General features: G+C 60.0%; 95 protein-coding genes and 2 tRNA genes (2 of these 97 cut by a window edge). 52 read left to right on the top strand and 45 right to left on the bottom strand.

Annotated features, from left to right (window positions below):
• Both Enr8_RS17820 and Enr8_RS17815 read right to left on the bottom strand, forming a co-directional pair.
• Positions 1 to 718, bottom strand: the 5' portion of a protein-coding gene (locus Enr8_RS17820) for a serine/threonine-protein kinase (RefSeq protein WP_222434898.1). It extends 2,168 nt beyond the left edge of the window; 718 of the gene's 2,886 nt are visible here — the first part of the coding sequence; it begins with the start codon at positions 716 to 718; its stop codon lies beyond the left edge, outside the window.
• A gap of 267 nt (positions 719 to 985) precedes the next feature.
• Complete coding sequence (locus Enr8_RS17815) at positions 986 to 1,759, bottom strand: FHA domain-containing protein (RefSeq protein WP_146434049.1); 774 nt, start codon at positions 1,757 to 1,759, stop codon at positions 986 to 988.
• A 150-nt stretch (positions 1,760 to 1,909) separates the two neighbouring features.
• Between Enr8_RS17815 and Enr8_RS17810 the strand changes: the two genes are divergently transcribed.
• The 4 genes from Enr8_RS17810 (at position 1,910) to Enr8_RS17795 (ending at position 6,671) form a co-directional block, all read left to right on the top strand.
• Entirely contained in the window at positions 1,910 to 3,142 is a 1,233-nt protein-coding gene (locus Enr8_RS17810; RefSeq protein WP_146434048.1) for a BaiN/RdsA family NAD(P)/FAD-dependent oxidoreductase, read from the top strand.
• Between the two features lie 190 nt (positions 3,143 to 3,332).
• Positions 3,333 to 4,205: an HDOD domain-containing protein gene (locus Enr8_RS17805; RefSeq protein WP_186767725.1), complete on the top strand. Its 873-nt coding sequence runs from the start codon at positions 3,333 to 3,335 to the stop codon at positions 4,203 to 4,205.
• Between the two features lie 346 nt (positions 4,206 to 4,551).
• Positions 4,552 to 5,568, top strand: a complete 1,017-nt coding sequence (locus Enr8_RS17800; protein WP_186767724.1) for a leucine-rich repeat domain-containing protein — start codon at positions 4,552 to 4,554, stop codon at positions 5,566 to 5,568.
• A 284-nt stretch (positions 5,569 to 5,852) separates the two neighbouring features.
• Complete coding sequence (locus tag Enr8_RS17795) at positions 5,853 to 6,671, top strand: CBS domain-containing protein (protein ID WP_146434036.1); 819 nt, start codon at positions 5,853 to 5,855, stop codon at positions 6,669 to 6,671.
• 204 nt (positions 6,672 to 6,875) lie between these two features.
• Here Enr8_RS17795 and metH read toward each other — a convergent pair whose 3' ends face one another.
• On the bottom strand, positions 6,876 to 10,595 hold the full coding sequence (metH, locus tag Enr8_RS17790; protein ID WP_146434033.1) for a methionine synthase: 3,720 nt from the start codon (positions 10,593 to 10,595) through the stop codon (positions 6,876 to 6,878).
• Positions 10,596 to 10,879: 284 nt separating this feature from the next.
• Here metH and Enr8_RS17785 point away from each other — a divergent pair, with 284 nt between their 5' ends.
• Genes Enr8_RS17785 through Enr8_RS17770 form a run of 4 tightly spaced genes read left to right on the top strand, consistent with a single transcriptional unit; the run spans position 10,880 to position 15,748 of the window.
• Positions 10,880 to 12,196, top strand: coding sequence for a hypothetical protein (locus Enr8_RS17785; RefSeq protein WP_146434031.1), 1,317 nt, complete (start codon positions 10,880 to 10,882; stop codon positions 12,194 to 12,196).
• On the top strand, positions 12,196 to 13,347 hold the full coding sequence (locus Enr8_RS17780; protein WP_146434029.1) for a P-loop NTPase family protein: 1,152 nt from the start codon (positions 12,196 to 12,198) through the stop codon (positions 13,345 to 13,347). The genes Enr8_RS17785 and Enr8_RS17780 overlap by 1 nt, the downstream gene beginning before the upstream one ends.
• Before the next feature lie 6 nt (positions 13,348 to 13,353).
• Positions 13,354 to 14,172 carry an ExeA family protein gene (locus Enr8_RS17775; RefSeq protein WP_146434027.1) on the top strand — a complete coding sequence of 273 codons (819 nt, stop codon included), beginning with the start codon at positions 13,354 to 13,356 and terminating at the stop codon, positions 14,170 to 14,172.
• Positions 14,173 to 14,230: 58 nt separating this feature from the next.
• Positions 14,231 to 15,748: a glycosyltransferase family 39 protein gene (locus tag Enr8_RS17770; protein ID WP_186767723.1), complete on the top strand. Its 1,518-nt coding sequence runs from the start codon at positions 14,231 to 14,233 to the stop codon at positions 15,746 to 15,748.
• Here the strand turns inward: Enr8_RS17770 and Enr8_RS17765 are convergent.
• The 4 genes from Enr8_RS17765 to Enr8_RS17750 form a co-directional block, all read right to left on the bottom strand.
• Positions 15,745 to 16,815, bottom strand: coding sequence for a hypothetical protein (locus tag Enr8_RS17765; RefSeq protein ID WP_146434022.1), 1,071 nt, complete (start codon positions 16,813 to 16,815; stop codon positions 15,745 to 15,747). The genes Enr8_RS17770 and Enr8_RS17765 overlap by 4 nt on opposite strands.
• A 121-nt stretch (positions 16,816 to 16,936) precedes the next feature.
• Positions 16,937 to 17,725, bottom strand: coding sequence for a metallophosphoesterase family protein (locus tag Enr8_RS17760; RefSeq protein WP_146434020.1), 789 nt, complete (start codon positions 17,723 to 17,725; stop codon positions 16,937 to 16,939).
• The gene (locus tag Enr8_RS17755; protein WP_146434017.1) at positions 17,722 to 18,624 is read right to left on the bottom strand and encodes a radical SAM protein; all 903 of its coding nucleotides are present in this window, start codon (positions 18,622 to 18,624) and stop codon (positions 17,722 to 17,724) included. The genes Enr8_RS17760 and Enr8_RS17755 overlap by 4 nt, the downstream gene beginning before the upstream one ends.
• Positions 18,625 to 18,631: 7 nt before the next feature.
• On the bottom strand, positions 18,632 to 19,909 hold the full coding sequence (locus Enr8_RS17750; protein ID WP_146434015.1) for a hypothetical protein: 1,278 nt from the start codon (positions 19,907 to 19,909) through the stop codon (positions 18,632 to 18,634).
• A gap of 262 nt (positions 19,910 to 20,171) precedes the next feature.
• On the opposite strand from Enr8_RS17750, the gene Enr8_RS17745 reads away from it, so the two are divergent.
• The gene (locus tag Enr8_RS17745; protein ID WP_261342471.1) at positions 20,172 to 21,308 is read left to right on the top strand and encodes a protein-glutamate methylesterase/protein-glutamine glutaminase; all 1,137 of its coding nucleotides are present in this window, start codon (positions 20,172 to 20,174) and stop codon (positions 21,306 to 21,308) included.
• Between the two features lie 168 nt (positions 21,309 to 21,476).
• Here the strand turns inward: Enr8_RS17745 and thiO are convergent, their stop codons facing one another.
• From thiO to Enr8_RS17730, 3 genes are read right to left on the bottom strand one after another with little or no spacing between them, the layout of a single operon-like run.
• Positions 21,477 to 22,649, bottom strand: a complete 1,173-nt coding sequence (thiO, locus tag Enr8_RS17740) for a glycine oxidase ThiO (protein ID WP_186767722.1) — start codon at positions 22,647 to 22,649, stop codon at positions 21,477 to 21,479.
• Entirely contained in the window at positions 22,646 to 23,320 is a 675-nt protein-coding gene (locus tag Enr8_RS17735) for a TIGR04282 family arsenosugar biosynthesis glycosyltransferase (protein ID WP_146434010.1), read from the bottom strand. Before Enr8_RS17735 ends, thiO begins: the two co-directional genes overlap by 4 nt.
• A 5-nt stretch (positions 23,321 to 23,325) precedes the next feature.
• The gene (locus Enr8_RS17730) at positions 23,326 to 23,565 is read right to left on the bottom strand and encodes a glutaredoxin family protein (protein ID WP_146434008.1); all 240 of its coding nucleotides are present in this window, start codon (positions 23,563 to 23,565) and stop codon (positions 23,326 to 23,328) included.
• 373 nt (positions 23,566 to 23,938) lie between these two features.
• Between Enr8_RS17730 and Enr8_RS17725 the strand changes: the two genes are divergently transcribed.
• From Enr8_RS17725 to Enr8_RS17715, 3 genes are all read left to right on the top strand, one after another.
• On the top strand, positions 23,939 to 25,660 hold the full coding sequence (locus Enr8_RS17725; protein ID WP_146434006.1) for a serine/threonine protein kinase: 1,722 nt from the start codon (positions 23,939 to 23,941) through the stop codon (positions 25,658 to 25,660).
• Positions 25,661 to 25,944: 284 nt separating this feature from the next.
• Positions 25,945 to 26,652, top strand: coding sequence for a hypothetical protein (locus Enr8_RS17720; protein ID WP_146434004.1), 708 nt, complete (start codon positions 25,945 to 25,947; stop codon positions 26,650 to 26,652).
• Between the two features lie 148 nt (positions 26,653 to 26,800).
• Positions 26,801 to 28,708 (top strand): c-type cytochrome domain-containing protein, encoded by a 1,908-nt coding sequence (locus Enr8_RS17715; protein WP_146434001.1) that lies wholly within the window; start codon positions 26,801 to 26,803, stop codon positions 28,706 to 28,708.
• Positions 28,709 to 28,734: 26 nt separating this feature from the next.
• On the opposite strand, the gene Enr8_RS17710 is transcribed toward Enr8_RS17715, so the two are convergent.
• The 6 genes from Enr8_RS17710 to Enr8_RS17685 form a co-directional block, all read right to left on the bottom strand.
• The gene (locus Enr8_RS17710) at positions 28,735 to 29,604 is read right to left on the bottom strand and encodes a dolichyl-phosphate beta-glucosyltransferase (protein ID WP_222434897.1); all 870 of its coding nucleotides are present in this window, start codon (positions 29,602 to 29,604) and stop codon (positions 28,735 to 28,737) included.
• A gap of 14 nt (positions 29,605 to 29,618) precedes the next feature.
• Positions 29,619 to 31,151: a glycosyltransferase family 39 protein gene (locus tag Enr8_RS17705; protein WP_146433997.1), complete on the bottom strand. Its 1,533-nt coding sequence runs from the start codon at positions 31,149 to 31,151 to the stop codon at positions 29,619 to 29,621.
• 306 nt (positions 31,152 to 31,457) lie between these two features.
• The gene (locus Enr8_RS17700) at positions 31,458 to 31,790 is read right to left on the bottom strand and encodes a hypothetical protein (RefSeq protein WP_146433995.1); all 333 of its coding nucleotides are present in this window, start codon (positions 31,788 to 31,790) and stop codon (positions 31,458 to 31,460) included.
• A 246-nt stretch (positions 31,791 to 32,036) separates the two neighbouring features.
• On the bottom strand, positions 32,037 to 32,702 hold the full coding sequence (locus tag Enr8_RS25550; protein WP_186767721.1) for a hypothetical protein: 666 nt from the start codon (positions 32,700 to 32,702) through the stop codon (positions 32,037 to 32,039).
• A 130-nt stretch (positions 32,703 to 32,832) separates the two neighbouring features.
• Positions 32,833 to 33,969: a tetratricopeptide repeat protein gene (locus tag Enr8_RS17690; protein ID WP_222434896.1), complete on the bottom strand. Its 1,137-nt coding sequence runs from the start codon at positions 33,967 to 33,969 to the stop codon at positions 32,833 to 32,835.
• 725 nt (positions 33,970 to 34,694) lie between these two features.
• A complete protein-coding gene (locus Enr8_RS17685) occupies positions 34,695 to 34,967 on the bottom strand; it encodes a ribosome-binding factor A (protein WP_222434895.1) in 273 nt (90 codons plus the stop codon).
• Between the two features lie 247 nt (positions 34,968 to 35,214).
• Between Enr8_RS17685 and hisN (Enr8_RS17680) the strand changes: the two genes are divergently transcribed.
• Both hisN (Enr8_RS17680) and hisN (Enr8_RS17675) read left to right on the top strand, forming a co-directional pair.
• Positions 35,215 to 36,024 (top strand): histidinol-phosphatase, encoded by an 810-nt coding sequence (gene hisN, locus Enr8_RS17680; protein ID WP_146433989.1) that lies wholly within the window; start codon positions 35,215 to 35,217, stop codon positions 36,022 to 36,024.
• 115 nt (positions 36,025 to 36,139) lie between these two features.
• Positions 36,140 to 36,949 carry a histidinol-phosphatase gene (gene hisN, locus Enr8_RS17675; protein ID WP_146433986.1) on the top strand — a complete coding sequence of 270 codons (810 nt, stop codon included), beginning with the start codon at positions 36,140 to 36,142 and terminating at the stop codon, positions 36,947 to 36,949.
• Between the two features lie 177 nt (positions 36,950 to 37,126).
• On the opposite strand, the gene Enr8_RS17670 is transcribed toward hisN (Enr8_RS17675), so the two are convergent.
• From Enr8_RS17670 to Enr8_RS17655, 4 genes are all read right to left on the bottom strand, one after another.
• On the bottom strand, positions 37,127 to 37,576 hold the full coding sequence (locus tag Enr8_RS17670; protein ID WP_146433984.1) for a hypothetical protein: 450 nt from the start codon (positions 37,574 to 37,576) through the stop codon (positions 37,127 to 37,129).
• 47 nt (positions 37,577 to 37,623) lie between these two features.
• Entirely contained in the window at positions 37,624 to 38,580 is a 957-nt protein-coding gene (locus Enr8_RS17665; protein ID WP_146433982.1) for a DUF1559 domain-containing protein, read from the bottom strand.
• Positions 38,581 to 38,909: 329 nt separating this feature from the next.
• Positions 38,910 to 39,821 (bottom strand): hypothetical protein, encoded by a 912-nt coding sequence (locus tag Enr8_RS17660; RefSeq protein WP_146433979.1) that lies wholly within the window; start codon positions 39,819 to 39,821, stop codon positions 38,910 to 38,912.
• An 18-nt stretch (positions 39,822 to 39,839) separates the two neighbouring features.
• Positions 39,840 to 40,565 (bottom strand): DJ-1/PfpI family protein, encoded by a 726-nt coding sequence (locus Enr8_RS17655; RefSeq protein WP_222434894.1) that lies wholly within the window; start codon positions 40,563 to 40,565, stop codon positions 39,840 to 39,842.
• Between the two features lie 211 nt (positions 40,566 to 40,776).
• Here Enr8_RS17655 and Enr8_RS17650 point away from each other — a divergent pair, with 211 nt between their 5' ends.
• The 5 genes from Enr8_RS17650 (at position 40,777) to Enr8_RS17630 (ending at position 46,786) form a co-directional block, all read left to right on the top strand.
• Positions 40,777 to 41,094, top strand: a complete 318-nt coding sequence (locus Enr8_RS17650; RefSeq protein ID WP_146433977.1) for an ArsR/SmtB family transcription factor — start codon at positions 40,777 to 40,779, stop codon at positions 41,092 to 41,094.
• Between the two features lie 77 nt (positions 41,095 to 41,171).
• Complete coding sequence (locus tag Enr8_RS17645) at positions 41,172 to 42,593, top strand: MBL fold metallo-hydrolase (RefSeq protein WP_146433975.1); 1,422 nt, start codon at positions 41,172 to 41,174, stop codon at positions 42,591 to 42,593.
• A gap of 31 nt (positions 42,594 to 42,624) precedes the next feature.
• On the top strand, positions 42,625 to 43,434 hold the full coding sequence (locus Enr8_RS17640; protein WP_146433973.1) for a sulfite exporter TauE/SafE family protein: 810 nt from the start codon (positions 42,625 to 42,627) through the stop codon (positions 43,432 to 43,434).
• A 252-nt stretch (positions 43,435 to 43,686) separates the two neighbouring features.
• Complete coding sequence (locus tag Enr8_RS17635) at positions 43,687 to 44,079, top strand: hypothetical protein (protein WP_146433971.1); 393 nt, start codon at positions 43,687 to 43,689, stop codon at positions 44,077 to 44,079.
• Positions 44,080 to 44,119: 40 nt separating this feature from the next.
• The gene (locus Enr8_RS17630; RefSeq protein WP_146433969.1) at positions 44,120 to 46,786 is read left to right on the top strand and encodes a CHAT domain-containing protein; all 2,667 of its coding nucleotides are present in this window, start codon (positions 44,120 to 44,122) and stop codon (positions 46,784 to 46,786) included.
• A gap of 30 nt (positions 46,787 to 46,816) precedes the next feature.
• Here the strand turns inward: Enr8_RS17630 and Enr8_RS26255 are convergent, their stop codons facing one another.
• Positions 46,817 to 48,592, bottom strand: a complete 1,776-nt coding sequence (locus Enr8_RS26255) for an SGNH/GDSL hydrolase family protein (RefSeq protein ID WP_246120140.1) — start codon at positions 48,590 to 48,592, stop codon at positions 46,817 to 46,819.
• Positions 48,593 to 48,773: 181 nt separating this feature from the next.
• On the opposite strand from Enr8_RS26255, the gene Enr8_RS17620 reads away from it, so the two are divergent.
• The 7 genes from Enr8_RS17620 to Enr8_RS17590 all read left to right on the top strand — a co-directional run bounded on the left by Enr8_RS17620 (position 48,774) and on the right by Enr8_RS17590 (position 54,716).
• A complete protein-coding gene (locus tag Enr8_RS17620) occupies positions 48,774 to 49,511 on the top strand; it encodes a GntR family transcriptional regulator (protein ID WP_146433967.1) in 738 nt (245 codons plus the stop codon).
• A gap of 338 nt (positions 49,512 to 49,849) precedes the next feature.
• Positions 49,850 to 50,956 (top strand): dihydrodipicolinate synthase family protein, encoded by a 1,107-nt coding sequence (locus tag Enr8_RS17615; RefSeq protein ID WP_146433965.1) that lies wholly within the window; start codon positions 49,850 to 49,852, stop codon positions 50,954 to 50,956.
• A 43-nt stretch (positions 50,957 to 50,999) separates the two neighbouring features.
• Complete coding sequence (locus tag Enr8_RS17610; protein WP_146433963.1) at positions 51,000 to 52,445, top strand: Gfo/Idh/MocA family protein; 1,446 nt, start codon at positions 51,000 to 51,002, stop codon at positions 52,443 to 52,445.
• A 58-nt stretch (positions 52,446 to 52,503) separates the two neighbouring features.
• Positions 52,504 to 53,439 carry a DUF1559 domain-containing protein gene (locus Enr8_RS17605; RefSeq protein ID WP_246120139.1) on the top strand — a complete coding sequence of 312 codons (936 nt, stop codon included), beginning with the start codon at positions 52,504 to 52,506 and terminating at the stop codon, positions 53,437 to 53,439.
• Between the two features lie 75 nt (positions 53,440 to 53,514).
• A complete protein-coding gene (locus tag Enr8_RS17600) occupies positions 53,515 to 53,940 on the top strand; it encodes a hypothetical protein (protein ID WP_146433959.1) in 426 nt (141 codons plus the stop codon).
• A gap of 179 nt (positions 53,941 to 54,119) precedes the next feature.
• Positions 54,120 to 54,353 (top strand): hypothetical protein, encoded by a 234-nt coding sequence (locus Enr8_RS17595; protein ID WP_146433957.1) that lies wholly within the window; start codon positions 54,120 to 54,122, stop codon positions 54,351 to 54,353.
• A 15-nt stretch (positions 54,354 to 54,368) separates the two neighbouring features.
• Complete coding sequence (locus Enr8_RS17590; protein ID WP_146433955.1) at positions 54,369 to 54,716, top strand: type II toxin-antitoxin system VapC family toxin; 348 nt, start codon at positions 54,369 to 54,371, stop codon at positions 54,714 to 54,716.
• Positions 54,717 to 54,730: 14 nt separating this feature from the next.
• On the opposite strand, the gene Enr8_RS17585 is transcribed toward Enr8_RS17590, so the two are convergent.
• Complete coding sequence (locus tag Enr8_RS17585; protein WP_146433953.1) at positions 54,731 to 56,488, bottom strand: SulP family inorganic anion transporter; 1,758 nt, start codon at positions 56,486 to 56,488, stop codon at positions 54,731 to 54,733.
• 494 nt (positions 56,489 to 56,982) lie between these two features.
• On the opposite strand from Enr8_RS17585, the gene rpmB reads away from it, so the two are divergent.
• The 9 genes from rpmB to Enr8_RS17540 all read left to right on the top strand — a co-directional run bounded on the left by rpmB (position 56,983) and on the right by Enr8_RS17540 (position 65,790).
• Positions 56,983 to 57,261, top strand: a complete 279-nt coding sequence (gene rpmB, locus Enr8_RS17580; protein WP_146433951.1) for a 50S ribosomal protein L28 — start codon at positions 56,983 to 56,985, stop codon at positions 57,259 to 57,261.
• A 48-nt stretch (positions 57,262 to 57,309) separates the two neighbouring features.
• Complete coding sequence (gene gatC / locus Enr8_RS17575; RefSeq protein ID WP_146433949.1) at positions 57,310 to 57,600, top strand: Asp-tRNA(Asn)/Glu-tRNA(Gln) amidotransferase subunit GatC; 291 nt, start codon at positions 57,310 to 57,312, stop codon at positions 57,598 to 57,600.
• 119 nt (positions 57,601 to 57,719) lie between these two features.
• A complete protein-coding gene (locus tag Enr8_RS17570; protein ID WP_146433947.1) occupies positions 57,720 to 59,261 on the top strand; it encodes an Asp-tRNA(Asn)/Glu-tRNA(Gln) amidotransferase subunit GatA in 1,542 nt (513 codons plus the stop codon).
• Positions 59,258 to 60,733 (top strand): Asp-tRNA(Asn)/Glu-tRNA(Gln) amidotransferase subunit GatB, encoded by a 1,476-nt coding sequence (gene gatB / locus Enr8_RS17565; protein ID WP_146433945.1) that lies wholly within the window; start codon positions 59,258 to 59,260, stop codon positions 60,731 to 60,733. Before Enr8_RS17570 ends, gatB begins: the two co-directional genes overlap by 4 nt.
• 11 nt (positions 60,734 to 60,744) lie before the next feature.
• A complete protein-coding gene (locus Enr8_RS17560; protein ID WP_146433943.1) occupies positions 60,745 to 61,530 on the top strand; it encodes an SAM hydrolase/SAM-dependent halogenase family protein in 786 nt (261 codons plus the stop codon).
• Positions 61,531 to 61,646: 116 nt separating this feature from the next.
• Positions 61,647 to 61,934, top strand: coding sequence for an SAM-dependent chlorinase/fluorinase (locus Enr8_RS17555; RefSeq protein ID WP_146433941.1), 288 nt, complete (start codon positions 61,647 to 61,649; stop codon positions 61,932 to 61,934).
• 224 nt (positions 61,935 to 62,158) lie between these two features.
• Complete coding sequence (bioA, locus tag Enr8_RS17550) at positions 62,159 to 63,520, top strand: adenosylmethionine--8-amino-7-oxononanoate transaminase (protein WP_146433939.1); 1,362 nt, start codon at positions 62,159 to 62,161, stop codon at positions 63,518 to 63,520.
• 101 nt (positions 63,521 to 63,621) lie between these two features.
• Positions 63,622 to 64,770: an aminofutalosine synthase MqnE gene (gene mqnE / locus Enr8_RS17545; RefSeq protein WP_146433937.1), complete on the top strand. Its 1,149-nt coding sequence runs from the start codon at positions 63,622 to 63,624 to the stop codon at positions 64,768 to 64,770.
• Positions 64,771 to 64,974: 204 nt separating this feature from the next.
• The gene (locus Enr8_RS17540) at positions 64,975 to 65,790 is read left to right on the top strand and encodes an alpha/beta hydrolase (RefSeq protein WP_146433935.1); all 816 of its coding nucleotides are present in this window, start codon (positions 64,975 to 64,977) and stop codon (positions 65,788 to 65,790) included.
• Positions 65,791 to 65,999: 209 nt separating this feature from the next.
• Here the strand turns inward: Enr8_RS17540 and recG are convergent, their stop codons facing one another.
• From recG to priA, 4 genes are all read right to left on the bottom strand, one after another.
• Positions 66,000 to 68,093, bottom strand: coding sequence for an ATP-dependent DNA helicase RecG (gene recG, locus Enr8_RS17535; protein ID WP_146433933.1), 2,094 nt, complete (start codon positions 68,091 to 68,093; stop codon positions 66,000 to 66,002).
• 219 nt (positions 68,094 to 68,312) lie between these two features.
• Complete coding sequence (rnhA, locus tag Enr8_RS17530; protein WP_146433931.1) at positions 68,313 to 68,771, bottom strand: ribonuclease HI; 459 nt, start codon at positions 68,769 to 68,771, stop codon at positions 68,313 to 68,315.
• 61 nt (positions 68,772 to 68,832) lie between these two features.
• Complete coding sequence (locus tag Enr8_RS17525; RefSeq protein ID WP_146433929.1) at positions 68,833 to 70,737, bottom strand: sensor histidine kinase; 1,905 nt, start codon at positions 70,735 to 70,737, stop codon at positions 68,833 to 68,835.
• A gap of 110 nt (positions 70,738 to 70,847) precedes the next feature.
• Positions 70,848 to 73,124 (bottom strand): replication restart helicase PriA, encoded by a 2,277-nt coding sequence (priA, locus tag Enr8_RS17520; protein WP_146433927.1) that lies wholly within the window; start codon positions 73,122 to 73,124, stop codon positions 70,848 to 70,850.
• Positions 73,125 to 73,234: 110 nt separating this feature from the next.
• Between priA and nadD the strand changes: the two genes are divergently transcribed.
• Complete coding sequence (nadD, locus tag Enr8_RS17515; RefSeq protein ID WP_146433925.1) at positions 73,235 to 73,855, top strand: nicotinate-nucleotide adenylyltransferase; 621 nt, start codon at positions 73,235 to 73,237, stop codon at positions 73,853 to 73,855.
• Between the two features lie 59 nt (positions 73,856 to 73,914).
• Here nadD and Enr8_RS17510 read toward each other — a convergent pair whose 3' ends face one another.
• Positions 73,915 to 74,178, bottom strand: coding sequence for a hypothetical protein (locus Enr8_RS17510; RefSeq protein ID WP_146433923.1), 264 nt, complete (start codon positions 74,176 to 74,178; stop codon positions 73,915 to 73,917).
• Positions 74,179 to 74,470: 292 nt separating this feature from the next.
• Here Enr8_RS17510 and Enr8_RS17505 point away from each other — a divergent pair, with 292 nt between their 5' ends.
• Complete coding sequence (locus tag Enr8_RS17505) at positions 74,471 to 75,226, top strand: sensor histidine kinase (protein WP_246120138.1); 756 nt, start codon at positions 74,471 to 74,473, stop codon at positions 75,224 to 75,226.
• 306 nt (positions 75,227 to 75,532) lie between these two features.
• Entirely contained in the window at positions 75,533 to 76,546 is a 1,014-nt protein-coding gene (gene aroF, locus Enr8_RS17500; protein WP_146433919.1) for a 3-deoxy-7-phosphoheptulonate synthase, read from the top strand.
• Between the two features lie 204 nt (positions 76,547 to 76,750).
• Here the strand turns inward: aroF and Enr8_RS17495 are convergent, their stop codons facing one another.
• The 3 genes from Enr8_RS17495 to Enr8_RS17485 form a co-directional block, all read right to left on the bottom strand.
• On the bottom strand, positions 76,751 to 78,967 hold the full coding sequence (locus Enr8_RS17495; protein ID WP_146433917.1) for a hypothetical protein: 2,217 nt from the start codon (positions 78,965 to 78,967) through the stop codon (positions 76,751 to 76,753).
• Between the two features lie 96 nt (positions 78,968 to 79,063).
• Positions 79,064 to 82,162 (bottom strand): serine/threonine protein kinase, encoded by a 3,099-nt coding sequence (locus Enr8_RS17490; RefSeq protein ID WP_146433915.1) that lies wholly within the window; start codon positions 82,160 to 82,162, stop codon positions 79,064 to 79,066.
• A 219-nt stretch (positions 82,163 to 82,381) separates the two neighbouring features.
• Positions 82,382 to 83,410: a threonine aldolase family protein gene (locus Enr8_RS17485; RefSeq protein WP_146433913.1), complete on the bottom strand. Its 1,029-nt coding sequence runs from the start codon at positions 83,408 to 83,410 to the stop codon at positions 82,382 to 82,384.
• A gap of 183 nt (positions 83,411 to 83,593) precedes the next feature.
• Between Enr8_RS17485 and rlmKL the strand changes: the two genes are divergently transcribed.
• The 7 genes from rlmKL to Enr8_RS17450 all read left to right on the top strand — a co-directional run bounded on the left by rlmKL (position 83,594) and on the right by Enr8_RS17450 (position 90,109).
• On the top strand, positions 83,594 to 85,783 hold the full coding sequence (rlmKL, locus tag Enr8_RS17480; protein ID WP_146433910.1) for a bifunctional 23S rRNA (guanine(2069)-N(7))-methyltransferase RlmK/23S rRNA (guanine(2445)-N(2))-methyltransferase RlmL: 2,190 nt from the start codon (positions 83,594 to 83,596) through the stop codon (positions 85,781 to 85,783).
• A gap of 108 nt (positions 85,784 to 85,891) precedes the next feature.
• Entirely contained in the window at positions 85,892 to 87,253 is a 1,362-nt protein-coding gene (gene hisD / locus Enr8_RS17475) for a histidinol dehydrogenase (protein ID WP_146433908.1), read from the top strand.
• A gap of 24 nt (positions 87,254 to 87,277) precedes the next feature.
• Positions 87,278 to 88,339, top strand: coding sequence for a histidinol-phosphate transaminase (gene hisC, locus Enr8_RS17470; protein WP_146433906.1), 1,062 nt, complete (start codon positions 87,278 to 87,280; stop codon positions 88,337 to 88,339).
• A gap of 1 nt (position 88,340) precedes the next feature.
• Positions 88,341 to 88,934, top strand: coding sequence for an imidazoleglycerol-phosphate dehydratase HisB (hisB, locus tag Enr8_RS17465; RefSeq protein ID WP_146433904.1), 594 nt, complete (start codon positions 88,341 to 88,343; stop codon positions 88,932 to 88,934).
• A 74-nt stretch (positions 88,935 to 89,008) separates the two neighbouring features.
• Positions 89,009 to 89,290 (top strand): hypothetical protein, encoded by a 282-nt coding sequence (locus Enr8_RS17460; RefSeq protein WP_146433902.1) that lies wholly within the window; start codon positions 89,009 to 89,011, stop codon positions 89,288 to 89,290.
• A 9-nt stretch (positions 89,291 to 89,299) separates the two neighbouring features.
• Entirely contained in the window at positions 89,300 to 89,623 is a 324-nt protein-coding gene (locus Enr8_RS17455) for a DUF7779 domain-containing protein (protein ID WP_456236735.1), read from the top strand.
• 30 nt (positions 89,624 to 89,653) lie between these two features.
• Positions 89,654 to 90,109: a hypothetical protein gene (locus Enr8_RS17450; protein ID WP_146433898.1), complete on the top strand. Its 456-nt coding sequence runs from the start codon at positions 89,654 to 89,656 to the stop codon at positions 90,107 to 90,109.
• Here Enr8_RS17450 and Enr8_RS17445 read toward each other — a convergent pair.
• From Enr8_RS17445 to Enr8_RS17415, 7 genes are all read right to left on the bottom strand, one after another.
• Complete coding sequence (locus Enr8_RS17445; protein ID WP_146433896.1) at positions 90,099 to 91,394, bottom strand: 6-phosphofructokinase; 1,296 nt, start codon at positions 91,392 to 91,394, stop codon at positions 90,099 to 90,101. The two genes, Enr8_RS17450 and Enr8_RS17445, sit on opposite strands and share 11 nt — an antisense overlap.
• Before the next feature lie 284 nt (positions 91,395 to 91,678).
• Positions 91,679 to 93,025, bottom strand: coding sequence for an acetyl-CoA carboxylase biotin carboxylase subunit (gene accC, locus Enr8_RS17440; RefSeq protein ID WP_146433894.1), 1,347 nt, complete (start codon positions 93,023 to 93,025; stop codon positions 91,679 to 91,681).
• A 32-nt stretch (positions 93,026 to 93,057) separates the two neighbouring features.
• Complete coding sequence (gene accB, locus Enr8_RS17435; protein WP_146433892.1) at positions 93,058 to 93,528, bottom strand: acetyl-CoA carboxylase biotin carboxyl carrier protein; 471 nt, start codon at positions 93,526 to 93,528, stop codon at positions 93,058 to 93,060.
• A gap of 67 nt (positions 93,529 to 93,595) precedes the next feature.
• Complete coding sequence (locus Enr8_RS17430; protein WP_146433890.1) at positions 93,596 to 94,702, bottom strand: M24 family metallopeptidase; 1,107 nt, start codon at positions 94,700 to 94,702, stop codon at positions 93,596 to 93,598.
• 189 nt (positions 94,703 to 94,891) lie between these two features.
• Positions 94,892 to 95,569 (bottom strand): HAD family hydrolase, encoded by a 678-nt coding sequence (locus tag Enr8_RS17425; RefSeq protein ID WP_146433888.1) that lies wholly within the window; start codon positions 95,567 to 95,569, stop codon positions 94,892 to 94,894.
• Between the two features lie 56 nt (positions 95,570 to 95,625).
• Positions 95,626 to 96,813, bottom strand: a complete 1,188-nt coding sequence (locus Enr8_RS17420) for a S1C family serine protease (protein WP_146433886.1) — start codon at positions 96,811 to 96,813, stop codon at positions 95,626 to 95,628.
• Between the two features lie 60 nt (positions 96,814 to 96,873).
• Positions 96,874 to 96,944: transfer RNA gene (locus Enr8_RS17415), tRNA-Gln, on the bottom strand.
• 170 nt (positions 96,945 to 97,114) lie between these two features.
• On the opposite strand from Enr8_RS17415, the gene Enr8_RS17410 reads away from it, so the two are divergent.
• Entirely contained in the window at positions 97,115 to 98,794 is a 1,680-nt protein-coding gene (locus Enr8_RS17410; RefSeq protein ID WP_146433884.1) for a SpoIIE family protein phosphatase, read from the top strand.
• A 320-nt stretch (positions 98,795 to 99,114) separates the two neighbouring features.
• Here the strand turns inward: Enr8_RS17410 and Enr8_RS17405 are convergent, their stop codons facing one another.
• From Enr8_RS17405 to Enr8_RS17390, 4 genes are all read right to left on the bottom strand, one after another.
• Positions 99,115 to 100,137 carry a 3-keto-disaccharide hydrolase gene (locus Enr8_RS17405; protein WP_146433882.1) on the bottom strand — a complete coding sequence of 341 codons (1,023 nt, stop codon included), beginning with the start codon at positions 100,135 to 100,137 and terminating at the stop codon, positions 99,115 to 99,117.
• Positions 100,138 to 100,354: 217 nt separating this feature from the next.
• Positions 100,355 to 100,549, bottom strand: coding sequence for a hypothetical protein (locus tag Enr8_RS17400; RefSeq protein ID WP_146433880.1), 195 nt, complete (start codon positions 100,547 to 100,549; stop codon positions 100,355 to 100,357).
• A gap of 43 nt (positions 100,550 to 100,592) precedes the next feature.
• The gene (locus tag Enr8_RS17395; RefSeq protein ID WP_146433879.1) at positions 100,593 to 101,504 is read right to left on the bottom strand and encodes an SMP-30/gluconolactonase/LRE family protein; all 912 of its coding nucleotides are present in this window, start codon (positions 101,502 to 101,504) and stop codon (positions 100,593 to 100,595) included.
• A gap of 57 nt (positions 101,505 to 101,561) precedes the next feature.
• Positions 101,562 to 103,043: a hypothetical protein gene (locus Enr8_RS17390; RefSeq protein ID WP_146433877.1), complete on the bottom strand. Its 1,482-nt coding sequence runs from the start codon at positions 103,041 to 103,043 to the stop codon at positions 101,562 to 101,564.
• 190 nt (positions 103,044 to 103,233) lie between these two features.
• On the opposite strand from Enr8_RS17390, the gene Enr8_RS17385 reads away from it, so the two are divergent.
• Positions 103,234 to 104,097, top strand: coding sequence for a phosphoribosylaminoimidazolesuccinocarboxamide synthase (locus Enr8_RS17385; protein WP_146433874.1), 864 nt, complete (start codon positions 103,234 to 103,236; stop codon positions 104,095 to 104,097).
• Positions 104,098 to 104,369: 272 nt separating this feature from the next.
• On the opposite strand, the gene Enr8_RS17380 is transcribed toward Enr8_RS17385, so the two are convergent.
• The 4 genes from Enr8_RS17380 to Enr8_RS17365 form a co-directional block, all read right to left on the bottom strand.
• A complete protein-coding gene (locus Enr8_RS17380) occupies positions 104,370 to 106,178 on the bottom strand; it encodes a hypothetical protein (protein ID WP_146433872.1) in 1,809 nt (602 codons plus the stop codon).
• A gap of 15 nt (positions 106,179 to 106,193) precedes the next feature.
• Positions 106,194 to 107,021: a 3-deoxy-8-phosphooctulonate synthase gene (gene kdsA / locus Enr8_RS17375; protein WP_146433870.1), complete on the bottom strand. Its 828-nt coding sequence runs from the start codon at positions 107,019 to 107,021 to the stop codon at positions 106,194 to 106,196.
• Positions 107,022 to 107,090: 69 nt separating this feature from the next.
• On the bottom strand, positions 107,091 to 108,038 hold the full coding sequence (locus Enr8_RS17370) for a diacylglycerol/lipid kinase family protein (protein ID WP_186767720.1): 948 nt from the start codon (positions 108,036 to 108,038) through the stop codon (positions 107,091 to 107,093).
• Positions 108,039 to 108,456: 418 nt separating this feature from the next.
• Entirely contained in the window at positions 108,457 to 108,669 is a 213-nt protein-coding gene (locus Enr8_RS17365; protein ID WP_146433866.1) for a hypothetical protein, read from the bottom strand.
• A 74-nt stretch (positions 108,670 to 108,743) separates the two neighbouring features.
• Here Enr8_RS17365 and Enr8_RS17360 point away from each other — a divergent pair.
• The 5 genes from Enr8_RS17360 to secD all read left to right on the top strand — a co-directional run.
• Positions 108,744 to 108,816: transfer RNA gene (locus Enr8_RS17360), tRNA-Thr, on the top strand.
• 208 nt (positions 108,817 to 109,024) lie between these two features.
• Positions 109,025 to 110,353 carry a DNA-directed RNA polymerase subunit alpha C-terminal domain-containing protein gene (locus Enr8_RS17355; RefSeq protein WP_146433864.1) on the top strand — a complete coding sequence of 443 codons (1,329 nt, stop codon included), beginning with the start codon at positions 109,025 to 109,027 and terminating at the stop codon, positions 110,351 to 110,353.
• A gap of 208 nt (positions 110,354 to 110,561) precedes the next feature.
• Positions 110,562 to 111,689, top strand: a complete 1,128-nt coding sequence (gene tgt / locus Enr8_RS17350) for a tRNA guanosine(34) transglycosylase Tgt (RefSeq protein WP_456236733.1) — start codon at positions 110,562 to 110,564, stop codon at positions 111,687 to 111,689.
• A gap of 189 nt (positions 111,690 to 111,878) precedes the next feature.
• The gene (yajC, locus tag Enr8_RS17345; protein ID WP_222434893.1) at positions 111,879 to 112,259 is read left to right on the top strand and encodes a preprotein translocase subunit YajC; all 381 of its coding nucleotides are present in this window, start codon (positions 111,879 to 111,881) and stop codon (positions 112,257 to 112,259) included.
• 52 nt (positions 112,260 to 112,311) lie between these two features.
• Positions 112,312 to 115,343 carry the 5' portion of a protein translocase subunit SecD gene (gene secD, locus Enr8_RS25855; RefSeq protein ID WP_146433860.1) on the top strand. 766 nt of this gene lie beyond the right edge of the window, so the window shows 3,032 of its 3,798 coding nt (coding positions 1-3,032); its start codon is at positions 112,312 to 112,314; the stop codon falls past the right edge of the window.

Raw genomic sequence — 115,343 nt, 5'->3', positions numbered from 1 at the left:
CGACATCCCGATCGAGCGACTTCTGCCGAGCCAGATAAACGGCGCCCATCGCTCCTTTTCCCAGAAGGCGGATCAAACGATAACCGGCCAGCGACTGCGGCATTGGTTGCTGAGGCTCGGTTTCCTCTTCGTCCGCTTCTTCGGGCAAGACGGCGGCCGTGGCGAGCGTAGGAAGCGCCACGTCAGGTTCGGTCGGTCGCTGCGGCAGGGGCGCCGAGACAGGCGTCTCTACCGGCGAGCGTTCTTCCACTTCTTCTTCATCGTCGAAGTTGGGGCGATTGAGGACCGGGTGGTCGTCTTCTTCCTCCGGCTGATCGTCCGGCGTGAAGTGGGTTAGCGCGTCGTCGTCGGCGGTCGGCAGCGAGAACTCATCGCCAGTGAACGTGGTGAAGGCATCGCTGTTTCCATTGCTTGTGTGACCGTTGCTTGCCGACGGGGCAGGCGGTTCGTCGTACTCTTCTTCCAAGCGGGCCGCCACCGGCAGAGTCGCTGAAGCGTCGACGGCGGTGGCGTTGCTGCTTTTCTTCTGCATTCCCAACGCCTGACGCAGCTCTTGGCGGATCTCTTTCAGCGTTTTGACGACCACTTCTTCGTCGGCGGCGTCATCGGTCGGCACGCCGATGTAGAACAGCTTTTTGCAGCTGCGGCACTGCGGGCGATAGTGTCCCTCGGCGATGTTCGTCACTTCCAGCGACGTGCGACAATGAGGGCATTTCAACCACATAGGTCATTGGCCAAAGATGACTTGGGCGCCAGTTTGCGCGCGGATTGATGAAGGAGCGACGTCTGAGTCGCCTAGAATAATTGACGAGCGTGAAGAACGCGTGAAGCCTAGCTGCCTGTTGAAAAATGCCATCGTGGTATTTTCCAACCTCGCCAGGCTCAGAGCGTAGCTCTTCGCGGCTCGCAAAATAACGACTTACGTCGTTATTTTGGGATCGCATCCGTGCGATCCAGCAGCCCGTTGAGAAAATCAACGGCCTGCCTAGGTGACCGTCAGCGAGAACCTCTGCTCGCCGCAATGAAAGTAACCGCCGCGGCCAATATTCAATTCTCGAATACGAAGCCAGATGCCGTTTAGCGATTTGGCGTCGTCGATGATCCACCGCCCTTGCTTATCTTGGTAAATGCGGGCATGTTGCGGACTGACGGTCGGATCGTTGACCAAAATCGAGCATTGCACCGGATCGCTGCCAATCCAGTGTTCCTTCTTGGTTAGCTTGTGACGTTTCCCGTTGCCGTCGTAATTAATTTCCTGCAGGCAAGGGACGAGTTCGTCCATTGCTTCCTGGGCGACGTCCAGCAGTTCTTTTTCGCCCTGGATCGTGGCGCCGACATTGCCACCGCCCCGGGGCGGGATTTGCCCAAAGCGTTTGCCGCCGATCATCATCACCTGGTTCGGCTTGACGATGATCTGCGTCGCCCGGACGAACGTGCCGTTGGTCGAGCCCAAGTCGCGGAGCACCCAGTCAAAGCCGCCGGGATGCTCGCGCCGCACTATTTCTAGATGCCGGCTAGAAATTTGGCTGTCGTGGGGGATGATGAGATCCCCTTCGGTTCGCCCGATCACAAACGACGATTTGCGGATGCGGATCAGGTCGCCGGTTTCGGCGCCGTCGTCATAGACGATCAGCTTGGCCATCGGCGGCCGCAGGGTCGGGCGATACCGGGCGACCGCAGGGCTGTCGCGCTCGTCAATCAGGTCATCTTCTTCGCCAATGCCGAACAGGGTCGACTGTCCTACCGGTTTCGATTCCATGGTTGCGTGCTGACGGTGAAGCGAGGTTGAATTTTCGGCGAACGAGTTGTCGGCCTGAGGTCGATATTTTAGTGACGAAACCGCGCGGGGGGCGGTTCGTTTATCCTGGGTTCATGGTAACTTCATCATTTCGACTTTTGCGGCGGACTTGTGGATCGAGCGGACCTGACAATCATCGGCGGAGGCGCCGCCGGACTGATGGCGGCGATTTGGGCCGCTAGAACCAGCGCCGAGCAGCGAATTGTGGTGCTCGATGGCGCAGCGCGATTGGGGGCGAAGATCTTGATCGCCGGCGGCGGTCGCTGCAATGTGACGCATTACCAGGTAACCGCTGACGACTTTTGCGGCGGCAGTCGTAATGCGATCAAAAAGGTATTGGGGCGGTTTGGCGCCGACGCGACGGTCGAGCTGTTTGCGGAACTGGGCGTTCGCCTGAAGCGGGAAGAGACCGGCAAGCTGTTTCCGACCACCAACAAGGCGCAGACGGTGCTCGACGCGCTGATCAACGAAGCCCGCCGGTTGAACGTCTCGATCTTGACCAAACGCCGCGTCACTCGCCTGGCGAAAAACGAGGATGACGCGTTCGCCATCAGCGGCGAGTGGGGCGAAATCATCTCGCCACGGGTGATTCTCTCGACCGGCGGTAAAAGCGTTCCCAAGACCGGATCGGACGGTTACGGCTGGGAACTGGCGAAGCGACTGGGACACACGCTGACGCCGCGGCTCTTTCCGGCGCTGGTGCCGCTGGTCGCGTCTGACGATTGGCGGCCCAAGGAACTGTCGGGCGTCAGTCTGCCGGCCGAGCTGTTGGTGCATTCTGCGACTGGTAAGAAGTTGCGCATCGTGACTGGCGATCTACTCTTCACACATCGCGGGCTATCGGGGCCGGCGGTGCTCGACATCAGCCGGCATTATCTGGATGCGGTTGAGGATGACCCGCAGACGCAGCTGCGGATCAACTGGTTGCCCGGCACGCCGAGCGAAGCGTTGGACGCAACGCTGCAAGCGCTTGGCTCGGCCAGTTTGCGAAAGCTGCTGCGGGAGAAACTGCCCGCCCGGTTGGCCGACCTGCTGTTAGAGTTGGCCGAGATCGATCTCGAGCGAACCGGCGATCAGCTCGACAAAGCCGCGCGGCGGCGGCTGGTTCGCCTGGCGACGGCGATGCCGACGCCGATCGTCGGCAATCGCGGGTTCGCCGTCGCCGAAGCGACCGCCGGGGGAATTCCGCTCGATCAGATCCAGTTGAAGACGATGGAGTCGCGGGTTTGTCCGGGCTTGTATCTGTGCGGCGAGATCTGCGACGTCGACGGACGGATCGGCGGATTCAATTTCCAATGGGCCTGGTCAAGCGGTTACGTAGCGGGGGTTTCGGCCGGTTCGTAGCGACCGGCGACGCCGCGTCTGGCATAACCGTCATAACCTGCACGCCGTTGGCGGCAAGTAACGGGCGGAAAGCCCCAGCGAGTCGCAAAACGCGATATATCCTTTAGCTATGCCGCATGCGCGTAGGTGGCGGACCGCCTGCGCTAAGCGAGAGCAATGGACCGCAACGGGGAAAAGGAGAGTGGCCGGCATGTCGATGGCGACGCTCAAAGTGTTGAACGAACAGGCGCTGGATATTTTGATTCAGCGCGTGGAGGAGGTCTCGTCCCTGCCCCAAATCGCCATCCAGGCGATGGAAATCGCGAGTAACGAAGAGTCGAGCGCTTCGGACCTGACGGCGGTCATCGAGTGCGACGTTTCGCTCTCTTCACGCGTGCTGAAGTTGGTCAACTCGTCCGCCTTCGGCCTCCGCAACAAAGTGACCAATTTGCAGCAGGCGGTCGCCTACCTTGGCATGAAGCAAGTCCGCAACCTGGCGATTACGGCCAGCGTGAGCGAACTGTTTCAGGGGGGCGACAAGATCGGCCGTTACAGTCGATCGGGCCTGTGGGAGCATATGGTCGCGGTCGGCGTCTCCGCCAGGATGTTCGCCAAGAAGCATCAGATTGGCGAACCCGAAGATGCGTTTATCGCCGGGCTGCTGCACGATCTGGGCATCGTGATTCTCGATCAGTTCCTCAACAGCCGGTTCGAGCTGATGCTGTCGGCGATGACCGCCCAGCAGGTTCAGGTACGCTGGGAGCAGCAGTACTTTGGCTTCGACCATACCGAATTTGGCGAGCGAGTCGCGCGGCACTGGAAATTTCCAGAGTTGGTGATCGATGCGATTCGCTACCACCACACCGCCGGCGTCTATCGCGGTCCTCACTCGCAACTGATCAAAGCGGTCGAGATGGGGAACATGGCGATGACCGAAGTCGGCGTCACGTCGCTGGGCGCCAAGTACAACCGGATGTCGATGGCGGCGCTTAAACAGTTCGATATGACGATCGGCGACCTGTCGCGATTCGCGGAAGAGGCGAAGGCCGAACTGACCAAGTACGATGACTGGCTGGTCAGTTAGAGCAGGCGGTGGTTTGCGTATTGCGGGGGGCCCGGAAACGCCCACTCGCTGCAAAATCCCTTATTTTGCAGCGATTTCTTTCCGTCCGCAGGCCAATCGCTCTAGGAAACTGGGATCTTCCTTGGTGGCGATTATGTTACAGTGCTGGGGCGTCGCCAAGCTTGTCTCGGGAGATGCCGCCTTCAGGGGACCGTCCTCATCTGGCGACGCGACTGGGGAAACTCCGACGTCCCAAGTCGACTTAAATCATGGTGTCGACACTCCTTTCCTTTGCGGACCAGAATAGATGACTGTTTTTGCACGACTACTTCTCGGATCTGTTTTGCTGCTGCCTGCGATTGGCTGCATGCCAAAGCCGGTAGAAGAATTGTCGAAAAAAGATCAGCATCCGTCCGATCCGCCGACCGTCTGGCGGTTGGGGAAGCTGGGCGCGAAGATTTCTCGGTCCAGCGGTGGCGATCCGATCGGCATGGATCTGAGCCGCGTGATCGCGACTGACGTCGACTTTCGCGGGCTTGGCGAAGCGATCACCTTGCGCAAGTTGTCGCTGCAGGACGTCGGCATGACCGATGCGTCGGCGACCGAACTGGCGTCGCTTTACAATCTGCAAACGCTCGACATGCGGGGCGTCGCGGTCAGCGGCGAAGCGCTGAAGTCGATTGGTCAGTTGACCAGGTTGGAACGGCTGCTGTTTCGCGGTCAGGAGATCCAAGACGCTGATCTTGCACACCTGGCCCCGCTGACCAAGCTGAAGGTGTTGGGCCTGGACGAGACCGAAGCCTCGGCGGCCGGGCTCGAACATCTGCCGGAATTGCCGCAGCTGAAAGAGGTCTATCTGTTTAACACGCCGACCGGCGACGAGGATCTGGTCGCGCTGACCAAGTATCCGGCGTTGACCAAGATCCGTCTCCGCGGCAGCCAGGTGACTGGCCAAGGGATGCCGGAGTTGGCGAAGATTGAAACGTTGGAAAGCCTGGACGTCAGCGAGACCGGAGTCGATGACGCCGGAGCGGCCGAGATCGCCAAGCTGACGAACCTGAAAGATCTGAATCTGTGGAAGACGAAGATCACCGACGCCGCGATCCCGGAACTGGCGAAGCTGGAAGCGATCGAGCGGCTGAATCTGGACGCCAACGCCTTGACCGACAAGCATTTGGCCTTGCTCGCCGAATTGCCGAATCTGAAGTGGCTGCATCTCGGTTCGACCGAGGTGACCGACGCCGGCATTTTGGAGCTGGCCAAGTCGAAATCGCTGGAAACCTTGATCGTGACCCGCACCAAAGTGACCGACGAGGGAGCGGCCGCGTTTAGCGCGGTGGCGCCGAAAATTTCCATTCAGCACATCTACATGGTCGAGAATTAGCCGTCAGGGGTGGGGCCAAATCGGCCGTCGCCCGGCTGAGTGCGACCTTGCTCGCCATAACCGTTACGACCGGTCGTCGCCGTTGCGGCACGCGGCCGTAAATCGTGTTATTCGCGACGACGTAACCTCTTTCTGTACCGTGGTCTCCGCAAATTTGGCGAAGCTGCGAAGCGGCCGCTTGCGGCAACTTTCGCATGCTATAGTTTCCTGATGTCGGGGAAATTCCCGACCTTGGCAATCCTGGAAATCACATTTCCCCTGTTCAGGTTCTCATCGTTCCCCCTATGCCTTCACTCGATACCATATCGGAAAAACTGAGCGGCGTCGTCCGCGATGTGATGACGGTAAAGGTGCATACCGCCACGGTCGGTACGCACGTGAAGATCGTCGCTGGACTCATGGCGCGCCATGGTCTGCGGCGGATCATCATTGTCGATGAGAAGAAGCGCGTAATCGGGGTCGTGTCGCAGCGTGACGTCGTACGCTCGATGATGAAGCCGGAAGAGCCGGACGAATTGCCGCGGGAAATTCAGCATCTGATCACGCGCGAACGACCGGTGACCGTTTCGCCCGACGTTCCCTTGGCCAAAGCGGCCTTGGTGTTGGCGACCAACAAGATCGGCTGTCTGCCGGTGGTTGGATTGCGGCAAGAACTGCGCGGCGTGCTAAGCACGTCCGACTTGATCCATCACTTGGCCGAAGTGCAGGAAGGCGAGGTCGAAAACTCGTTCCGCATGTACTCGCCCATGAACGAGGCGAAGGTCAAGATTCCGGCTTACATCCGCAAGGTCAACGGCGACCTGGTGATTCCGATGAACAACATCAAGAATCGCAAGGCCCGACTCGACCGCGTGGTGCTCGGCTACGATCCGCCCAGCAGTCGCATCTTGGTGAAGTTCGTCCGCGGCACCGTCGAAGATGCGATCGCCACCAAGATCGCCGACAGCAACCTGGTCATCCCGGCGCACGGCTTCGTGCGGCACTTCGACCTGATTGGCAAGTCATCAGCGTTCGACGTGGTCGACCACAACGAAAGCAAGTTCTTGGTGCTCTCCCCCAGACAGTCCGGCGACAACCAGGCTCCGGGGCCTGGCTCGACGTAGAAAACTATGGGCGCCATTGCCATGGCTTCGCGTGGCAATGTATGCGTTTTCCAGGACGTAGGCTGGGTCGAGACCCCGCTCTTCCATCATCCCGTGTGCCACTGCTGGACAAGCCAGCAGTAGCACACGTTCTTGGAGTTAAGTCGTCGTTGCCAAGTCGAGCCTTGGCGCCTTGGCAGGCACGGCCTGCCCTACCCTTCGCTTTTACGCTTCGTCGGGGTCGTAGCCCAGGTTTGGCGCCAGCCAGCGTTCCATTTCGGCCAGGGTCGTTCCTTTGCGTTTGGCGTAGTCGGCGACTTGCTCGCGGGTCATTCGGTCGACGGCGAAGTACCGTGAGTTCGGATGGGCGAAGTAAAGGCCGGAGACGCTGGCCGCCGGCATCATCGCCATGCTTTCGGTCAATTCGATCCCGGCGTTCTTCTCCACTTCCAGCAGATCGAATAGCTGACGCTTCTCGGTATGGTCAGGCTGCGCGGGGTAGCCGGCCGCCGGACGGATGCCGCGGTACTGCTCGGCGATCATCTCTTCGTTGCTCAGGTTCTCATCGCCGCCAAAGCCCCAGTCGGTGCGGGCCTTGGCGTGCAGCCATTCGGCGAACGCTTCGGCCAGACGATCGGCCAGGGCCTTGGTCATGATCGAGTTGTAGTCGTCATGATCGGCGTCGAACTTGCTGGCCAGGTCTTGGCAGCCGATACCGGTCGTCACCGCAAATCCGCCGAGGAAATCCTTGCGGCCTGAGTCGATCGGCGCGATATAGTCGGACAGAGCGCGGAAGTCTTTTTGGCCTTTGCGTTCCCATTGTTGCCGGATGGTGTGCATGCGGCCGATCTCGGTCTTCCGCTCATCGTCGCTATACAGGACGATGTCGTCGCCGTCGCTGTTGGCGGGCCAGAAGGCGTAGACGCCGTTGGCGGTAAACAACGCTTCGGCGACGATCTTGTCGAGCAGCGCGTTGGCGTCTTCGTACAGCTTTTTCGCTTCGACGCCGACGTACGAGTCTTCAAAGATCTTCGGGAACTTTCCTTTCAGTTCCCACGACATGAAGAACGGCGTCCAGTCGATGTACTGGCGCAGTTCGGCCAGCGAAACCTTCGGCAGCGTTCGCACGCCGAGGAAGCTGGGAGTGCGAATGTCGACCGCCAGCCAATCGGTGGCGAACTTGTTGCGGCGGGCATGTTCCAGCGAAACGAGCTTCACCTCTTGCCGTTTCTTGTACGACGCGACCAGGTCGGCCTGCAGTTGCCGGTTCTTCTCGATGAAGTCGGCCTTCATGTCTTGGCTGAGCAGGCGATCGACCACGCCGACGCTGCGCGAAGCGTCGAGCACATGGACCGTCGTGCCATGATAAGCCGGGGCGATCTTCACCGCGGTATGCTTGGCGCTGGTGGTGGCGCCGCCGATCAAGAGCGGAATGTCAAAGCCGGCGGCTTCCATCTCTTTGGCGACGTGGACCATTTCGTCGAGGCTCGGCGTGATCAAGCCCGACAGGCCGATCGCGTCGACGCCATGCTGTTTGGCGGCGGCCAGGATCTTGTCGCAGTTGACCATCACGCCCAGGTCGATCACCTCGTAGTTGTTACAGCCCAAGACGACGCCGACGATGTTCTTGCCGATGTCGTGGACGTCCCCTTTGACGGTCGCCATCAAGATCTTGCCGCGAGCATCTTGCGCCGCTTCGCCGGCCGCCGCTTTCTCTTCTTCCATAAACGGCAGAAGGTAAGCGACCGCCTTCTTCATCACGCGGGCGCTCTTGACCACCTGGGGCAAAAACATCTTGCCGGCGCCAAACAGGTCGCCGACGACGTTCATGCCGTCCATCAGCGGCCCTTCGATGATGTGCAGGCATCTCTCGTAGTGCGAGCGGGCCTCTTCGGTATCTTCGACGACGTACTTGTCGATCCCCTTCACCAGGGCGTGCGACAGACGTTCTTGAACGGTTCCTTCCCGCCACGAGAGATCTTCGGTCACCCCTTTGCCGCCTGCCTTGCGGTCTTTGACCGACTCGGCATAGTCGACCAGCCGTTCAGTGGCGTCTTCGCGACGATTGAAGAGCACGTCTTCGATCAAATCGCGCAGCTCTGGTTCGACCTCGTCATACACGGCCAGCTGACCGGCGTTGACGATGCCCATGTCCAGGCCCGCCTTAATGGCGTGGTACAGGAAGCAGGCGTGAATCGCCTCGCGGACGAAGTCGTTACCGCGGAATGAGAATGAGACGTTACTGACGCCGCCCGAGATCATGGCGCCGGGGCAGACCTGTTTGATCTCGCGGCAAGCTTCGATGAAGTTGAGGGCGTAGTTGTTGTGCTCTTCGATGCCGGTGGCGACCGTCAGGATGTTGGGGTCAAAGATGATGTCGCTCGGAGGGAAGCCGACCTCGTTGACGAGCAGGTCGTAGGCCCGCTTACAGATGCGGACCTTATCGTCTTTTTCGACCGCCTGACCGGTTTCGTCAAACGCCATCACGACGACCGCGGCGCCATAGCTGCGCACCAGGCGGGCCTTGGCCAGGAAGTCCTCTTCCCCTTCTTTCAAACTGATCGAGTTGACGATCGGCTTGCCTTGCACGCAGCGCAGGCCTGCCTCGATGACCGACCATTTTGAGCTGTCGATCATGATCGGCACTCGGCTGATGTCAGGCTCGGCGGCGATCAGGTTCAAGTAGCGGGCCATCGCCGCTTCGCCGTCGAGCAAAGCGTCGTCCATGTTGATGTCGATGACGTTGGCGCCGTTGTTGACCTGATCGAGCGCCACCGCGATCGCTTCTTCAAACAGCTCTTCCCGAATCAGCCGGGCGAACCGCCGCGAGCCGGTGACGTTGGTTCGTTCGCCGATCATCGTGAAGTTGGAGGTCGGCAGAATGGTGAACGATTCCTGGCCTGACAGCCGGGTATAGTCGGGAGGCGTCCCGCGCTGACGCGGCGGTTTGTCGCGGACCGCTTCGGCGATCGCACGGATATGGTTGGGCGACGTGCCGCAGCAGCCGCCGACGATGTTGATCCAGCCGTTGTCGGCAAAGGTGGTCAGAGTCGCCGCCATTTGGTCGGGCGTTTCGTCATACTCACCAAACTCGTTCGGCAGGCCGGCGTTGGGATGGCAGCTGACGTACGAGTTGGAGATCGAGGCCAGCTCTTGCACGTAGGGACGCATCTTGTCGGCGCCGAGCGCGCAGTTGACGCCGATGCTGAGCAGCGGGAAGTGCGAGACGGAGTTCCAAAACGCTTCGACCGTCTGACCGCTGAGGGTACGACCGCTTTCGTCGGTGATCGTGACCGAGCCCATCACCGGCATTTCGACGTTGTTATCTTTGAAATACTTCTCGATCGCAAAGAGGCACGCCTTCATATTGAGGGTGTCGAACGACGTCTCGGGGAACAGCAGGTCGGCGCCTGCTTCGGCCATCGCCGCGATCTGCACCAGGTACGAATCGACCAGTTGCTGGAAGGTGATGTTGCGGAAGCCGGGGTCTTCGACCTTGGGAGACATCGACGCGGTGCGGCTGGTCGGACCGATCGAGCCGGCGACGAACCGCCGCTTGTTGGGCGTCTTTTCGTTGAACTCGTCCGCCACCTTGCGGGCCAGCTTGACCGCAGCGATGTTGACGTCGGTCGCCAGATGCGCAAGATCGAACTCTTCCATCGCGACCGGCGTGGCGCCAAAGGTATTGGTCTCGATGATATCGGCGCCAGCTTCCAGGAAATCGCGATGGATCTGCTCGATGATCTCGGGCCGGGTCAGGCAGAGAATGTCGGTGAAGTTCTTCAGGTCTTTGTGGAAGCCTTGGAACTGAGGACCGCGCACCGCGTCTTCATCCAGCTTGTGCCGCTGGACCATGGTTCCCATCGCTCCGTCGAGGATCAGGATCCGCTTGTCGAGTTCGTTGTAGATCAGATGCTGGGGTTTGTTGGGAGTCGCGATCGCCATGCTGTATTTTTTGTGGGCCGCCGGCGGCTGCCGTACGGACTTGGTCAGGGCACTGCTGTCACTAAAGGGAAATTTGTAGCCCTCTAAGTATCCCAGATTGCCAATAAAGCGACAAGGTTCGTCCGAAAAGCGGTTTCCGCAAAACTTCGCCTAGCCGGCAAAGTCAATTTTTCTTATCTAACGCTCAAGATCTGCAGACTCGCTGCCCGATCCGAAGAGATGACGGACCAGAAATACGCCAAGATGGCGTCGAGACTGTGAAAATAGGCAAGGAAGCCAAGACGATGACCAACACGACAACCCCCACAGACGCGGAGCCGAAAGCCCAACTGGTGCCGGCGCTCCCCCGGGTTTTGTTGCGTATGCCCGACTTGGCGGCTCCCCCGAAGCCGCCTGCCGCTCCGCTGGCCGTCAATGATGACGTCGATCAAGAGCCGCTCGTCGCAAACGCACCCTCGGAAAAACCTGCCCCCCCAACGCATCGCGTGGACGCCGCTCACACGCCGCGCGGCCCGCACTCGCCCCGCCGGCCGGTCAGCGAACGTCCGGCGCCGGGAATATCGGCCGCGGCGACGCCCCCCAATCGAACTTCCGCTAGCTATCGCAAGCCGCTGTACGAAGGCGCCCAAGGGCGTCGCGAGCGGATGAAAGCGACCAAGGCGCCGGTGTGGCGCACGCGGTTGTTTTTGGCGATGATCGCCGGCGTGTTGATCTGGGGAACAATCACGATTTCGACCGGCCATCGCGGTAAGAATAACGATCCGGCGCCTGACTCGCTGGAACTGAGCCCCGACATCCAGCTCGGCCAGCAGAGCGAAGCCCCGGATTTTGCCCCGGCGATTGGTTTGGATGCGGAAGATCCCGCCGAACACATTCATATGGAAAAGATGGAGCCGGCGATCACCGCGTCGGACGAAGTCGCTCCGCCGCTGCAAGATGGCGGCGGTCAGACGGCGCCCAAGTTCAATCCATTCCCAGAGCCAAACGGCGCCGACGAAGCGTCTGCCCCGCGAGCTTCGCTGGGAGGCTCGGTCGCCGGTCAGGCCAACCCACGCAGCACTCCGCCGATCAGTTCGGCCGACTTGCTGGGGGGCGCGACCAGCCCCGAATATGAAGTCGCCACGCGACCTGGCCAACCGCCCACCGGCACGTCGTCGTACGGCGCGTCGATGTACGGTTCTGGCGGCGGCGCCATGCAAACGCAGTACAACAACGCCGCGCCCGCCAACCGCAGCAATTCGGAAACGCCCTGGTATCGGCAAGAGCCGCGCGGTAGCGCCGCCGGTGGAAGTGCGACCGGCGGCAACGCAACCGGCGAGACCTCGCCGGCGGGTCGTCCGATTTTCGATCAAGGGGCCCAGGCGCCATCGGTACAGCCGCAAACGGTCCATCCGACCGCTTCGCTAGGGCGCCCCGAGCCGGTCTCGCCGACCACCTCCGGCAGCCGCTATGGTCAACAAGGGCTGAACTCCACCGACTTGTTTGGCCCGTCGCCGAGCGTCAGCGACGCAAGATATTACGCACCAGGCGATCCTGCCGCCGATCGACCGGCTCAGGCTCGTTTGAACGGATTTGAAGACCCGATGGGGAGGTTGCGTTAATGAGTTCTGTAGATCGAGCCTTCATTCGTGCGTACGGCCCCGAAGTTCCGACCTCGGACGATCCCGCTGCCGAATATTCCCGCAGCGTTCCCGTCTTTCCGGGCGGACCGACGGTCGAACAACTGTATGAGTGGCGGAAGAAGGGATTGCGGATCGACTTGCCGGGTTCACCGACCAACGAGGGTGATCTAGGCGATTTGGCCGCGGAGTCGGAAGAAGACGAAGCCCCAACGCCGGAAGCGTCGGTCTTTGACGCGTCAGCCCAAAACACGGCCGCCGTCGCCGCCGCCGTCGATCGCATCTTGAAGCGGGTCCGGGCCGAAAAAGAAGCGGCCCCGCCGGTCGCCGAAGTGTCCCCTGCCCCGTCGCCGCCGAAAGTCAACAAGCCGGAAGCCAAGCAACCGGCACCCGAGAAATTGGCCCCCGAGAAGCAGCCTGCCAAGTCGATCGCTCCCCCTGCGGGCAAAACCAGCGATCGCCTGGAATGGGAAAGCATGCTGACCACCAGCAGCGCCGCCCCGAAAAACGTGACGTTCCGTCCGCAGTGGGAAGCTCCCCGGTTCGCCTGGCCGGCGACGATCGAGATGCTTTTGGAACGGGGCTTTGAAGGCTTCGCCGAAGTGCGGGATCGCCTGACCGAAGTGAGCGGCCAAGGAAAGAAAGTGGTCGCCGTCTACAGCTTCGCCGCTGGCGAAGGTTGCTCGACGTTGACGCTCTGCCTGGCCAAGATGCTGGCCGGCGGCGGTATGAAAACCGCCATCGTCGACGCCAGCGACACTAATCCCGAGTTGGCCACCCGGTTGGGCGTGCGGGTCGAACATGGCTGGGAAGCGATCGCCGAAGGTGGTCCGACGGTCGAAGATGCGGCGATTCATTCGGTCATCGACGATCTGACCCTGGCGCCAAGCCTGGCGAAAGGAACGCCGGAGAAACTCGATCAAATGCTGCAGAGCATGAAAGGGAGCTACGACATGATCCTGGTCGACGTTGGCCAGGTCCATGACGTGCCGAACAAAGTGAGTCAGATCGACGCCGCCATGATCGTTCGCGATCTGCGGATCTCGGACGACTCGCAGGTGGCGGAAGTCGTGCGGCGTCTGGCAGGCGCCGGAATTTCGATCCTGGGCGTCACCGAAAATTTCGTCGGTTAAAAAGCAATGTACGAAGACTACTGGAATCTGAGCACTCGCCCGTTTGAAAATACGGCGATTCCGGCGTTCTACTACCCGGCCGAGTCGGCCCAGGGAACGTTGTTGAAATTGCGGTACGCGGTCGAAAATCGTCGCGGCGCGGCGCTGCTAACCGGCGGCGAAGGGCTGGGGAAAAGCTTGATGGCTTCTCTCTTGCTGCAGCAACTGCCCGAGCAGTTTACGCCGAAGGTCCACGTCGTCTTTCCGTACATGCCGGCCGACCAACTGTTGGCCTACATCGTGCGCGAGCTGGTTGGCGTTGAGCAATCGGCCACCACGTCGATCGCCGACAGCGTCCAGGCGATCCGCCGCGGACTGAGCGAGAACACCAAAGCGGGCAACCATGCGGTGCTGGTCATCGACGAAGCTCACCTGGTCGCCGATTTCAACGCCCTAGAAACGTTGCGGCTGCTGACCAATCTGGAGACCGACGGGTTGCTCGACCTGACGCTGCTGTTGGTCGGCCAGACCGAGATCTTACCGGCGCTGAAGCGGACCCCGGCCTTTGAGACGCGCCTGGCGGTCAAATGCATGGTCAAGCCTTTGTCGGCCGACGAAACTGCGTCCTATGTGCTGCATCGTCTGACGACGGCCGGGGCTCGGCGAGAGATTATTGAGGCCGCGGCCCTGGCGCGACTGCACGAGATCACCGGCGGCGCCCCACGGCGGATCAATCGGCTGTGCGACTTGGCCCTGTTGATCGCCTTCGCCGAAGAGCAAACGGTGATTTCGGCCGAGCAGATCGAAGCGGTCAACGAAGAGCTGGTCGCCGTTTCGACCGATTAGCGAAATTAGCTCTCCCAGTCCACTCCCTCGCCATCGATCCGCGACTACAATCTATCGCGTGACCGATTCGCCTTTCTCCTGGAATGTCCCTCTCGCCAGTCGCCTGTTTTGGCGATCGCTGTTGCTGATTGCGCTGTTGGGACTGGGGCTGCGGCTGCTCCCCTTGCGAGAAAGTCTCTGGCTCGACGAACTGCATACGGCCTGGGTGATCGATGGCGACGTCAGCGAGATCCCCCGCCGCGCGATCGAAGGGAATAACGGCCCCCTCTTTTTCTGGCTCGAGCGGCTGGTTGTCGAGCTGTTTGGCGCCAGCGAGTGGACCTTGCGGATGCCATCGGTCGTCTGCGGCGTGACGACGTTGGTTCTGATCGGCGTTTTGGTGCGGCGTTGGAGCGGATCGGGACTGGCCGGCATTACGGCAGCGCTGCTGGTCGCCGTCGACCGCGACATGGTGTTTTATGCGACCGAGGCTCGATCGTACGCCGCGGCGCAGCTAGGCTGTTTGTTGCTGTTCGCCCTGACGATGCGGCTGTGGCGCGACTTTGATCGGCGGACGGCGGTGCTCTGGACGCTGACGGCGGCGCTCACGATCCATTTGCATTTGACGGCGGCATTGCTGGTCGCCGCTTGTTTGCCGCCGCTGTTGTTGGCCGCTTGGGGACATCGGGCCTGGGGACGATTGGCGTTGATGTTGGCCGGGCTGGGCGTCGGCCTGTTGCCCCTTTATCCGCAGCTGGCGCTCGTCTACTCGCGACGGCTCAACTGGACGCAGTTCATTCATGCCGGATCGTCGTTTCGAATCATCGAGATCCTCCCGATCATTCCGTTCGGGCTGGCGCCGCTGGCGATCGCGCTGGTCGGCAACAAGCTGCTGCCAGGCCGACAGGCGGACGAACGACAGCGAAACTGGACCGCACATTACGTCTGGACAATCTTCGCCACGCTGGCGCCGATTGCGGTTGCGTGGTACGTCACCTACCTCGAGATCACGCCACTGTTTTTGCGACGGTACTTGATCGGCAGTCAGGCGATGTTGTTTGTCTGGGCGGGGCTGAATGTCGCCCGGATCGAGTTCCGCGGTCTCCGCATCTTGGTCGCGGTGACGATGGCCAGTTCGATCTTCTTCTTTCACCTGCCCGATCACTGGACCCATCAGCGGCGGCAAGATTGGCGAGGAGCGATCGCCACGATCGACCAGTTAGAACTGCCGCCGGAAGCGACGCTGATGGTTTCGTCGGGCTTGATCGAATCGAATGAGCTGGTCGCCAACGACGACGCGCTGGCCGACTTCTGTCGGCTGCCGGTCGCGGCCCTGTATCGGCCGCAGACGCCGTTTCCCCAGGTGATCCCGCTTCGCAATGGCGATCCCGAATTGCTGCAGCCCTGGCAGGCCGACATGGTCACCGAGCCGCAGACGATCGTGGTGATGGAGCCGGGCGATCCGGCGTTTGCCGCCGAGTTGGCGGTCAAAGCGGCCCAGTCGCTGCCATGGGCGTCGACTACCCGCATCTTGCCGGGACATCGCGGCATGCGGGTCGTGTTGGTGACGCCGGCGGAAGAGTCGGCCAGCGACTAGCGGCCAAACTGCAGTTGCAGTTCGTCGAGCACGCGTTGCAGCCGCTCGATCTCGGCCTGGGTCGCTTCATCGACCTGGCCATTCTCGACGCGCTGGCGAAGTTGCTCGGTGCTGGCGCGGAGACGTTCGATTTGCGGCGGCCGAATGCCAGGGGCGACCGGCGGGGCCAGGCGACGCATTTCCTGCATCCGCTCTTCGTGCTGAGCCCGCATCTGCTCGACCATCCGTTGATGCTCGGCCCGCATCCGGGCGAAGTGTTCGTCCATTTCCATCATCGGCTGCGGAATTGGCAAGCCGCCCATTCGCATCGGGGCGAAGAAGCGGTTGTCGCCGATCATCCCTCCGCCCAGAGCGCCGAGGCCGCGGGCCTCGTACTTTTCGACCAGTTTCGCCGCTTCGGGATGTTCTTCCCGCAACTGCTGCAGATCGTCCGCTTTGGCGGTTTGCTTTTCGCCGCCCCCTGCTTGCCACTCGACCTGGATCGGTCCGTTCGGATCTTTGTTGATCACCACTTCCAGATCGCCATCGGTCACTTTCATTTCTTCGCGGCCGTTGTTGCGGACGGTCGACATGCTGAAGTTGCGGCGTGCGCCGAAACCTGGCTGCTCGCCGATCCGGTGACGAACGTCCGGCAGCTGCAGGCGACCGGGAGCGGATCGCAGCGACTGCGTCGCGGTTGCGGCCAGTTTGGCGGCGGTGGCGTTGTCGCCGTTGGCGATGTTCTGCAGCGCCTGTTGCGCGGCCGCGCTAACCATGCGGTCTTCGCTGGCGGCGAACGACTTGAGGATCTCGATCGACTGGGCGACCCGCTCGCCGGCGCCATCGCGGCACGCTTCTTCCAGCGGAGCGATCGCCGCGGCGCCAGCGTCACGCAGCGCGTCGGCCGCTTCCCGGCGTTCGGCAAAGGTGTCGCTGTCCAGCTGACGAATTGCCCGACGGATAGCCCGGTCGGTTTGCTCTGCAGCTGGTTGGGGCAGTTGCTGAGGCGAGCGATTCTCCGGTTCGGCCGCGACAACCGGCAGACTGGCCAGCAGCAGCGACAGGCAGGCGAAAACTCGTGTCGACATCGGCTAACGCTCCCAAATGCGTTGAAAGTTGTTTACGATCTCTTCAATATAACGCTTACAATCGGCGGTGCGAGTCTCGAAATTCGGACCGCTCTCGGCCAAGTGCGACTTTGCCCCAAATTTAATATCGCCCAGTGCGGCGCTCTTTGGCGGGCAATACCTCTAGGCAGGTCGTCCACCAGCCGGTCTCGACCGTTTCGATAAACTCCGGCGGAAGCCGTTCGGCCTGCATTTCTCGGCTCAAACGGCGAAAGTCGTAGGCCAGCGGCACAAACTGCCAGCGGATACCGGCCTGAGCGTCGATGGTGACGATTGTGTACCAAACCTCGGTCTGGCCATTGTTGGCCGGCCGACCTAAGGCACCTACGTTCACAAACGCCCCGCGGTTCGCTAGCTCGCGCCCCCAATGAATGCCGGTATGGGTCGCCAGAATCAGATCGGCTTGCCGCTCCTTGCAAAGCCAGTCCAAAAAGGAAGTCGACGTCGTCGATTCCCATAAAAATTCGTTGGTCCGTCGCGGGCTACCATGACAAAGTAAGATTCGCTTCCCTTCGATCTCTAGCTCGATCTCGGGAGGGAGCGTTCGCAGGTAGGCGCGATTGTCGCTGGAGGTGTTCTGCAGCGTGTAGTCGTAGCTGATCTGGGCAAAGTGGTTGTCGCGGGGATCGGTGTAGCCGCATTGGCAATCGTCGAGGCCATGACCGATCGAATCGTCATAGTTTCCGCGAACGACCTGGATTGCGTGATCGTGCAGCAGCGGAAAGACCCGATCGGGATGGGGCCCGAATGCGCCGAGATCGCCCAGGCAAAACATCTGATCGACGCCGCGCCCCTTCGCGTCGGCAATCGCCGCCTCGAGCGCTAGATAGTTGTTGTAGACGCCGCCAAAGTAGGCGATTCGCGTCGTCATGATCCGTTCCCTGTTCCCGCCGCGGTCGAAGGATTGGCGCAGATCGATCCAAACTGATAGCACGTGAAGCAGGCGCCATGCGCTAGCGGAAAAGGACGTAGCGACTCGGCCAGCGTTTCGCCCAGTAGCGAATCGGGCGCTTCGACCAGAATCGGGCAGACGTGGACGCCGCGGTCTGAGACGACGCGGCTATGCTCGCATACCAGCTGCGTCGCATCAAAGCCGGCCCACATCTCGGCGGTGATCCGATCATGCTGGCCATAGCCGCACGAGCGGGTCTCTTCGGCGCCCAACTGCAGCGTCGGCAACAGCTTGATTCGCGGACGCGTGTAGCCGATGTCGCGCAACACGGCGGCGAAGTTGGCGACCACTTCCGCTTCTTCCGCGTCAGGCCAGGTCCGGACCGCGGTGATGATCGGCAGAAAGTCGTGCTCGACCAGCAGCTGCACGCCGCGCATCGCGCGATCAAACGTACCGGCGCCGCGGATCGGATCATTGGTCGCCGGCGAGAAGCCATCGATGGAAACGCGAAACTCCAGCGAGTAGATGCCCTGATCTTCGGCGGACCACAGTTGCTGCAGCCACTGGGCTTTGAGGACGGTTCCGTTGGTCAGCACCGTGACGGGACCGTAGCGAAGCGCCGCGATTAACATCGGCACGATCTGTGGATGCAAAAAGGGTTCGCCGCCGGTGAAATAGAACTCTTTGACGCCTAGCTTGGCCGCTTCCTGCAAGCGACTTTCGACTTGCTCGAGCGTGAGAAAGCCAAACGTGTCGTTCTTGGGATGGCAACTGACGAAGCAATGGCGGCAGGCCAGATTGCATCTGAGGCCGGTCACTTGAAACCAGAGCGCATCGAGATGCGACGGATCGACTTGGGGAGATTCGCCGGAGGGCACGCGGACCTTACTGGGGATTGGCAGGCAGGAACTGTCGGTAGAGATCGAGATTCTCGCGATCGCCGATGATCGTAAAGAGCTGCTGGATCTGCTTCAAGCCGTTCTGAATCAGGAACTGCGAATTTCGCCCGTAGCTTTTCGCTCCCAAGACATAGAAGTCGGGCTCGGGATTAACCAACAGCTGCGCTTCGCCGGTTGGCTGCGTCAAGCAATCGGCCGACTCGGGCTCCATCAGCTTGGCGGCCAGTTTCAGCGGGCCTTCGGTCGCATAGCAATATTGCACTTGCAGCGAACGGGTCAGGTCGGTGTTGGGGACATAGCCGACGTTGGCGATGACGCGATCAAACTCATGCATGCCCGGCTTCTCACCAGCCAAGGTGACCTGAAAGCGATCGCTATGCGCGTCGTAGTGAATGCCGGTGACCGGGGCGTGCGGCCAATGGACGACATGCGGCTCGGTTTTGGCGGCCAGTTGGTTCGCTTGCACCGCCAGGCGATCGCGGGCCGACAGCGAGTCGTTTTCAAACCGCCGCATCGGACCTTCCGCATCGGCCTGGTTCGCTTTCCGCGTGATCCAGGTAACCTGCGTATGAAGCGCCTCGCGAGCCAGTTGCCCCAACGCACAAACGTTGGTCGCCGCCGAATAGCCGGAGCCGATCACCAGCGTATGTTTGCTGGCGTACTTGTCCCGCTCGCCGACCAGAATGTCGGGCAGGCCAAACTCGACATGCGGGCGAGCCGCCAGTTCGCCGGTCGCCGGCACGCCGTCGCCGCCGATCCAGCTGGCCTGGCCGAACAGTCCGGTGCAGTCGATCAGCACATCGCTGCGATCGATCTTCTCTTGGCCGTCGCTATCCACCAGCACCACGATAAAGTCGGCGTCGCGGCGGGCCTCTTCATCGACCATGTCCGATTTGGAAAGTCCTGCACGGCCGACGGCGATCGCTTTCCAGCCGCAGTGGAGACTGTCGGCCAACAAGTCCGACTCGGCCAGCGGTTGCAGATAACGGTCGACATACTCGGCGCCGGTTAGCAGCTCGTCTTCGGCTGGCAGCGAGAAGTCGTCGTCCGCCTGGGCGGCCAAGGCGCTGCGGCCCAGCGGCGAACTGTTCATGCCGAACGGACTGAACAGCGGGACGCCGCCCCAGCGACGAATCGACTCGGCCGGGCGACCTTGCTCGTACAGCGCCACTTCATAGCCCAGAAAACGTGCGTAAAGGGCGGCTTCTAAGCCGATCGGGCCAGCGCCGAGAATCGTGATTTTCGCGGGAGCGTCGACAGACATGCGGATAGCGATCGAAACGGTGAGAGGGATTAAGTCAGTCGTAATACGCCCAGCGTACCGATTAGGGCGAAAATTGGGAACATGACGCCGCCAAAGGAGCAAGATCGTGGGGGATTGCCAACGTATTTTTGCGGATCTCTGCAACTGCCGCCCTCGGTTTACAGAAACGCGCAAAACGCGTCCTACTTTTGATTGTCGATTTTTGTAAAGGGGGTAGGTGCGGCGACAGCTTTCGTCGCGTGATATTTCGATTGAGCAAGACATGGCAGGAAAAACCACACGTGTGCTGATCGTCGATGACTCCGCGCTCATGCGAACGCTCATTGCCGATCAGTTGGCCGATGTCGGCGGCATTGAAGTCTGCGGCGCAGCCAGCAGTGGTCAGCAGGCCCTGCAAATGATGAAGCAAAAAGAGCCGGACGTGATCACCCTCGACGTGCAGATGCCGGGGATGGACGGACTGGAAACGCTCGATAAACTGCTCGCGATTCGCCCCATTCCGGTGATCATGGTCAGTGCGATGACCCAGTTGGGCGGCGACATCACGCTCGACGCGCTCGAACGGGGCGCCTTCGACTATGTCGCCAAGCCGGAAGGTCTGGGCGCCGCCGAGTCGGTGATGCGCGACGACCTGGTTCGCAAGATCCGCTCGGTCGCCGATACCGACGTGGCGAAGGTGCTCGAGATTCGCCGGGCCCGCGCCGAGGTTCGCCGCAAACGTCGCGCCGCCGCCGGAGTCACGAAAAAAACAAGCGTTGTCCGGCCAAAACAGGCCGAACCGGTGGTCGCCAACAATTGGCCCTGCCGCTGCATCGCGATTGGCATTTCGACCGGCGGCCCCCCCGCGTTGACTTCGCTGTTCGAAAACCTGCCGGCCGGATTGCCGCCGATCGTGATCGTGCAGCACATGCCGGAACAATTCACCCGGGCGTTCGCCAAGCGGCTCGACTCGATCTCGCAAGTGAAGGTCAAAGAAGCTGAGACCGGCGACATGCTGGAAGCGGGTTGCGCCTACGTCGCCCCCGGTGGTCGGCACCTCGAGATTCGCCGCCATACCCGCAGCCAAACGCGGCTGGAAGTGTTTGACGCCGACCCGGTCAGCGGACATCGTCCGTCGGTCGACGTGATGATGCGTTCGGCCGCCAAGGTGTTTGGCGACACTTGCCTGGGCGTGGTGATGACCGGCATGGGCCGGGATGGCTCGGACGGCTGCAAAGCGATTCGCAAAGGAGGCGGTTTCGTGCTGGGCCAGGACGAAGCGAGTTCCGACATTTACGGCATGAATCGCGTCGCCTTCATCGAAGGAAACGTCGATAAGCAGTTCGACCTGCAAGACGCCTCGGCGACGATCGTGCGCGAAGCGAAACGGCTCCGCAACGGCGTGGTGTCGGCTCGCTAAAACCCGCCTAGCAGTCCGTTGATTTTCTCAACGGGCTGCGTGATCGCACGGATGCGATCCCAAAATAGCGACGTAAGTCGTTATTTTGCGAGCCGCGAGGAGCTATGCTCTGAGCCTGGCGAGGTTGAAAAATGCCACGATGGCATTTTTCAACAGGCAGTTAGCGTTCTAACTGCGATCGACGCGAAACGGCGAAAGATCAAACTCCACTTCAACCTCCCGAATCAGCCGGCCGAGCAACACGGCGGTCCCGGGCGAAAGATGCAGGCCGCTGCGAAAATGTCCTGCGGCGACGTACGCGTTGGCGATGCCGGGCATTGCGCCAATATAAGGTATCCCGTCGATGCTGGCCGGGCGTAGGCCCGCCCAGCTTTGCCGGATCTCGGCCGTTTCTAGCCGCGGCAGCAACTGACAGGCGAACTCCCGCAGTTCACGGGCGATTTCGTTCGTCGTCGAGCAATCGAAGCCTGCCTCTTCGACCGTCGAGCCGACCAGCACCAGTCCATCGCGCCGCGGAACCAGATACCGCGGCCCTTCGTTCAGCGGCGCCGTGAAGAACCGCTCGCCGGCGTCGAGCAGCAGCATCTGCCCGCGGATTGGTTCGATGTCGGGCGTTTTCGCGGCGTGCGTAAAGCCAACTTGGGCCAAGAGCGCATCGGTCAAACGCTGCGACCAGGCGCCGGCGGCGATGCAGTATTTGTCGGCGGTGACGCTCCCTTGGTTGGTCGTCACGGCGGTGATGCGATCGCCGGCAAGCTGAAAGTCGACCGCTTCGACATGATCAACGAAGGTCACGCCCCGCTGCGAGCAAGCCTGACGCAGCGCTTGCAGATGTCGCGGGTTGCGAACGATCGCTTCATCGGGCAGATGATAGGCCGAGCGGGCTTTTAGCTCGGGCGCTAGATCCGGGACGCGAGCGTGGAGTTCTTCCGAACTGATCCGCTCGACCGCGATTCCCTCTTCGGTCCATTGGCTGACCATGGTGGACAGCGCCGCCGCTTCCCCTACTTTGCGGGCCAGATAGTAGCCGCCAGAGCGCTCGTACTCGTTGTCGATGCCGGTTTCTTCGCGCAGGCGGACCGACCACTCGGCGTGCAGTTGATGACTAAGGGCCCGCAGTTGTTCCTGCGGCTCAACCGCCGCGCCGATCGTGGCCGGGGGCAACAGGCCAGCGCCAGCCCAGGAGGCGGCTTTGCCGATTTCGCCTTTGTCGAGCAGCGTGACCGAGAGGCCATGCGTCGCCAGTTCGTAAGCGAGCGAAAGGCCAATCGCCCCGCCGCCGATTACAAGGCAGTCAGCGTGGGAAGAGCAAGTCGAAGTAGGTTGAGCGTCAGAATTCACAGGGGCGGGCAATCGGCGAGAATCAAATTCAGCTGAGTATGCAGGGCACGTAGATCAGGATCGGCGTCGCATTCCGGCGGTTCGGCCAGCAGCCGCTTTAGGTCGGATTTATCATCGACATCGTACCATGTTGGGGTCTGGGCGGTTCGCAGGTTAAGGGAGTCGCACTTGGCGAGCGTTTGCTCCAAGACGTCCGACGTGCTCCAGGCGATATCGGTAAACAACGCATCGCACCGCTGACGCAGCCCTATTAAGTAGTATCCCCCGTCGACGGCCGGGCCCAGGACGACATCGTGATCGTCCAGGTGGCGAAACGCGGCTCGCACATAGTCGATCGGCAAATTCGGGCTGTCCGAGCCAATCAGCAGCGTCTGAGTTGCGCCGCCCCCTAGTTGCGTGGCGAAGTAGTAAGTGATGCGATCCCCCAGATCCCCTGGGGCTTGCGGCGTCACCTGCCAGGCATCGCCCGCGACGGCGGCGAAGGCTTGCGATTCGGTCGAGGGAGAAAACTGCAGTTCCCGCCGATCTCCCAGGTGTCGAAACCGCGCAAGCGAGGTTTGCACGAACAACTGGTGCACCGCCGCGGCGGCCGCCATGCCGATCGTCGCCCCCAAACGGGTCTTCACTTCGCCGGCTCGCCAATACTTGGCGAACATCCCCAAGACTTCCATCGTGATTATGCTTCGACCGACGCCAACAACCGCCGCAGGAGGACTTCATTCACTTTGCCCCGGAAGCGGACCTTGCCGTTGATCTCGACGACCGGGATGCAGCAGCCGTACTTTTCCTTCAGCTGCGGGTCTTCGTCGATGTTGACCGGCTCGGCGACGATGCCGTGGCGCAGCAAGATTTGCTCGGCGTCTTCGCACAGATGACAACCAGGCCGGGTAAACAGTCGCGTGTGGTAAGCGGTCATGATTGGCGCCCTTAGGGGGATATGTGTTAAGATTTGGATAACTTGCGGAGCGCTATCTTGGATTTCTTCCCCAATTTGAACATGAATCAGGGGATCGGCAAATAACCGGACGATTTTGCCAATGTTAAGCCGAAACGCAATTATTTATACTGCGGGGAACAGGTTGCAGTCGCTATCTCCACTAGCAGTCCGTTGATTTTCTCAACGGGCTGCTGGATCGTAGGGATGCGATCCCAAAATAGCGACGAAAGTCGTTATTTTGCGAGCCGCGAAGAGCTATGCTCTGAGCCTGGCGAGGTTGGAAAATGCCACGATGGCATTTTTCAACAGGCAGCTAGCGAGGCGCCTGAATTCGTGATTCCTTGGGCTTGAGATGAGTAACATTACTTCCGAACGTTTCATTGAACTTGCCGGGCGATCACAACTGATCCACCCCACGCAATTTGAAACCGCCGTTGCTGAGCTGCGCGCTCAAAACGGGGGAGAATTGCCGGAAGATGTGCAGCAGACGGCCGATTACTTCGTCGCCAAGAAGTACATCACCACCTGGCACCGCGAGAAGATCCTGCAGGGGAAATACAAGGGTTTCTTCCTCTCCAAGTACAAGCTGTTGGGCCATTTAGGGACCGGCGGCATGAGCAGCGTTTACCTGGGCGAGCATACGGTGATGCAGCGCAAGGTGGCGATCAAAGTGCTCCCCCGCAATCGCGTCAAAGATTCGTCCTATCTGGGTCGATTCCATCTCGAAGCGCAGGCGGCGGCTCAACTGGACCATCCCAACATCGTGCGGGCCTTCGACGTCGATAACGAAGGGGATACCCATTACATCGTGATGGAGTACGTCCCGGGGTGCGACTTGCAGGTCTTGGTCCGCGAGAAAGGTCCGCTGGAAGTCGAAACCGCGGCCGACTACATCGCCCAAGCGGCCGACGCCTTGCAGCACGCCCATCAGCGGGGTCTGATCCACCGCGACATCAAACCGGCCAACTTGCTGCTGGACGATAGCGGCGTGGTGAAAGTCCTGGATATGGGACTGGCCCGGTTCACCCGAGACGACGCCACCTCGCTGACGCTCGCCAATCAAGAGAGCGTGCTAGGCACGGCCGACTATCTGTCGCCGGAACAAGCGGTCAACAGTCACAAGGTGGATGGTCGCGCTGACCTTTATAGTCTCGGGTGCTCGCTCTATTTCCTGTTGGTCGGCCATCCGCCGTTTCCGGACGGCAGTCTGGCGCAGCGGATTGCCAAACACCAAACGATCAATCCCGAGAAGCTGCGGAAGTTGCGCCCCAATTGCCCTGCTTTGCTGGCGAAAATCTGCGAAAAGCTGATGATGAAGAAGCCGGAGCAGCGGTATCAATCGGCCAGCGAAGTGGCCGTCGCCCTCCGAGATTGGCTGAAACAGCGACGCAGCGGCGCTGACGAAGAACTGACCGTCGCCGGTGAAGAAGTCGAGCTGCGGCAAGCCAAGGCCGAAGGGGGCAAGTCGGGCACGGTCGCCCCGTCGACGATGCCCCGCGTGGCCGAACTGCTGGAAGAACTGGACGACGGCAACTCTGGCATCCTCAATTCCGAAACGGTCCGCGGTCAACGCGTTGAAACCGATGCCGGCCTCTCCAGCGCCGGACGCTCCAGCGCCGGCCTCTCCAGCGCCGGTCGCGGCAAGCCGTTGCCGGTGGCGCGGGCGCTGGATGACGATTTGCTGTCGTCGATGTCCGATCCTGGCGCCAGCGGGGTGTTGGATGTTAGCATCGCTGATCCGCTAATGACGGCCGGCGAGAGCGTCGGCGGCGCGACGATGATCTCGCGCGAAGCGCTGCAGAACCGCGTCAGTGAGAAAGAAGCGGCCCGCGATAAACGCTCGCGATCGAAGTCGCACGGCAGCAGCGGCATCAACCTGAACTTCGCTGGCGTTCCCGCATTCATCTGGATTGCCATTGGACTTCTGTTCTTATTGATTGGCGTGCTGTTATTTTTGATGCTGCAGAAGATCGAAGACGAAGATACGCCGGCGCCGACGCAGAAAATGGGCTTCGAAGTGTCGCACAATGCTGGCGATTACTATCCCAGCTGCCTCGCCGAGAGGGTCTCTTAGTACCTCTGTCGGGCTGCTTGCGAGGCAGTCAAAGCGGCGAATGTTGGCCATCTGAGGCGGCCGATCTGGCTGTCCTGTTCGCTGTAAGTCTTGTTTTACAAGCGACTTGCGTATATTGCTTGAAATCGTGGTCGCTGTCCACGTACCATAGGTGAGTCGAACCGCAGGGACGCAAACGGCCATACCGGCGTTGCTGCAATCTAGCTGATCGAGCACGCCAAGCGTTCCCATTCATTCGTCGTTCACAAGACCTCAAACGTCGTTCCGTTTCAAAAGTCAGACGCATGGCGCGATCCAACCACAACAAGCTGATTCGAGCGAAAACGAAGCGCGTATCCATTCCGCGCGATTTTCGTACCGTCGGCCAATTGCGGAAACGGGCTTGCGGCGAAACGGGCAACACGACCGACGTTGGCTTCTCGCCGCCGGAAGATTGGCACGAGCCGCAAGGCGAAACCGGCGCCCGGTATCGCGTGATCACGCAAGATCCGGGGGAAGGTTTCGTGCACGTGGTGAGTGAGCAGGACGTCCGTGATCGCTTGGCGAAGTTGCCCTCGTGGATGCTGGAGCCGCTGGAAGTCGTGCAGCTAAGTCGCTTGACTCGTAAGAAGTTAAGCTATCCGTGCTACGGCATGCAGTGGGGCTCGGCGCTCTATCTTTATCCGATGGACGAGACGCTGACCGAGTATTTCTACACTCCACCCCGCCCTGCCCAAGTGGTGGAAGCGAAGATGTACGGGGCGAAGTGGGAAGGTGGCGACGACGGCGAATGGCGGTTGGTCTGGACGCAGGAGGCGATCCGCGACTTCTACCTGAACAACGTCCTGATCCATGAACTGGGGCATCTCCTCGATAACCGCAATACGAGCTACGTCGACCGTGAGCGGTACGCCGAATGGTTCGCTATCGAATATGGTTATCGCCCCACCCGTCGCCAGTCGCTGGCGGCGCAAGCGGCAAAAAAGGTCGTACGACGGCATCATTCGAGCTGAAGCAGGCTCGATTTGTTGAAATACAATCGCCGAGGCCGTAATTTCTGAGTACAACGGGGGTCTGGCTTCGCTTCGAAGAAGTCGGCAGGGATGCGTCGGACATCCTGCCAAATACGACTAGTCGAGAAAGCTGCATAAGGGGCCCTAGATGAGAGCCTTTCACCTATTGGCGAAATTCGCGGCCTGCGCCGCTTTGACGGCGATTCTGCTATCCCCCTGGACGCTCGGCGCGGCCCCGACGGACGAACAGCGGAGCGAAGTGCGCGATCTGAAGGTCGAAATCCGCAAGGCTTCCAACTTCCTGAAGCAAGGGAGAGTGGCCGAATCGACCCAGACCGTCAAGCTGATCATCGAACGCTTGCAGCGGCTGGAAGGGGTCGACCCCGAACTGCAGGAAGGGGTGGATCAGCTGTTTGAGTCGCTCGCCCCGGCCCACGCGCTACTAGAGCTGGAAGGGGTTACCCTGCCGCGAATGCGCAACGCCGCCGTCGCCCAGCCGACCGAGATGATGGCTCCGGCAGTGCCTGGAACGCCGACGCCGCCGGCCAGCACGTTGCCGACCATGTTCCCGGCGACCAATCTCAGCTTTACCAAACATATCGCCCCGGTGATCGTCGCCCGCTGCGGCAACTGTCACGTCAGTGGGGCCCGCGGCGGTTTCAGCTCTTCCAGCTACGAAGTGCTGATGAAAGGTCCGGCCGAAGGGGTTGTGATCTTCCCCGGTCAGGATGGGAGCCGCTTTGTTGAAGTGATCGAAACCGGCGACATGCCGCGCGGCGGCCAGAAGGTGTCGCCAGCCGAACTGACGGCGCTGAAAACCTGGATCAAAGAAGGCGCCAAGTTTGACGGCGCCGACCCAAAAGCGAATCTCGCGTCGCTGGCTCCCGGCGCCGCTCCGATGCCGATGCCGCGGTTGGAAGTCGCCAGCGCCAGCGGCAACGAGAAGGTCAGCTTCGGTCGCGATATCGCGCCAGTGCTGGTCGCTCGCTGCGTCAGCTGCCATGACCAACGGAATCCGCCGGGTGGCTTCAGCCTGGCGAGCTTTCAGACGATGTTGCGTGGTGGCGACAGCGGCGCTCCGCTCACCCCCGGTAAGCCGAACGAAAGCCTGTTGATTCAACTCTTCAAGGCGCCGGCGCCCGATCGGATGCCGCGCAACGGTCCGCCGCTGACCGACGACCAAATCAGGAAGTTTGAGACCTGGATCACCGAAGGCGCCAAGTTTGACGGCGACTCGCCGACTTCGTCGATGCCCCGCGTGGCCGCCTATGCGTTCGCCAAGAATGCGACGCACGACGAACTGGCCAAGGCCCGCGTCGAAACCAGCAAGTCGAAGATTCAGCTTGGTCTGCCGGGCGTGGCGATGTCGACCTCCGACCGCAAAGACGTCTTTGTGATGGGCGCCTTGGGGCAAGAGGCGAATGACGAGTTCGCCGACCAGGCCGAAAAAGCGGCCGATGACGTTCGCCGCATCTTGAAGGCCCCGGCCGGTCAGCCGCTGGTCAAAGGACGCGTCTCGCTCTTCTTGGTCAAAGCGAAGTACGACTACAACGAATTCAGCAAGATGGTCGAACGCCGCGACGTTCCGCCGCAATGGCAAGGCCACTACTGGTACGACGTGACCGACGCCTACGGCATGGTGCAATTGCCGGTCGGCGACGCGTACGATCTGGATGCGATGTTCGCTCAGGTCATCGCCAGCAACTACGTCGCCAGCCTTGACGCTCCCGATTGGTTCGCCGACGGCGTCGGCCGAGTCGTCGCGTCGCGCGTCTCGGGCAAAGACCCTCGGGTTGTCGAATGGGGGAACCAACTGCAGTCGGCGGTCGGCGCGATGAAGAAGCCGGACGACTTTGTGCAGAACAAGTTGGCGCCCGATCAGAACGGCGCCGTCAGCTTCGCCTTCATGAAGACCCTGATGGGCCGCGGTCAGCAGTTTGACGCGTTGATGCAGGCCCTGCGAAAAGGGATGCCGTTTGATCAGGCGTTTGCCGGCGTCTATGGCAAACCTCCGTCCGACGTCGCCAAGGCGTGGATCGCCAGCGGCGGGCGATAAACCAAGCCGCTACTGTAGAACTTCGATCAAGCCGACGCTTTTCGCGTCGGCTTGATTTTTGCGCGGACGCTGTGCGGCGCGGCGGGCCATGGGGCCGAAGCGTCCGCCGCCGTTTCGGGCTCCGACCGCAGTTCGACGGCCCGCTCTTTCCAGCGCCGCGAGAGGAAGTATTCGCGGTAGATCATCGCCAGGTCGCCGATCGCCAGCAGAAAGTGACGCGGCCGCAGCTTCGAGCCCGGGATCTCGCGCCACGACTCGAGCGGCAGTTCGTAAATCGCATCGCGTACCGCCAGACGATCGCCGGCAATCCGCAGTCGGGCGAAGACCTCGACGTCAAAGATCCACCGCGACAGGAACGGCGTCGCGAACAGAAACCGTGCCAGCTGGTTGCTGCGCAGCAGCTTGGCGCCGCACTGGGTATCGGCGATCGCGATGCCGAGCATCGTCGAGGCGACCCGGGCGAAACCACGGCCGATCCAGCGGCGAATCCGTTTGCGCTGGATGGCGTGCCCGGCCAGCGGAAGTCGCACGCCGATCGCCATCTGGATCTCGGGGCGTCTTGCGAGCGCTTCCTGCAGGCGACGACATTCGGCCAGCGGCGTCGCCAGGTCGGCGTCGAGAAAGCCGATCAGTTCAGCCTCTTGGTCGAGGGCCTGCAGCATACCGACGCGAACCGCTTCGGCTTTGCCTTGGTTGTGCGGCAGGTCGATCGCCATGAATCGATCGGGGCGGCGACCGGCGAACTGATGCAGGATTTCGCTGGTTGCGTCGCTGCTGCCGTCGTTGACGAACAGAAAGTTGATCTCGGGATTGGCGACGGCGAATGCGTCGAACGCGGCGAGATCGATCCGATCCGCTTCGTTGTAGCACGGGATGACGAACAGAGACTGGGGCACTCGGTGGTCTTCCATTAACGCCGCGTCGGCAACTCGGGCGAGGCGATCCGCGGGGCGGTTTGCGGCTGTACGACCGCCATGCCGACGCGCAGCGGCGGTCGATCGTGATTCTTCGTCCAGGCGAACTCCACCGGCGGCAGGATCTCGGCGTTGGGATACTGTCGCTTGATTTCGGCCTGGTAGTTTTCGCCGGCGGCGGTCAGTTCCCAGACGATGACGCCCCCTTCGGTCTGCCAGACGTTTGGCTCGGTCCAGCGGGGGCGATCGTGATCGATCTCGGCCGCAATCGCGGGTCGCTGCGGATGGTAAACGTTGACGTTGGCGGCCAGCCACCAGTCGCCGCCGAGGTTTTCGAGTGGTTGATCGGTGCGCTGTGTCCAGACATGTTCGATTTCGGCCGCCAGACGTTGGCCGGGATAGTCGACGCGGAGCGGCAAGTTGACCATGCCATCGCCGACCAGGTTCCGCGTTCCCAGGCCCAGGGCGAACAACAGGCCAGTCAACGCGGATGCGTAAACGGTTCGTCGCACCAGCGCCGGGTCGGCGCGGAATTCAAACCAGGCGAACAGCAGCACGCCGGTAAAGGTGAACATCGATGCGCCCCACATGCTGCGGAGATGGGCGCCGGTCAGCAGCGAATAGCCCAACGCCAACGCGAGCGGGCCGAGCAAGATCCAGCTGACGAAACTGCGGGCCAGTTGGGCTGACGGCTCAATCTGCCGTAGCCGCCATCGCCACCCGAGCATCGTCGTCGCCAGGATCAACGTCACGGCGATCGCGCCCAATTGGGCGATCAGGAACTCGGCCGGATGCTCAAGGTGATTCAGCCACGAATGAGTCGCGGAAGATCGAGCCGAAATGTAGCGGAGCGTGACGAAGTCGTTGGTGCACAGCCACCACAGATGGGGCGCCGCCAAGGTGAGCGAGACCCCGGTCAACACGTAGGGGCCAGGCGTTTTCCAACAGCTGCGGGCTTGCCGGTTGCAGACCGAAAACAACAGTGTCGCACCCAGCAACAGCGCCGCGTCGTACTTCGACAAAATCGCCGCCGCCAGGAAGACGCCGGCTGCGGCCCAGTGACGAACCTGCCCGCGCGCGATGCCGTAGTAAGCGAATAAAATGAACAACGCCCAGCAGGCCTTGGCCATGATGTTGTTGTTGAATTCAGGCGTCGTGCAGTTGTAGTAGATGCTCCCTTCCAGGATGACGGCTGCGGCCAGCGCGACGCCGGGGGTGAGGAACTGGCGCCCCATTTTCCAGGCCGCACAGAAGCAGGCGACAATGCAGACCTGGCTCAACAGATAGGTCGACCAGACCGGATCGCCGGGCAGGTACGAGGCCGCTTCGGCCGCCCAAGCGGGCAGCGGCGGATGTTTGGGATAGCCCCACTGCCACTGCTGTCCCCAATTGAGCATCTCGACATTGTCGAGGGGGCCGTTGGCCTGGGTGAAAAAGGGAACGGCGGTCCAGAGCAGCAGATGGACGATCGCGAACGTCCAGAACCAACGCGGCGAAAAATCGGGTTGGTGCATAGCTGGGGCGTTCATCGTGACAGGCTGAAATGTGGCGTAGGCGAAGCGATAGCGAGGGTTGGAATCTCTAGTTGCCGTACTTTCTAAAGAGAATGCCGAAAAACCGCTAGATCAGTTTGACTGCAAGCTAGCGGGGGCGATCTTTTGGGCGGGGGCGCCGTTGCCACGTCTGCGTGGCAATGAATGGGGCTGCCAGCCCAAAACGTTTTTGATCTGGTAGCAGTCTGAGATAGGAACCGCATCTTGGCGGAGAAACTAACGGAATGTCCAAGCACATTCATTGCCACACAGACGTGGCAATGGCGCCCGATATCGTGCGTGTTAGAGCAGTTTCCAGGCAGGCAGGATGTAGAAGAAGCCGACCGCCAGGGCCAGAATCACCAGCAGTACGCTGCTGATCTGATAGAGGGCGATGTTCAGCAGGTTGCTGGTTCCGCTGTTGACGTTGAAGCCGTGACCGCAACGACGACAGACGGCGTGCGTCAGCAACCAAGGTCCGATGTAGCCGCCCCAGTTGGTGAAATAGGGCCGCTCAAAATCGGCGTCGCCGCAATAGGGGCAGATACCGGGACCGCGGACCAGATAGTCGTCGGCCACATCGGTCGGCGACTGAAAAGGATTCTCCGGCGAGTTGTCCGCGGGCGAATGGCTCATGGCGTCATTGTTGGTAGTTCCTGAAGAATGGAACACGGAGGCGACGGCGAAGAGCACGGATCAGCACGGTCGGAAAGGAAGAGCGAATATGTTTTCTTCTTCTCTTCATACCGTGCTCGTCCGTGACAAATCCGTGACCTCCGTGTTCTATTCTTCATCATAAAACGCAAAAGCGAGAGTTGGAGAGTCCCAAAGAAAACGGCCCTCGATGGGGCCGTTTTGTGGTTGCGACTGATCACCTGGTTATTAGTGGTGATGGTGATCTTCGATTTTGGCTTTCAGCTCTTTGCCGTCGACCTTAAAGGAGACGACCGCGTCGACTTCTTCCGACAGCATGATCGTGGCCGCAAACTCGTCGGTCAGGACGAACTTGGCGGTCTTGTCGGCGCCTTCGGGGCGATCCGCCTTCGCTTCAAATTTCTTGGTCTCGCCGCCGGTCGTCAAGTTGACGGTCAGAGCTTCGGCCGCGATCGGCATTTCCTTTTTGCCGTCGGCGTCCAGCACGTAGAAGGTGATGATCTTCTCGGCGTCGGCCGGTTGTTTGCCTTCGGCGTGAACCCATTCCAGGTGAAGGTCGCCCCCTTCGAGTTCCACGATATGACCGCCGTTGGGGCCGATCTCGCCATGATCGTGGCCGGCATGTTCGTCGTGGTCGTGATCGCCATGCTCGTGATCGCCATGCTCGTGATCGCCATGCTCGTGATCGCCATGCTCGTGATCGCCATGCTCGTGATCGCCATGCTCGTGATCGCCATGCTCGTGATCGCCATGCTCGTGATCGTGGTCATCGTGATCATGGTCATCGTGATCTTCGGTCTCGGCCGGCGTCGAAGAGGTGCAGCCGATCGACATCGTCGCGCTAAAGCCGAAAATGGCGGTTGCCAACAGCAGCCCGGTCAGGGTGATACGCATCAGTCGTGTTTCCTAAGAGCAGAAAAATCGAGGTGCCGGAAATGGCTATTTGCAATTGAATGTCATCTAGGATACCGAATTCTCGGCGGCGAAAAAGATGGCTCTCGAAAGTCGCCCTGCCGCCGAGGGGCTACAAATTGAGGCCGCCGGGGGCGGCTGCGTCTTGTCCGGGCTGCGCCAGGAAAGGAACCAAGTGCGAATCGTCGGCCCCGGCCAACCGCATTCGGGCGGCCGAAAAGTACTTACGCGCCGTGGCGTGCTGGCCATCCAGGTACAAGACGATGCCGACGTCAAACAGGTTGTCGGCATTGGTCGGATCATTCAGCGTCTTGCGGGCCATCCCTTCCAGCAATGCGTTTTTGGCGAGGGGATTGCCGGCGTACAGCTCTTCTAGATTGAAATTGGTGGTAAAGATGTACTGCGGCTGAAGCTGCATGCCGCGCTCAAACGCTTCGGCGCCTTGTTCCATGCGGCCGGTCGCGACGTAGCCGAGGCCAAGCCGAAACTGCGGCGCCGCCAAGTCGGGCGCGGCGGCGACGGCGTCGCGATATTTCGCCATCGCTTCATGAAATCTTTGCTCTTTGAAGAGCCGATCGCCGAAACCGACGTAGCGCGACGCCCGTTCGCGGGCCGCGGGTTGCGACGGCTCTGGCATGCCGGCCGGTTTGGTTTCGCCCAAAGCGACCCGCAGCAACTCCGGCGTCAGCGTCGGATAGGTGGGGTTCGGCAGATCGGCCAGGTTGCCGGAGAGAAGCGGCTCCATCGCGAAGGTCCGCGGCAGTCCGTAAAACTGCTTCAGCGCTTGCGGGCCCCAACGGAGTTCGGCCGGTTCGTACGGAGGCAGATAGTACTCGGTGTATTGATCGCTGGGACGGTAGTAGACGCCGTAGGGATTCCAATAGTTGGAAGCGTAGACGGTCGACTGGTAGTAATTGGGTGACCAGCCATAGCCAGGCGTAATACCGCCGTACGCGGGATAGTACCCGCCGTAGAAACTATAGATGCCGCCGCCACCGGGCCAGTAGCCGGGACCCGCCCAACCGCGATTCCATCCACGGTTCCAACTTCCGCCGCCGCTCCAGCCGCGATTCCAGTTTCCGCCCCGGTTCCAATTGTTGGAATTGTGGCCGCTGTGGGAATGATGGCGACTGCTAGAGCCGGTTCCAAAGCTGCCAAAGGTCGGATTGTTGTTGTACTTGCCGTTGGGCGTGCCGCGCAATTCCTGGGCTTGAATCGCCATCGGGGAGGCGATCAAGATCGACGCCAAGATTAAGAGCCAAAGGATTCGGCTCCCAGATTTTCGGCTGCCGCCCATTGGATTACTGCACATTTCGTCCCCTTCCGCCGTTGGTTGCTAACGAAGCGGATAATCCGCCTAGCATTCATTATCCAATCAACGGAAGGATTCGACAAGCAAAATCGCAGGTCGAGCGGCGGCAAAAGCGGCCTTTGGGCTTAGTCGGCGGCTGCCGAAGCGCCGGCGACGTCTTCTTTTTGTTCCATGGCATACTCATACGCCAGACGCCAAGCTTCAAGCTCGGTCATCTCGTATTCTTCGGCCAAATCAGCCGCCAACTTGTTCGGGTTCCTGCCAAAAAAAAGCGTGAGGGGTAAGGGCTATTGGGGATGCTTACTTGGCGGCGTTGTTTTCGCTGATCACACTTTTAGAGCGGTTTTCCTCCATCTGTATCGTTCTGGCTGGTTGCGGCCGCGCTGGTCGGCGTTGACCTGCATCGACGAATCTTGAGGATTCGCCTGCTTCGGTCGCCTTGACCAGCTTGCCTCACCGGCGCCAGAAACGTTACAGCTATCAGAAAAACGCTCTAGCAGTCCGTCGAGAAAATCAACGGACTGCTATGCTGATCGATAGGACATGACGATTCGCAGGGAAGCGGTGCTCCGCACCCCGAAATAGCCGCTTGTTCGGGCTATCCTAGTTGTTCCGTACTTGCCCTAAAAGTTGGACGCAGTGATAGCGAGCGGAAGTTTGGATCAATCGGTAGGGTCGATCGGATAGTTCGCATACGGAGTAAATTGGAAGAAGAGCATCGGCGCCTTCTTCCGATGAATCGCCGCGGCGACTTCCATACGCAGCAAGTCGGCGTACTCGCTGAGCGTGATTAGAATCTCGTTGGGGTCATCGTCGGTCTCGGCGATGTCGGCTGAGATCGTTACCAACATACGAGAACTGTCGGGCGCCGGAGTGACTTCGACCACGTGCAGGATCGGCAAGCGATCATCGTCGATCTCGCCCGAGAGAACCATCTCTAGCGTTTCCAGCACCTGGCGGCACAGTTGCAGCGTTTTCCGATCGGCTTTGGGGTCGAACGAAGAAGTTCGGCCCGGTTTGCGTGATTTGGCTATCGTTAATTTCCTTCATGGGTGTTGCGGTCCTTGCGACGGTTCGCTTGATACCGAAGTGTAGAAGGAGGCGCTCCGCTCGGCTAGGTTCGCCTCGAAATCGCCACCCCTGGTTGTCGTAACGCCTACAGGCGCCGTATCTTTCCCTCTTATGAACACTTCGCCCGAAATCGCCGATCGTCTCAAGCTGGCCTTAGAGCTTGCCGTCACCGCCGGACGCGGAACGCTAAAACACTTTCAAAAGGCGGGATTGGTGGTCGACCGCAAGTCGGATGACTCGCCGGTAACGGTCGCTGATCGCGAGGCCGAAACCTATATACGCAACCAACTGGCCGAGCGGTTCCCGGCCGACGGCATTATTGGCGAAGAATTTGGAGTCACCGAAGGGACCGGCGACTTCCGCTGGATCATCGACCCGATCGACGGCACCAAGAGTTTTGTCGCCGGCGTGCCTCTCTACGGAACCCTGATCGGCATCGAGCAGGCGGGGCAGAACGTCGCCGGCGTGATCTACATCCCCGGCCTGGACGAGATGGTCTACGCCGCCAAGGGATGTGGCGCCTGGTACAAACAGGGAGACGCCGAGCCGACGCTGACCCGCGTCAGCGACGCGAAGTCGCTGGCCGACGGCGTCTTCGTCACATCGCAGGTCAACACCTTCGCCCGCCGAGACGCCTTTGAGGCCTTCAATCGTCTGGAAAAAGCGGCCTTCATCACCCGCACCTGGGGCGATTGTTACGGCTATCTGTTGGTGGCGACCGGCCGGGCCGTGGCGATGGTCGATCCCATGCTGAGCGTCTGGGACGCCGCGGCGATTCAGCCGATCATGGAAGAAGCCGGAGGCGCCTTCGTCGACTGGCATGGCGAGCCGACCATTCACAGCGGCGAAGGGATCGGCGCCAATCCGCATGTCATGCCCGAGGTGCTGGCGATCTGCCGCGAGTACCCGCGGCTGCCGTAACGCCCCCGCCGTTACCCACCTTTTTCGGTGAAGATGCCAAAAACTTGCCCCGTTTGGCGAAAGAGCGGCAACTCCCCGTTGTCAGCTTTTATTTCCCTCCTTTATTCTCTCCCGTATGAACACGCCCCAACTGTTTGCTGAACGTCTAGAACTCGCTCGCTCGCTCGCCGTCGAAGCGGGTAAGGGAACGCTCACCTATTTTCAAACCGACGGCCTGGTCGTCGAAAGCAAGTCGGACGACTCCCCCGTCACGATCGCCGACCGTCAGGCGGAAGAGCTGATTCGGGCGCGGGTGCTGGAGCAATTTCCGGACGACAGTTTGCTGGGCGAAGAATATGGCGCCCACAAGGGGACAAGTCCCTTCCGCTGGATCGTCGATCCGGTCGACGGCACCAAGGCGTTCGTCTCTGGCGTTCCGCTGTATGGCACGATGATTGGCATCGAGTACGAAGGGCGCCCGGCGATCGGCGCGATCTATATCCCGGGGCTCGACGAGTTGGTCTACGCCGCGACCGGGCATGGCGCTTGGCATGTGCGCGCCGGCGGCGAGCCAAAGCCGGCGAAGGTAAACAACGACACCCCGCTGGCGGACGGTCTGTTTGTGACATCCCAGGCCAGCAAATTTGCCGCCCGGGGGGCCAAAGAGGCGTACGACCAGCTGGAAGAGGCCGCCTGGCTGACCCGGACCTGGGCCGACGCCTACGGATACGTCCTGGTGGCCACAGGACGAGCCCTGGTGATGGTCGACCCGATCATGAGCGTCTGGGACGCCTCGGCCGCCCAGCCGATCCTCGAGGAAGCTGGCGGCATCTTCACCGACTGGCAAGGCGAATCGACCGCACACCACCAAGAGGGGGTGGGGTGTGCCAAGAGCGTCCATGGCGAGGTTCTGGAGATCTTGCGGAAGTTCCCGCGGCAAGACTAGCCAGCGAAAAGGCCCCAATTGTAGCCCGAGTGCGCAAGCCGAGGGAATCTGCTCGCTGGTTCAAACAAAGGCTGACCGTTGGCGTAGGGCCCGCTTTGTGTACGGTCTATACACTGTACACTGTGCGGACCACAACCCTGCTAACCCGCCCCGAACTATCTATCCGGTCCCGACCATCTACTCGGCGGCAGTAACCGGCACGTCCGCTTGCTGATTGAGCGCGAAATTGAAGTTGCGGTGTGAGTCGTCGACCTTGATGCGCAGCTTCGACTGATCGTTGTACGCCGCCGGCAGGAACTGTTGCTCGTAGACGTTCAGGCCTCGATCGATGTCTGCGGCCGAGGCGTTTTGTTTCTCAACCTGCTGCTGGGCGTAGATCAGTACGGTTTGTTCGCCGGGGACGGTTCGCACCGTGTAGCGGCCGTTTTTAATTTCGCCGCCGGCCGGCGAACCATGCCCATCGATCGGCATGACCGAGATGGAGCCTTTTTCGATCGGCGCTCCTTCGAAGGTCACCTCGCCGGAGATCGCGATCAAACCATCGTTGGAACCGCATCCCAGCATTGCCATAAGAGCCGCCGCCAGAAAGCAACTGCAGAGTGCACGTCCAGAACCGAAGCTAGTCATCCATTTGTTCCCGTTGTCGATCGATTTAGAGAGTACCTGGCGAAACGCTATTCCGAGATAACTTCGCTTCCTTGCGTCGAACACATGGCCCGCCACGTCCAGATATCGATCGTGCTGGGAACAAACGTCACCGAGCCGTCGAAGTGGGCGGCGTTGACGCCTCCTGGGTGCATGCTCATGGCCGGGAAGGTAGCGCCCCACCAGTAGTCGAGGACATACTTGCACTGGATCTTGCGCTTGTAGTCTTCCGGCTGCCAGCAGTAACGCCCGCCATCGACGACCGCCGTGGTGTTGGGATTTAGATACCCGGTAAACCCGGCGCCCGACGTGAAGATCGTGACGCCGTAGGTCCCTTGGTAGCCCGTCTCGTTCTGATTGGTCGGCACTTCGCTGACCATCAAGGTCGAACTGGTGCCGTCGGTGACCGTTTCTAGCCCATGAATGCCATCGACCGTAAAGGCGGAGCCCCCGTTCTGATAGGTCCAGGTGCCGTCCCAGTTGTTGGCGTTGTCCTGACGGTAGTTGGTGCTGCCGACGCAGACGGCGTAACTGGCCCGTTGATGACACCATGTCGGGGTGCTGTTCGACTCGCCGATCGTCATCGTTTCGGACGGACAAGACATCACCGACAGCGACGTCGTACGATAGGCGACGTTGTTACCGGCATTGACCCGGACATTCCAGTTCAGCGTGTCGTAGAGCGGCTGTTGTTCCAAGAACGGCAACACGCGGCCATACCACGAGATCGTGTCGAGCTTGTCGCCGGGCTCGCCAGGAAACAACTTTGGGCCAAAGCCGAAGTAGGGAAGCTTTTGGTACGTGTCGTGATAGTTATGCATCGCCAGGGCGACGTTCTTCATGTTGCTGACGCATTGCGTACGCCGAGCCGCCTCGCGGGCTTGTTGCACGGCCGGAAGCAACAACGCGATCAACACGCCGATAATGGCGATGACGACCAACAGTTCGACAAGCGTAAATCCAGATCGGGCGCTGGAGCGGTACATGGCGGCTCACAAGATGCAAGGTTTTTTAGAAAAAGAGGGGATATCGCGGAGATCGTAGCCACGCACCGACCATCGCAGCAATGAGAATTTTTGCCATGGAATTGAGATGCTTTTCCGACCTTTCTGGTTTTATTGCGGGTATACTGGAGGAAATTTCCGCTTTAATGGCATTCTTTATCTCGTTAAGGTTTGGTAGATGAGCATTGACGGGTGGCCTTGAGCAGTCCTTTGCTCGGCGAAAAAAAGACAAAATCTCAAAATGTTTCCATCGCTTGGGCCGGCGGAGAGGGGATGGCATCTGCCGCGTTTGCGCAATGACCATGACTTTGCTACTCGCCCTCTCGCCTTAGCCACGCAAGCCCCTCGGCCAGGCTCATTTCGGCATAGATTCGCCCCAACTCTCGTTGTCCCCGGGCCAACGCGATGCACGACGCGGCGCAGCGCGTGACAAGTTCGTCCCATTGTTGGCTCGCATGATTGGCGAGCATCTGCGGCACCGAGTGGAGTGTGACGAAGTAGGGCTCGGCAAGCTCTGGCGGAAGCGGCGGACCGTCTGGCCGGGCAAGTTCGATTGCCGAGAGAATCGCCAACGCGTTCCAGTCGATCTCGGCCGAATGACAAACGAACATGGCTAGATAGGGAGCGGCGGCGTAGCTGACCTCACCAATCGATTCTTGATAGACGAGCCGGTTCCAGCAGACGTCCCAGATTGATTCGCTTGGTCCGGTTTCTAGTAGCTGCCGCAACATCTGCCCGCACTCGAAAGTCTCGCCGAGCGCGTCGGCTAGCTGGGACCATCTTGGATCGTCGAGCGGCAAGATCCCTTCATGCGCCACGACGCCTTCACGCGCCAATTGGAGACGGTCGACAATCTCGCGCGAAACTTGGTGACGCAGTCGCAGTCCATTTTCAGCGAGCGCGTCGATGAACGCTTGGTCGAGACAAAGCGAGCGGCTACCGTCGTTGGCCGATAGATGCGATTGGATTTCGAGCACCTTCTCGCCGTCGAACTCCGCCAGCAGCGACGCGTGATGCGTTATCCAGCTTAAAGCAGCGTCTAGTCTCTCTTCGTCTTCGGTGGCGGCGACTTCGATTTCAAGGGCGGCGTAGTAGCTGGCTTGGCCTGCGTCGGATTTGCCTTCCGCCGTCTGGCCGTATTGTTTCGCGCTAAAGATCGCCGCGATCTCTAGGATCCGGGGATCGGGGCCGAACATTTCGAGGATGACGTTGTCGATGGGCATACGTTGGCTCGGTGTGATTCAGACTTCAATTCCCAGCTTCGCTGCGATTCGCTTGGCCGTCGCTTCGCGCCGCGCCGTCAATTCCGCCGTTTGCTGCGTGACGATGGCCAGCGTTTCGGGGGGCGCTAAGTCAGGTTCGCCGCAATCAAACGGTGGATCGGGGGCATATTGAATCGCCAGTTGAATAGCCTGGGCGACTTCTTCGCCGCGCAGCAGCGCCGCCACTATCAAGGCGCCGTCGATTCCGGAGGTGAGTCCCGCAGCGCTGACGTATTTGCCGTCGACGACGACGCGCTGTTTTGAAGGTTGGGCGCCGAAGTATTTCAGCAGCGGCAGCGCCGTCCAGTGGGTCGTCGCCGTTTTCCCTTTCAACAGGCCTGCAGCCCCGCAGACGATCGAACCGGTGCAGACCGAGAAGATGCACTTGGCTTTCGGTGCGCGCTTGCGGAGGAACAACAGGACTTCCTCGTCCTCCATCAGTTCCTCTTGCCCCGGTCCGCCAGGCACCAGCAACAGGTCGATCGCCCCCGCTTGGTCAAACGTCGTATCAGGCAACAGCCCCAAACCCAGATGATCGTGAATCGGTTCGATTCGCTTCCAAAGCAGTTGTCGCGAACTGTTGGGAAGCCGGGCCAAGACCGACAGCGGGCCGGTCAGATCGATCTGGTCCATGTTCGGGAACAGGATGGCGCCGATGGTGATCGGGCGGTTTGGGGGGATGATTTCGAGCGTGTTGACGGACATGCGGCTTTCAGGAAAAAAATGTTCTTGCGGCGCAGGCGTTGCAATTAAGCGACGAATATCGGGAGAGAAACTGGGCTGGTTTGACTGAGCGTATAATATCTAGTTATCGCGAGGCGTGAACTAATTTAGAATAAATCGTCGGTTGGCGGTCGGATTCGCGGACTTGACATGTCGGAATGTTCCGATATATTTGGAGAGAGAGGAACGGAAGATGCCTACGCCAAAACTAAAACTGACGACCTTAGACGCCTTGGGGCAAGCCGCCGAATGCTTGCGGATCTTGGCGCATCCCCATCGCCTGCGCATGGTGCAGATGTTGCTGCAGGGGGATTACACCGTCGGTGAACTGGCCGAGGCGTGTGAGATTCCGAGCCCGATGGCGTCGGAGCATTTGCGCCTGATGCAGCGGTGCGGATTCCTCAACAGTCAAAAGGATGGGCGGAAGGTGTACTACTCGGTCGCCGAACCCCACCTGCAAGACATCCTGCATTGCATCGAAAGTCGATTTGGAGTCGAGGCGGCGACGTAGCGTCGCCTCTTTTTTTGATATCAAATATCGTAATGTTGCGATATTTCTAATAAAGACTTGGGGAAAGGAGTCAGGCGATGTTACTCAAATACTTTTACGACACGGCGCTTGCTCATGCGTCCTACATGGTTGGTTGCCAGAAGTCGGGCGAAGCGATCGTGATTGACCCTGGCCGCAACGTGCAGCCTTACCTCGACGCGGCGAAGGCGAACGGGCTGAAGATCGTTGGCGCCGCCGAAACGCACATCCACGCCGACTTCGTCTCCGGCTCGCGCGAGCTAGCCGATCGTGTCGGCGCGACGCTTTACCTGTCGGACGAAGGTCCGGCCGATTGGAAGTATCAATACGCCGACAAGGTTGACGCCAAGCTGCTGAAAGATGGCGACGCGTTCTATGTCGGCAAGGTGAAGCTGCAGACGCTGCATACGCCAGGACATACGCCGGAGCACATCTCGTTTGTGCTGACCGACCAGGGGGGCGGCGCGTCCGAACCGATGGGAATCTTCACCGGCGACTTTGTGTTTGTCGGTTCGATCGGCCGGCCTGACCTGCTGGAAACGGCGGCCGGCGTGGTCGGCAGCGCCGAACAAGGCGCCCGGCAGTTGTTCCAGTCGGTCGAGCGCTTCCGCAATTTGCCTGATTACTTGCAGGTGTGGCCCGCCCACGGCGCCGGCAGCGCGTGCGGCAAAGGGTTGGGAGCGATTCCGTCGAGCACCGTCGGCTACGAGAAGAAATTCAACCCCGCGCTGCAGTACGACGACGAGCAAGCGTTTGTCGACTATATCTTGGCCGATCAGCCGGAGACCCCGTTCTACTTCGCCGTGATGAAGCGGGTAAATAGGGAAGGCCCCGAAATCTTGTCCGACCTGCAAACGGTCGCGGCGATGGATCCGGCTGGTCTGGCCTCGATCGCGGAGGATCGCCTGGTGATCGATGTGACGCCGTCGAGCCTGTTCAGCGAAGCGCATGTCCCCGGCACGATCAACATTCCGACCAAAATGTTGTCGCAGTGGGCCGGCTTCTTCGTCAACTACGAAGAGCCGATCTATCTGATCGTGGATGACGAGACGCTGCCGACCTGTTTGACGTCGCTCCGCTCGATCGGCATCGATCGGATCAGCGGCTATTTTGACGCTGCGGCGGTTCGCGACGCCGGACTGCGTACCGAGTCGTACCCCAGCGGTAAGCCGGCAGAACTGCAAGCGGCGATCGAGGAAAAACAGGTGACGCTGCTCGACGTGCGGTCGGAAGCGGAGTTCCTGCAAGGTCACATCCCCGGCGCCCAGCATCAGTTTCTGGGACGACTGTTGCGAAATATGGATCAACTCGATCCGTTGCAGTCGTACGTGGTGCAGTGCAAGAGCGGCGCTCGCTCGTCGATCGCCGCCAGTTTGCTGCAGCGAAGCGGATTGGACGTCACCAACATGAGCGGCGGAATCCAGGCCTACAGCGCCGCTCAGTTGCCCTTGGAAACGGCCTGGTCTGGCGCCGGCATTTAGGCCGCGCGCCGCGGGAAAGGGAGGTCATCCCATGTCACCCGTCGCACTGCTGTTTGGCGCGATTGTCGGTCTGTCGCTCGGACTGACCGGCGGCGGTGGAGCGATCTTCGCCGTGCCGCTGTTGGTTTACGGCATGGGAGTTTCGATGTACGAGGCGGTCGGCATCTCGCTGGCCGCCGTCGGAGCGACCTCGCTGATCGGGTTCTTCGCTCGCTTGCGACATGGCGATGTTGAAGTTCGGACCGGGCTGCTGTTCGCCGTCGCCGGCATGATTGGCGCCCCACTCGGCACGCTGATTGCGGGGCGGATGAGCGAGACGCTCTTGCTATCGCTATTCGCCCTGCTGATGCTGGTCGTCGCGGTTCGCCTATGGCAAAAGGCGGCGGCCAAGCCGATCACTTGCGAGTCAGACGCGGACGAGGCGCCGGCAACGTGTCGCCGCAATGCCGACGGTCAACTGCTGCTGACCTCACGTTGCGCGATGATGCTGTCGGCGGTTGGTTTGATCACCGGCATCCTGAGCGGCATGTTTGGCGTGGGGGGCGGATTTGTGATCGTGCCGGCGCTCATCTTCTTCACCAGCATGCCGATCCACAAAGCGGTGGGGGCCTCGCTGATGGTGATCGCCATTGTCAGCGTCAGCGGCGTGACGTCGCATCTGTTGCTCGGCCGCTCGATCGAACCGGTCCTGACGCTACTGTTCATCGCCGGCGGCGTCGGCGGCCTGTTCGCCGGCCAAACGATCGGTAAACGATTGTCAGCCACCGTGCTGCAAAAAGGTTTTGCCGTGGTGATTGTGGCGGTGGCGATGTTTGTGATCGCGAAGACGCTTTGGGGGTGAACGATCGGAATCAGTCACTTGAGCGCGCGGATAGCATGGGATTATTCGCGTTTTGGATGTCGGTGCGGATGATCGCTGGAAGTGAAGATTATCAACTTCTACGAGAAGAAAGTTGTGGACCGATAGGTGAGCGGATATATCTAGGGGGATCCTTACGGGACGAGTTTAAGACATCTGCTCGGGCGTTCGCCCACGGGTAACGTCCCGTCGCGATCATCTGTTCGACCTGGGTCAAAAACGGAAGAGTTTCCAATGGATCGTCTTGAAATCCGCTCCTTCGTCATTCCTTTGGATGGCGTCTACACCGAACTGTCTAAATCTCGCGATGGAGATTCGGCCAAGTATGAACTGGTCTATCTGCCCAATCAGCAAAGAATGTTGGCTCCAGATCCGACGATCATCGTGGCGATCGTAGGTGCGATAGGCACGGTGCTGACGACAATTCTCGTTGGGCTTCTGAAGATTGTTCAAGCGGAAGTTGGCAACAAAGGAACGATTGTTATTGTTGGCGAGAACGACGCTCGGGTTGAGGTTCCCTCTGATACCCCAATGCACGAGATCGAAGAGTATGTGGCAATGGCAAAGGACCTAGGGGCGAAGAAAATTTATCTTGAGGTCGACAAGGAGACGTCCAAGTCGTCGTGAATTGGCTCGCTCATTCACCACCTAAGATCGGAGGCGATAAGTGTCGGTCTACTTCAACGGAATTCAATCCGACGACGAAGCGCGACAAAGGTTCGCTGAAGCGGAGCAATTTCTGGCCCTCTACCAACAACGGGACCGCGATCAGGATTCGCACCAAGCCGACCTAGAATTGGGGCTGGTAATCCAGTACGCAATGAAGCGAAGTCGCTGGGAACAGTTGATCCAGGCGCTAGGAATGCGGGCCACGTTGATGCGAACGCGTTACGAACGACTCCATAGCTGGGATGACAAGCGGGAGGCGGAAGACGCCCTGAAGTTTGCAATTGACATTTCACAGAAGCATGGGTTCGACCACTATGTCGCACTAGCGAAGAATTCTCTGGGGTTGTTATGGCTGGTGCATTTGAAAATAACGATGGACGATGTGGAACGAAGTGCAGCTATTGAAGGGCTTCACGACGCGATTACGTTTTGGGAAAGCGCTCCAGCCGGTATTGCGCCTGCGAAAAACCGATACAACATTGCGCTGGCCTATTCCCATTTGTATGACTTTGCGTTGACGGAAGTCGAGTTTGTCGGCGACCAGGCGGATGCCGCATTCGCGGACGCCCAGGCAGGCTGGCCGATTAATCATCCTTCATGGCCACCCTATAGCATCAACATGGCGCAAGCTCGTCACAATATGCGACGTTGGGAGAGAGAGGGGAAAAGTGCACGTCTCGAAGATGCGAAAAACTACGCATTGATGGCGATCAAGCAAATGGCGGAAGCGGGCAACTTTGGTGGGTACGTTGATGCGAAGCGGTTGGCTGCGAGGATATATGCGCTGCGAGACGACTTTGGCGAGGCCGCGGACCAACTTCTGGAATTGAGCGAACTCCTTGCTCAAACGCTGCTTCAATGTCGTTCTATTGAGGAACGTCTCTATCAGTTGCGAGCGTTCGCTCCTGCCCGATCCGAGAGAGCAAGTTACTTGGCCCAACTCGGACGCCTTGACGAGGCGGTGCGTGAGGTCGACCGAGGAAAGTCGGTCCGACTAACCGAGCAATTATTGTTGCGACAGGCGGTCGAAAAAAAACTCAATCAAAGTTGGGGAGAGTACAAGCGACGTCTCGGTCTCTTGGATTCGCTTCCCGACGTCGCTTCCATGCACTTTGACGAGGCCTTACCTGGATTGAAGAAAATTGCGGGCGCACGCGCCTCCATAATTGAAGACAATTGGCAAGTTCGCGAGCACCTGGAAGAACTGCGACGTTTCGTTCCCGGCCAGGATTTACAAGTCCCCATGAAACTTGCCATACTTCACATTTCCGAGGGAGCGTTCGGACTGGAAGCTTATCTGGTGCAGGCAGGTAGGATAGATCATATTACGCTCTTTGACGTCGTATCAAAAACTGACGTTGATCGGATCGTCTATGCGGCAGATCGCGAGGTCATGGGTTGGCAAGAAATGCTGTCTGGGTGTCACAAGACGGCAGTTGACGAAGCTCGCGGGGACGAAGAGGCAATGGCGGCGAGACAAGACGATCCGGCCGATGCGAGACATCGCTGCAATGAAGTTCTCGCGGCGATCGCCGAAAAGAATGCCGAAAAAGCTACGGGATATTACAACTCGTATCACTTGTTATATTCGCGGCTGAATTATCTCTTGCCGGCCTCGGCCGAACTGGCAGACCTCGCACGAGTGGCGGCGACGACTCAGTTCGACGCGTGCCTCGACAGGACAGCCCAATTTGTGAAGAGCAAGCTGTTTTCTCCTGTCTTGCCAAAGCTCTCGCACACGATAGATCATCTTCTCATCTCCGGTACAAGCGATTTATCTTTGTTGCCGCTTCACCTTGGTTGTCCAGAGCGATTGGCGGTAGGACAGATACCGTCGATTGAGGCCTGGATGAACCTGCGACGGAAATCGGTCTGCCCCAGGGAACACAGGAGTGCGGCGATATTTGCGCCGGCGAGCGACTTGCCAATGTCGATCATTGAGGCCTACCTGGTCTGGCGCCGTTTGGCCGGGGATGAAAGGAATGTTTCGTTATATCTAGGCGATCAAGCGACGTTTGAGACGTTTTCGGAGATCATTGAACATGTCGAAACTTTGCATTTTGCAGGTCACGCAACGTTCGCTTGGAAATTCCTCGACTTTACGAAACTAGTATTGCATGACCGACCCATTTCGATGCGTCAGCTCCAACGGCATCTTGGCGAGAAGTTTCCTCCGTTCGTCTTCTTGAGTGCTTGTGAAAGCGGATTGGTCGACGGCGTATCCTTTGGCAACGAGATGGTTGGTCTTCCTTCTGCCTTGTTAGAAATGGGAGCGTCGGCAGTCGTCAGTTCCGCTTGGCCGGTCTACGATCTTGCAACGGCGTTTTATTGCGGTGAGTTCTATTCGCACGTTTTCGAGCCAGGCGTTTCCGTTAGTCAGGCAGTGCGAAAGAGCTCGCGTACGCTTAGCGAATTGACGCGCGAGCAATTACTATGTCGTTTAGCGACGATACCCATTACTGACGAGGGACGCGTTGTATTAAAACGGCTTTGCCCAGACGTTTCCGCGCCAAGTGACGACACGCTTCCGCCGGGGCTTGATCGGCAGAAGCTGACCGAACAAGTGATCAACGCGGCTTGGGTTCTCGCACTTTCGGAGGAGGAACGTCCATTGACGACTCGTCGTTACAGCGAAGCATTCAGCGTCTATGGCGCTGGCGAATAGCCCGCATTCTGAGTCTCGCATTTGCCACGACTACTTCCGCAGATCGAGCATGCAGTCCGACTCCGGTTCAACCGCCTCGCCGACGTCATCGACCGGGTAGGTGAACAGGTATCGCCAAACCTCTTCGTGAATGAACTTCCCGTCAGCGTCTTTGACCGCCGAGCCGCCGGGGACGACGCTGCTGTGGGCGCGGCGGGCATCCTTTTTCACGTCGGCGTCGGTGATCAAACGGCGTGACGACTCGTACGGATAGGGTACCTGGTCGACGTTGACGACCGGACCGAACTTGGCCAAGCCGAGCATGATCCACGAACGGCAGTAGTGATCGCCGGTCCAGCCGCCGTCCAAGACGTGGCTGAAGCCGAAGTAGCGATTCTGTGGCGTCGCCGACGGCAGACCTTGCCACGAGTCCAGTTGATCACGCGGGCCGCACAGCATCACGACGCGGGCCACCTTTTGATGCTTGGCGAACCGGGCCGAAGTGGTCGAGCCGTGTGAGGCGCCAGCCATGATCACTTTGTCCCACCGCAGATCGGTTTGATCGTCGTTGAGGAACTGCTTCCAGTTGCCGGCCGGGTTTTCTTTCGCCAGGTACTTCACGAAGTGGAGAGCGCGGGTCTTCATCCCGTCCGCTTTCGGGATGTCGACTACGGGGCTGAAGTCTTCGCCGGTCGCCGCTTCCAGGCGAATCTTGCCCAGGCTTTCGCCATCGTCTCGCTGCTTGGCGTCGATCATGCCGAACCATCGGTTGGCGTAATGGGGCTGAATCGCATGCAGCCCGTAGCTGGCGAGTCGATCGAACAACGTGCCGTTGTGGGCCATCAGCCAGATCACCAGTTGCCCCTTTTGCGGCTTGCGGGTGTCGACGATCGCGTGCTGTAAGTCTTGCGGCTTGCCTTTGGCGTCGGCGAAGACAAAGCCGATCTCAGGATGTTCGGCGGCGGCCGGATCAAGCTCGCTGGCTCGCTTCGACAGCTTGTAGACCTGCGGCAGGTTTTCTTGGAGGAAGATCGCCACCTGCTTACCGAGAAATGTATTCCCTTCGCCCCGGAAGTGGACGTCCTCCGGCAGTTGCAGTTCGTCTAAACGGGGCAGGATCGCGGAGTAAAGATCGTCGGTGACTACGCCCTGTTCTTTCATCACTTCGGCGGCGACGTTGTTGCGATCGATGATCGACTGGGCGGTGAACTTCTTCGCTTCGACATCCGGGATCGGCGTCGTGCTGGCCCAAACGACCATCGCGCCGGTCTTCTTCATCCGCTCGACCAGTTGGGTCAGACGTTGTTTGTAATCATCCAGCGGCGTGTTGCGATCGTGGATGCCAAAGTTGAAATGAATCACGTCCCACTTGCCGTCGTCCAGCCATACGTCCAGCTTCTTCAGCCCGGTCGCCGTCGGCCCACAGTTGGCAGGCGCGCGATGAACATTGGCGATGCCGTCCAGCTGTTTCCGTACGGTCCCCGTGTAGGCTCGCGAGACCGAATCGCCAATCAGCAAGATCCGCGGCAGCTTAGGATCGTCGGCGACAAAGTCCCAGGCGTTAGAGCGGCCTTTGACTTTTTCTTTCTTGTGGATCGGCAGATAAAAACCGCCCAGCTCGGCCTGCAGCGTTTTTTCCCAAGCTTGCTGCTGCGGCGTGAGCGTCGCAATCCAGGCCTGGTACTGGGCGTCGATCTCGGCGGCTTCTCTCGCCTTTTTGGCGGCCGCTTCTTCGGCGTTGGTCGGTTCGTTGTTGGCAGGAGCTTGGGCTAGGGCGACGTTTGCCAAGAGCGCAACGATCAGCAGCGAGCGGAGGAATATCTTCATGGTGGGATTCCGGGGGATGGGTGGCGGGAAGTCGCATTATCGTTGGCCAAGCGGCACGAAACAACCTGCAGCCCCATGGGCGGACCAACCTATATGGCGACGGTAGCTCGCTTTACGCAAATTTTGGGTGCGAAAAAGGCGGAATTCAAAACCCGGCTGCTTTTTGCATATAATATCCAGTATGGAAACTCTCGATGAGTTCGATGACAATGCCCCGACGTCGGTTGGCGACTTGACCAAGCCTCTGCAGCGCGGCGGTTTGCGCTCGCAAGTCAGTCAGCGTTTGGCGATCGCTATCTTTGCTCGGCGATTTCAACCCGGCGAAAAGCTGACCGTTCAGCCATTGGCCGAGCAGTTTGGCGTCAGCCGAACGCCAGTGCGCGAAGCGCTGATGGAGCTTGAGTCGCTAGGCATGGTCGATGTGCTGCCTCACAAAGGGGTGCGGGTGCGCGAGTTCGGCCCGCAAGAGGCCCGCGATCTGTGCCAGGTCCGTAAGATTCTGGAATTGGAAGCGATTCGCTGTGCCTGCGGAACGATTCCGCGGGAACAACTGCTGACGCTGCAGCACGATCTGAAGCAGGTAATCGCCGCCGAGCCGAGCATGATCTCGAGCAAAGAGACGCGGCGGATCGATGCACAACTGCACGGGACGATCGCGTTCTATTGCCAAAATCGGCGGCTGAAAGAAGAGATCGCCCGCTATTCGACGATCTACAAAGCGCTAAGCGACGCTTACTATCTCGAGCTGCAATCGACCGAGCGGTTCGTCCGCCGGGAAGAGAATCTGGAGCATCTGGCCATCATTGAGGCCCTGCTGGCCGAAGATCGCGAAGCCTCGCAACAGGCGCTGGCCAAGCACCTGGATACCTGGCTGGCCGATTACGTGGCCGAGCGATTTGGCGAATCGAACTCGGCCTAGCTGCCTGTTGAAAAATGCCATCGTGGCATTTTCCAACCTCGCCAGGCTCAGAGCGTGGCTCTTCGCGGCTCGCAAAATAACGACTTACGTCGCTATTTTGGGATCGCATCCCTGCGATCACGCAGTCCGTCGAGAAAATCAACGGACTGCTAGGTTCCCTGGTTTTTCATAGAAGCTGTTCTCTGGAGAGTACTTACGAAGATTGTCCCTAATCTTGGCGGGTGGTGTCGATCCGTAAGTTTACGGAATTTTTCGAAGGTTCTACTTGTTCGCCGGTTCCGTGGGTCTTACTGTAATATGCAATATGCAAAATGAATTTCGCGTGATCGAGGAGCTTCATGGCGACCAATCATCTCATCCCCCGCCGAACCATCTTGAAGCAGGCCATCGGAGGAGCATCCGGCCTGATGGCGGCAGCGGCGCTGCCCAATTTGCTGGCGGCTGACGAAACTAGTCCAGAAAAAGTCGCGCCCGATCCGAAGGTTTGCGGGCCATTTCCGATCCTCTCGACCCCTTACGCCGAAGATGGCGAGGTCGACTACGACGTCTTGGCGCAAGAGGCGAAGTTCGTCGCCTGGGCGGGAACGCCCGGCATGATTTGGCCGCAGTCGGGCGACAGCATCGATCTCTTGACCGCTGACGAAAAGCGGAACGGAATGGAGGTGCTGGCCGAAACGACGCGCGGGTCAGCCACAGCGCTGTGTTTGGGCGTTCAGGGAAATGACACCGCCGAGATGCTGCAGTTTGCTGCGCATGCGGAAAAGCTGAACCCGACGGCGATCATCTCGCGACCGCCTGACTCCGGAAAGACCGAAGAGGACCTGCGGCAGTATTGGCGGGCGCTGGCTCAAGTGGCGACCCGACCGGTGATTCTGCAAACGACCGGCGGCGTCGCTTACAAGGGACCGCTACCGTCGCCCAAGTTGATGATCGAATTGGCCGCCGAGTTTCCTCACTTCGGCTACATCAAAGAAGAAGCAGGCGATGTGCTGGAGCGGATGAAAACTTCCTTGGCGGCACGTCCGCCGGTGCGCCGCGTCTTTAGCGCTCGCGGCGGTTTCCATTGGCTGGAAGAATCGCGTCTCGGCTCGGAGGGAGTGATTACCGAGCGGGCCGCCTATGCTGACTTGCTAACGGAAATCTGGAGCCTGCAGCAAAGCGGCGATGATCCCGAAAAGCTGGAGGAGATGTTCGGCAAGTTCATTCAGATGGTCAAAGTGAAGCCGGGCGGCCTACGCGACGCGAACCTGTACATCTGGAAAAAGCGGGGCGTCTTTAAGAATCTCCTCTCGCGCGTCTATGGTCCCAACAAGTCGATCCCAACGACGCCGATCTTGACGGAATTCAAAATGAACAACGAAAAGGTCGCCGAAGTGGAAGCGCGGTTCGCCGCGTTGAAACCGTATCTAAAGGAAGTTTCGCCCGACCTGTCGCAGCCGTCATAGGTTGGTCCGCCGTTCTGTCGCGAAACGAAGTAGGGAATTGGTTATGCATCAGCAAAGTCGCCGTCAGGCGCTCAAGTATCTAGCGGCCAGCGGCGTCGGCGCCTCGTTCGTAATTTCCGGCACGAAATCATCGGGGCAAGTGATCGGAGCCAACGATCGCGTACGGGTCGCGGTCGCAGGAATTAATGGCCGCGGCCAGGTCCACATGCGCGTCTATGGCGGTCTGAAAAACGTTGAGATCGCGTACCTGATCGATCCCGATAGTCGATTGTTCGCTTCACGCCGCGCCGCCGTCAAGCAACAGACCGGCTTTACGCCCAAGTGCGTGCAGGACGTGCGCGAGGCGCTAGAGGATCGGTCGCTCGACGCGGTTTCGATCGCCGCGCCCAATCATTGGCATGCGCTGATGACGATCTGGTCATGCCAGGCCGGCAAAGACGTCTACGTCGAAAAGCCGTGCAGCCATAACATCGTCGAAGGCCAGCGCATGGTGGCGGCGGCCCAGCGGTACGACCGCATCGTGCAACATGGCACGCAGTGGCGCAGCGACCCCAAGTGGCGCGATTACACGGCCGACATTCGCAGCGGTAAGTATGGCAAACTGCAAACGGCCAACATTCAGATCTTTCGGCCGCGGAAAAGTATCGGCATCCGAGCGTCGACCGCCCCGCCGCGTGAGCTGGACTACGACCTGTGGGTTGGCCCGGCGCCGATGAATCCGTACCGAACCAACCTGGTGCACTACCAATGGCACTGGATCTGGGACTATGGCAACGGCGAATTGGGGAATCTCGGTTCGCACGAGTTTGAGATGGTCCGTTGGGCGCTGCCTGAGGGCGCCGCGCCGCAAAGCGTCGTTAGCATCGGCGGCCGCTTTGGCTACGACGATCAGGGGCAAACGCCCAACTCGCAACTGACGGCGTTCGACTTTGGTGAGACGAAGTTGGTTTGCCAACAGCGCGGCCTCGACTACGACAGCCCGATCCGGATGGCGATTGGTTTTCAGACCGACGCGGGCCTGGTTCAAGGGGGCAAGTTCTATCCCCGCGGCAAACAAACAGGCGAGAGCATCGCCAACGCCCCTGCCGACGGTCTGCCCGAGAATAACGGCGTCCGCCATTTCCAGAACTTCATCGATTGCGTTCGCAGTCGCAAGAAAGAGGATCTCGCCAGCGACGTTCTGGATGGTCATCAAACGGCCGTGCTGGCCCACCTGGGGAACACGTCGTATCGCCTGGGCCAGGAAGTTCCGTTCGCCAAATCGCCCGAAGGCCTGGCTGACAATCAACTGGCCGCCGAGTCGTGGGAAGCGATGCAGCGGCACTTGGTCACGCTCGGCGACGTCGACCTGTCGCGCGGCCGCTACCGCCTTGGCCCGACCCTGCGGTTTGACGCCGCCACCGAGACGTTTGTCGACAATGCGGCGGCGAATGCGTTGCGAAGCCGCCCCGATCGGGCCAGATTTGAACTGCCGGAGATACCGAGCTAGCAGCGTCCCCGATTCACGCTCACGATCTGATCTATCTCATCTTCAACGAGGCATGGCCATGTTACGAATTTCTTTGCACAAGCGGCCTGGGTTTACCCTGGTCGAACTGCTGGTAGTGATCGCCATTATTGGCGTCTTGATCGCGTTGCTCTTGCCGGCGGTTCAGCAGGCCCGCGAAGCGGCGCGGCGCATGCAGTGCACCAATCAGCTGAAGCAGGCCGCGCTGGCGCTGCACAACTATGCCGATACGCATCGGAAGCTTCCGGCGGCCGCCTATGACGCCGCCAGCGCCAGCGGCATGAGTCTCTGGGTGCGGCTGGCGCCCTTTATGGAGCAAGGCGCCTTCTATGATCGCTATCGCGATACGGAAAACTGGAACTCGACCAGCAACCTGGACCTGCTGCTCGATGCGCCGATGGAGAGCATTCGCTGCCCCAGTGGCTCGGTTGATCGCTACTCCGGTTCGGTCGCCTCGCGATGCGAGTACTACACCACGCATTATTACGGAATCTTGGGGCCGATCGGAGAGAACGCCGCCAACGGCAACACGGAATACAACTATCTGGATGAAATCCCCGGAGAGATCGCGACCGAAGGAATGTTTACGCTGGCGACCAACGATGTGCGGACCTCGATCGGGTTTGAGGGAATCACCGATGGAACCTCGAACACGCTCGCCTTTGGCGAAATCTGCTGGAACGATTACACCGCGTATCGCGAATACACGCTGGGGATGGTCGACTACGGCGGCTCGACCGGGATGGGGGCGTTCACCTACAAGAGCGTCAAATGGCCGATCAATATCGGCTTGCACAGCACCAGCGCCGTCTACTCGGCCTTCAGCAATAACGGACCATTTGGCAGCCATCATCCCGGCGGGGCCAACTTCGCCTTGGGGGACGGCAGTGTGCGATTCATCCCTGAAACGATCGACATGAGCAACTACCTGGGAATGGCGAGCCGCAATGGCGGCGAGGTGGTCGAAATTCCGTAGTTCGCTCCCCTGCCCCACGACTTGCCAATTCGTGATCCCTGCGACCCCATCTCCTCGTTTGCGAAGGCGCCTCGAATGTCGACGTTTCAAAACTTCCGCCATGCCTGCCGCGTTGCTGCGGCTTGTCTGGCCGTTTCGCTGCTGGCAGCCGGATGCAGCTCGAAAGAAGAGACGCTGCAGACGATCTCGGGTCGAGTTACCTATCAAGGCAACCCGGTACCAATCGGCGTCATCCAGTTTTCGCCCGACGCCGCGGCCGGCAATCAAGGCATGGTCGGGTTTGCGGAGATCAAAGAGGGGAAGTTCAACACGGCGGAAAGCGGCCGCGGCGTTGAGAGCGGCCCGCTGACCGTTTCGATCGACGCCTACTCGATGCAGAACGTCCAGCCCGACATCACCCCGCATGGCAAAGCGCTGGTGATTGGCTACAAGCAGAAGATCACTGTCGAAGCGGGGACGCCGACCGAGCTGGACTTGGAGATCGGGCCGCAGCGGCGGTAGGCAAGGCCGGTGGTCCAATCGAGTCAGCGTCGGCCTTTCGCAACTTTCCAGGAGTATTTTGCCGCTTGGCGCCCTCTATACGGGTCAGCACTCGCTGTAGCATCCCTTTTTTCGTTGACATTTTCCCAGGATAATGATCAAGCTAAAGGTATCCGCCAATTCCTGAAGAGCCGACGGCCATGACCTTAGACATACCAAGTCAATACGAAGCGATCTTGCAAGACGCCGTTTCCAGTGGCGCCTTTGCCGATAAAAAGGCTGCGCTAGTGCACGCCCTGATGTTGCTTAAGGCTGAGCAGCAATCGGCGCCGTCCAAACGTTCGGAAGATTTGGCGGCCAAATTTCGCGACTGGGCGGTAGGTCATTCGGCAGTAAATCACCATGTCGACGACAGTCGCGAATCGATTTACTAGTGAGGCTTCGATTCGATGCCCATTCTCGTCGATACAAGCATTCTTGTTCGGACGTCGCAGCCGAACGCCGTTCATTTTTCGGCCGCGGTCGATGCGACGACGCGATTGCTTACATCGGAACTTCAGGCCTGTATTGTTCCGCAAGTCCTGTATGAGTATTGGGTCGTTGCAACGCGTCCTGCCGCTCAAAATGGCTTAGACTTCTCCGGCGAAAATACGGCTCAAGAACTCGATCGGTTGTTAGAGTTTTTTCATCTCTTGCCGGATGACGACGCCATTTTTGCGAGCCGCGAAGAGCTATGCTCTGAGCCTGGCGAGGTTGAAAAATGCCACGAGGGCATTTTTCAACAGGCAGCTAACTGAGCGACGAGGGCTTGCTACGCCCGCGTCTCTTCCTTCGTCTTCTCCACCTTCAAGATCCGCTCGGTCGTCACGTGGTACTGCGGCTCTTCGGCGTGATTGACCGTGACGATCTTATGGGCCCGGTCGAGCATCTTGCGGCACTCGGGGCTCAGGTGCGTCAGCACCAGGCGTTTGCCGAGTTGGTCGTACTTCTCGGTCAGGCCGGTGATCGCTTCCATGCCTGACTGGTCGTAGACCCGGGTGTAGTAGAAGTCGATCACGACGTCCTCGGGATCGTTCTCCGGATCGAACAGCTTTTTGAAGCTCGTCACCGAGGCGAAGAAGAGCGGCCCATGCAGTTGATAGACCTTGGCGCCTTCCTCGTTGATCTTGATGTCAGCGCCGATGTTCTTGGAGTGCCGCCAGGCGAAGACCAGGGCCGAAACGATCACCCCCAAGATCACCGCCGTCGCCAGGTCGTGCATCACGGCGGTGTAGCCGGCGACGACCAGCATCACAAAATAATCGCTGGCCGGCACTTTGCCGAACATCTGCAGCGACGCCCACTCGAACGTGCCGATCACCACCATGAACATCACGCCAACCAGCGCCGCCATCGGGATCATCTCGATCCAGGGCGCCAAAAACAGCACGAACGCCAACAAGCAGACGGCGGCGGTGACGCCTGAGAGCCGGCCGCGACCGCCCGAGTTCACATTGATGAGCGATTGGCCGATCATCGCACAGCCACCCATACCGCCAAACAGACCGCAGACGACATTGGCGATCCCCTGCCCAACGCACTCGCGGTTGCCGCTACCTTGGGTCTCGGTGATTTCGTCGACCAGGGTCAGCGTCATTAGCGATTCGATCAAGCCGACCGCCGCCAGGACGAACGAGTAGGGCAAGATGATCAGCAGCGTTTCCCAGGTCAGCGGCGGCAGCACGTATTCCAAAAAGAAGAGCCGCGGCAGTCCGCCGGAGATGCCGGTCGTTTCCGGAGTGACGCTCGCCATGGCGGCGGCGACTTCCGGCGTCAGTTCGGCGTTTGCGTCCACAACTGCGGCGCCATGCGCGTCGGTCGCGACGTCGCCGCGGGCCGCGGTCGCCGCTTTGGATTTGGCGTTGGTCAGCAGCATGTCGCCGACCGTCATCACAACATGCTCTTGATTGGGCGCTGTCCAAGATTTGTCGAGCGTCTGGTTAATCGCCACCGAGGCGATCGTGATCAGCAGGAGCGCTGCCAGCGACGAGGGAATCGCCCGGGTGAACTTTGGCAGTTGCCAGATAATCAGCATCGTTACCGCGGTCAGGGCCAACATGATCCACAGGGGCGGACCGCTCAGATAGCTGAGGACGCCCGAGTCGCTGATCGTTTGAAAGCTGCCAAACTGGGCCATGCCGATCACGATCGCCAAGCCATTCACAAACCCCAGCATCACCGAATGGGGCACCATCCGGATCAGCACCCCGAGCCGCGTCAGCCCGAAGGTGATCTGCAGCAGCCCGCACAGGATGACGGCGGGAAACATGTACTCGATGCCGTGGACCGCTACCAGCGATACGACGATCACCGCCATCGCGCCGGTCGCCCCGGAGATCATCCCAGGCCGGCCGCCGAAGATCGCGGTTAGCAGCCCCAGAAAGAAAGCGGAGTAGAGCCCGATCACCGGCGAGACCCCTGCCACGAAGGCGAACGCGACCGCTTCCGGCACCAAGGCCAAAGCGACGGTCAGCCCCGAGAGGAGGTCGTTTTTGATGTTCTGCTGCCGATTTTGGAAAAAATTGAGCATCGGTCGATATTTATGGGTGTGAAGGTCGATCGAGTTCAGCCGCCAGGCTCCTGGGGAGATCTAGCCTGCCGGATGAAGAATGCGAGCAAGAGACAATGGACGCACGCGCTGCCGCTACGGCGGAGAGGGCCGGTCAGAGGAAATCGGAAAGCGACGGTAGCTGTTAGGCGTCATGATCGCCTCAGGCTACTAGGGGGATCTGAAACTCGCAAGGTGGAAAATAATTGCTGTGGAGAATTAATTTCCTTTGCGCGCATTAATCGTGGATTAGTGGTGCCTATCAGCGCATCGGAGCTTCTTTTGCGGCAATTCAGCGGTCGGCTATTGGTGCCTTGGGGGATCAATTCTGGTGATAGCTGCGTCTTCTCTTCCTTAAAACGCCGTACGATTTCTCGCGGCGCCAGCAAACGCCGGTTGCTGATTACCTCGCAATTGCTATATTGGCGGTTTCCGCGCCAATACAAGTGCTCCAATAGAGACAGGATGAAACGGCAATGGCCAAAGCATGTGAAATCTGCGGCAAGGGTCCGCAGGTCGGAAACCAGGTGACTCTCCGTGGTAAAGCGAAGTACCTCGGCGGCGTCGGTACCAAAATCACCGGCATCACCCGTCGCAAGTTCAAGCCGAACCTGCAGACCGTCAAAGCGGTGACTCCGTCGGGTCAGCACAAGTCGATGCAGGTTTGCGCCCAGTGCATCCGCAGCGGCCGCGTGAAGAAGGTCGTTCGCCACAAGCCGTTCAAGTTGCCGTCGGAAGAAAAAGTGGCGAAGTAGGCTCGGTTTCGGAATTCATCTATAGCCTGGACGCTGGAGATTCGTGCGATGAGCCTTTCTCAAAACGACGTCAAAAAGGTGTCGCTATTGGCGCGGCTGCTCCTCACGGAGGAAGAGCTGACGACGATGACTGGGCAGATGAGTGATATCGTCGGTTACGTCGAGCAACTAGGTGAGCTCGACACGACCGACGTCGAACCGATGGCCCACGCGGTTGAACAGTTCAATGTGTTCGCCGCGGATGAGGTCGCCCCTTCCCTGCCGCGCGACGAAGCGCTGGCGAACGCTCCGAAACGGGACGACGAATGTTTTCGCGTCCCGGCCGTCTTGGGCGAATAGTCGCGGCCTGACGCTTTTACCCTGTCGGCCCATGCTTGGCGAAGCGCAGCGCCGGCGGTATGGTGTCGGCAAACGCTTCTTGACGCACCACCACCGAACTCGCGGACTCCGGGAAATCGATGTCTCTGATTCACGCTTCCGCCGCACAACTGCTTACGCAGCTGGAGTCGGGCGAGATTACCTCTGTCGAACTGACCAAGGCCTGCCTGGCCCAGATCGAAGGGGCCGATAAACAGGTTGGCTCGTTCTTGCGGGTCATGACCGACTCTGCCCTGGAGCAAGCCGAAAGCGTTGACGCGCGGCGCAAGAAGGGCGAAAAGCTCGGCCTGCTGGCCGGCGTTCCGGTCGCGATCAAAGACCTGCTCTGCACCAAGGGTGAAGTCACCACCTGTGCGTCGAAGATGCTGGAGAACTTCGTTCCTCCGTACGACGCCACGGTGATCAGCAAGCTGAAGGCGGCCGACGCGGTCTTGATCGGCAAGACCAACATGGACGAGTTCGCCATGGGGGGCTCGACCGAAAACTCGGCCCTCGGCAAGACCCGCAACCCGTGGAACCTCGACTGCGTCCCCGGCGGATCGAGCGGCGGCGCCGCGGCCTGTTTGGCTGCGTCGATGGCCCCGCTTTCGATCGGTACCGACACCGGCGGTTCGATCCGTCAGCCGGCGTCGTTCTGCGGCGTGGTTGGGATGAAGCCGACTTACGGTCTGGTCAGCCGCTACGGCTTGATCGCGTTCGCGAGCAGCCTGGATCAAATCGGCCCGATGGCTCGCACGGCGGAGGATACCGCACTTTTGCTGGAAGCGATCGCCGGCTATGACCCGCACGACTCGACCTCGGCCAACGTGCGGATTCCGGCCTACTCGCAGTCGGTTAAACAGCCGCTGAAGGGTTTACGCCTGGGCATCGTCAAAGAGCACTTCGGCGAAGGGCTCGATAGCGAAGTCGACGCGGCCGTTCAGGAAGCGATCAAGGTTTACAAGTCGCTCGGCGCCACGGTGACCGACATCTCGCTGCCCCACAGCAAGTACGGCATCGCGGTCTACTACATCATCGCCCCGAGTGAAGCTTCGAGTAACCTGGCCCGCTTTGACGGCGCCCACTATGGCCATCGCTGCGATGAAGCGAAGATGCTGGAGCAGTTGGCGAAAGAGCGAGCCGAACTGGAAGCGAAGGGAGACGAGGAAGAGCTGAAGAAGCTCGATACGTCGCTCGTTCGCATGTACCGCCAAAGCCGAGCGGAAGGATTTGGGCCGGAGGTCAAGCGGCGGATTATGCTCGGCACCTACACGCTCAGCGCCGGTTACTACGACGCCTACTATTTGAAGGCGCTCAAGGTTCGCCGCCTGATCAGCAACGACTACGAAACGGCGTTTAAGAACGTCGATCTGCTGATTGGCCCGACCGCACCCACGCCGTCGTTTGCCGCCGGAACGAAAACCGACGATCCGTTGGCGATGTACCTGGGCGACTTGTTCACGGTGACCGCCAACCTGGCTGGCGTCGGCGGGATTTCGATTCCGTGCGGATTCAGCAAGAGCGGCATGCCGATCGGCGTTCAATTGCAAGGACCGCCGCTGGCTGAAGAGCGTCTACTGCAAGCGGCCCATATGTATCAAACCGCGACCGACTGGCACGAGCGGAGACCGGAACTGTCATGAGCGAGTCGCCCTACGAAATCGTCATTGGGCTGGAAGTTCACGTCCAACTAGCGACCAACACCAAGCTCTTCTGCCGCTGCAGCACCAAGTACGGCGCCGCGCCCAACACGCAGACCTGCCCGGTTTGCCTGGCGATGCCGGGAACGCTGCCGGTCATGAATCGTCACGCCTTTGAGCTGGCGATGCAGACCGCCTGTGCGCTGAACCTGGAGATCCCCCGCTTCACCAAGTGGGATCGCAAGAACTACTACTACCCTGACTTGCCGAAGGGTTACCAGATCAGCCAGTTCGATCTGCCGATGTCGCAAAAAGGCTATCTGCTGATCACCGATCCCAAGGGGCAGTTCGAGCCGCGTAAGGTCCGCATCATCCGGGCTCACCTCGAAGAGGACGCCGGCAAGAGCATGCATGACGAAGCGGCCGGCAAAGCTGATAGCCGCATCGACCTGAACCGGACCGGCACGCCGCTGTTGGAGATCGTCAGTGAGCCCGATATGCGTTCGCCGCTCGAAGCGAAGGCGTATCTGACCGAACTGAAGTTGATCTTGGAGTACCTCGGCGTTTCCGACTGCAACATGCAGGAAGGAAGCCTCCGCGTCGACGCCAACGTGAATCTGCATCTGCTGGACGACGACGGCAAGAAGGCCGCAACGCCGATCGTCGAGATCAAAAACATGAACAGCTTCCGCGCCGTCGAGCGAGCGATCGCCTACGAAGCGACGCGGCAGTACGAAGTTTGGCAAGAGACCAAACAGAAGATCGGCCAAGTGCCGAAGCAGACCCGCGGCTGGGACGATCAGGCTCAAGTCACCCGCGGTCAGCGGCACAAAGAAGAGTCGAGCGACTACCGCTACTTCCCCGAGCCTGACCTGGCGCCGGTCACCACGACCGAAGAAGAAGTCGCCGCCGTGATGGCCTCGCTGTGCGAACTGCCGCGGCAGATGCGCGAGCGTTTGGAAGCGGAATACAAGATTCCGGCGTACGACGCGGACGTGATCGTCAACCAAGGTCGCGCGACGGTCGAGTATTACGAAACGCTCGCCAAACTGGGCGGCGACGGCAAACTCGCCAGCAACTGGGTGCAGCAGGAAGTTCTCCGCGTTCAGAAAGAACGGGACCTGGAGATCGGCGGCTTTCCGATTTCGCCGGAGCGCTTGGCCGAACTGATCAAAGCGGTCGCCGGCAAAGAGATTGACGGCACCCGGGCAAAGGACGTTTTCGCCGAGATGCTCGACTCCGACAAGTCGGCCGCCGACGTGATGAAGGAGATGGGGATCGAGAAGGTCGACGACTCGGAACTCGAAAACCTTTGCCGCGAACTGCTCGAGAACAACCCCAAGGTCGTCGCTGACCTGAAGGAAGGAAAAGTCAAAGCGGTCGGCGCTCTCATCGGTCAGGCGAAAAAGAAGAACCCAAATATCGATCCTGGCACATTCCGTCAGATGTGCATCGATATGTCCGCCAGCATGTAAGTGGGGCGACGATGAGGTCGGGGATCATCACGCTGCTCACCGACTTTGGCGCCGATAGTCCTTACGTCGCCGAGATGAAGGGAGCGATCCTCGCGGTTCATCGCTTGGCGACGATCGTTGATCTCACCAACAGCGTCGCGCCGCAGAACATCCGGCAAGGCGCCTATCTGCTCGATCGGACTTGCCGCAGCTTTCCCTACGGGACAGTCCACGTGGGCGTCGTCGATCCCGGCGTCGGTAGCCAGCGGAAGATCATCGCCGCCGAGATCGCGGGACAGTTCTTCGTGCTGCCTGATAATGGTTTGCTGTCGGTCGCCGCCGCCTCTGGCGAGATAACGCAACTACGTGAGGTCGCCAATCCTAAGCTGTGGCGCTCAAGCGTATCGGCCACTTTTCATGGCCGCGATGTGATGGGACCGGTTGGCGCCTATTTGGCCGCTGGCGGTTTGTGGGACGAAGTGGGACCGGCGCTGGCCGAGATCTCGCGGTTCGACCTGCCGGCGGTTTCGCGCAATCCTGGCATGCTGTGCGGCGAGGTGTTGTACGCCGATTCGTTCGGCAATCTGGTGACGAACATTTCTCGCAGCGATGTTGGCGACGCCGAGATCGTCTCGGTCGAGGTCGACGGTCGGGCGGTCGGTCCACTTGTATCGACATATAGCGAGCGAAAAACAGGTTCTCCGGTCGCACTCTACGGCTCCAGCGGCCAGTTGGAAGTCTCTATCGTTGGCGGCGATGCATCCGCTTGGATGGGGGGATCTGGGGCTGTTCAGGTAAAAATCGAAGTTAAGAGTTGACTGCTATTCACTTTACGTGTTGGCCAGACGCTTGGCGAATTCGTGCTATCGGGCTAGAATCGGCCCAGACGCTCTTCACCAAAACTCCACTCTCCCTTCATCTTGAGGCCCGGCCCGTGGCGGCGAAACTAGTCGGCAGCATCACCGCAATTTCGGAATCGGGCGACCTCATTAGCGATATTTCGCACGACCAGCTCGCCGATGCGCCGTGTGACGAAGGGACGACGATCACCTGCGACGAGCATCGAACGCTGGGGATCTATCCGGCCGACCATCAACAGCCCGAGATGACCTACGTGGCGGTCCTGGGCCTCAGCGGCTTTCTCGAACTCTGCATCGTCGGCGAAAGCGCCGCCATGTTTCTCGGCATCCGCCCCGGCGCGAAAGTCGAGATTTCCTGGTAGGTTGGATGGGATCGGAATGGTTTGACGGCGGGTGCCGTTGCCACGTCTTCGTGGCAATGAATGTGCCTCCGTTCTTCGCCAACGGATCGCCCTGCTAATCAGTCTTGGGAAAGTCGTGCGACCGGGCGTCGCCGTTCCGAATTTGGTGACCGCATTCATTGCCACAAAGACGTGGCAACGGCGCCCCCAATTTCAGTCGACATCTTGATTCCCTCTCTCCGGCGATGAATTTAACTCCTGAAGAGCTGCGTCATTGGGACCGTAAAGCCCACTGGCATTCGTTCACGCAAATGTCCGAGTACGAGCCGCTGATCATCGAGCGCGGCGAAGGCTGCATGCTGTACGACATCGACGGCAACGGCTATCTCGACGGCGTCAGCAGTCTCTGGTGCAACACCTTCGGCCACCGCCATCCAAAGCTCGACGCGGCGATTCGCGATCAGCTCGATAAGGTCGCCCATGTCACCAATCTCGGCTGCTCCAGCGTCCCAGCGATCGAACTGACCAAGCGGATCGTAGAGTTGACGCCCGGCGACCTGGATCACGTCTTCTACGCGTGCGACGGTTCGTCGGCGGTCGAAGTGGCGCTGAAGATGGCGTTTCAGTATTGGCAACAGCGAGAAGACCCGCGGCCGAAAAAGACCAGCTACATCGCGTTTCACGAGGCGTATCATGGCGACACGCTCGGCAGTGTCAGTGTGGGCGGCGTCGAGATGTTCCACGACATGTTCCGCCCCCTGCTCTTCTCGGTCCATCGCTTGCCGTCGCCCGATCGTGATCATTTGCCCGATGGCGTGACGGCTGGGACTGCCTGCCAGTATTACCTGGATCAGTTGGAAGCGGTTCTCAAAGAGCATCACGAGACGCTTGCCGCGGTGGTGATCGAGCCGCTCGTGCAAGGCGCCGCCGGCATGCTGGTGCAGCCGAAAGGCTATCTTCGCGGTCTGCGCGAGCTGACGAACAAGTACGACGTGCTGCTGATCTTTGACGAGATCGCCGTTGGCATGGGGCGAACCGGCACGATGTTCGCTTGCGAGCAGGAAGAGGTGACGCCTGACTTTTTGTGTCTGGGCAAAGGGCTGACCGGCGGCTATCTGCCGCTGAGCGTCACCGTGGCGACCACCAAGATCTGGGACGCCTTTCTGGGGACCTACGGCGAACTGAAGACCTTCTTTCACGGGCATACCTTTAGTGGCAATCCCCTGCTCTGCGCGACGGCGCTGGCGACGCTCGATGTGTTTGAAGAGGAGAAAATTCTCGAGCAGCTGCCGGCCAAGATCGCTCATCTCGAAAAACGACTGGCCGAACTGGTTGACCACCCGCACGTCGCCTCGGTGCGGCAATGCGGCCTGATCGTGGGGGTCGAGCTGATCGCCGACAAGGAAACGGGCCAGGAATATCCGTGGACCGAACGCCGCGGCTGGCGAGCCTGTCGGCATGCGACCCAAAATGGGGTCTGGCTCCGTCCGCTGGGCAATGTGGTGGTTATCATGCCTCCCCTGTCGATCACGCTGGAGGAGATCGACAGGATTGTGGATGCCGCGAAAGCGGGGATTGATGCGGCGGTCGCCCCTTGCGGGGAGTGACCATTCGTTAGAACATAAAGAGTTGGTTGCGGCCGCCCAAGCTTTGCGGTTGTCACTCTAGCTGATTTTGACTCTGGATTTGATGTAGGAAGCCGACGCCCATGGCTGGTGGAATTTCGCTCGATACGATTGCTAACAAAGTGGAAAACGGCGATCGGCTGTCGCTGGACGAAGGGGTCTACCTCTATCAGGACGACGTGCCGCTGAACGAAGTGGCGGCGCTGGCCAACTTGGTCCGCGAGCGGAAGAACGGAAACTTCGGCTACTACAACATCAACACCCATCTCAACGCGACCAACATCTGCGTCTATCGCTGCAACTTTTGCGCGTTCCGGGCTGACCTGCGAGAGCCGCGCGGCTACGTGATGAGCGACGAGCAGATTGTCGCTCGCGGTCAGGAAGCGGTCGACAACGGCTGCACCGAGATGCACATCGTCGGCGGTCTGCATCACCAGAAGAAATACGAGTGGTACGTCAACTGTCTGAGGATTTTGCACGACGCCTTTCCGACGCTGCACCTGAAGGGCTGGACCGCGGTCGAGATCAACTGGTTCGAGTTCCTGACCAAAAAGCCGGTCGAGGAAGTGCTGACCGATTTGCTCGACGCTGGTTTGGGCAGTATGCCTGGCGGCGGCGCCGAGATCTTCCACCGCGAAGTTCGCGATCAGATCTGCGAGCACAAAGCGAACTCGAACAAATGGTTTGAAGTGCACGGCACGGCGCACAAGCTGGGCATCAAGACCAACGCCACGATGCTGTACGGCCACATCGAAAACGCGTTCCATCGGATCGACCACCTGATTCGTTTGCGTGAGCAGCAGGATCTGACCGGCGGGTTCCAGACGTTCATTCCGCTGGCGTTCCATCCTGACAACACCAAGTTGGCGGCGATGCGCAACTTGAAGAAGCCGTCGGTCTTGATGGACCTGCGAACGATGGCGATCTCGCGGCTGATGCTCGATAACTTCGATCACATCAAGGCGTACTGGATCATGCTCGGCATCGAGACCGCGCAGACGGCGCTCGCTTACGGCGCCGACGACATCGATGGTACCGTTCGTCACGAACTGATCTACCACGACGCTGGCGCGACCACGCCGGAAGTGCTGTCGGTCGAAGATATTCGCCGCCTGATCAGCGAAACGGGACGCGAACCGGTCGAACGCGATACCCTGTATCGCCGCGTCGAACGCGACCCCGCCAATCCGTCCGCCTGGTCGGTCGGCGAACAAGTCGCCGTTGGCGGCTAGAGTAGGTCAACGCTCTAATGTGTGCCACTGCTGGCTTGTCCAGCAGTGCGAACTGAGTACCTGCTGGACAAGCCAGCAGTGGCACACGTTGGTAAACCTAGGGGCCAAACTTGTTGGGTTGAATCATGCCGGTCGGCAGTTGAGAATAGTAGGAACATCTGACGTTCCCCCGCCACCTTCTCCCGCCTGCCGAAAGCCGACCTCATGCGACTTCTGTCCCTCGCTTCGCTTGCTTTGGCGCTGCTCGTTTCCGCTTCGTCTTTCGCCGCCGAATATCAAACCGACAAAGATATTCCGTATCGCGAAGGAGAGACGCTCACCGAGTATCAAAAGGAGCGGTGCAAGGTCGACGTCTACTACCCGGCCAACGAGAAAGGGTTTGCGACGGTCGTCTGGTTTCATGGCGGCGGACTGACCGGCGGCAGCAAGTCGGTGCCGAAGGAGCTGAAAAACCAAGGGTTCGCCGTGGTGGCGGTCAACTATCGGTTGTCCCCCAAGGTGAAGTCCCCGGCCTACATCGAAGACGCCGCTGCGGCGATCGCCTGGACGTTTCGCAACATTGAAAAGTTTGGGGGCGACCCAAAAAAGATCTTTGTCAGCGGCTACTCGGCCGGCGGCTATCTGACCGGCATCGTCGGCCTCGACAAGCGTTGGCTGGCCGCCCATGAAATCGACGCCGATCAACTGGCAGGCGTTGCGCCGCTCAGCGGGCAGATGTTCACCCATTTCACCATTCGCAGCGAAAGCGGCATCGATCGCAACACGCCGATCATCAACGAACTGGCGCCTGCTTACTATCCCCGCAAAGATACGCCGCCGTTTATGCTGGTCACCGGCGATCGCGAGCTGGACATGCTCGGCCGGTACGAAGAGAACGCCTATCTGTGGCGGATGATGACCGGGCTAGGAAACAAGCAGGCGGAATTGCATGAGGTGGGTGGTTTTAATCACGGCACTGCGGTTCCGCCGGCATGTCAATTGTTGGTCGAGTTCGTTAAGAAGCACGCGGCCGCCAACTAGAGCGGTTTTCTTCAATCTTTAGCGTTGTGGCTGGTTGCGGCCGCGCTGGTCGGCGTTGACCTGCATCGACGAATCTTGAGGATTTGCCTGCTTCGGTCGCCTTGACCAGCTTGCCTCACCAACGCCAGAAACGCTACAGCTATAAGAAAAACGCTCGAAGGAAACGTTACTTCGAAAACGCCTATGAGGCAAAAACTGGGGGGTGAGATTTAGGCCAGATCGCCGATCTCTAACGATTTTCCGTACCGAATGAAAACCATTCGCCGCAATTTTTCCCACTTGGCGTCGGCCAGGGCCGGATCAGCGGCGATGATCGACCGGGCATCGGTTCGGGCCTTTTCCAGTAGTTCGGCGTCGCGCTGCAGGTCGGCGATCCGTAGCGGCGGCATCCCATGCTGCTTGAAGCCAAACAGGTCGCCTGGCCCGCGAAGTCGAAAGTCGAGCTCGGCCAATTCAAAGCCATCGGTCGACTTGGCGAGCGCCTCGAGTCGTTCACGCGATTGATCCGACTTGGGATCCGCAAAGATGCAGAGGAACCCAGCGTGACTGCCGCGGCTGATGCGACCACGCAATTGGTGCAGCTGCGCCAGACCAAAGCGTTCGCCCCCTTCGATCGTCATGACGACCGCATTGGGAACGTCAACGCCGACTTCGATCACCGACGTCGAAACGAGCGTCTGGATCTCGCCGTCATTGAACAGACGCATCGTCTCTTCTTTCTCTTCGGCGCTCATCCGGCCATGCAGCAGGCGCAGTCGAAACTCTTCCAGCTCGCCGTTGGAAAGCGACTCCATCAACTGCTCGGCGCTGGCGCTATCGCCGGTCGAAGACTCATCGACCAGCGGCGCAACGACGTAGCCTTGGCGTCCTTCACGTAGTTTCTTGCGAAAGAACTCCCACCATTTTTCCCGTTCTTCCTCGGCGCCGATATAGGTATGGACCGGCTGGCGGCCTGGCGGAGCTTCGCGAATCGAGGAGACGTCGAGATCGCCAAACAGCGACATCGCAATCGTCCGCGGGATCGGCGTCGCCGTCATCACCAGATAATGCGGATCGAGCCCGGCGCTGCGCAACAATCCTCGCTGACGAACCCCAAACTTGTGCTGCTCGTCGATCACGACCAGCCCCAGCTGTTTGAATTCGATTTGACTGGCGATCATTGCCTGGGTGCCGATCAATAGCTGCACTTCGCCGGAGGCGACTTCGGCCAGCAGTTCACGACGCTGACGGTCGGTCAGGGTGCCGGTTAACAGGCCGACTTTGACCTGCGCCTGGGCGAGCAACTTGCCCAGCGTCCTGGCATGCTGACGAGCCAGCACTTCGGTCGGCGCCATCATCGCCGCTTGTGATCCGGCGGCGACCGCGGCCAGCATCGCGTAGAGGGCGACGATCGTCTTGCCCGAGCCGACGTCTCCTTGCAGCATCCGGTTCATCGGGACGTCGCGAGCGAGGTCTTGGGTCACTTCGGCGACCGCCTGGTTTTGGGCCTCGGTCAGTTCAAAGGGGATCAGACGGCGGATGCGGTCGTCGATACGGCCGTCGATCGGAATCGGCAGCGAATGCCGGCTGGCGGTCAATTGGTAGCGCCGGACTGCCAGTGCCAATTGCAGCACCAACAGCTCTTGGTAGATGAACCGCCGCTGAGCCGCCGCTTTCGACTCGTGATCATCGGGGGAATGGATCTGCTGGATCGCATGATGGACCGGCATCAGGCCATGCTCGTCGAGAAACGACTGCGGCAGGACCTCTTCGATCTCTTTGCGATACTCTTCGACCGTCAGGTGGACCAGTCGCCGCATCGCGCCTTGGCGGATTCCCTCGGTTAGCGGGTAGATCGGCAAGATCTTGCCGCCGATCTCTTCTTGCGCTTCTTCCAGTACGTCGGCGATCGGGTGGGCCATCTCCCAGCGGAGCCCGTTCATGGTCGGCTTGCCCGAGAGGAGCACGCGGGTTCCTTCATTAAATCGCCGCCGCAGGAAAGGTTGGTTGAACCAGACCGCCCGCAGGTATTGATCGTCGCTGCGGATCAAAACGCCCAGTATCGAACGCCCTGGCCCGGTGTTGCGGAGGGTCACCTCTTCCACAATCCCGATGATGCTGGCCGGTTCGTCTTCGACCAATTGGGCGATCGGGATGACGTCGCGGACGTCTTGGTAATCGCGGGGAAAGAAGAAGAGGAGATCGAGCGCTGTGAAAATGTTGAGCCGAGCCAACTTCTCGGCGCGATGCGGCCCGACTCCCTTCAGGTATTGAACGGGAGTACGCAGGCGTTCAAGCGACGGGTTGGCGCTGGGAGTCGACATCCTGGCTATTTTAGCGAGAGATTTCGCCAATGCGACGCCGTTTGTAAGACAAAACTAGCCCAACACTAGCCCGCTGCGCCAGCGAGGGAATGTGGTCTCAAGGGAATGACGAATGTCGAAGCTCGAATGACGAAACCATCGCAATGCGTCATTCCGGTTTCGGCATTCGTCATTTGGCCCAACGCAGTCCCTCGCTGGCGCTGCGGGCTAGTGTTTGACTTACTTGTACTTCTGGCTCGCTTCGACCGCCAGTTCGTCACAGCGTTCGTTTTCGGGATGGCCGCTGTGGCCGGCGACGCGGGTGTATTTCACCTGGTGGGTCAGCAGCAGTTCGTCAAGGCGGCGCCATAGCTCTTCGTTCTTCACCGGCTTCCACGATTTGCCTTCTTTGCGGCGCCAGTTGTTTTGCTTCCACTTCGGCATCCACTCGGTCATCCCTTTGCCGACGTAGACGCTGTCGGTGAACAGCTCGACGCGGCAAGGTCGGGTCAGCGTGCCGAGCCCTTCGATCACTGCCTGCAGCTCCATCCGGTTGTTGGTCGAAACCTCTTCGCCGCCAGAGCCTTCCATCTCTTTGTTGCTGGCCAAATGACGCAGGATAAAGGCCCAGCCGCCGGGACCGGGGTTTCCGCTGCAGGCGCCATCGGTGTAGAGGGCGATTTCTGGTTCGAACGGCATAAGGTGAGTCGCGAAGAAATTGGGGTGAATCGAAACGACCGGCGAAGGCTCGGCCCAAGGACTACGTCAAGCTGCGCTGCGAGGGCGAAGCGGCGTTGGACGAGCCGCCGTTGTTCGCGTTCGGACCGGGGATCCGAGGGAATTCGCCGCTCGACTTGCTCAGATCGTTAAGCTTACTGCGAAACGTCGATTGCGAAAGGTCGGGCCCTTCGTCGGCGATCCACGGAATGCGGATCGTGAAGGTGCTGCCGGAGCCCAGCTGGCTCTCAAGGTCGACCGAACCATCGAGCAGTTTGCAGATTTCCATCACGATCGACAGACCGAGACCGGTGCCAGAGAACTCGCGCGTCAGCGAATCGTTCCGCGGCGAAACGGCGCCTTGACGGAACTTTTCAAAGATAACTTCGCGATCTTCTTCGGCAATGCCGACGCCGGTGTCGGTGACCGCGAGGATCATCTCGTCCTCTTCACGAGAAACGCGGACCGTGATGCGTCCCCCTTCCGGCGTAAACTTGATCGCGTTCGACAGCAGGTTGGTCAAGATCTGCTGCAGTTTGGTCTGGTCTTGGAACATCGGCTCGCCCCCGTCCTGCACATCGCAGTCGAGATCGAGGTTTTTCTCTTCGGCCAGGGAGCGAACCATATCGCAGTTGGCCCGCACGACCGCAGCGACCGAGAACTCGCTGGGGCGGACTTCCATCCGACCGCTCTCGATCTTCGCGAGGTCGAGGATGTCGTTGATCATGTCGAGCAGCAAGCGGCCCGACTTCTGGATGTTTTGGACGTACCGCTTTTGCTTGTCGTTCAAGCTGTCGATGCCGCTGAGCACGTCGGAGAAGCCGAGGATGCTGTTGAGCGGGGTTCGCAACTCATGGCTCATGTTGGCCAGGAAGTCGCTCTTGACGCGGTTCATTTCGTAGAGCTGCACGTTGACGCGGGCCAGTTCGTCGACCTTGTTGTCGAGGTCATCGTTGGCCAGGTGCAATTGATTTTGCGCATCGATCAAGTGACGCAACATCTTGTTGAACGACGAGGCGAGATCTTCAAACTCGTCGTTGGTGCGGATGTCGGCCCGGACTGACGTATTGCCGTTGGTCACCTCTTCGCTCACCTCACGCAGATGGTTGAGCGGTTTGACGATTACGTATTTGACGATCAAGTAGAGCGCCGCCATCGAGAGCGCCACAGTGATGATGCCGGTCGCCACCAGGAAGGCGAAGTTCTTGTTGAGCGCCACCTGCGTGACGTCGTCATCCTTGGTGATTTTGACGACCGTGAACGGCAGCTTGTCGTCAATCGCGGGGGCGCCGGCCGGGAAGGCGGCGGCGATGTCGTTGTAGTGGCACGTCTTGCACGAATGCTTCCAGTAGATCGGCTGGTAGTAAACGTACTTCTTACTGTTGTCGTTGTACGATGAGCGAGAGACGGGCGAGTATTCAACCAGATTCTTATTGTCGTTTTGCGGCTTGAACTTGACCCACTCTTCGTCGACCACTTTGGTCTCGAGCTCTGGAGTCGCTAAGAACTTCTCCAGAATCTCTTTGTCGCGGGTCTCCTGCTCGTACTGCAACTCGGCCAGGATCTGGTACTCCTTTTCGTTGGCCGGCAGTCCGATGCGCTCTTCTTTGTTGAGCGTGCGGGCCAGTTTTTGCGCCTCCGGGTCGCGAACCAGGATTTCCCACCTGTACGTGATGTATTCCAGGTCGAGTCCCGTCTCGGCGACGTACGCGTCGTAACCTGGCTGCGACGTCTTTTCGTTGCTTTGCCAGTGGATCTTCAGCAGCACCGCATCGACCAACAGACGCCCGGTCGCTTCGTTCTTCTCGTGCACCAGCTGTTCGGTCTGCTGACCGTACCAGGTGAAACTTCCCATGATCAACAGCAGCAAGCAGGTCCCGAACAAGAAGCGGCACTTCCGCTCCAGGTTCGTTTCGCCGAGAACGCGTTTTAGCGAGCGGTAGGACATGCAATACGTTGAAAATGGGAAAACTTTGGGGACTTGTATGCATTCTAGAGGTTTGGTCCACTCGGAGCCAGACAGATTCACTTCCCCCGAAAGTACTGCCAGTACTCGGTTTACATCATGTCGACCGGGTCGACGTCGATGGTCCAGATCACATCGTCGGGCGTTTTCGTCTTCGCGGCGACCAGTTTGACCGCTTCACGCAGCTTTTCGCCATCGTGCGATTTGATCAGCAGATGGAAGCGATACTGCCCTCGCAGTTTCTCGATCGGCGCGGCGGCCGGCCCCTGGAGAAAAATCGCCAGGTCCAAATCTTCGGCCACTTTTACCATCTGCTTGGCGAACTCTTCGAGCATCGCCTCAGGCGCCGAAGCGACTTCGGCCCGCGCGACCAGTCGCACCATCTTGGCGAACGGGCTGAAGTGGAACTTCTCGCGAAATGGAAGCTCGCGCTCGGCGAACAGCGAGTAATCGTGCCGCGTCGCCGCTTCGATCGCCGGGTGATCAGGGCTCAGGGTTTGGACCAACACCTGGCCTCCCTTGTGCCCGCGTCCAGTTCGGCCGGCGACCTGGGTGATTAGTTGGAAGGTTCGCTCCCCCGCCCTGACGTCAGGAAAGTGCAGCGCCGTATCGGCGTTGATCACTCCGACCAGCGTCACGTTGGGGAAGTCGAGTCCTTTGGCGATCATCTGCGTGCCGACCAAGATCTTGGCGTCGCCGCGACGGAAACGATCGAGGGCCGCCTCGTGGGAGCCCGGCTTCTTCATCGTGTCGCTGTCCATCCGCAGGCACTCGACCCCGGGAAAGCGGGCCTTCACTTCCGCTTCTAACTTCTGCGTGCCATAGCCAAAAAAATGGATGCCGGTGTAGTCGCACGCTGGACAGCTTTTCGGCGCCGGGCGGCGATAGTCGCAGTAATGGCAGATCGCCACGTTGTCGGCCAGATGATGGGTGAGTGGAATTTCGCACTCTGGACAGACCACCTTTTCGCCGCAGGCCGGACATTGGATGTGGGTCGCATAGCCGCGGCGATTGAGCAGCAGGATCATCTGTCCATCTTCTTCGATGGTCCGTTTGATCGCCTGATATAGCTGGCGACTGATCGCGCCGCGGCCTTGGCTCTTGCGGTCGATCCGCAGGTCGATCGTCTTCACGTCAGGCAGCGGATAGTCGTTTACGCGGCGCGGCATCGAGACCAGCGTCATCTCGCCGGCTTGCGTTTGTCGCCAGCTTTCGAGCGATGGCGTCGCCGAGCCAAGGATCAGCGGCGCGTGTTCGTGGGCGGCTCGCCACGCGGCGACGTCGCGGGCATGGTAGCGCGGGGATGTGTCTTGCTTGAAGGACGATTCATGCTCTTCGTCCAGGATGATCATTCCCAGTCGCGGCGTCGGGGCGAAGATTGCGCTGCGAGCGCCAACCACCACCGGAATGTGCCCACTGGCGATCCGTTTCCATTGCCAATGCCGCTCGACGTCGTTCATGTGGCTATGCAATAGCGCGATCTGGCTGAAGCGGGCCCGGAAGCGATGTTTGGTCTGCGGCGTCAGGCTGATCTCGGGAACGAGCACGATCGCCTGTTTGCCGGCGGCGACTACTTTTTGAATCGCCTGCAGGTAGACCTCGGTCTTGCCGCTGCCGGTCACGCCATGCAAGAGTACTGACTGATGTCGCTCCTCTTCGACCGCGTTCAGGATGGTGCGCAGGGCTGCAGTCTGGTCGGGGTTCAGCTCTTTGGGCGGTTCCGCTTCGGCCGGTTCGTCATCGAAATGGGCGAAGCTGATGCGGCGGATCTCGACCTGGACCAGTTTCTTTTTCCGTAGCGCCATGATCGGCGCTTGCGTACAACCGGCGGCGTTGGCCAGCTCGGGGGGCGTCATGGGGCGGCTGGCCCCGGCCAAGATGCTGAGGGCCGCGTGCTGTTTGGCGGGCAGTTTGAGCGTGGCGAGCTGCATCGCCGTTTCGCGGGGGACCGACAGCAGCGTGACCTCGCGCGTTCCAGCATTGCCGCGAACCGCCGCCGGAACGACTGCGTCTAACACTTGTCCCCAAGGGCATAGATAATAATCGGCCATCCAGTGAGTCAGGTCGAGCATTGTGCGGCTAAGCAGCGTGACGTCGTCGACCACTTCGTAAATCGATTTCAGCTTGCCGGGCACGATCTGTTTCGCGGCGACTTCAACGCAGTATCCCTGCACCAGGCGATCACCGCGGCCAAACGGAACGCGCATGCGACGGCCGGCGATCGCTTCCGCCACCAGAGGTTCCGGCACGAGATAGTCGAACGGTTTTTGCGGCCCGGTCGAGAAGACGATCTTCGCGACGACATGCGAAACGAGATCGTCCACTTCCCACTGGGCCGGCGCGGTATTGAATAGGTCTTGTTGCTTCACGAGCGTTCAACGGCCCTTGGATGGCCTGCGCGGCGGGTGGGGGTTACATTGAATTGTAACGATTTTGGCCTTCGGCTTCCGGGGGCGATCAGGAAAAGCGGGCAGGTTCTATGCGACTCGGATTTTTCGGCGGCTCGTTTTCGCCGGTTCATTTTGGCCATTTGCTGCTGGCGGAGTACGCGCGAGAACAGCTGAAGCTGGACGAAGTTTGGTTCGTGCCGGCCGCCACCCCGCCGCATAAGTTGGATCAAGTGCTGGCCAACGACGCCGATCGGGTGGCGATGTTGCAAATGGCGATCGCCGGCAACGAGGCGTTCACGGTTTGTCCTTTGGAACTAGAACGGGGCGGCGTCAGCTTTACGGTGGATACGCTGAAGCAAATTCGAGAGCTGCTGCCTGACGCCGAGCTGTTTCTGCTGATCGGCGGCGATACGCTGGCCGATTTTCGTACTTGGCGCAATCCGGAGGAAATCTGTCAGCTGGCGGCGCCAGCGGTGATGCGGCGGCCTGGTTCGCCGGAGCCCGATTGGGGCGTCCTGGCGCCTTATTGCTCGGCCGAACGTCTACAGTCGTTCGCTGGCAACCTGGTCGATGTGCCGGGGATTGGGCTGAGCAGCACCGAGATTCGCCGCCGCTGCGCTGCTGGCGAAACGATCCGCTATCAGACGCCCCGCTCGGTTGAGATGTATATCCAAACGAAGCGGCTGTTTGGGCACCCGGGGTTGGAGTAGTTTCCCGAAAACGTGTGCCACTGCTGGACAAGCCTGCAGTGGCACACGCAAAAAGTATCCTACGCCGCTTTGCGGGATCGCTGGGCCAGCGTTTCGAGCGATTTGGGCAACGGAATCGTCTTCAGCGCATCGTCTTCGCCAACGGCCTCGAGCACTTGCATCAGTTGTTCATGCGAATCGAGCGATAGATCAACGAAAATCCATTTCTGCCCCCCCATTTCGCAGCCGCCGCTGGCGCCTCCGCCGAGCCACTCGCGGCGAACTCGATAGCCGAGTTTCTCAGCAGCGGTGATAGCTTGTTCCAGCAGGTCGAGCGTATGCATGCGCAGAATCCTTTGCGACATTGGGGGATCTGTATCGGGGGCGTCGATTGTAGCGAGATCGATTTGAGTCACGAAGAGCAATACGTCGATAGGTTTTCGTAGCGGTAAATCTCCATTTCGCAGGACTTTAAGCGACGCCGACAGGGAAGCTTCGGCGGTTTTGCGAAACCCAGCAGGGTGGGAAGTCTCTAGAAGGAAAGGCAGGACGCGCGTGTCATCCAGGACGTCACCGGTCACAGAGTCCCCAAACCAGCCATCGCTCGAGGAGCAAGTCGAAACGCTCAAGAGACGATTGGCCGAGGCCCAGAAGTTCACCGCGCTCGGCGAACTGATGAGCTCGACCACGCACGAATTCAACAACGTCCTGACCTCGATCATCAATTACGCCCAGATGGGAATGCGCCATCAGGACGAAGCGACCCGCAATCGTTGCTTTGAGAAGATCATGGCGGCCGGCAACCGAGCGGCGAAGATCACCACCGGCGTGCTGGGCATGGCTCGCAACCGCAGTGATCGTCGCGAACCGACCGATCTGGCGCCCTTGGTGCAAGATGCGGTGATGCTGCTCGAGCGAGAAATGCAAAAGTACCGCGTCGAACTAGACGTGCAGATCGAGACGACTGCGCCGGCCCTGGCGATCGGCAACCAGATTCAACAGGTGCTGCTCAACCTGATGATCAACGCCCGGCAGGCGATGCCCAAAGGGGGCCGCCTGGTGGTTCGCTTGTCGCAAGACGAGGAAGGTGGCGTTTGCCTGATGGTGCGGGATAGCGGCAGCGGGATCCCGGCCGATCAATTGCCGAGAATCTTTGATCCATTCTTCTCGACGAAATCAGGTCCCGACGAAAGCGGCAAAGGTGGAACCGGTCTCGGCCTGGCGACTTGCCGCGATATTATCGAGGCGCACGCTGGCAAAATTCGGGTGCAAAGCACGGTGGGCGTCGGCACCGCGTTTACGATTCGGCTGCCTGCTGCGAACCCCGTCGTGCCGCCGAGCGTCATGAAGTCGGCGGTCGACGTAGCTCCGACGGCTGCCCAGCAGTCGTAGGAAGGCGAACGTGGGGAGGCCCCTCGTTTGGACGTTTTCAGCGTGATTCACGCAGATTGACCGATTGCCGCGCCGCACGACTTGCGTTCGCGGCGCCGACAGTCATAATGACCAACATGATCGTGACCAACAGCTACTTTTGGCAGTTCTTTACCTACTTTACCGGTGGGCCTGGAGGAACTGCGTAGCTGCACAATCGCTAATACGAGTCCTTGCAGGCCCTGAACTTCCCAAGAAGTTCAGGGCCTTTTTCGTTTACCTACTGCAAATCGACAGCTTTCAAAAAAACATCGGAGCACCCAGGCAATGATCGTGGTAATGCGGCGTGGAGCCGAACAGGCGGAGATCGAACACATGGCCCAACGAGTTGAGAGTTTGGGGCTGAAGGCCCACATTATCGTCGGTGCGGAACAGACCGTGATCGCGGCGATTGGCGACAAGCGACCCGAGACGAAAGAGTCGCTGGAAAGCGGGCCCGGCGTCGCCTCGGTGATGCCGATCTTGGCGCCTTACAAGGTCGCCAGTCGTGAAGTGAAGCCGGAGTCGACGCAGGTCGTCGTCCGCGATTTGAAAGTGGGCGCCGGATGTCTGGGCGTGATGGCCGGTCCCTGCTCGGTCGAAAGCGAAGAGCAACTGATCACGACCGCCCGGGCCGTGAAGAAAGCAGGAGCCACCGCCCTTCGTGGCGGAGCGTTCAAGCCGCGGACCAGCCCCTACGCGTTCCAGGGGATGAAAGAAGAAGGGCTGAAACTGCTGGCCGCCGCTCGCGAAGAAACTGGCCTGGCGATCGTGACCGAAGTGATGTCGCCCGAGGACGTTGAGTTGGTCGCCAAATACGCCGATGTGCTGCAAATCGGCGCTCGCAACATGCAGAACTACCGCTTGCTGGAAGCCTGCGGCCGCGTCGATCGCGCCGTGCTGCTGAAGCGTGGTCCCGCCGCGACGATCGACGAACTGCTGCTCGCCGCCGAGTACATTCTGAACGAAGGGAACCAGAACGTCATGCTATGCGAACGGGGCATCCGCACCTTCGAGACGCATACCCGCTTCACGTTGCCGCTGGCGACCGTTCCGTACTTGCATCAGAAGACCCACCTGCCGGTGGTGATCGATCCGAGCCATGGCACCGGGCACGCTTACCTGATCGAAGACATGTGTGCGGCGAGCGTCGCGGTGGGCGCCGACGGCTTGATCATCGAAGTTCATCCGAAGCCGGAAGAAGCGATGAGCGACGGCTACCAATCGCTGAACCTTGACCAGTTCGCCCAAACGATGACCAAGTGCCGCAAAGTGGCCGACGCGCTCGGGATCGAGATGTAGAGAGAGGACGGGAATGACCAGTTGAGATCAACACTAGCCCGCTGCGCGAGCGAGGGAATGCGTTGGCTAAATGACGAATGTCGAAACCGGAAGGGCGAAATGCGATGGTTTCGTCATTCGAGCTTCGACATTCGTCTTTCACTTGCGTCCACATTCCCTCGCTTGCGCAGCGGGCTAGTGTCGCGTGGAGAGTCTAACTCGCATCTACGGCGTTCGCATGTTGGCGAGCGCCGTGCCCAATTCGACCTGTTTGGCCTGCGGCAAGCGGACCATCAGGTTCTTGCTGGGGGCGTCGTAGATGAGAGCGAACTGCGGATCGTCAGCGATCGCCAGTTCTTTCTTCAGGCGATTGATCAGGGCGTTGGCTCGCGTCGGGCCGTCGGCCAGATCGCTGATCGGATAGAACTCGACCTCGGGCCGAGTGGCTAGATCGGACTTCATGGCGACTTCCAGCGTGCGATCGTCAATGACGCGGAAGTCCATCTCCAGCGGATCGAGCAGCGTGTTCAGCGCCTCTCGCAGCGGGACGTCCAGCGCGAGCATCGTCGCTTCGGTCGCGGGGTTCCAACCTTCTTTGAGCAGCGACTGCCAGTCGATCAGCAGAATTACGCCGGTCGTATCTTCCAGCTGTTCGGTGATCTCCAGCAGTTCGGCCGGCTCGGCGAAGGTAAGCTGCACCTTCTTGTCGAGCATCGCGGCGCCTTGCTCGGTGCGTGGGGCAAGCTCGAAAAGCTTTTCGTCGTAACGACTGCGCGGATCCAAGCCGCGGGCGACGCGCAATTTTTCGACCAGCACCAAAGCTTGAAAGACGGTCTTGGAGTCGGCCGCCAGTTGCAGTTCTTTCTTGCCCGTGCGGCAAGTGTTGCCGCCGCCGGCGCCTTGCCACGAGGTTGGTTCGACCAGGTGGGTAATGTTGTAGGCGAGTTCGGCGACCTCTTGATCGTCGTCGGCCAGATCGTCGACCTGGAAGCGAATCGTCGGCCGCTGCATGCCGGCCTGCTTGAGCGGCACAATGCGAATCTGGTCGCTCTGCACGTCGACCGACATCCGCAAGGGCTCAACGGCGCCCCGGAGGAGACGCTCGGTGTTGGTCCCCTTTTGATTGACGTTGATCTTTTTGTCGCCGACGATATCGGCCGATTGCAGCGCGAGCGGATCGACCGATATCGGGATCGTGCTCCAGCGGGTCAGGTTGCGGAGGTGATCCAACAGCGGAATGTCGCGGAACCGGGCGTTGAGGAACGGATCGTTCAAGCGAGCCGCGACGTTGACGGCCCGTGGCGCCGGCTTCTTGGCGACAGGTTCTTGCGAAGGGATCGAGGCTGGATCGGGAAGCGGCGCTTCAGGCTGGGCCGTTTCGGCGAGCGACTGCGAATCGGGGGCGTCAAACACCGACTCGTCAAACAGCGGGAACGCTTCGCCCAGCACGCCGGTCAGCGGATCCTGGGCGAACTTCATCCGTTGTTCGTCACTCGGTTCGGCGGCGTCGTTGGCGGCAACCTCTTCTGGGGCCGGCTGCTCGCTCTTCGGCTTGGCGCTATCGGGGACGTCAAACAGGAACGGGTTTTCCTGCGGCTGCGATTCGTCGAGCGGCATCTCGGCCGGCGGCTTTTCGGCAACGGTCTCCGGGGCCGGTTTCTCGGCCGGGGGATTCGCTTCTTTCGGCGCGGGAGTTTTGTCAGCTGGATTGGTCGGCGGGGTCGGCTGCTCGGTGGTTTCGTCTTGCGGCGGCTTGGGCTCTGCGCTCGGTGATTCGACCGGGGTTTCCGGGGCGACTTCGGCAGACGTGGCCGGGGTTTCGATCTGGGCGACCGGTTGGTCGTCGATCAAGATTTGGCGAACGACCAGCGTCAGCAGCAAACCGCCGACCACCACGCCGCCGCCGATCATCGCAATCAGGCGATAGGTCGCGAACTTCGATTTTGCCGGCAGCGTGGAAGGAAGTTCTGCAGGATCGGCTTCACCCGCCGCGACGGGCTGCGCCGTTTCCGGCTTCGCCGCTTTATCAGCGGACGCTTGGGACGTGGCGGATGGCGAAGTCGCCGGCTGGGAAGTCGACGGCGGAGGCGCCGATGACTCGCCGGACAGCAACGCCGCCGCATCGGCAAACAATTCTTCCGAGCTTTCCGCGTCGGCTGCAGCGGTAGCGGCCGCCGCTTTCGGTTTGGGGGACGGCGCTGACGAGGCGGCTCGCTTGATGGCGGTGGCCGGTTTGGACGGCGTTGATTTCGACTCCGCAGGCTTCGATGGGGCCGACTTTGATTCGGTCGGTTGCGGGCTACGAGCCGACGACGTCGCCTGCGGCAATTGCACCGTCTTGGCGTTGGCCGATTCAGATGACGTCAGATCCCCTTCGGCGTCGGGCGCCACGATCTGCACCATGCTGCCGCACTTCGGGCAGGGCAGAATCTGTCCGATCAACTCCGCGTGTTTTACACGGAGAGGCGCACGGCAGGTCGTACATCGGATCGAGAAAGGTTCCACTTCGTTACGCTGGGGAGTGTTAGTCCGGCCCTTTTATTTTTTCAGTTGAAACGGAGCTGGCAACTCATATTTTTTCTTGGCTGCCTGGGCTCGCGTAGTAATCAATATAACCTTCTCACCGTCCGGATTCTCCGGATCGGGGCCAATTACATAGACAAGTTTTTGATCCGCTTCGTTAGGAGCGGTCACCGTGGTGATCGGATTCGCCTTCATCAGAAGGGCGACTAAGACCTCTTCGGCCGGCTTGTCCATCATGTTGAATTGCCGGATCTGCTGGTTCTGGGTAATGCCGTCCAACTGCAAGTCCCCCCCCAGCAATTTGACCGGGGCCCCCAATTCGTCACCGAAAAATCCCATGGCGAAGTCGAGCGACGTTTGCGGAAACCCAAGGCTGATCTTGTTCTTCAGCTTCTGCTGAAGCGTTTGCGCCCCACCGCCGCCACTGGCGATTGCCGTGGGGGGAGCCGCACTCGCGCCGCCGGAAGAAGCGGAGATCGTTAACTCCGACGCCGCCAACAGGTTGGGCGCCGCGTACGAGGGCAACGCGATGTTGACGATCGCCTGTTTGCCGTCGGCGCCGGTCCGGGTGAACTTATGCACAAACTCGAGCATCGTCGGGAACTTGCCGCCCAGCGACTGCCAGTACGGAGTCGGGCTGAGTTGGGTGACCGTATTGGCGACCAGCTTCGAGCCGCCCAGGATGCGAGCCCGCAGCGACTCGGCCAGGCCAAACGGTTCGGCCGCCAGCGAGCCGATAAAGCGACCTTCGGTATAGCAATGCGTCGCGTCGAGCTGGCAGCTGACCAGTCCGGCTTGAATCATATCGCCCAGGAACCAGCTGACCGGTTCTTTCAAGCTGGCCAAGTTGCCCGAGCCGAGCGGCGACTGCGGCGACATCAAGTAACGAGCGTCGAACAGCAGGTTGAGCGTGCGCTGGTCATCGGACGAGCGGCGCAGTTGTTCCATTTCGAGCGGCAACAGCGGCGCTTTTCCGCCGGACGCGGCGATGGCGGCTATGTCGCTATCGGCGCCCATCACAAAGCCGCGATCACTGGCGCCGGGTAGCGGAAAGAACGACCAGGCGCCGAGCTTGAAGTATTGCGCCGGCCCCTGTCCAACCGACTGCGCTCCGCCCCATTTCGACATCAGGTTGGTCGGACCTTTCAGGCGAACGACAATCGTCGGTTGCGCTGCGGGCGTGGTCGGTCCATAGGCGAAAACAGCCGATTCGACCTCGCTCCAGCTAAATCGACTGGTCGTTTCCCAGCCTTTCCAAACGGCGTTGAACTGTGGGCCGAGCGCTGCGAGCACTTGCTGGCCCGGCTGACTGCCGGTCAGTTCGTCGACGCGCAAGGTCAACACGCTTTTGACGCCGGTCGGTAGCCCTTCCAATGTGATCGGGGCGCCTTGGGTGGGCGAGGCCCACAGCGTTTGTTGATCGTCGGCGACAAGTTGCACCGGCATGCCGTCGCCAGCGGGCGGATTGGCTGGTGGGTTGCTCGGGCCGTTGCCGCCGCCCATGGGGTTGGCGGGAGGATTACTGGGATCGGTCGGGGCCGGCGACGGATCGTTGTCAGCGACGTCACCGCCATCGCCAGACATGTTTTGCAGCACGTAGATCCCCGCGCCGCCCATGCCGATCGCCAGTAGACCGAGCACGACCAGTTGCGTGATTCGTTTGACCTGTTTCTTTTTGCGGGCACGTTCGGCCAGGATTGCCGCCCGGCTTTCTCCCTGGACGCCAGCGACCGGCGCGCCGGAAGCTGGTACGCCGACTGGGGTCGCCACGGGAGCGCCAACCGGCGTCGCCACCGGCGCTGCGACGGGAGTCGCTACCGGAGTCGCCATCGGAGCCGCGGTTGGCGGAACTCCGTAGCCGGGCATGGGAGGCGGGGTCGGCGGTGCGCCGGGCATCGGCATCCCGGGACCGCCAGGCGTCGGCATGCCGGGAGCGCCAGGCATCGACATGCCGGGACTGCCAGGAAACGGCGCGGCGGTGGGCGGAGAAAAGTGTTGCGGCATCCCTTGGGGCGGCGTCGCGCTGGGGGGCGGCGACGTCTGCGGCAGCGACTGCTGGTAAGCGCCAAGGGTTGGCGGCGCCGTGACGACCGGAGGATTGAGCTGCGACGGATCGACGTGGTGGGCGAGTGCACTAGCGACGTCGCCGGCCGATTGATAACGGACCGTAGGGCTCTTCGCCATCATGTAGGCGAGCGTCTGAAACATCGGCGGCGGGATCTGCGGCGCTTGGGCGACCGGTTCGCCGGCATGACGGCTGAACTTTTGCTGGAGGTCGCCGCCGGCGAACGGCGGATTGCCGGTCAGCAGATCAAACAGGATGCAGCCGAGCGAGTAGATGTCGCTAAGTCGCGTTGGGGGCGTACCCGGCGACGATAACTCTGGCGCCGTAAAGTCGGCTCGGCGGAGCGTCGCTTCGTCCGCCTTGTTCCAATCGGCCGGGCTGGGAAGCTGCAGCGGGTTGTTCATCACCTTCAGGTTGCCGTTGGCTTCCAACCACAGCGCGTCGGGCGTCAGGTTCCCCTGGATGATGCCGATGCTATGCAAGCAATCAACCGCCAAGGTCGCTTGTCGCACCAGGCGAGCACAGTCGGCGGCCGGAACGGGTTGACCCGGCCCCGGGCGACTTTCCTGCAGCGGGTTGCCGGTCGGCTCTTCGGTCGCGAGGAAGCGGTTGCCGCCAACCTCCAGCAACTCAAAGCAGCGCCAGAGATGCGGGTGGGGCGCAGCGCAGCGACTGCGAATCTGTTGCTCGACCACCGCCCAGGCTTGCGGGTTGTCGAGGATCGATTTCGAGATCTTGTGCAGCAGCACCGGATGACCCGACTCGACATGCACGGCGCGATACGCCCCGGCCAGTAGACCAGCGTCGATGCGGTCGAGCAGCTTGTAGGCGCCCAGCTGAAATGGGCCTGACTTGCCGCCGAGCAAAATACGGGCCTGGTACGGGGTGATCGCCGACTCGCTGATCAGCCACTTCGCCAATTTTTTGGGATCGGCGTCCCCATTGGCTTGCTGCTTGTAACTCTCGTGGAGTTGCTGGCAGCGGTCCTTCGGCAGCAAGTTGCTTTTCAGCAACAATTTCCAGAAATCGTGAGTGTTCGCGACGGCCATGCGGTGGGAAGTCTTGCGAGGGTGGAACGAAGGTGATTTTCAGGGCGTCTGCCGCAGTTAAGTCTCTATAACTCTTTAGCTTACATTCTTTTGCCGGATCACGGCAAAGAGAATGCAAAAATAGGGCGCAACTGCGCGGTTCGCTCCCTCTTGGCGAAATACGTCTCTGGTTGTAGCAATTATTCACCCCTCCGCCTATTTCGCGGGGGGAAGATCAAATCAACTTCCTAGCTTTTTTAAGATCGTCGCCGCTTCTTCGATCTGGGGGCGAGTGACATCGAGATGGGTCACCGCTCGCACTTCCTGTGCGCTGACCGGCAGCATGGCGACGCCTGCTTCTTTCAGCTGGGAGACGAATTGGGCCGCCGTGCCGATTTTTGGATCGACCTGAAAGATGACGATATTGGTATCGACCGTCTCGGGGGTCAGCGACAGATGGGCCGACTCGCCAATCGCGGCGGCCAAGATTTGGGCGTGCTGATGATCTTCGACCAGCTGATCGCGGTTGTGCAGTAGTCCGTAGAGCGCCCCGGCGGCGATGATGCCGGCCTGACGCATGCCGCCGCCAAACAGTTTGCGATGGCGGCGGGCTTCGCGCATCCTATCGGCCGGACCGGCTAGGCAAGAGCCAACCGGCGCCCCCAGCCCTTTGCTGAAGCAGACGCTGACCGTATCAAAATGTTGGCACCAATCGGCCAGCGAGACGCCGGTGGCCGCAACGGCGTTAAACAACCGAGCCCCATCCAGGTGGGTGATCAGCCCGGCGGCATGGGCCCAACTGCAAATCTGCTTGACATATTCGTACGGCTGAACCTTGCCGGCGCCCCGGTTGTGCGTGTTTTCGAGACAGACCAACCGCGTGCGGACCATGTGGTCGTTCTCGGGACGGATCAAACCGTCGTGCAGTTGCTCCGGTTTCAGGACGCCGTATTCCCCTTCAATCGTCCGGGTGGCGACGCCGCTCAGCTGGGCGAAGGCGGCTTGCTCGTAGTTGTAAACGTGGCAGCCGGCTTCGCAGATGAACTCGTCCCCCGGCTTGCAGTGGATGCGGATCGCGATCTGGTTGGTCATGCTGCCTGAGGGCATGTAGACGGCCGCCTCTTTGCCGAGCAACTCGGCGGTCAGCCGCTCGAGCCGATCGACGGTCGGATCAACGTCGATCACGGCGTCTCCCACTTCAGCGTTGGCCATCGCCTCGCGCATGGCGGGTGTCGGTTGGGTGACGGTGTCGCTGCGGAGGTCGATCATGGCGTTCCTACGGGAAAGCGGGAAGTGAGCGAAATTTGGCATCTAGGACCTTCAATTATCCGCTTTCTGCCCTGGGAGCCAAGCCGACGGGGGATCGCACCCCGCGGAGTCATTCGCGAACCGGCCCCAATCGAGTAGGATGAACGGTTTCCTCGCAGCCTTTCGCCAGCCGCAGAGAGTTCTTTGGACGACGCTTACGACTTATTGGCCGCGGCCGCTTTTGGCATCGAAAAGGTCGCTGCACGCCAGATCGAGCAACTTGGCTACGAGCCGAAGATCATCGGCTCGGGCAAGATCTTGTTTCGCGGTACTATGGAAGACGTCGCCAAGACCAACCTTTGGCTGCGAACCGCCGACCGCGTGCTGATTCGACTGGGGGCGTTCAAGGCCGATGACTTTGGGTTGCTGTTTGACGGCGTCCGGGCATTGCCTTGGGAAAAATTCATTCCGGCCGACGGCTGCTTTCCGGTGAATGGACGTTCGCTGAAGTCGCAACTTTCGAGCGTGCCGGCCTGTCAAAAAATCGTCAAGAAGGCGATCGTCGAACGACTGTTGGCCGAACATGGCGTCAGCGAATTGCCAGAGACCGGCCCGCGGGTGACGGTCGAAGTGGCGCTGCTGGAAGACGAAGCGACGCTGACCATCGACACGACCGGCGCCAGTTTGCATAAGCGGGGCTATCGCCGTCTGGTCGGTCCGGCGCCGCTGAAAGAGACGCTGGCCGCGGCCCTGATTGATCTCAGCTTTTGGAAGCCGGGACGTCCCTTGATCGACCCCTTCTGCGGCAGCGGCACGATCCCGATCGAAGCGGCGCTGGTCGCGCGGAACTTTGCGCCCGGTTTGACCCGCGAGTTCGATTTTGAGAGCTGGCCGCTCACTTCGCCCGAGATGATATCCGACCTGCGGGCCGACGCTCGCAAGGCGAAGCGGAAGAAGCTCGACCAACCGTTGCGCGGCTTTGATACCGACGCCGATGTGCTGCGGCTGGCTCGCCAGCATGCCAACACCGCCGGCGTGTCGCATGATGTGATTTTCGAGCAGCGCGACTTCCGCGATCTACGCAGCGACGAAGAGTATGGCTGCATCATCACCAACCCGCCTTACGGCGAGCGAATTGGCGAACGCCGCGAACTCGATCAGCTGTACAAGACCTTCCCGCATGTGCTGCGGCATTTGCCGACCTGGTCGCACTATGTACTGACCGCCGAGTCGCAGTTTGAGCGTTTGATCGGTCAGGAGGCGGATCGACGCCGTAAGATCTACAACGGGCGGATCGAGTGTCAGTACTACCAGTTCTACGGACCGCGTCCACCGAAAGAGCTGGACATGCCGGCCAGCGCGGAATTGGAAACGAGCGATGTTGAATCGCCTCCGCAAGAACCAAAGCCGGAACCAGCCGCGATGCCTGCCTTTGGCGGACTGACGGGGAAAGCGGACAAGCAGGCCGAACTGTTCACCAATCGCCTGGTCAAACTGCAGCGCCACTTGCGCCGCTGGCCCAAGCGAGGCATCCATTGCTATCGCTTGTACGAACGCGATATTCCTGAGATCCCGCTGGTGGTCGATCGCTATCACGACTATCTGCACCTCAGCGAATACGAACGTCCGCACGACCGGACGACAGCGCAACATGCCGAGTGGCTTGATCGCATGGCCGACGTCGCCGCCGATGCGCTGGAGATTCCGCGGGAGAACGTCTACGGCAAGACCCGCGTCGTGCAGCGGGGCGACCAACAGCATCAACGGCAAGACGACCGCCGCGTGACGATCGACGCCGAAGAAGGTGGCCTGAAGTTTGAGGTCAATCTTTCGGACTATGTCGATACGGGCCTGTTCCTGGATCACCGCGTCGCCCGCGGAATGGTGCGGGACGAAGCGAAAGGGAAACGTTTTCTCAATCTCTTCTGCTACACCGGCGCCTTCTCGGTATATGCGGCCGACGGAGGCGCGGCCAGCACGACGAGCGTCGATCTGTCTCCCACTTACCTGGCGTGGGCCGATCGCAACTTGCGGCGGAACGGTTTCCGCGGCGGCGAACATCGCCTGCTGCAGGGAGATGTGATGCAGTGGCTGCGGGCGCCGGTTGAAGAGACGTACGACTTGGCGGTTATCGATGTGCCGACCTTCTCCAACAGCAAGCGGACCGAGACCGTCTGGGACGTGCAGCAAGACTACGAGGAGGCGCTCGAACTGCTGATTTCGCGGATGGCGCCGGAGGGAGTGATCTACTTTTCGACCAACTTCCGCCGGTTCAAATTTGATGAATCGCTGTTCGATGGGCTCTCGATTCGGGAGATCTCGAAGCGAACCGTCCCCGAAGATTTCCGCAATAAGCGAATCCATCGCTGTTGGCGGATGATCGTACGCCCCTGATTTGGGTGGGGGCTACCCTTTCGTGATCGCCTTCCAGTGAACAAAATAGGGCTCTGCCCTGTCCTGTTGGACCGACCTGCCACCTTTGTAACGCCGCTTGAAAGCCCGATGGCCGAAATCGCTTTGAACATCGCTCGTATTGACGCTCGCCAGGACGACGTTCCGGCCCGTCTTGCCGAACTTCGCGAAAAGCTCAGCCCCCGCGGCAACGTGGTCAGCGAAGCGGGGCGCCGCCGCACGATCGAAACGTTTGGCGAACCCCTCTCGCCGCAACAAGTGGTCGAGCGAATCTGCCACGAGGTGCAGACCGAAGGCTTGGCCGCCGTACTTCGCTACAGCGAAAAGCTAGACGGCAAGCAGCTGACCGCCGAGACGATCCGCGTTCCGCAATCCGAACTAGAAGCGGCTCATGCTGCGGCGGCGCCGGAGTTTCTGGAAACGCTCCGCAAGATCCGCGAAAACATCTGGGAGTTTCAAACCGCGATCCTGCACAAAGATGTGCAAGTCGATCGCCCCGACGGCAACTTCCTGCGGCAGCGTTACTTGCCGCTTCAGCGAGCGGGGCTCTGCGTGCCTGGAGGCGCGGCAGCGTATCCTTCAACCGTGCTGATGACCGCGGTCCCGGCCTTGGCCGCTGGGGTCAAAGAGTTGGTCGTCGTCGCTCCACCGACGCCGTTCGGTTCGTACAACACCGACTTGCTGGCGACCTGCCATGAGTTGGGCGTGACCGAGGTCTATCGGATGGGTGGCGCTCAAGCGGTCGCGGCCCTCGCCTATGGCGTCGAAGGGATTCCGCAAGTCGACAAGATCGTCGGCCCTGGCAACCTGTTCGTGGCGCTTGCTAAGAAACATGTCTACGGCGAGGTCGACATCGATTCGATCGCCGGACCGAGCGAAGTGGTGGTCATCGCCGACGAGACGACCCGCGCCGATTACACCGCCGCCGACTTGTTGGCTCAGGCCGAACATGCGCCCGGCGCCAGTATTCTGATCACCTGGAGCCCCGCGACGCTGGAGGCGACCTACGCCGAACTCAATCGCCAGGTCGCGCTGCTCGAACGGTGCGAACTAACGGTGCAAAGTCTGGAAGCGTTCGGCTGTTTGATCTTGGCCGAAAGCCAAGAGCAAGCTTGCCAACTGGCGAACGAAATCGCGCCGGAGCATCTGCACATCGCGACCGACAGTGCAGAGACGCTGCTTGACAAGATTCCGAACGCCGGAGCGACCTTCTTGGGCAACTACACGCCGGTGGCGCTGGGCGACTATGCGGCTGGGCCTTCGCACGTGTTGCCGACCGGTGGCACGGCGCGATGGGCGAGCGGATTGTCGGCCAATGATTTTCTGCGCTCAAGCAGCGTGATTCATTACACCGACGCCGGCATCCAAGCGATCGCCCCCCATGTTCAGCGGATGGCGGACAAAGAAGGGCTGACCGCTCACCGCCGCAGCGTTGATATTCGCGTTTCCTAATTCTCCTACCTTCGAGTCTGCGCTATGTCTTTCGTGCGACCAGAGATCGACGCGATGGCCGGCTACGTGCCGGGCGAACAGCCGCAAGCCGGCAAGTTCATCAAGCTGAACACCAACGAAAATCCGTATCCCGCGAGCCCGGCGGTAACGCGTGCGATTAAGGAACGACTTGATCAGGGACTGGAGCGTTATCCCGATCCGCTCTGCAACTCGTTTCGCATGCGGGCCGCCGAGGTGTTGGGCGTTGAGCCTGACTGGATTCTTTGCGGCAACGGCAGCGACGACATTCTGACGATCGTCACCCGGGCCTTTATGGGCGCCGGCCAATGGTTGCGGCTGCCGACTCCCAGCTATGTCTTGTACAAGACGCTCGCCGAGATCCAAGGCGCCGACAGCGAAGAAATCGCGTTCAATCCTGATTGGTCGCTGCCCGACGCCTTCTCGACCGGCAGCAACCAGTTGCGGCTCGCCTTTCTGCCGAACCCGAACAGCCCCTCCGGGACGATCGTGCCGAAGGCGCAGATCGCGGCGGCGGCTGACGCCCTCCCCTGCCCTTTGTTGGTGGATGAAGCGTACGTTGATTTCGCCGATGAAAACTGCATTGACCTGGTCAAGCGGAACGACAAGGTCCTGGTGTCGCGGACGCTGAGCAAATCGTACGCGTTGGCGGGATTACGGTTTGGTTACGTCGTCGCTCAGCCGCACATCATCGCCCAGTTGATGAAGGTGAAGGATTCGTACAACTGCGACTCGCTGTCGATCGCCGGGGCTACCGCGGCGATTGACGATCAGCAGTGGCTGAAAACCAATCGCGAAAAGGTGATCCAAACGCGAAAGCGAATGACCGCTAAAATGCGTGAAATCGGTTTCACCGTACCTGACTCGCAGGCAAATTTCGTTTGGGGGACCTTCCCCGGGAAGAATCTAAAGGCGGTCTACGAGTTTCTCAAACAGAATCGAGTGCTTGTCCGATACATGCACTATCCGAATTTCGAACCAGGGATTCGCATCTCGGTCGGCGGCGACGATCAAATCGACGCTTGTCTGATGTTGATCGAAACCGCGTTGGCTCAAGGAATCGCTTAAGATGTCGCGCACCGCGAAAATCAGCCGGCAAACGGCCGAAACGCAAATCGAATTGGAACTGAACCTCGACGGCGAGGGGAAAAGCGAGATCTCAACCGGCGTCGGCTTTTTCGATCACATGCTCGAGTTGTTCACGCGGCATGGCTGCTTCGACTTGAAGGTGAAAGCCAACGGCGATCTTCACGTCGATCAACACCATACGGTCGAGGACGTCGGCATTTGCCTCGGCCAGGCGATTCGTCAGTCGATCGGCGACAAGAAGGGGATTCGTCGCTACGGCCACTTCACGCTGCCGATGGAAGAGACTCTGTGCACGACCGCGGTCGACCTGTCGGGCCGCTACTTCCTGGTCTTCAACGCCCAGTTCCATTCGCCCAAGATTGGCGAGTTCGACAGCGAACTGGTCGAAGATTTCTGGCAATCGACCGCCGCAAACGCCCTGTGCAATCTGCACGTCAACGTCTTCTACAGCCGCAACAGCCACCACGTCGCTGAAGCGATCTTTAAATCGGCCGCGCGGGCGCTGCGGATGGCGGTAGAGCATGACCCACGCATGCCTGGGGTGCCGAGCACCAAGGGGACGCTGTCGGAGTAGCCGCCCAGTTCCTCCTCGACCGCACCGCCGCACGCCGGCGCGAGCAACCAACCGACGCAGAAGACGCCCAAAGCTTGGCCGCCGACCTCGACGGCTTGGCCCTTGCCCTGGGACAAGCTGGCGCCTTCATCGTCAAACATCGCGGCACCCTGGCTGCCTACCGCACCCGCTGGCAAGAGCAAGAAAAAAAAGTGCTCGAGTGGTTCCACGAGCCGACGATGAACTACCCTAAGAGCGTCGCCACCATCTGGCAGACGAGCATCGAGGAGCTCAGCGAGCATGGCCCGCTACTTGCTAACTGCCTGTTGGAAAATGCCCTCGTGGCATTTTCCAACCTCGCCAGTCTCAGAGCATAGCTCTTCGCGATCCAGCAGCCTGTTGAGAAAATCAACGGACTGCTAAACATCCTCTGCTGGCTGGCGCCTGACCCCATCCCGCTGGCGATGCTGGAGAAGTTGAAAGAGCAGGAAGGCGTCGACCCAATCGACGTCGAACAGGCGGTGGCCGATCTGGCGACCTATTCGCTGGCCATGTGGACCGATTACGGCGAAGGGATTCAGGTGCATCGATTGGTGGAGGAGATTACACGGTTTCGGCTGCCGGAGGTGGCGCGGGAGGAGAATTTATTGACGGCGCTGGAGATGGTCAATGCCAGCTTTCCCAATGAGTCCAGTGACGTTCGATTTTAGCCTGAATGTCTGGCGGCCCAAACGCATGCATTGTCCGTCACGGAACATGCCGAGGCGATTGGGAACCCGTCGCCGACCGGTCGGTTGTTAAATCAGTTGGGACAATTCTTTCACGCTCGTGCTCAATTCTCGGAGGCGGAGCCGCTGATGCGTCGGACGGTGGCGATCTTCTGCCAGTTCACCGTGGAAACGGGGCATCGTCATCCAGATTTGCTAGTGGCGATTGGGAACTATTGGACTTTGCTCGTCGAGATGAACATCCCCGAAGCGGAACGATTCCAGCGTTTGCTGGAAGCCGGCGTCGATCTAGCCTGGCTGCAAGACAACAACACCCAATACACCCTACCCACGTTTCTAGGCACAAAAGGACGTGGCCTTGGCACCCGTTTCTTTTGCCTGGCAAGAAACAAAAAACGGCCAGCCATTCTTCCGAATAGCTGGCCGTTTCTGATTTTCAAACGATCAACAACCAAGTCTAGTCGTTGATGTACGTCTCCAGGAACCGCGCCAACCGATGAAAATCGCTCATCGGGTTGATGTAGCGGACGACCGTGACCAGGGTTTTGGGGTCGACCAGGTTCTCGAAGGCGACGTAGTGCAAATTCAACTGGCCCGAGACCGAGACCATCACGCCGTTCAGGCCTTCTTCGACCAGGGCGCGGTAGGCGCCGACGCCGAGTTGGCTGCCGAGCATCACGTCGAAGGCGTGCGGTTTCGAGCAGCGGGCTTCGTAGCCCAACTGCAGGCCGTTCACCTTGCGGCTGCGGCCCGTTTTTTCTTCGTACCGCTTCGAGATCCACTTGGCGAACTGGCGGCCCAGGCTGACGTCGGTGATCGAGATGTGACCGTGGTCGTCGCGCTTGATCCCTTCCAGGTATTCCGGCGGCAGCAGTTCGGCCAGGCCTTCGGCCAGGATGATGACGCCGAAACGTTTGCCTTCGGCTTCGCGGGCGAGCATCGTTTTGACGATGCGGTCGACCACCTTCTCGACGTCCATGATCTTTTTGACGCGGCCGTCGACTTCTTCTTCGCGAGCGACATAATCGCCGTTGATGTCTTCGACGCTGATCACCAGGCTCGCTTCGCCGGCGATCGCGGTACCGTACGGCAACCAACCGGCGCTACGGCCCATGCATTCGACCAGGAAGTAGGCCTGCCCCGCTTCCGCATCGTACAGCAGGTTGCGGATTTCGTTGGCCAGGAAGTCGACGGCGGTAAAGTAACCGAAGGTGAAGTCGATTCCCATGTAGTCATTGTCGATCGTCTTGGGCAGGTGGACGACCGGGATCTTGTGGCTCCCTTCGGGGAGCGTCTCTTGGAACATCTTGAACTTGTTGGCGGTCTTCAGCGTGTCGTCGCCGCCGATCGAGATGAGGGCGTCAACGCCGAGCGAGCACAAAGCTTCGTAGACCGTCTTCAGCGGGGCCGAGCGTTCGGGATCGCTCAGGTGATCGGGGTGCGAGACCTGCTTGCCCGGGTTGGCGCGGGCGGTGCCGATCATGATCCCCTGCTGAGCCCGCGAACGGGACAAGGCTTGATGATCGAGCATGATGTAGTCGCGGCCCAGTTCCATCGGGCGATCTTCGGCGAACTGCATCAGGTTCGAGTAGCCATGTTTAATGCCGAGCACTTCGACGTCGTTGCGGAGGAACGAGACCGCCGCGGTCGAAATCACCGCGTTGGCGGCCGGCGCCGGACCGCCTGCGAACAGGATCGCCACGCGGCGGAAGTTGTGTTGCTTTTTCGGGGGACGTGCCAACGTGTTCGACATGGGGTAACTCCTGACCGACCGGTGATTACGGACGCGTTTTGGCGTGTGTGATGACTACTGCCGAAAACGCGGCAGGGAGAGTAACGATTTGATTGTATTGAGCCGGCGCCGCGCCACAAGTTTACCCGCTTTGCCCTGGGGATCGAAACTTGCCCCTGTTGGCCGCCTGGATGGCGGTATGGGAAACCTGACGCCGCAACAGCGAGTGTGAGGCGATGGGTCGCGCGTTGCAAAAGGGGGCGCAAACGCGAAATTTTTTCATGCGCAAGTCGCAGCCAAGTCGGCTACGACTGCAAAAAGGTCCGTTCGACGTAGGTGGTGTCGATCTTCCCTTCGGCAAAGGCCGAGTGGTTGAGCAACATCTTGTGGAACGGGGCCGTGGTGCGGATGCCGTCGGTCCGGATCTCGTCCAGCGCCCGCAACATGCAGCGAATCGCCTCTTCGCGCGTCTTGCGATGGACGATCAGCTTGCCGATCATCGAGTCGTAGTGCGGCGGCACGGTGTAGCCGCTGTAGACGTGCGAATCAAACCGGACGCCGGGACCACCGGGCGCGATGAACCGCTCGATGACGCCTGGGCAGGGCATGAAGTTGCGATCGGGATCTTCGGCGTTGATGCGGCATTCAATCGCGGCGCCTTCGATCTTAATGTCATCCTGTGTGAACGGCAGCTTCTCGCCGGCGGCGACGCGGATTTGCGCCTGGATCAGATCGACGCCGGTCACCATCTCGGTCACTGGGTGCTCGACTTGGATGCGGGCGTTGACTTCGATGAAGTAGAAGTTCTCGTCTTTGTCGACGATAAACTCGACCGTGCCGGCGTTGTGGTAGTTGGCGCCTTGGATCATGCGAACCGCCGCGGCGCAGATCGCTTCGCGGGTTTCGGGCGACAGGTTGGGCGCCGGGCTTTCTTCGATCAGCTTTTGGTGGCGACGCTGCGTCGAGCATTCGCGTTCGTACAGGTGCACGACGTTGCCATGCTGGTCGGCGATGACCTGCACTTCGACATGCCGCGGGTGCTCGACATATTTTTCGAGATAGACGCCGCCGTTGCCGAACGCCGCTTGGGCTTCGGTCTGGGCTTGCTGCAGCGCCGTCTTCAGCACCAGATCGTTGGCGGCGACCCGCATGCCTTTGCCACCGCCGCCGGCGGTCGCTTTGATCAGAACGGGGAAGCCAATCTCGTGGGCGATCTTCATCGCCTCTTCGTGATCTTCGATCAAGCCGTCCGAACCAGGCACGACCGGCACATCAGCCGCGCGGGCCATCTTGCGGGCTTCGTTCTTATCGCCCAGCCGCTGCATCGCGTCAGGCGAAGGACCGATGAAGTCGATGTTGCAGCTGCGGCAGATCTCGTTGAACTGGGCGTTCTCGGCCAAAAAGCCATAGCCGGGATGGATCGCTTCGACGTTGCCGACTTCGGCGGCGCTGATGACGCGATCGATCTTCAGATAGCTTTGAGCGCTCTTGGCGGGGCCGACGCAATAGGCTTCGTCGGCCAGGTCGAGATATGCGGCGCCACGGTCGGCTTCGCTGAAAATAGCGACCGTTTCGACGCCAAGTTCTTTACACGCGCGAATAATACGCAGGGCGATCTCGCCGCGATTCGCGATCAGAATGCGGTTATACATGAATGGGTCCGATTACGGGACAGAAGCGCGACTTAGCCGCGCGGGTCGACCTTGAACAACGGCTGGCCGTACTCGACCGGGTCTTCGTTTTTGACCAGGACGGCGACGATCTTGCCGGTCAGTTCGGCTTTGATTTCGTTGAAGACCTTCATGGCTTCGATGATGCAGACGACCGAATCTTCGCCGATGTGGTCGCCCACTTTGGCGAAGTTTTCGGAGTCGGGCTTCGGCTTGGCGTAGAACGTGCCGACCATCGGGCTGTTGATCGTCACCAGGTGCGAGTCTTCGGCCGGAGCGGCGCCGCCGGCGGCAGCAGTCGGAGCAGCTGCAACCGGCGCCGGAGCCGGTGCGTAAGCGACGGCCGAACCGCGCTTCATCTGAATCTGCTTTTCCCCTTCCCGAAGGTCGATTTCCGAAAGCTCGTGCTCTTTCATCAGTTCGATGAGTTGTCGCAATCGATCGAGATCAAAGACGCCGCCGGTGGCGGGCTCGGACTTGGCCATGGATGGAAGGTCTCCGGAACGCGGCTTACGCGCCGCTTGGTCTTATTGGGAAAGGAAGCGCTAACGGTCAGTCGATAACGCTCGCGTCGAAATCTTTCGGTACGCTGGTTAAAACTTCGTGACCGGTCTTGGTGACCAGCACGTCGTCCTCAATGCGAACACCGCCAAACCCAGGAATATAGATGCCCGGCTCCACGGTGACCACCATGCCTACCTGCAGGGGGCGGGTTTGAGAACTGTTAAATCGGGGTGCCTCGTGGACGTTGAGGCCGATGCCATGACCCAGGCCATGGCCAAATCGCTTTGCAAAACCAGCCTCGGCGATCACATCGCGGGCCGCTTTGTCCACGTCGCACAGCATTGCGCCAGGCTTGATCGACTGGATTGCGCGAAGCTGGGCGGTTAAGACAATCTCGTAGATTCTCTTGATTTTGGGCGAAATTTTACCGGTCGCCAAAACACGCGTCAAGTCGCTGACGTACCCCCCAGCTTTGGCGCCCCAGTCGATCAAAACGAAGCCGTCTTCGCCGATTTTCTTCTCGCTGGGAACACCATGCGGCAGTGCGGCCCGCTCTCCCACGCCCACGATCGGCGCAAAGCTGAGCCCGGAACCGCCAAAGCGCCGGACCTGATACTCGAGGTCGGCGGCGACTTGCCGTTCGGTCTGCTGTTTGGTCATTGCGGCGACGACGACGGCAAACGCCTTTTCGGCACAGTGGATCGCTTGGCGAATGGCCACGATTTCCTGAGCGTCCTTGATCTCGCGGAGCTGTTCCACCAGACCTGAGGTAGGAATTATCGTCGTGCCGATCAGCTTGGCGGCCAGCTGATCTCGCTCGGTAAGAGTGACCGAATCGGCTTCAAACGCCAGTTGCGCGACGCCGGTCGATTTCACCAACTTGTCGACGGTGGCCAGGATCGACTTGCCCGGCAGACGGCTGGCGATCTCTAGTCCGGGGCATTCTTCTTCGATCTGCTGCGTGTAGCGGGGATCGGTCAGCAGCATCTCGGCGTCGGCGGCGACCAGCAGATAGCTGTCTTGTCCAGAAAACCCAGTTAAATTCGTAACGTTGCTGACGTTGGTAATCAGGATCGCGGCGGCGCCTTCTTTCTTCACCAAGCGGCGAAGCTTGTTGCGACGAGCGGCGAATCGGTCGTGTTCGGCAGTCGGCATCGGCGTTGGACGTTGGTTAGCGACTTGATATGCGTCAGATGTACCAAGCTTGATTTTTCCGGTTTTTCGTTTCTCCGCAAGATTGGGGCGCCCTCGAAAGGGTGGCTAAACGGGGAGTTTCTTGTCAGGATAAGAGAATAGTAGCCAGTTGCAATAAGGTACTGCCCTGCCGGCTCGCTGGCGAGTCGCCTATTGGGCCAGAGCATCCAGAAACTCAGCCGCGTCGGCGAGATCGTCCATCAACAGGTCAGGCTCACTTTGGGCCAGGACGTCGCGATCAAACACGCCGGTTGCGACCGCCAGCGCTTTGGCGCCGATATGCCGGGCGCAGCGGACGTCGTTGGCGGTGTCGCCGATCACCCAGATCTGATCGCCGGCGACCGCTTGCCCTAGATGCGATTCGCAGGCGTCTTTGGCGGCCTGGGCGACGTCGTTGCGATCGGGATGCAAATCGCCATAGCCGCCGAACGCAAAGTGGTGCATCAGGTCGTAGTGGGTCAGCTTCAGGTAGGCGCCTTGAGCGACATTGCCGGTCAACAGACCCAAGGCGATATCTTCGCGCTCGGCCAATTGATCGAGCAACTCGACAATCCCCGGCAACACGCGTCCCTGACGAAGCGGCAGATTGCGGGCCAGTCCGGCCATGTAGCTGCTTAGGAATTTTTCCCACACGTCCTCGGTTAGTTGCTTGCCGGCGTCGCCAAACAGTTCGGTGGCGATACCACGGTCGGTCTTGCCGCTGACGCGCACGCCGGTTGTCTGGACGTCGATGCCGGCGGTCGACTGGAACGAGTCGATCATGGCGTCTTTGCCGGCGCCGGCGGTGTTGACCAGGGTTCCATCAATGTCAAACAGGCAGATTTTCATTCGTTTCGCTTTTATTGGCTATCGAGGTGAAGACGTCCGAAGATGCTGGGCGAAGCTTAGCGGGCTTCCGCCAAGGTGACGTCAACTTTGACTTCTTGCGGATCGGGAGTTCCGGCGCCACGGATGACCGTCACCTGAACTGTGTCGCCTGCCTTGTGCTGGAACAATTGGCCGGTGATATCGGTGTGATTGTTCACCGGGTTGCCATCGATGGCGATGATGACGTCGCCAAACTTATCGACCCCCTGCTGGGTGATGATCGTTGGCTCCAGGCCTGCTTTGGCGGCGGGACTGTCGGGGATGACGTCGCCGATCAAGGCGCCCTTCAATTGCAGTTGGCTGACTGCGGCGGCCGGCAACACGGCGACTCCCATGTAGGGGCGCGATACCTTGCCGGTGCGCAGGATCTCGGTCGTAACGGCGTTGACCGTATCGACTGGGATCGCCAGGCCGATGCCGGAGTAGGCGCCAGAGGGACTGTAGATCGCCGTGTTCAAACCAATCAATAGGCCGCTGCTGTCGAGTAGCGGACCGCCCGAATTGCCGGGATTGATGGCGGCGTCGGTTTGAATCAGGTCGTTGATCGGCTGGCCCGAGTCGCTACGGATCGAACGCCCTAGCCCGCTGATCACGCCGGTGGTCAAGGTTTGGTCGAAGCCAAACGGGTTGCCAATCGCGAAGACCTTTTGGCCGACTTTGAGATTCTCGGACTGGCCAACCTGCAGCGGCACCAGCGGTGCGTTCTGGGGATTGACCAATTGCAGCACGGCCAGATCGTTATCGGGCGAACCGCCGAGGATTTGGGCCTCGCGCGAGGAATGGTCGGCGAAGGTGACGATCGCCCGGCCGCCGCTTCCCTGGTCGACGTCGCGAATGACGTGATAATTGGTGACGATATGCCCTTTCTTGTCCCAAACGATGCCGCTACCGGCGCCCGAGGGGATTTCGACCGGGTTAACGTTCATCGCTCGCCGGGCGAAAGCGGTGGTCGTGATGTAGACGACCGACGGCGAGGCTGATTCAAACAGCTCGATGGTGGATGTTTCGTCCGCGGCCAAATCCCCCCGAGCGGTGATCTGGCGGGGAGCGGCGTTGGGATCGATGACGGGAGCTTGGTCTGACAGCATGAAACTGCTGACGACCCACGAAACCCCTAAAGCGATCGCAAAACAGAAGACAAACAGCCGTAAAAATGCGATCGCACTCGGTTGCGCCCGCTGCTCTGGCGGCGTTCCAGTGCTCATGGGGCCTCTCGTGGCGTTGGCGAGCGAGGGGGGAAGGTGGCCATCGCTCGATGAAAGAAGCTGGGGAACTAGGATTTGAACCTAGACTAACAGAGTCAGAATCTGTCGTGCTACCGTTACACTATTCCCCAATCGGTTCGTAAAGAGTATGGCGTAAGTTGCTTGGCGTCAAGGGATTCAGCCGCTGGCGATTTACCCCGTCGGCTGATAGACTATTTCTGATCTAGTGGGGGGAAATCAGCGAGTGGTTCGCGCAGCCATTTTCCACCCCCATCGCTATTCCACTGACGCAGCGACGCCGATGAGCAGTTATCTAGTAGCGGTCAACGGTTCGGACGCCGGAAAGAAAATTTATCTGGCGGGCGATAAGTACGTGATGGGACGGCATCCGGAATGCGATATCGTCGTCGACGCCGGCGCCGTCAGCCGCCATCACGCCCAGATTACCCGCAAAAGCCAGGACCTGATGATCGAGGACCTGGGGAGCCGGAACGGGACGTTCGTCAATGACACGGCGATTCATTCGCTGCAGAAGCTTAAAGATGGCGACATGATTCGCGTCTGCGACGTCACGTTCACTTTCCATCTCGATCAGCCTTTCGCCCCACCTTCGTCGCGCAGTTTGACCCAGCGTGAAGGGGGCGGCGTCTACGGTACGATCATGGTCGATGACGACTCGGCCCCGTCGACGATCATGTCGCAGCTAGAGGTCTCGTCGCAGGCCGGCGGCGTCTCGCTGCAAGCCAGCGCCGAGGTGAAACTTGCCGCGCTGCTCGAAATCACGAAAAACCTGGGCGGAGTTATCGCCCCGGAAGACGTTTTCCCGCAGGTGCTGGCCAGCCTGTTCAAGATTTTTCTGCAGGCCGATCGCGGGTTCATCATCCTGCAGGATGAAAAAGGAGGCTTAACGCCTCGCTGGACCAATACCCGCCGACCCGGCGACGAAAACATCCGGATCAGCCGCACGGTCATCAACCATGTGATCGAGAAAAAGCAGGCGATTCTGTCGGCTGACGCCGCGGCCGACTCGCGGTTCGAGATGAGCCAGAGCATCACCGACTTTCAGATTCGCTCGATCATGTGCGCCCCGCTGATCGACAGCGATGGCAAGGCGTTTGGCGCGTTGCAGATCGATACGCTTGATCAGCGCAAGCGGTTCCAGCAGGAAGATCTGGAAGTGCTGATGAGCGTTGCGTCGCAGGCCGCCATTTCGATCGACAACGCACAACTGCATCAAAAGGCGATGAAGCAGCAGGAGATCGAACGCGATCTGAAGCTCGCCAGCCAGGTGCAGATCGGCTTCTTGCCGAAAGGCAAGCCGGCCGCTCCGGGGTACGATTTCTTCGACTACTATCGCGCCGCCAACTCGGTCGGCGGCGACTATTACGATTACATTCCGCTGCCGAACAATCGCGTGGCGATCTTGCTGGGAGACGTGGTCGGGCACGGCATCGCCGCTTCGCTGCTGATGGCCAAGCTGTCGGCCGACGCCCGATATACGTTGGCGTCGATCGAGGATCCGGCCGAAGCGTTCTGCACGCTCAACAACACCTTCAGCGAAAGTATTCCGGACGACCAGTTCGTGACGCTGGTGCTGAACATCTTGAACTTTGAGAAGCATGAGCTGACCGTACTCAACGCCGGTCACATGGCGCCGATGCTACGGCGCACCAGTGGCGCCGTCGACGATATCGGCGAGGCCGAAATCAGCCTGCCGCTGGGCGTTTTCCCTGATCTGGAATACGAGAAAGCGACGGTTCCGATCGCGGTGGGTGAACGGATCATTTTGTTCACCGACGGCATCAACGAAGCGATGGACGCCAACGACGAGCAGTTCGGCATTCCCCGCGTTCGCGAGCGAACCCAGCAGGAATTTCCGACCGTCGCCCAGCTTGGTCAGGCGATCGTTCAAGACGTCCGCGAGTTCATGGGCTCGCAGTTCGATGACATGTGCCTGGTTTGCTACGAGCGGTTGGATTAAGGCGTTTTCCGCTTCGCGTTCCCCATCGTAGCCCGAGGCGCCAGCCGAGGGAAAACGTTCACTAGAGCGTTTTTCTGATAGCTGTAGCGTTTCTGGCGTTAGTGAGGCAAGCTGGTCACGGCGGCCGCAACCAGCCAGAACGATACAGATGGAGGAAAACCGCTCTAATTGCTTGCGACCACATTCCCTTGCTGGCGCGGCGGGCTAGTGTCTTAACTCCCTGCCGCTTTCCGCTCTCCGCTTTCTCTTCGACCGCATTCCCTCGGCTCGCGCCTCGGGCTACGATGCGACTCTCGGTCGAAGTAGCGGAACCAACGATCCTACAAACAGCTACAAGAAGCGCTGGCGAAGCTGATCGGCGTCGACGGCTCGATGATCCAGATGTTGCGGAAGACGACCGGGTCGTTGTGGTCTTGTAGATTGATCGGGCCGGGTTCGGGGCCTTCTTTTTTACCGGCGCCCGTTTTGTTCGGGATCGCCACGTCGCGCTGGACGGCGATTCCGTTTTGGTAGACGGTCAGTCGGGCATCGGCCACCTTATTGCCGGCGTCGTCAAAGCGAGCTGCGGTGAAGTAGATGTCGTACGTTTGCCACTGCAGCGGCGGGAAGCACATGTTCATTTCCGGCGACTTGGTTCGGTAGAGCGAAGCGGCGTCGTTGAACTCCGGCGTCTTGCCGAACGAGTCGAGGATCTGCACTTCGTACCGTTCCTGAATGTAAACGCCGCTGTTGCCGCGAGCCTGCGAAGATTTCTCCGGCATGAACGGGGTGCGGAACTCTAGGTGCAACTGGAAGTCGGTGACCGGGAAGGTGGTGATGGTGCCCGCTTTCAGCAAACCTTCCGGCGTCAGTTTGCCATTTTGGAAGTATTCGGTCGACGTGCCGTCGAACAGGACCTGGGCGTCATGCGGCGGCTTGTGTCCCAGCGTCAGGCTCTTGCGACGAACCTTGCGGAGATTGCCGAGCGTCTCCCCTGCCCCGTTGGTGACGACGGCGTGATTCGGATCGACCGCGATCACATAGGCGTCGTGCTGCAGCAAGATCACGCCATCCTTTAGCTCGCCAGTCAGTTCCAGCTTCGGACCGTTATTCCAACCATTGCCGGGCAAACCCCCTTTGTACTGCAGGGCTGAGAATTTGCCTTTGCCTTGGGCGACCACCTGCAGGCCGGTCATCTCCAAACAGCCGCTTGGGAGGGTGAGCGGTCCGTAGAACTCTCCTTGGTAGTAGAAGTCGGTGTCGCTGACGTTGTTGGGGTCGACGTAGACGCCCGGTTTGTCGGCGGCGAAGCTGACCGAGGAAAGTGCGAGGAGCAGGATAAGCGAGGTAATATTACGAAGCATGGGGCAGGTTTGCGGATCGAGGAGTGCACCGTGGTTAGGCAAAAAAGCCAAGAATAGTCTGCTTCCTAATGCGACGATTTGCAAGACGTTGGAGGCGCCTTGCGCCAAATCGACCAAATTGCGGTCCAATCACGCCGATGCGCGCAAAAAAGAGACCGTCACCCCGTTGGCGACGGTCTCTTTCGCATTTGGCGAAGTGGGAGAGGCGATGCCCCGATTAGTCGGAGGCAGCTTCTTCCATCGGCTTTTCTTCGGCCGGCTTTTCTTCCGCCGGCGGAGTGTCGGTCGATTCGGCGGGCATGGTCACTTCCGGTTCTTCGGCCGGCTTTTCAACCGGCGTTTCGACCGTACCGCCGCAACCAACCAACATCGCCGCGCCGCAGAACAACGCGGCCGAGATCCACAACTTCATATCCATTCCCCCAAGTATTGAGAAATCAAAAACTGAGCGTGCGCTATTTTCCCGGGAACTGGTGTCCCAGTACGCTCATTTCCACACAGTAAAGCCCAGCGCGGGCCGTCACAAACAAAGTCTTTCCTTCAGGTCCGCCGAACGTGGCGTTCGCCGGATGTTCCGGAAATTCAATGACTCCTAGGATCTCACCTTTCGGGCTGATCACCTGGACGCCCAACTTGGTCGTCACGTACAGGTTCCCCTTCTGATCGATGGTGAGACCGTCGCCTCCGTTGTTCTCTTCGCCTTCGGGTTGACGAAATTGGCAAAGAGCCTGCTTTTTGCCGAGTTTTCCCGGGCCAAGCACTTCGTAAGCGTAGAGCGTGCTTTCCATCGACGGGACGACGTACAGCGTCTTCTCGTCGGGCGACAGGATCACGCCGTTGGGGGCGACGACGTCGTCAATCAAACGCGTCACTTCGCCATCGGACGATAAGTAATAGACCGCTTCCACCTTCTGCGGCCAAGGCGTCGGCGCACGATAACGCGGATCGGTAAAGTAAACGCCCTCTTGGATGTCGGTGACCAGATCGTTGGGGGCGTTGAAGCGTTCTCCCTTGTACTTGCCGGCCAGCACTTTGTAGTCGTCGCCGCTGAGGGAGATGCTCGCCAGTTGGCCGTCCATTTGGCAAATCAGCAGCCGATCGCCGCGGACCATCGTGCCGTTGGTGTGGCCGGACGGCTCGAAGAAGACGCCGAGCTTGCCATCCGGCGTGCGGCGATAAATGCGATTGTTGGGGATGTCGGTGAAGTACAGGTTGCCGACGCTGTCCGAAGCGGGGCCTTCGGTAAAGGTGTAGTCCTTGGCCAGGGTTTGGACCTGACCGACAGGGCCAATGCCCGGAATTGGTTCGGCGGCGATGAGGGTGGCGACCGGCAGACAGAGAGCGGCGGCGAGGAGGGTCTTGAGCATGGTGGGGCCTATCTTCAGGGGGCGGGGCATTTCTGCTAGTGGAACCCGTCCCGAGAGCTAAGTCAAATAGTGCTGACGAATTTCTCGCAAACTTCGTAGCGTTGACTTAGGACGATCCCGACGATCGAACAAACCGGCATTCGGATAGGCGTGCGGGGTCGCGTCGGTAAATTGATTCCAGAAAACCGCCTGGGTCTGCGGATGAGAGAGAATTAGCGGTATGACCGACTCGACAAACTCTCGCTGGCGACGCCGAGTGATCGGAAAACAAGGGTTTTTGTTATCCGAAATCTGCCGCTGGGCGCGCTTGTCGAAGCGGCGCGAACTGGGGAACGTCAGCGTGACGAACAGCGGCAGACCCAACATTCCCCACTGATCCAACAGACGAATCACCTCAAACGGATCGCGGGGGAAAACGGCGCCGTCGCAATCGTTAAAGTTGAGTTCGACCCCGACGCCGGTCACGCCCAGGTTGGCTCGGATGATCTCTTCCGCAAAGTGAATTGGCGCTAGGTCGCGATTGGAGTGACTCTGATAATCGCCCCACGGATGATCGAAACTAACCAAGACCGGCGTCTGCGGTTCGTTGCGCCGCATCGTTTCGATCGAACCGACCAGCAGCCGCAACTGCTGCTCTTCGGTCAGGTGAAAGTCGCGGGTGGTGTTGATCCCGGACGAGCAGTACCAGAGATCGACCATGCCGTTTAAGTTGCGGGTGGTCGTTTCGACGTACTGCATCAAGAAGCCGAAGATGCTTTTGAAATCGTCGTCCCACAAGTAAAGCCAATCGGGGACATGTAGCGCGTCGAGATTGGCGACCGGGCCGCCGACGACGCGCAGGCCTTGGCTGCGGCACCAACGAATGCGTTCTTTGACGTCGTCGTAGTCGAAACGCCCTTCGTTCGGTTCGCAGTCTTTCCAGACCGGGGTCACAACCGCCGTGTTGAAGGTGGGCCGCAACAGCGCCGAGGCGTCGGCCGATGGATGCGTGTTGCGAATGTTGACGCCATACAAAAACGTGCGGTGAGGCGCATGCTCTTGGATGAAATCGATCGCCGCGTCGCGATAGACCGACGTCAGGTGCGCGAAAGCGACCGCCGTATGGCCGATGCATTTCTGCGCCGCTTCCTGCGATGCGGCGCCGTGGTGATCGCTGGTGGCGGCGATCGTAAACGCGTCGATCGCGGCTCCCAGGGCGGCGTAAAACGCTTCGGTCTGCTCGATATCGGCGGCGTCGCAGATGGCGACCAGCGACTTCAAGCGGCAAAGGACGCCGCGGGCGACTTCCAGCGCCAGGTGATACGGTTCGGTCCGAGCCCGCAGCGAACAGGTCGAGAGCAAGTACGACTGCGAATCGTCGACGTTCCAGGGAATCCGCAGTTTGACGGAATCGTCCCCTTCAAACTCGATCGACAAGATCTTGCCGTCGTGGATCACGTTCGAGCGGCGGGGGATCTGATCGTAGTCAACGACATATGCGGCGTCGTAGCGACGGGAGAGTTGATCGATCGGCGGCGCATAAAATCGCAATGATCCCACGGGGGGCGAACCTCTGGCAGAAGCGGTAACGGGAACAGCCGCAGGGCGTCGGTACGTAAGCTCTCTAGTCTAATCGGTTTACGCAAATCTTGCACCTCCGCTTTTTGGTGCGTACTAGCCAATCCTTTCGCCTGTCTGTTAAGATTGCCGGGCTATAGGGGAAATTTGACTCAACGACAAGTGATTTGCCATGACTATCGACTTGCCGGTTCGGCACGGAAAAGTACGTGACATTTACGATTTGGGTGACAAGTTGCTCTTGGTCGCCTCGGATCGCACCAGCGCGTTCGACTATGTTTTGCCGACGGCGCTGCCGGACAAAGGGCGGGTGCTGACGCAGATCAGTCGGTTCTGGTTCGAGAAGTTGGGAGTTCCCAACCATATGCTCTCGCTCGACGTCGCCGACTTCGGGCTGCCGGAAGGAACCGATCTGGCCGCGCTCGAAGGGCGCAGCATGCTGGTCCGTAAGACCGAAGTGGTGCCGATCGAATGCGTCGTCCGCGGTTACCTGGCGGGCTCGGGTTGGAAGGAATATGGCAAGAGCGGCACGGTCTGCGGCATTCCGTTGCCGGCCGGTCTCGACCAAAGCGCCCAGCTCGAAACGCCGATCTTCACCCCGGCGACCAAAGAAGAGTCGGGCCACGACATCAACATTTCGTACGAGCGGATGTGCGAGATCATCGGCGAAGAGTTCGCCTCGACGCTACGTGACAAGAGCATCGACATCTACACCCGCGGCGCCGCCTATGCCCGCGAAAAAGGGATCATCATCGCCGACACCAAATTCGAGTGGGGCGTCGTCGATGGCGAGTTGCTGCTGATCGACGAAGTGTTGACGCCCGACAGCTCGCGGTTCTGGCCGGTCGATCAGTACCAGGTTGGCGTTAGTCCGCCGTCGTTCGACAAGCAGATCATCCGCGACTACTTGGAAACGACCGACTGGGACAAGAACAGCGCTCCGCCGGAACTGCCGGCCGAGATCGTCAGCCAAACCCGCGCCAAGTACATCGAAGCGTACGAAGAGCTGACCGAGAAGTCGTTCCCCTGGAAGTAACCAGGAGGCGATCAAGAAAAGAGAAAAGGCGCCGCAGCGAATCATCGCGCGGCGCCTTTTTTTTGTGCGCACTTCGTCGTTGTGTAGGGAAATCGAATTTTGGTCCGGATAGCTGCCTGTTGAAATCATGCCATCGTGGCATTTTTCAACCTCGCCAGGCTCAGAGCATAGCTCTTCGCGGCTCGCAAAATAACGACTTACGTCGCTATTTTGGGATCGCATCCATGCGATCACGCAGTCCGTCGAGAAAATCAACGGACTGATAGCGGACGCTACTCCGATTTTTCCTCTTCCTCGGTTGGCTCCTCCGCTTCGGGCTCCTCTTCCTTTTCCTGCGGCGGGATCAAGCGTTCGGCCAGCAGCGTGTTGCCGCGGCGCTGGGGTGATGCGATGTCGTCGACGTAGGTGAGCCACTCAACGGCGGTCTCGATCGCTTGCTGTTGTTCTTCGAGCGAAAGTTTTTTGTTGGTCGACTGGCCGACGTTAGCCCGGGCCAGGCCGTAACGCGCTTGAGACGCGTACATAATGGCGGGGAACTCTTTCAGCGTGCGAATCTCGAAGTAGTCGATCGCCGAGGGATACTGCTCGCTGTCAAGCGCGATTTGCCCCAATTGGTAGCTGGCGACCATCTTGAGCGTCTTCGCGTTTTCGAGCATCGCATTGACGTAGTACTGCTGCTGTTCGGGATTGCGCGGCAGTCGCATGCCCTGCGCTTCCATCAGCTTGACTTGCTCGCGGAAGTTGAGCTTCTGCATCTGCAGGTCGAAGCTACGGGCGAAGAGGTACATCTTGCGAGCGCCTGGACGCTGGATTTCGTTATCGAAGCGTCCCATCAGGTGGAGCAATCGCCCGATCGCCAAGGGTGACGTCTGATCGTACAGTTGGCGTTCCATGTAGAACTGTTGCGCCAGCGTCGGTTGCGTAGCGCCGGCGGTCGGTTGATCTCGCAGGCGAAGTCGCAGTCCATCTTCGGCCAGGATCGGGACTTCCCACAGACGCACATACTTGATGCCGGCCGCCTTGAGCGTTTCCGCTTGTTTGGTTGGTTCAACGGCCAAGCGAAGCCGCAACTTGCCGGTCAGTTGCGACTCGAGCAGCGTCGACGATTGCAGCAGCGACGTGCTGCAGGCGTCGATCAGCGCGGTGGCGTTCTCAAAGCTTTTCGCGTCGTACGGATAGGCGTACTTGGTGGAAGACATCGCCTTGGTGACGCCCTCCCCTTGGCTCGCTTCGGCCAACGTCGCGACCCCTTCGCCGGTGGTCAGCGGCAGTCCGTAGCCGGCGTCGAACAGATAAATTTCTCCAGCGATTGCGACGCCGACGACATCGGTCGACTTCTTGCCGTCATCGCTCTTCAGCTCCAACGCGAATGGACTGAGGCCTTGCTGCCGCGCCATCAGGATGAAGATGCGGGCCCGTTCGACCGCATCGCCATAGCCGATCTGCAGCACTTCCCATGGCTCGCGGGCCGTGCCGGGGGCGAACTGGCTCGCCTCGTCGCGCAGCTGGATGTTGCGGACCGTCCAGTCGAACAGGATGCAAGCGGTTCGCAAGTCTTCTCGCTCGCCGTTGGTGGTCAGGTTCTCTTGCGTGGTGATCCATTTCGCCAACTCGGGCGGCAACTCGGCGTGTTCGCGAATATAGGTCGAGAGCGAATAGGCCCAGACGCAACCTTCGATGTAGTCGAAGTCGCTGCCGCGCAAGGTGCCGGGATATTTCGGGTCGCGGAAGTAAGAGGTCGCCAGGTTTTCCATCCGCGACATCTGGCGCACTTCTTCAGGCAACGTCTCGATCAGCGGATCGGGCTGCCAATCAGGATTGAGCTTGCGATTGTGCAGCCAGCGATTGAGCGTCTGCAGCACTTCGCGCTGGACCACCTCGGCGTTGAACTGGTCGAGGTCTTCCAGCAGGATCAGCGCCTGCTGCAGCATGTCGGCTTGCGCGTCGCTGGACGCTTGCCGCGCAGCGGCGGTCGACACAGCGGCGGGCTTGGCGCCGGGTTTCGATTTCGGTTTCGAACCGCCGCAGCCCACGGCGAGCGAGCAGAGCGTCAACAGCGTCAGCAGAAAGGAAAATCGCATGGTTGTCGAATCGTGCTATTGGTTGGAAGAGACAGCTTCGCGAACCGCGAAAACTTGCCGGAGGAGTTTTTCCGCCTCGGTGAGCGGAACCATGTTCGGTCCGTCGCTCGGAGACTTATCGGGATCGGGGTGCGTTTCAAAAAAGAGGCCGTCGATGCCGACCGCCGCCGCAGCGCGAGCCATCGGAGGCACCATCGCCCGGTTGCCGCCGGTTGCGCCGCCCAGTCCGCCAGGTTCCTGGACGCTATGGGTGGCGTCGTAAATGACCGGAACGCCGAGCGACGACATTTCGAGCAGCGCCCGCAGGTCGTTAACCAAGCGGCCGTAGCCGAAAAAGGTCCCTCGCTCGGTCAGCATGATGTTGGGATTGCCGGCCTCTTTGAGCTTGGCGACGACATGTTTCATATCCCAGGGGGCCATGAACTGCCCTTTTTTTACGTTGACCGCTTTGCCGGTGCTGGCCGCCGCCAGCAGCAGATCGGTCTGGCGAGCGAGAAACGCCGGGATTTGCAGTAAATCGCAAACCTCGGCCACTTTCGCCGCCTGATGCGATTCATGGATGTCGGTCGTCACCGGCACGTCGAACCGGCGAGCGACTTCTTCCAGCACCCGCAGGCCTTCGTCAATTCCCAGGCCACGAAACGCGGAGCCGCTGGTACGATTGGCTTTGTCGAACGAGCCTTTGAAGACAAGTTGGATCGGCAAACGCGACGCCATTTCGTGCAGGCTCTCGGCGATCGATAACGTCAGATCGAGGTTTTCGATCACGCACGGTCCAGCGACGACCAGCAGCGATTGCCCGTCGCCGCACGTCAGATTGTTGATTTTGGCCGTTCCGCCCACGTTCGCTCCTTCGGAATTGCTACCAGTTTGATTTTACTTGGAATCATTGACCAGGGCCGCGCAAGAACTTCACAAAACCGCCTCGTTGGCCGCCAGTTGTTGATGATTCTCTGCAAATTCTCGCGGAACCAGGCAGGGAAATCGACCCGGCGCCACGGCAATCTCCACTGGCAACGGCCCGCCTGGATCGCCATCGGTTTGAAACCGCACGTCGGTCATGTCGCTCGCAATTTCAATGCGGCGGCAGCGGCGATAGGTGACGTCCCGCCGGGCGTTCAAGCCGCCGCGGAGGATCGAGTAAAGATAGCCGATACCCGGCGCAAGCCCTCCCTGACGCAAGATGCAGACGTCGAGCAGGCCATCCCAGGGTACGGCCTGGGGGGCGAAACTCATTCCCCAGGCATACCGCGGCACATTGACGACAAAGGCCCATTTGCCGTCGAGACGCTCGACTTCCCCCGCTTCGTTTTCCAGCTCCAACTGCAAATTGGGAAACGGATACCGCCAGGACGTCTGCAGAATGGGGCCGAAATAAGCCGATTGCGTCAGGTGCCCTTTCCGCTGAGCGGCGACTTGATGGACCACCTCGGCATCGTAGCCGACTCCCAGCATCAGTAGGAAAATGCGGCCGTTGGCGGTCGCCGCGTCCATCTGGCAAATCATTGCGCGCGACAGGAACTCGACAAACGCGGCGGTCGAATTGCTGATGCCGAGGTACTTTCCGTAGACGTTTTCGGTGCCGGTCGGAAAGATCGCCAGCGGCGTGTCATCGCCAATCCGGGCGACTGCCGCCGCCGCCGTTCCGTCGCCGCCAGCCGAGATGACGAACTGCACGGAGTCGTCGACCAGCGTTTCCAGGTCAACCAGCGTCGTCGCCGAGACCACTTCGTAGCCTTGTCGCTCTAGGCGGCTCTTTAGCCGGTCGATCTTGTCGTGGCGGTGGAGCGGCCCGGCGATCGGGTTGTAGAAGAGGACGATTCTCCCCGGCTGACCGGCTGCAAATGGCTGAAAGTTCACGCGCGCTCGCTGGGGAAAGAAGAATCGTTCGACGGTAATTCTCCATCGTATCGGCTGGCTCGATTCGAGACAGCCGAATTTCGGGCTTCCACGTTGTTTCAGATTGAGACAAATCTGACTGACCCACGCGCCTGATAAGAGAGGTTTCTCAAAATGAAACAGTTCGCTTTGTGCGCAAGCCTATGTCTTACAAGAGCTTGCAGACCGCGGTCCCCTCAGTCTGGTTGCTCTGCTAGGGCGAAAAATGGTTATTGTAAGGGGTTTGTTTGATCGGGGTGTAGCAACATCCAACGCTAATGGGAGCGTCTCAGATTGAGAACGGCATGGAAGCGATTTTGGAATTTTTTTAAGTGCTTTTGCTGTAGTGTTTTGCGTGCGAACGAAGCGGCCGTTGCTCGGTATTGGTCCGGCGGTTGCGTTAGGGGTTGATCGCCATCTCCTCGGAGGAGGTGGCAAGCTGGCCCGTGGGGCCGCTGTCGTTCTTCACTGGGTGGTTTGCCTTGCCCCTGACGATCCAGTGTGCTGACACCTGTTGGCGCGGCAGTTGGCCCCAGTTTTTATTTCTTGGCCAAATTGCCCGGTTTTTCACCGGTGAAATCAATTTTTCTGCCGCGCGAACCTTTCTTGGCACGAAAAATTCTTCTTATACAGATCCCCCCTTCACGGATCGCGCCAGTTGTGGCACTATAATTCGTTTCCGGCATTGCCCGCGTAGCTCAATTGGCAGAGCGCAGCATTCGTAATGCTGAGGTTGTGGGTTCGACTCCCACCGCAGGCTCTTTTGTGATCACACACTCCGCTAGACCTCGCCTGACGATGGCGAGGGCGCCAAGTACGTGGCGAGGGCTTCCCCCTCGAAGCGACGCTTCTATGCCGTTCGCCATGTAATTGCCCGCGATCTTGCGGGGTTCTTCGGCAATACAGTCGCTCGTCTGGGATGACGATTCGTCTGACCGCCGGCCAACTTGATTTGGGAGAATCGACGGATGGTTCAAGGTTTGGATTTTGATTTGAAGCATGTCGTCTTGTCGAACACGACATTCGGCCCCGAAGAAATTCGTCAGATCATCCGCCTGCTTTCCAAGGACTACGCCAGCTTCGCGGTGCTCCGCGACAGCGTCGCCGAACTGGAAGCGAGCCAGCCTGAACGTTCGCCGGCGACCAATGTCCGCCTTGGCGTCTGTCTCTACATTCTGGGTCGCAACAACCGCGCAATCGAAATTCTGTCGAACGCCGACGGCGGCGCCCTGGCCCACTACTATCGAGGCAAGGCCAACTACGCCCTGAACAAATTCGACAAGGCGATCGAAGGTTATCAGGCCGCGCAAACGGCTGGCTACAACCGCGACGAATGCCAGTTGGCGATCGTCGAGACGCACCGCGCCTCCGGCAGCAATGACGTCGCGATGAAGCAACTGGACGACCTGTTTGGTCCGGTCGAGCAAACCGCCGACTATCTGTATCAACGTGGCGCGACGGTCGCCGCGCTGGGCGGTAACCCGGCCGAAGTGGTCGCCCTGTACGAGCGAGCTGTCGAGTCCGATTCGACTCATGCCGGCGCCCTGTTTGGCCTAGCCTTGGAAAATGATCGTCGCGGCAACGACGAAGAAGCGCTCGGTTACTACCAAAAAGCGGCCGCTTGCTTCCCGACGCACGTCGGTACGCTGCTCAACCTGGGCATCCTGCTGGAAGACCGGGGCGAGTTCGACAAGGCCGCTCATTGCTACTCCCGCATTCTGGACGCTTATCCGAATGAACCCCGCGCTCGCATGTATCTCAAAGACGCCCAGGCGTCGAGCGACATGTTCTACGACGAGGAAGCCCAGAAGAAGCGGGACCGCATCGCCCAGGTCCTCAGCATTCCGGTTACCGACTTCGAGCTGTCGGTTCGCAGCCGCAACTGCCTGCAGAAGATGGGCATTCAGACGCTGGGCGATTTGACCCGCTGCAGTGAGCAGGAACTCCTGTCCAGCAAGAACTTCGGCGAAACCTCGTTGATCGAAATTCGCGAGATGTTGCACTCGAAGGGCTTGGAACTGGGGCAGTTCTCCTCCGACAAGGGAACGCCGGAACCGACCATCGAAGTCGCCGGTCTGTCGCCCGACGAACAGGCGCTGCTCGATCGTCCGATTTCGGAACTCAATCTATCGGTTCGTGCTCGCAAGTGCATGGTTCGCCTGGGCATTTCGACCATTGGCGAACTGGTTCGCCGCACCGGCGACGAATTGCTGGAGTGCAAGAACTTCGGCGTGACCAGCCTGAACGAAGTTCGCGAAAAGCTGACCGCCAGCAACCTGAGGCTCCGCGGCGACTAGTGGAGCCTTGGCGCATCGCTCGCTCACGCTTATGTAGTCCCGAAGCGTTGGCGAGATGCAGTCTTTGTGATCATGCGAATGTCGAAGCTTGAATGACGAATCCTTTTTGTCTCGTCATTCTGGTTTCGGCATTCGTCATTTCGTCAAACGCATTTCCCTCGCTTGCGCTTCGGGCTACTATTTGCGCGACGACGAAAAGTAACGGCCGGTGACTTTGACATCTGAGCGACCATTTCGCTACGAAACGCTGCAGCAAAGCGGCAAGGCTCGCCGCGGCACGTTTCATACGCCGCATGGCCCGGTGCAGACGCCCGCCTTTATGCCGGTCGGCACGCAAGGGACCGTCAAGGGGCTGGAGATCGGCCTGGTTCGCGAGACCGGCGCCGAGATGATCCTCGGCAACACTTACCATCTTTCGCTGCGACCGGGTGAGCAGATCGTGAGAGAGCTGGGCGGCCTGCACGAGTTCTCTGGCTGGCACGGTCCGATTCTGACCGACAGCGGCGGCTTTCAGATTTTCAGCCTGGCTCAGATGGCGAAGATCAATGAAGAAGGCGCCATTTTTCGCTCGCATATCGACGGCTCGCAGATCTCCCTTTCGCCGGAACGGTCGATCGAAATCCAAGAGGCGTTGGGGAGCGACGTCGCCATGGTCTTGGATCATGTCGTGGCGTTGCCGAACGAAGAAAAGGTGATTCGCGAGGCCTGCGACCGTTCGATTCGCTGGGCGGCCCGGTGTCAGCAGGCGGCGACGCGTGCCGACCAGGCGCAGTTTGCGATCGTTCAGGGAGGTCTGGACGAAAAACTTCGAGTTTATTGCGCCGAGGAGCTGGGGAAGCTGGAGTTCCCTGGCTATGCGATTGGCGGGCTCAGCGTGGGCGAACCGCCCCCTGAGATGTACCGGATTTTGGATGCGACCTGCCCGGTGCTGCCGGCCGACCGTCCGCGGTATCTAATGGGGGTCGGGCGTCCCGAAGATTTGCTGGAAGGGATCCGTCGCGGGGTCGATTTGTTCGATTGCGTGATGCCGACGCGGAATGGACGCAATGCGCTGGCGTTTACCGACGAAGGGACGTTGCGGCTGCGTAACGCGAAGTATCAGACCGATAAACGGCCGATTTCGCCAGCATCCCCCGAGCGGGTTCGTCAACATAGTCGGGGCTATATCCGGCATTTGTTCCAGGCGAAAGAGATGCTGGGGCCGATGTTGTTGACGCTGCAAAACCTGGCGTATTACCAGCAATTGATGGCCGGAGCGCGGCAAGCGATCGAGGAAGATCGCTTCGAGGCTTTTTATGAGCAGAAGATGAATGGTTGGCGAAACGGCGATGAATGAGACGCTATGCCCCCGCCTGGCGGCATTGCTGCTATTGCCGTCATTTTTGTGAAGTCTTATTATGTTGAGTTTCACGTCCTTAATCGGGCCTTGCCTTGAGGCTGCCGGTCTTTTTGCGGAAAGTGCGGCGCCGCCCCTTCCCACAGCTGGGGAGTGCGGAAACCACGGGAAAGTAAAGACGCTGTGGATTTGACGACTCAATTCGTTCTGTTTGCTCAAGCGGCCCCGCAAGCTGAAGGGGGAATCGCCGACACGTTGTTGTGGTTGATTCCGCCGGCGCTGTTGCTGGCCGGTTTCTTTCTCTTGATGCGTCCTGAGCAGAAAAAACGCAAAGAGATGGAAGATCTGATCGCCAACCTGAAAAAGAACGATCGCGTCGAGACGATCGGCGGCATCGTGGCGACTGTGGTGAGCGTGAAAAAAGACCAAGGCGAAGTGGTCGTCCGCATTGATGAAAAGACGGGCGCCGAGATTCGACTCAAGGTGCGTGCGATCGCGCGGGTGTTGGACAAAGACAAAAACGGCAACAGCGACCAGCAAAACGAAGAAAAAGCTTCGGCTGGATCCTAAAACACGATAGCGGCGGCAATTCGGCCGCCGTGCGATACTGGAGTTATCGAAGATGCGTAAATACGTGGCAATGACGCTCGCGTTACTATTGACGGCTGCGGCCATGGCTTGGGGCCCGGCGGTCAATTTGGACAGCTGGCTAGGAGATCTCTCGCTGATCGCCGACGCTTCGGCCCAGGAAGAAGCGTTGTCTTCGCCTGACGCCCCGCCGATTGAGGTCAAAGTGGAAGACGCCGCTACCGCGACCAGCGGAACCGGCGGATCGGCCCTGATGACCTTGGCGGCCGTGCTGGCGGTCTTGGGCTTGCCGATCGCCGCGGGCATCTTTCTGGCCAACTCGCTGCGAATGCCGACGTATGGTTGGCGGTTGGCGCTGATCTTCGTCACGATCGTCGTCGCGACGACTGCCGTGGTTCGTGGATGGCCGCCGAAATTCGGCATCGACCTCCAGGGGGGCGTCATCCTGATTTACGAGATCGACGAAGACGAAACGAAGATCTATCTCGCCGAACAGAAGAAGACCGACAAAGACGCCGGCGCCGCGGCGGCTGATCAAGACTCTTCGCTCGCCTACAACATGAACGAACTGATCGCGAACCTCAAGAATCGCGTCAACCCGTCCGGCGTTCGCGAAGTCGTGATTCGCGCTTACGGCAGCAAGCAGGTCGAAGTGATCATCCCCAATGCCGAGTCGGCCGACTTGGCGGTGATCAAAGACAAGATCACGACCGCCGGTATGTTGGAGTTCATGATCGTCGCCAACGCGAACGATCACGAGTCGCTGATCAATCGGGCTAGCGAGCCGAAGCAACAGGGCGAACGCTACGTCGTGAGTTCAACCGGCCGCGCCGAAGGCAAATGGGTCGGCGTTCGCAAAGAAGACGGCGTCTACCAGTGGGACGGTTTCGGTTCGTTCACTGCGGCCGCCGACGGTTCGCCGGTGCTCAGCTCGCAAGGCTTTCTGGTTCGCGGCGGCCAAGCGACCGGTCAGCCGCTGCAGATATTGATGAAGATGGAGCCGAAACCGCTGACCGGCGGTTACCTGACCGCGGCCCGTCGCACCTACGACACCAACGGCGGCGGTTTGGCGGTTGAATTTAATCTGAACAGCGCCGGCGCTTCGCTGATGTCGAAGCTGACCCGCGACAACCTGCCCGACGGCAATCGCGTACGCCAGCTCGGCATCGTGATGGACGACTACATCGTTTCGGCCCCAGCGGTTCAAGGCGTGATCGGCGATCGCGGTATTATCACGGGCCGCTTTACCGAAGCGGACATCGAAAAACTGACCGGCGTTTTGCAGGCTGGTAAGTTGCCGGTGGTGCTTCGCAAAGAGCCGATCAGCGAACAGACGATCAGCGCGACCCTGGGGGACGACACCATCCGTAAGGGCAAATGGGCGATCGGCATCAGCCTGGCGCTGGTGTTGATCTTCATGATCGTCTACTACCATGTCGCCGGCGTGGTGGCGTGTGCGGCGGTGTTGTTGAACTTGGTGTTGATCTTGGCGGCGATGATCTTGTTCAACGCCGACTTGACGCTGCCGGGCATCGCCGGTTTGGTGCTGACCGTCGGTATGTCGGTCGACGCCAACGTGCTGATTTATGAACGTATCCGTGAAGAGCTGAATCATGGCGCCTCGCTCCGGATGGCGCTGGTCAATGGTTTCAGCAAAGCGACCACGACGATTGTCGACGCCAACCTGACGACGCTGATCACCGCCTTGGTGCTGTACCGCATCGGTACCGACCAGGTTCGCGGCTTCGCCGTTACTTTGGTGCTCGGCATCATGATGAGTATGTTTACGGCGATCTTCTGCTCGCGGGTCTTCTTTGACATCGCCGAGAAGAAGCGCTGGTTGACGATGTTGACGATGCTGCCGACCGCCAGCGGAGCGAAGTTCGACTTCCTCGGCAAGCGGAAGATGGCGATGGCGATTTCGCTGGTCTTGATCGTCGTCGGCATCCTGGCCGTCGGCGCCCGCGGCAAGACGATCTTCGACATCGACTTCAACGGCGGTTCGTCGGTTCAGGTTTTCCTGAAAGAGCCGATGCCGATCGCGAAGGTCCGCGAAATGGTGAGCGAAAAGCTGCCGGACGTCTCGATCAGCGCCGTGACGCTGGAGGGCAAGCAAAACCAGATCTACAAGATCGACACTTCGCTGACTGGTCTCGGCAAGCTCGGTTCGTTGAAGGTGACCGATCGCGCCGGCAAGTCGGCGACGGTCGATTTGAGCGGAGCTGACTCGCTGCGTGACATCGCGACGGCGATCAGCGAAGCCGGCACGCAGATCTCGGCCGAGTTGACCCCGGATCGCGGCGGTATTCTGATTCGCGACGCGTCGAACGCTAATGACGGCACGATGTCGATCGAAAGCGCCGGCGACTTGGAAACGGCCCAGCGCTTGAACCTGAAGTTCGCCGTCGATGGACCGCGCTACTCGACCGGAGATATTCCGGAAGGGGTCGAAGTGGTTCAGGCCGAACTCGAAAAGATCTTCCGCACCGAGAGCGGCGAGAGCCTGCTGGTGATGCATAACGTCTCGGTCAGCGAAGTTGGCGCCATCGACGCCAAGTCGACCGAACCGGCGCCGGAAGCGACCGGTAGCGCCGTTCCCAAAAAGCCGGCCGCTGACGCCCAGTCGATCCATCGCGTTCGTCGCACCGACCTGCCGGCCGACGGCATGTTAGCCTTGGCTCAGGAAGGTGATGAAGAGAAGCCGGAAGAACCAGCGAAGGAAGAACCAGCGAAGGAAGAACCAGCGAAGGAAGAACCGACGAAGGAAGAACCTAAACCGGAGACACCCGCCGAGCCGGCGACCGAAGAGCCGAAAGCGGAAACTCCGGCTGAGCCCGGGATGGAAGAACCGGCCAAAGAGAAGCCCGCCACCGAAGAGCCGATGGCGGAAACCCCGGCGCCGATGACCGAAGCTCCGGTCGGCGACGTGCCGACCGAACCGCAGGATCCGCTCGAAGAGCCCCTGATCGACGGTGGCGCCATCATCGCTCCGCTACAGTTCCAATCGACCTTGTCGTTCGACGAGAAGATTACGGCCCAGACGCTGCAGAGCTTGGTTCTGCAGGC

It is taken from the genome of Blastopirellula retiformator, assembly GCF_007859755.1.
Taxonomy (GTDB): Bacteria; Planctomycetota; Planctomycetia; order Pirellulales; family Pirellulaceae; genus Blastopirellula; species Blastopirellula retiformator.
The sequence above is the reverse complement of the archived record's forward strand: the minus strand, read 5'-3'. Positions and strand labels throughout refer to the sequence as shown.

Excerpts from the sequence above, each read along its gene's own strand:
- Enr8_RS17815 (WP_146434049.1), bottom strand. The coding sequence starts at position 1,759 with ATGGAATCGAAACCGGTAGGACAGTCGACCCTGTTCGGCATTGGCGAA.
- Enr8_RS17805 (WP_186767725.1), top strand. The coding sequence starts at position 3,333 with ATGTCGATGGCGACGCTCAAAGTGTTGAACGAACAGGCGCTGGATATT.
- Enr8_RS17800 (WP_186767724.1), top strand. The coding sequence starts at position 4,552 with ATGCCAAAGCCGGTAGAAGAATTGTCGAAAAAAGATCAGCATCCGTCC.
- Enr8_RS17795 (WP_146434036.1), top strand. The coding sequence starts at position 5,853 with ATGCCTTCACTCGATACCATATCGGAAAAACTGAGCGGCGTCGTCCGC.
- metH (WP_146434033.1), bottom strand. The coding sequence starts at position 10,595 with ATGGCGATCGCGACTCCCAACAAACCCCAGCATCTGATCTACAACGAA.
- Enr8_RS17785 (WP_146434031.1), top strand. The coding sequence starts at position 10,880 with ATGACCAACACGACAACCCCCACAGACGCGGAGCCGAAAGCCCAACTG.
- Enr8_RS17780 (WP_146434029.1), top strand. The coding sequence starts at position 12,196 with ATGAGTTCTGTAGATCGAGCCTTCATTCGTGCGTACGGCCCCGAAGTT.
- Enr8_RS17775 (WP_146434027.1), top strand. The coding sequence starts at position 13,354 with ATGTACGAAGACTACTGGAATCTGAGCACTCGCCCGTTTGAAAATACG.
- Enr8_RS17765 (WP_146434022.1), bottom strand. The coding sequence starts at position 16,815 with ATGTCGACACGAGTTTTCGCCTGCCTGTCGCTGCTGCTGGCCAGTCTG.
- Enr8_RS17760 (WP_146434020.1), bottom strand. The coding sequence starts at position 17,725 with ATGACGACGCGAATCGCCTACTTTGGCGGCGTCTACAACAACTATCTA.
- Enr8_RS17750 (WP_146434015.1), bottom strand. The coding sequence starts at position 19,909 with ATGTCTGTCGACGCTCCCGCGAAAATCACGATTCTCGGCGCTGGCCCG.
- Enr8_RS17745 (WP_261342471.1), top strand. The coding sequence starts at position 20,172 with ATGGCAGGAAAAACCACACGTGTGCTGATCGTCGATGACTCCGCGCTC.
- Enr8_RS17735 (WP_146434010.1), bottom strand. The coding sequence starts at position 23,320 with ATGGAAGTCTTGGGGATGTTCGCCAAGTATTGGCGAGCCGGCGAAGTG.
- Enr8_RS17730 (WP_146434008.1), bottom strand. The coding sequence starts at position 23,565 with ATGACCGCTTACCACACGCGACTGTTTACCCGGCCTGGTTGTCATCTG.
- Enr8_RS17725 (WP_146434006.1), top strand. The coding sequence starts at position 23,939 with ATGAGTAACATTACTTCCGAACGTTTCATTGAACTTGCCGGGCGATCA.
- Enr8_RS17720 (WP_146434004.1), top strand. The coding sequence starts at position 25,945 with ATGGCGCGATCCAACCACAACAAGCTGATTCGAGCGAAAACGAAGCGC.
- Enr8_RS17715 (WP_146434001.1), top strand. The coding sequence starts at position 26,801 with ATGAGAGCCTTTCACCTATTGGCGAAATTCGCGGCCTGCGCCGCTTTG.
- Enr8_RS17705 (WP_146433997.1), bottom strand. The coding sequence starts at position 31,151 with ATGAACGCCCCAGCTATGCACCAACCCGATTTTTCGCCGCGTTGGTTC.
- Enr8_RS17700 (WP_146433995.1), bottom strand. The coding sequence starts at position 31,790 with ATGAGCCATTCGCCCGCGGACAACTCGCCGGAGAATCCTTTTCAGTCG.
- Enr8_RS25550 (WP_186767721.1), bottom strand. The coding sequence starts at position 32,702 with ATGCGTATCACCCTGACCGGGCTGCTGTTGGCAACCGCCATTTTCGGC.
- Enr8_RS17685 (WP_222434895.1), bottom strand. The coding sequence starts at position 34,967 with ATGGTTCTCTCGGGCGAGATCGACGATGATCGCTTGCCGATCCTGCAC.
- hisN (WP_146433989.1), top strand. The coding sequence starts at position 35,215 with ATGAACACTTCGCCCGAAATCGCCGATCGTCTCAAGCTGGCCTTAGAG.
- hisN (WP_146433986.1), top strand. The coding sequence starts at position 36,140 with ATGAACACGCCCCAACTGTTTGCTGAACGTCTAGAACTCGCTCGCTCG.
- Enr8_RS17670 (WP_146433984.1), bottom strand. The coding sequence starts at position 37,576 with ATGACTAGCTTCGGTTCTGGACGTGCACTCTGCAGTTGCTTTCTGGCG.
- Enr8_RS17665 (WP_146433982.1), bottom strand. The coding sequence starts at position 38,580 with ATGTACCGCTCCAGCGCCCGATCTGGATTTACGCTTGTCGAACTGTTG.
- Enr8_RS17660 (WP_146433979.1), bottom strand. The coding sequence starts at position 39,821 with ATGCCCATCGACAACGTCATCCTCGAAATGTTCGGCCCCGATCCCCGG.
- Enr8_RS17655 (WP_222434894.1), bottom strand. The coding sequence starts at position 40,565 with ATGTCCGTCAACACGCTCGAAATCATCCCCCCAAACCGCCCGATCACC.
- Enr8_RS17650 (WP_146433977.1), top strand. The coding sequence starts at position 40,777 with ATGCCTACGCCAAAACTAAAACTGACGACCTTAGACGCCTTGGGGCAA.
- Enr8_RS17645 (WP_146433975.1), top strand. The coding sequence starts at position 41,172 with ATGTTACTCAAATACTTTTACGACACGGCGCTTGCTCATGCGTCCTAC.
- Enr8_RS17640 (WP_146433973.1), top strand. The coding sequence starts at position 42,625 with ATGTCACCCGTCGCACTGCTGTTTGGCGCGATTGTCGGTCTGTCGCTC.
- Enr8_RS17635 (WP_146433971.1), top strand. The coding sequence starts at position 43,687 with ATGGATCGTCTTGAAATCCGCTCCTTCGTCATTCCTTTGGATGGCGTC.
- Enr8_RS26255 (WP_246120140.1), bottom strand. The coding sequence starts at position 48,592 with ATGAAGATATTCCTCCGCTCGCTGCTGATCGTTGCGCTCTTGGCAAAC.
- Enr8_RS17620 (WP_146433967.1), top strand. The coding sequence starts at position 48,774 with ATGGAAACTCTCGATGAGTTCGATGACAATGCCCCGACGTCGGTTGGC.
- Enr8_RS17615 (WP_146433965.1), top strand. The coding sequence starts at position 49,850 with ATGGCGACCAATCATCTCATCCCCCGCCGAACCATCTTGAAGCAGGCC.
- Enr8_RS17610 (WP_146433963.1), top strand. The coding sequence starts at position 51,000 with ATGCATCAGCAAAGTCGCCGTCAGGCGCTCAAGTATCTAGCGGCCAGC.
- Enr8_RS17605 (WP_246120139.1), top strand. The coding sequence starts at position 52,504 with ATGTTACGAATTTCTTTGCACAAGCGGCCTGGGTTTACCCTGGTCGAA.
- Enr8_RS17600 (WP_146433959.1), top strand. The coding sequence starts at position 53,515 with ATGTCGACGTTTCAAAACTTCCGCCATGCCTGCCGCGTTGCTGCGGCT.
- Enr8_RS17595 (WP_146433957.1), top strand. The coding sequence starts at position 54,120 with ATGACCTTAGACATACCAAGTCAATACGAAGCGATCTTGCAAGACGCC.
- Enr8_RS17590 (WP_146433955.1), top strand. The coding sequence starts at position 54,369 with ATGCCCATTCTCGTCGATACAAGCATTCTTGTTCGGACGTCGCAGCCG.
- Enr8_RS17585 (WP_146433953.1), bottom strand. The coding sequence starts at position 56,488 with ATGCTCAATTTTTTCCAAAATCGGCAGCAGAACATCAAAAACGACCTC.
- rpmB (WP_146433951.1), top strand. The coding sequence starts at position 56,983 with ATGGCCAAAGCATGTGAAATCTGCGGCAAGGGTCCGCAGGTCGGAAAC.
- gatC (WP_146433949.1), top strand. The coding sequence starts at position 57,310 with ATGAGCCTTTCTCAAAACGACGTCAAAAAGGTGTCGCTATTGGCGCGG.
- Enr8_RS17570 (WP_146433947.1), top strand. The coding sequence starts at position 57,720 with ATGTCTCTGATTCACGCTTCCGCCGCACAACTGCTTACGCAGCTGGAG.
- gatB (WP_146433945.1), top strand. The coding sequence starts at position 59,258 with ATGAGCGAGTCGCCCTACGAAATCGTCATTGGGCTGGAAGTTCACGTC.
- Enr8_RS17560 (WP_146433943.1), top strand. The coding sequence starts at position 60,745 with ATGAGGTCGGGGATCATCACGCTGCTCACCGACTTTGGCGCCGATAGT.
- bioA (WP_146433939.1), top strand. The coding sequence starts at position 62,159 with ATGAATTTAACTCCTGAAGAGCTGCGTCATTGGGACCGTAAAGCCCAC.
- mqnE (WP_146433937.1), top strand. The coding sequence starts at position 63,622 with ATGGCTGGTGGAATTTCGCTCGATACGATTGCTAACAAAGTGGAAAAC.
- Enr8_RS17540 (WP_146433935.1), top strand. The coding sequence starts at position 64,975 with ATGCGACTTCTGTCCCTCGCTTCGCTTGCTTTGGCGCTGCTCGTTTCC.
- recG (WP_146433933.1), bottom strand. The coding sequence starts at position 68,093 with ATGTCGACTCCCAGCGCCAACCCGTCGCTTGAACGCCTGCGTACTCCC.
- rnhA (WP_146433931.1), bottom strand. The coding sequence starts at position 68,771 with ATGCCGTTCGAACCAGAAATCGCCCTCTACACCGATGGCGCCTGCAGC.
- Enr8_RS17525 (WP_146433929.1), bottom strand. The coding sequence starts at position 70,737 with ATGTCCTACCGCTCGCTAAAACGCGTTCTCGGCGAAACGAACCTGGAG.
- nadD (WP_146433925.1), top strand. The coding sequence starts at position 73,235 with ATGCGACTCGGATTTTTCGGCGGCTCGTTTTCGCCGGTTCATTTTGGC.
- Enr8_RS17510 (WP_146433923.1), bottom strand. The coding sequence starts at position 74,178 with ATGCATACGCTCGACCTGCTGGAACAAGCTATCACCGCTGCTGAGAAA.
- aroF (WP_146433919.1), top strand. The coding sequence starts at position 75,533 with ATGATCGTGGTAATGCGGCGTGGAGCCGAACAGGCGGAGATCGAACAC.
- Enr8_RS17490 (WP_146433915.1), bottom strand. The coding sequence starts at position 82,162 with ATGGCCGTCGCGAACACTCACGATTTCTGGAAATTGTTGCTGAAAAGC.
- Enr8_RS17485 (WP_146433913.1), bottom strand. The coding sequence starts at position 83,410 with ATGATCGACCTCCGCAGCGACACCGTCACCCAACCGACACCCGCCATG.
- hisD (WP_146433908.1), top strand. The coding sequence starts at position 85,892 with ATGGCCGAAATCGCTTTGAACATCGCTCGTATTGACGCTCGCCAGGAC.
- hisC (WP_146433906.1), top strand. The coding sequence starts at position 87,278 with ATGTCTTTCGTGCGACCAGAGATCGACGCGATGGCCGGCTACGTGCCG.
- hisB (WP_146433904.1), top strand. The coding sequence starts at position 88,341 with ATGTCGCGCACCGCGAAAATCAGCCGGCAAACGGCCGAAACGCAAATC.
- Enr8_RS17445 (WP_146433896.1), bottom strand. The coding sequence starts at position 91,394 with ATGTCGAACACGTTGGCACGTCCCCCGAAAAAGCAACACAACTTCCGC.
- accC (WP_146433894.1), bottom strand. The coding sequence starts at position 93,025 with ATGTATAACCGCATTCTGATCGCGAATCGCGGCGAGATCGCCCTGCGT.
- accB (WP_146433892.1), bottom strand. The coding sequence starts at position 93,528 with ATGGCCAAGTCCGAGCCCGCCACCGGCGGCGTCTTTGATCTCGATCGA.
- Enr8_RS17430 (WP_146433890.1), bottom strand. The coding sequence starts at position 94,702 with ATGCCGACTGCCGAACACGACCGATTCGCCGCTCGTCGCAACAAGCTT.
- Enr8_RS17425 (WP_146433888.1), bottom strand. The coding sequence starts at position 95,569 with ATGAAAATCTGCCTGTTTGACATTGATGGAACCCTGGTCAACACCGCC.
- Enr8_RS17420 (WP_146433886.1), bottom strand. The coding sequence starts at position 96,813 with ATGAGCACTGGAACGCCGCCAGAGCAGCGGGCGCAACCGAGTGCGATC.
- Enr8_RS17410 (WP_146433884.1), top strand. The coding sequence starts at position 97,115 with ATGAGCAGTTATCTAGTAGCGGTCAACGGTTCGGACGCCGGAAAGAAA.
- Enr8_RS17405 (WP_146433882.1), bottom strand. The coding sequence starts at position 100,137 with ATGCTTCGTAATATTACCTCGCTTATCCTGCTCCTCGCACTTTCCTCG.
- Enr8_RS17400 (WP_146433880.1), bottom strand. The coding sequence starts at position 100,549 with ATGAAGTTGTGGATCTCGGCCGCGTTGTTCTGCGGCGCGGCGATGTTG.
- Enr8_RS17395 (WP_146433879.1), bottom strand. The coding sequence starts at position 101,504 with ATGCTCAAGACCCTCCTCGCCGCCGCTCTCTGTCTGCCGGTCGCCACC.
- Enr8_RS17385 (WP_146433874.1), top strand. The coding sequence starts at position 103,234 with ATGACTATCGACTTGCCGGTTCGGCACGGAAAAGTACGTGACATTTAC.
- Enr8_RS17380 (WP_146433872.1), bottom strand. The coding sequence starts at position 106,178 with ATGCGATTTTCCTTTCTGCTGACGCTGTTGACGCTCTGCTCGCTCGCC.
- Enr8_RS17355 (WP_146433864.1), top strand. The coding sequence starts at position 109,025 with ATGGTTCAAGGTTTGGATTTTGATTTGAAGCATGTCGTCTTGTCGAAC.